This window comes from Methanothrix sp. (assembly GCF_030055635.1).
Taxonomy (GTDB): domain Archaea; phylum Halobacteriota; class Methanosarcinia; order Methanotrichales; family Methanotrichaceae; genus Methanothrix_B.
This window is the reverse complement of sequence record NZ_JASFYM010000001.1, coordinates 1-104361: the sequence shown is the minus strand read 5'-3', so window position 1 is coordinate 104361 and position 104361 is coordinate 1. Positions and strand designations below refer to the sequence as shown.

The window sequence follows — 104361 nt, the reverse complement described above, 5'->3', positions numbered from 1 at the left end:
GAGGCGAGAGTGGTGGTTGCATCCGTCGATACATTCCTCCACTACTCCGAGGAGATGGCGAAGATCGAGCAGGCTGCCATAGCCGCAGCTCCGGGAGTTCCTGCCTGACCAGGAACTCCTGATTTTGTGATATCTCGGGGTGCCTATGGAAGAGACTGTAGAAGAGCTGGTGACGAAACACACCCGGCGAGAGCTGGAGGAGATGGCAGTTCAGCTTGGGATCCAGAACATCGGGGGCACAAAGGCCCAGCTGGCCGAGAGCATAATCGAGGCCAGGAAGAAGGCGCCGCCCCAGATCGTCGAGCCTAGGCCAGCGGAGGTTCAGCTGAAACCAGAGGAGCGAAAGGAGGCGCCAGCAACGGCTGTGGAAGTCAAGCCCGCGGCACCTGCGGAGGTTCCTTCAGCAGCACAGGGAAGGGGTGTTCGGGCGAGGCAGGAATCGATACGTAGAAAGTCTGCGGAGCTGAGAAGCGCCGGAGTCGCCATCCGGGATGAGGGTGTGAGCAGAATGGCCAAGAGCGTTAGCGCCCTTAAAAAGTCAATAGAAGAGCAGGCCGCAGAGAACAAGAAGGGCATAGCAAAGATACGCACCGGTGTGCGTCAGATGAAGCTCTCAATCGGCAAGACCTCAGAGGAGCTGAGAAAAGCCGGTGAGCGCATCAGGGAGGAAGGTGCGAGGGAACTCAACGAAGGACTAAGGAAATTCAGAGCTGACCTAGACAGCCAGATCAGAGAGAATCGCGACGCTGTATCGAGGATGGGCTCTGGTGCAGCTGAGATCAGATCCGCCATGGACAAGATGTCCATAGATTTTAAGAAATCCGGCGAGCGCATCAGGGAGGAAGGTGCGAAGGAGCTCAACGAAGGACTAAGGAAGTTCAGAGCTGATCTGGACAGCCAGATCAGAGAGAACCGTGACGCCATATCTAAGATGAACACTGCCGCTAGGGAGCTGCACTCCAGAGCTCTGGCTCTCAGAGATGAGATGCAGAGATACGTCGAGCAGGATGTTAATAAATATATAAGAGATTTCTACTACGGTTAACCACCGGTAGATATTTTTTATGATCCCCAGAGGGTTCTAGATGAGATACGTTGTCACCCATCCAAGGCGTGTGAGAGGTGAGTCTGTCCACCAGACCTCGTGGGAGAAGAAGCTGCTTCTCTCAAAAGAGCGTGAGGAGATTCATGTGAAGGTGCAATCGCAGACAGCAGCGCGCGACCCGGAAGCCCTGAGAAAGGAGATCGAAGAAGCATATCTGATGCCTGAGGTAGAGCACTTCGTGGAGACTCCTGAGGTCAGGGAGACCGAGGCGAGGATGAGGCTCTGGCTCGAAGCTGGTTATCCTGTACATCTCATAGGCCCCACTGGATGTGGAAAGACCAGCCTCGCGATGCATGTCGCACGCCAGTTCGGAAGGCCAGTGGTCTGGATAAACGGGGACGAGTCGATAACGACGGCAGATCTCATAGGTGGCTACTCACAGATCGAGAACGAGAGCGTCCGGGACAAATACATCCACAACGTCTTCAAGAGCAAGGATGTAATGAAGGTGGAGTGGGTCGATAATCCATTATCGCTTGCATGCAAGTACGGATACACACTGATATACAATGAGTTCTCCAGGACAAAGCCCGCTGCGAACAATGTCTTCCTCTCCGTCTTTGAGGAGGGTGTGCTGGAGCTGCCCACGAAGTTCGGGGAGGACAGGTACATAAGAGTCCATCCGGAGTTCAGGGCCATCCTCACTTCGAACTCGATAGAGTATGCTGGCATACACAAACCACAGGATGCCCTTCTGGACAGAATGGTCGGGATATACACGGACTACTACGGATACGAGACCGAGGTGAGGATCGTCATGGAGCACACAGGGCTCGGAGAGGATGTGGCGCGCAGGGTGGTTGAGATCGTGAGGTACCTGAGGGAGCGGCTTCCGGATGCGCAGAAGCCCGGCACGAGAGCATGCATAATGATAGGCAAGGGCCTGAGGATGCTGAACGGAAACTCCAGCATCGGTCTGGATCAGATCTGCATAGATGTGATCGCCAACAAGACCAGCTCCAGGAAGGAGATGGAGGAGAAGAGGGAGCTGGTGTATGAGGCGATAGCAGCTGTACAGGAGGGTCCATGTGGATAGGGTCGGCGCCGTCATCCAGGATGCTGAGATCTCCAGGGTCAGCGAGATCTTCTCGCGAAGGCCGAGAGGGCTGAGAATCAACGAGACGGAGGCGCTAGTGGTCAGAGCCAGAACCGATGACGGCAGGGTGGCGGCCAGGACGTTTTACCTTTGCCTGAAGCCGGATGGCACAGTGGATCTCGATACCATAGCATCAGGAAGAAGCAGAGCAAGGCGCAGAAGACTGGCCTCGTTCCTCAACTACTACGGCCTCATCAGCAGAGCGGAGCGGTACAACCTCAGAGATGCGGTGAAGGTCTGGCGAGGAAAGCAGGTTGAGGCCATGAGGGACTGTGATCTGATATTCGTTCCCTAGGAGTTGGAGGATGACAGGAAAGCCTGGTCTCAAGGATATGCTCAGAATCGCCAGGACCTCAGCTGAGGATCTCCTCGGAAAGAGATTCGAGTCGATCAGCAGCATATCCAAAACAGAGGGCGGATGGATTGTGAACGTGGAGGTGCTGGAGCGCAGGGCCATACCGGACACGCAGGACATCATCGGCAGATATGAGATGACATTCGACGAGAACGGAGAGATCACCAGCTATCGTAGAATGGAGCTCCGCCATAGAGGAAGCCTGGAGAGAATAGAGGAGGAGTGAGCTCTGCCGCCGAAGAGGAGCGTCCAGAAGGGGATTTATGTTTACTGTGTGATCCGATCAGAAAATGCGGATTTCGGGCCCATCGGCTTCGGCAACAGCGATGTTCATACCATTGAATACAGAGACCTGTGCCCTGTTGTGAGCGAGGCGGAGCTGAAGGAGTACGATGTCGATGAAAAGGACGTGGAGACTCACAGGAGGGTCGTCAGGAGGGTGCTGGAGGAGCATGATGTTCTTCCGGTCGCATATGGCATGGTCTTCAAGGGAAGAAAGAACCTCGCTGTGGCCATGAGCGCTGGATATGCTGCAATGAAGAAGGCGTGGCCTGTTGTGGAGGGGCGCGTCGAACTTGGAGTCAAGGTGATCAAGCCAAGGAATGCAGATATGAACGGCCAGGATGAGGAGATCAGAAGGGGGATCGTGGGATTCCTCAGCGCCGCCTCGGTGGATTTCAAGAACCTCGACCTCTTCAGCGATCGATTACTTCTCAACACGGCGTTCCTTGTGGAGCGTTCGAGGATCGATGAGTTCTCGGAGCGTGTGAGCGCAATTATCGAGGAGCACAGCGATCTGAGGACAAACTATTCCGGACCGTGGCCGCCGTACAACTTCGTCGACATACACATCCTGGGGAAGAGCAGGAAGGGATTCAGACAGGCGAGGATAAATTGAGCGAAGATTCAGATCTCTACAGGGATCTTGTAAATCTGATCAGAGAGATGGACTCCAAAATGCTCACATCCGGTCATGTGACAGGGAGAGTGAGAGGGCCCTGCTTCTCCGTCCTGAGATACAGGATATCGATACATTCGCTGGATTCCTGCATCAGATAATGTCCAGTCAGTAGGGAGTAAGATATGACTAGAAGGTCCAAGATCATGGAGAACAGAAGGATCCAGCATACAAAGGTAATTGCACACCGCATGCGGCTGAGGAAGGATATACTGCCGTACCTCAGATCGAGGCGGGAGGAGATGTCGTGCAAAGCTGCAGTTCACATGATCAGGATAAAGAGGGCCTGGAATGAGAGCCTGGCAAAGTCCACAAAGCACATGCTTGATGTCAGGAGAAAACATATAGCTACAATTGCTCTCCACAAAAAACGGCTTGCAGAGATGAGATCCAAGTGATCTTTACGGCAGCTGGAGATGCTCCTTGATATCCCGCTGAGATGCTGGGATTTATCAGATCAGGCTCTCGTCGGATTGTGATTCGGTAACAGTATGTGCAAAAACGTGCAGAAAACGCACATGACTTGAGGTCGCCTATGTGTATGAAAATGATGATGCCATTTTCGTACCAATGTTAGATCAGGTATGAGATGTTTTGTTTGGAGTGTGCGGCATGTCAGATAGTTATGAGGATCGTCTGGACAGAATAGAACGCAGGCTGGATGAGATCGAGAGGGCTCTTAAATCCCTCAGGGGCGAGGGAGCGGGAGAGAAGAAAACCGCTGAGGAGCCGTCGATAGTTGGTGAGATCGTGAGCCAGTTCATTCCAGGCCTTGGTGGAATAATAAAAGCCCTTGAGGCCTCCTCTCCGGAGTTCAAGAGGAGAATTGCGGAGACAGATGCAGAGGTGCGGCACAGGATAGAGGTCGGATGGAGCAGCAGACCGGTTGTGGACTACAACATATCTGTGAGGCCGCTGAGCAAACCCGGGGCTCGAAGGCCGCCAGCAAGACCACCCGATGTCAGGATACCCGCCGCTCCCAGAAAGGAGCCGATAGTGGATGTGATGGACGACGGGGAGAGCATAACAATCGTCGCAGAGCTTCCAGGGGTGGATGAGGATGAGCTCTCTGTGACAGTAGTCAGAGAAGGAGTTCTGGAGATCCGGGCAGGAGAGTTCCTGAAGCTGGTGAAGCTCCCACCTGACGCCAGGAACATCAGCAGCAGAAGCTTCAAGAATGGCATACTTCAGCTCCGGATCGATCGCGTGAGGGGCTGAATCTGTTTAACGATCCCACTGTCTAGCAAACCTGGAGGTCATGCCGGCTGGTCGTCTGATGTGCTCATTCGCAAGGAGCACATGGCAGAGCTGTGCCTCTGCGGCATGTTATCATATGAACAAGAGCATTTTATGTCATCCGGGATCTCCGAGATACGATACCTCCACGTCCGGTGGCAGCCTGGGAACAACTTTGTGATGGGCGCCTATGAAGAGCAGGCCTGTCTCCCCATCGTGGAGAGTCTCCGCTATTCTTCTGGCGATATATGCGTCCCGTTCCTCGAGAAGGCGATCCTTCTCCATGTTGTATGCATCCAGCGCCCTTCTCTGCTCCTCGCCAGTTGTTGATACCATCGCCTTTATGTGCTGATACTCTTTCAGCAGCAGCTCAGGGCTCTCTGTGGCCTCGATCCTCGCGCCCCTATCCATGAGCTTCTTGATGATCTGATAGTTCCTGCTCCCCTTCGAGGCCGTCTCCAGGATTATCCTCTCTCCGAGCTCGCCGCCTGCAGGCAATCCATCCTGGTATATGCGCAGCCGAGCGGGATCTATATCCAGGAGATCGATCTCCCGCTCGAGCTCATCCCAGAAGCGCTCGATCCTCCTGCGGTTCTCCTCCCACCTCTCCCTTCCGAGCCTGGAGACGCCAATCCTCTCAAGCCCCTCCCTCATCGAGCCCATGTCCTCTGGCGAGTGGACTATCCTTGCGACTATCAGTTTTCTCAAGGAGACCAGCTCACACGATTTGTCTCTCTGCCTCTCAGCTTCCCTCATCTCAGAAACGCTGCCAGCCCGGTGCCCTCGCCTGTGTACGGCCCTCCGCTAGGAGGTGACGGCCGCCAGCTCTCGCTCATGAACTCCGCTATTTCTGGAGTGTGCTCTGTGTAGTTGATCCTGGGCGGCTGCCAGCCCTCCTGGATGAACTCGTATATAGGCTTTATATGCGTGTTCAAGCCGAAACCCGGAGATGTCCATGTGGGAAGGAGGAACTCGTAGATCTCCGGCGTGTGGCTGTACTCGGAGAGCGGAGGGAGCCACTCGGCATGGATCGATCTGTACTCGCCCAAAGCCCCGTATCCGGTCCAGGATATGTGGGTAGTGTTCTTCAGGGGCAAGCCGATGATGGCTATCTCCTTTGGAGACAGACCTATTCTCACAACATCTGATGCAGACGCTGTCGCTATGATTACCAGAGAGAGAAGCACGAACAGGACTCTCATGCCAGTTACTACGGTTTTAAAGAATATAGATCTTTGCGAACCTGCAGAGAATACAACTTGTGAATGCATCCCAGGCGCGGGATCCGGTTCCTGCACTTACACCATCGAAATCCACTGTTCGAGCAATTCAGCCTCAGAGAACCAGGGACCATCTAGTCCGTGGCTCTCGATTTCAGAATCATTCATCGATTCGAGCGCACTTGTCGCAGACGGGTTCCGCTGATCAGATGCCATCCGGCTGCGACCGGGCGATCGAAGGTATTTTAAAGAAAGAGCGATGATGCTTGGGGGATCTATATGGGCAGGGTAAAGCTTACCGAGACCGTCTTCAGAGACGCACACCAGTCGCTTCTCGCGACCAGGATGAGGACCCGGGACATGTTACCCATTGCTGAGCTTCTCGATCAGGTCGGCTATTTCTCGATGGAGGTCTGGGGCGGTGCTACGTTTGATACATGCATACGTTACCTGAATGAGGATCCCTGGGAGCGTTTGAGGGCTCTGAAGTTGGCGATGCCCAACACCCAGATGCAGATGCTTCTCAGAGGGCAGAACCTTGTGGGGTACAGGCACTATGCCGATGATGTAGTGGAGAAGTTCGTCGAGAGGGCAGCCAAAAATGGTGTCGATGTCTTTCGCATATTCGATGCGGTCAACGATATAAGAAACATGGAGAAGTCCATCAGGGTCGCGAAGCGGATGGGCGCGCATGTGCAGGGCGCTGTCTGCTACACCATAAGCCCGGTTCACACCATAGAGCAGTTCACGGAATTCACCGTGCGACTGGCGGAGATGGAGTGCGACTCGATATGCATAAAGGATATGGCAGGTCTGATATCCCCCCACTATGCAAGCGAGCTTGTGAGGTCGATAAAGCGCGAGGTTAACCTGCCCGTCTGCCTGCACACACACTGTACCGCTGGCCTTGCCCAGATGAGCTACCTTGCAGCCGTGGAGGCAGGCGCAGACATCCTCGATACAGCGATATCCCCGCTCTCGGGAGGCAGCTCGCAGCCATCCACAGAGAGCGTCGTGGCCGCGTTCAGAGAGACACCATACGATACCGGGCTTGATCTGGAGCTGCTCACGGAGATAAAGCGCTACTTTGACAAGCTCATGGAAGTGTATGCGCCTGTATTCAATCCGATAGCTGCCAAGATAGACACAAATGTGCTCGTTTACCAGGTTCCGGGAGGCATGCTCTCCAACCTTGTGGCACAGCTGATCGAGCAGAAGGCGATCGACAGATACGATGAGGTTCTTGCCGAGATCCCAAGGGTCAGGGCAGACCTGGGCTATCCACCGCTGGTCACGCCGACCAGCCAGATAGTGGGGACCCAGGCGGTTCTAAACGTGCTCACGGGCGAGAGGTACAAGGTCGTCCCGAAGGAGGTCCGCGATTACGTTAAGGGTCTCTACGGGAGACCACCTGCGGAGATCGATCCGAAGATACGCATGAAGATACTCGAGGATGAGGAGCCGATAACTGTGAGGCCTGCGGATCTCCTGCCTCCAGAGTACGAGGCTGCTGTCAGGGAGGTCGATGCGCTGGGTCTTGCGAAGAAGGAGGAGGATTATCTCACATACGCTCTTTACCCGCAGATAGCCATAAAGTTCCTGAAGGGACAGGCGACCGAGGAGCCTCTAGTCAAGAAGGATGCGAAGGCTGCGGTGGCTGTGAAGGGCGGCGTGCCTGTTGCATTCAACGTTGAGGTTGACGGAGAGGCGTACATTGTGAAGGTCGCCCCTGTTGGCATAAGCATACAGGAGGCGCAGCCGAAGGCTCCCAGAGATGGAGTCACAGTGCCGATGCAGGGGGTTCTGATAAGGTACAAGGTTAAGAAAGGCGACAGGGTCAACAAGGGGGATGTTGTCGCGATACTCGAGGCGATGAAGATGGAGAACCCGATATACGCGGACAAGAGCGGTACAGTTAAGGAGATATACATAGACACAGGGAAGACGGTCTCTCCAGGCGATGTGCTTATGTCCATAGAGTGATGATCCGTTGGTGACATCTGGAAATGCAGCACCCTGAATGTGCCCAACTGCCGCTCTGTTCGGAGCGATGAGGCATATCAGGAGGCTGCTTAAAACCAATTTTCGATAGGAGCTGCGATATGAGGAAGGAACAGGTGCTTATAGAGGCTCTGCCGTACATAAGGGAGTTTCACGACTCGATAATGGTGATAAAGATCGGCGGCTCGATAATGACGAACCGCGAGATCCTGGAGAACTTTATACAGGACATAATCCTGCTCAGATACATCGGCATCCATCCTGTGGTAGTTCATGGGGGCGGTCCTGAGATCTCGGAGACCATGAAGCGTCTTGGGAAAAAGGCCGAGTTCGTCGCTGGTCTGAGGGTCACCGACAGGGAGACGCTTGAGATCGCCAGAATGGTGCTTTTGGGCAACATCAATGCAGAGCTGGTATCTCTCATAGGCAAGCATGGCGGTAAGGGCATCGGGCTTTCGGGTAAAGATGGCATGCTGATAGTGGCGAGGAAGAAGCCGCCGATGAATGTGAACGGGGAGAACATAGATCTGGGATATGTCGGAGAGGTCGAGGAGATAAACCCCGAGATACTGATGATCACCGCAGGGAAGGGCTACATCCCTGTGATTTCGCCCATTGCGATCGACAGGGAGGGGAACAGCCTGAACGTCAACGCTGATACCGTGGCCGGAGCTGTTGCAGTCGCACTGCGTGCGAAGAAGCTCATATCCATCACAGATGTGGAGGGTGTTAGAGAGGATCCGAACGATCCGGGTAGGGTTATCTCACAGTTCTCGCCCTCCGAGTTCCAGAGGCTTGTTGAGCGGGGCATCATAAAGGGCGGCATGATCCCGAAGGTCGAGGCGTGTGTCCAGGCTGTTGAGCGCGGCGTCGAGAAGGCACACATAATCGACGGCAGGATACCTCATGCGATCATACTCGAGCTTCTGACAGATGCAGGCATAGGCACGATGATAATGAACACCAACTGACCCTCACCTCATCCTCCTGACTCTGAGCGTCTGCCCGGTTATCCCCACAACCTCGACCGTCTCTCCTTTTTCGATCCTTTCGTCAGCCTCCGCCTTCCAGTACTCCCCACGGTATATGACATAGCCCTTCGGATCCAGGGTCTCGATCGCCTCTGCATACTGTCCTGCGGTCTCCTCGAAAGTCGGCCTGCGCCTCGCCTCTGCTATCTTGTAAACCGCGAACGCGAAGAATCCAGCCATCGTCAGGGATGGGAGCAGGAAGAGCCTGATGACAGAACGCTGGTACTCTCCGGGAAGATACCACTCCGGGAATCCAATGGGCGCGAACAGGAGCGTTCCCAGTATGATGCATATCAGTCCTGCAACACCCAGAACACCCATCGCATGGGTGTGGAGCTCTGCCAGGATCAGGCCCATGCCGAGGATTATGAGAAACAGGGCGCCGATGTTGACATCGAAACCCTGGCCGATGAGCCCGAGCGCGATCGCTATGACCCCGAAGACCTCTGCTCCGAGGCCTGGATTTGAGATCCCGAAGATGAGGGCGTAGAGGCCGATTAGCAGCAGCAGTCCAGCGATTGTTGGATCTGACAAAAGCATCAGCACCCTGAGCCTAAGGTCGGGCTGGAAGGTAACCACCGCGGCACCCTCTGTCATGAGAGTCCTGTTCTTCGCAGTGCTGCCGTTGATCGATCTGAGGAGACTGCTGACATCCGGGGAGACGTGCTCGATCACCCTGTACTCCAGCGCCTCCTCTGCATTCAGATTTAGGTTGCTCAGCACGAACTCCCGTGCTGCGGTCCTGTTCCGCCCGTGGACCTTGGCCTTCTCCTCGATGAGCGCCACTATGGCGTTCGTCGTCTTCGTGTCGTTGACAGGCTCAGTAGCACCTGTGGGTAGGAGCCTGACCGGCTGGGCCGAGCCTATGATCGTGTTAGGGGCCATGGCTGCTATGTCAGTGCTGATCAGTATCATTGTGCCAGCGGACCACGCCTTCGCTCCCGGCGGGGATACGTATCCCACCACAGGTATCTCTGTCCTCTCCACGGCAGCTATTATCTCCAGGGTCTCGCTCAGGCCGCCACCAGGGGTGTCGAGCATCATGATCAATGCATCCGCATTCGAGCTCTCAGCGTAACCTATCGCGGCCTTCACAAGATCATCGCTCGCCGGCGTTATGGCTCCGTCTATCCTGAGGGTGATAACATCCCCCGTGCAGGGATACGAGAGCATGATCAGCAGCACCAAAGCCTTCAGGTACGGCCCCATGCGATCGTTCCTCATGTCTGACTTCTTCCCGCCTCCTCAGCAGTCCTCTGTAGGGCTGCCACCAGACCTGCTGTGCTTCCAACGTCTGAGCCGGAGGTCACAACTATCAGGTTCCTCTCCCTGGCGATCTCCGCAAGGGTCTGGAGCTCCCTGAGCTTTATGGCCACAGGCGCGTGCTGATAAAGCGCAGCAGCCTCGGCCATCGTCCTGGATGCCTGGAGCTCGCCATCCGCCAGGATTATCCTTGACCTCTTCTCCCTCTCGGCCTCTGCCTGCTTCGCTATCGCTCTCATCATCGATTCAGGAAGGCTCACGTCTCTCAGCGTGACGGCAGTCACCTTTATGCCCCATGGATCCGTGTGCCTGTCGAGGATGGTCTGGAGCTTCAGGTTCAGCTCCTCCCTCTTCGAGAGGAGATCATCCAGATCTATCTGCCCCAAGACATCCCTCAGTGTCGTCTGCGAGAGAAGAGCGGTCGCAACCCTGTAGTTCTCCACCTGGATCACGGCCTTCGCCGGGTCCATGACGCGGTAGTATATCACAGCATCAACATCCACTGTAACGTTATCCCTCGTTATCACGACCTGCTTCTGCACATCTATTGTCACAACACGGAGATCTATGAGCTGCACCCGGTCTATGATCGGTATTATGAAGAAGAGACCCGGGCCCTTGACGCCGCTGTACCTGCCGAGACGGAAGACGACGACACGCTCATACTCCCTCACAATCTTCATCGACTGGCTCAGAAGTATGAGCAGAATGACTATCACTATCGGAAGCTGAGAATCAAGCAAAGCCACACGAACACCTCATAATGCTTTTAGCCGTTCTTGTATATTAAAAGCTGTGTTGCCTTCACTGCGTGTGAGACGATCTCGGCGCCATGCAAGCTTGGGTCTCCTTTGGTGCATGGCTGAGCCAGCACTTCACAGACCATCGGATGGACGCTCTTGTATTAAGCAACCTGGAGTTCAGAGCAGAGGTTGCTTGATGCATTCACCCGCTCACCAGGAATGCACATCTGGACCAGTGCCTTCACATTATCAGATGTGGCTCATCCCTATGATTCAGCGGATCAGTAATCTTGTAAAGAGATGTGACGTCAACAGCTGATGGTAGAGGTTATCAGAGTTCGCATCTCCGACGATTCGATCACATGAGCCTCAGATGAATAAGAGCGCAAATGTATAGTTACAGCGCCTCAGCTTATAACGTGGCGTATTTTGTAAGTGGTTTTTGGCGCTGTCAGATTTAGCGAAATATAGGGAGGCGAGATGCTCACGTTCATGAGCATTGACAGCTCCGAGAACAGCGTGTTGTTAACAAGATCGCTGATATAGGGAGGAGTGTAGATCATGTTGATGGATGTGCGGTCTGTCGAGACGTAGCCTGAGTACTCAGATGTCTCGTTAATGGGGGCAGCCTGTGCCTCTGTCTGGCTCTCCTGTCTGCCCGAAAAGAGCTCCTCAAGCTCCTCCAGCTCGCTCTTCGATATATCCTTTTCCACAACCTTCGGTATTGAGAGGGCGGGTGAGAGCATAAGAGATACAACAACCGCCAGCACAACCAATCTCCGCATGATACCCCCACAGGAGAAGCCCCGGGCGTGATTCGAACACGCGACCTAGTGATTACAAGTCACTCGCTCTGACCAGCTGAGCTACCGAGGCGAATATCGGGGCATGACTTCTCGCTTTTATGACTTAAAGGCTTTGCTCTGAGTCCCTCGAGCAGCTGGCATGTCTTGCACACACTGCTCCCCGCAGGCTCGCCGCACCTCTCGCAGCGCTGGAGATCCACATGAACATCAGGCGCGAGCTCGCGGATCCTGTCGAATCCCCTCAGGATCGAGTACTTGGTGCCCGGATGTCTCGCCTCCATCTCGTTTAACATGTTCTTGACCTCGAGACGCATAGCCCTGGGCACGTTCGGGCAGGATTTGTGGTCTCTTGGGAATATCCCGTGAAGCATCGCGTAGGTCGCGACCTCGCGCTCCGGAATCCTCCTGAGGGGCTTTATCCTGTAGACCATCCCCTCCCTGGGACGCTTCGGCACAAGCCTGAAGAGCCTGTCTACATCGCCCCTGAGGTAGTTCAGAAGCACGGTCTGGGCCTCGTCATCGAGGTTGTGGCCTGTGGCAAGCGCGACCGCGTCTAGCTCTCTGGCGGTTCTGTTCAGCAGGTGCTTTCTCATTACGCCGCAGTACGTGCATGGAGCCTGGCTGAGGTCCTCTCTTGAGATCTCATCAATTGTTATGTTGAACTCCTCTCTGAAGCTGAGAGTTATGTGGGGCACCTCAAGCCGATCTGCGAGCTCGGAGGCAGTTTTCAGCGTGTTCTCCCTGTAGCCGCTTATGCCCTCATCGACCATCAGGGCGATGAGCTCGATGTCCCTCCGGTGGGAGAATATCCTCTTCAGTGTGTAAAGAAGCACAGAGCTGTCCTTCCCTCCGCTGAGGGCGACGGCAACCCTGCCTCCTCTGGAGAATATCCTGTAGGCTCTGAGACTCTCGCGGATCTTTCTCTGCACGTCCTCCTCGAAGTGCTCAGCGCAGAGATTGAGGCCCGAATAGCGCTGGTGTATCACCGAGGGCCTGCTGCACCTGCTGCATGGGATCATGGCTTGACCATGTCTTCAGGCTGATGGACTTTTGCATTCTCAGGGCTGGCTCTCGCCTCCAGAGCCCTGAGATTCCGCGCTTCCGCTCTCTCCCGCGGGCTTCTCAGGTGGCGATATCAGCTCAGCGCGGAACCTGTCCTCCGGCGTGTGCCTCTCGACAAACCTTACCTCCTTCAGCCCCAGCGTCCTCAGGGCCATGTCTGCGAGCCAGCGCCTTATCATGAGCCAGTCCTTGAAGTAGGAGATCTCCCAGGGGACGATTATCTCGGCCACGTCGTCTGTTATCTTTGATTCGAGCTCGATATCGCTGAAGATCTTGATCATCGCTCTGAGCTTCTCCTCCCTGTCCTCTATGCGCTCCAGTATCCTGTAATCGAACCTCACGCTCTTATCGGCGAGGGGATGGTTGAAGTCGATCGTCGCCTTTCTCCCAACGATCCTTGTGACAGTCCCTATTTTGCCATCGACGGAGACACGCATCCCAGGATATGGCTTCTCATCCTTGAATCTGTTGAGCATCACAGTCTCAATCTTCTCCGGATCGCGAACGCCGTATGCCTTCTCAGGCGGCAGCTCGACAGATCCTGCGTGCCCCGGCTCCTTTCCAATGAGCTCTTCCTCGAAACCGGGCACTATCTGGCCAGCTCCCAGAATCACAATCCTTGGGCCGTAGATCGCATTCTCGTCGTATATCCCGTTCTCCCTTGCGACATCGGCGCTTGTGGATGTGAACACCTTGCCATCCACGATCCCTGTATATTCCAGCTTTATAATATCTCCTTTATTCAGACTCATCTCATAACCATCCTGATGATCGAGACAGATAAACGCACAAGAACCATGGGTACTTTTACTTATATCTATCTGGTGTGGCACTGTGCCCATGGCGAGCAGGCAGGGTCGGTGATCATCACAGTTCTAGGGGTCGATGTTGGGTATAGCATGCATAGCTGCGCGCATTGGATAGGCGCAGCGGCTTTGCTATAAGCATGGAATGTGCGAGGAACTCTCTCAGGAGAGCGATAAAGCTATAACTGACGTGGAGCTATTACGCATCAATGACTCAGCTACTAAAGACCGCAGCCCTTACGGTCGACTTCATCGATGAGGCTCGGAGGATCGAGGCGCATGGGGCCCTCTCGCTTATGGTCCAGCCGATACTGAAGAAGATAAACGAGAGGCTGGCGGAGGAGAAGCCTGCGCTTGTGAGGAGCGATGCGATAATACCATCAACCTGGCTGCCGCCGATACCGAGCGGGCCATTCAGGCGTCTCATCACGAATGAGGCCAGGATAGCGATAGGCCGCGAGGTCCCCCAGACTGTGAGCATAGAGGTGACACGCAGGTGCGGGTGCAGCTGTGACCACTGCACGCTCCAGGAGGGCGAGGGTGAGCTCTCCTCAGATGCGATCAGGAGCGTCATAGACCAGGCTCTGGATATGGGCGCATGTATAATCACGTTCACAGAGGGCGATCCTCTCCTCAGGCCTGACATAATCGATCTTGTGAAGCATGTGGATAAGGAGAGGGCTGTTGTCAACCTCTTCACTCCCGGGCTCGAGATGACCCCTGAGATTGCTGATGCGCTGAGGGAGGCAGGCCTTTACAACCTCATCATAGGGGTTTACAGCGCTGACCCAAGGGTACACGATGAGATCCGGGGCGTTGTGGGAGCACATGAGAGAGCTCTGGCTGCGATCAGGATGGGGCTGAAGGCAGGCCTGATGGTGACGATGTCAACTCATGTGAACTCCGAGAGGGTCAATACGCTTCCGGAACTCTACGAGCTTGCCAGAGAGCTCGGGGTTCATGAGCTATCTGTGTGGGAGGCGATACCGAGGAGTGAGGAGGATCGTCTGACCCGTATCGACAGGGAGAAGATCATACGCTTCTACAGAAAGATGAACGCGTCTCAGGATGGTCCAAGGGTCTTCGCAAGCACGTACTTCGAGGGCGAGATGCTGGGATGCATGGCAGGCAGACGCTGGCTGCATGTGGGTGTGGATGGCGGGGTCAGAGGGTGTCCTTACCTCAGCAGGGTCTACGGGAACGTTCTTGATGCCCCCCTCTCTGAGATATGGAGGTTGATGAGGCGGTCCGGTGATTTCAGCGGGTTCAGATCCGAGTGCCCAGCACAGGAGATCACATGAAGGGCGCCCGATTTCATTCTGGGGGCGTATCTGCAGGCTCAAATAAACATCTGACCACGTTGATATCTGGACATCAGCCAGTACAGCTCGTATGGCTTTTTCCAATTGTTAAATTTTAAGTTAATATCTTTTTAATGTTTGGCACCAAAGAGTACAGCAGCATGCTATTATTTTATGCCAATTTGCTATATAAATATGCAAAATATCATATCTACGGACTCTTGAGCATGATCGGTATTCGCAGGGCAGATCATGTCAAAATTAATTATAAAATATTATAAATAATAAGGTGCTCTCTGTGGTATCGCGCAGAAGTTATTCCTCCACGAAACTATCTGGTTTCTCTCACTCGATCTGTAATGCGAATTCACTGATTGGTGTGATGTTTGGTGCCTCTAGTTATTAAAATAAGTATCATTTTTTAAAGTATTTTGTTAATTATAATTTTGCTTCGCGATCTTATTAAAATAATTTATTATTTATTTCAAATCTCGATCAAAACATTTAAGTAGATATGCATCGACTGTATTAGCGGCGGGAGGTTGTAATGATATGGCCGGACCTGGATACGGCTTGATGTCGTATCATCGCTCCAGGGTACGGTTTCCATTGCGCCTTTCTGCTAGAAGGTAAAGGAGGATAAGGAACGTGTCTGACAAGATAGACATATATAGTGACCGTGGGGTTCTTTTAAAGAGTGACGTTGACCTCAGCGCCATCAGCCCACTCAGGAACGCAGCTATCCAAAAGCTTGCGAAACTGACAAGGCGAACTGTCGCAGTAAACCTGGCAGGAATTGAGAATGCTCTGAAGACAGGACGCGTCGCTGGCGGCAGAAGGCAGATCAAGGGCCGCGAGCTGAACTACGACATTGTCGCAAATGCACAGCCGCTCGCTGAGAAGATAAAGGCCCTTCTGCAGGTAACACCCGGCGACGATACAAATGTGCAGGTCCTCGGTGGAGGCAAGCAGCTTCTCGTCCAGATCCCATCGGCCAGGGCGGAGATCGCCTCTGAGTTCGTGGTCGGAATGACAGCTGCCGCAGCTGCCACAGTCGAGGCGATAATCCAGCACTTCAAGGCAGGGCTCTTCGATGCTCCGATGATCCATGCCGCGGTGTGGGGCGAGTACCCGCAGACGGTCGGCATGAACGGCGGAAACGTAGCGTCTGTTCTCAACATCCCCCAGAACGATGAGGGTCTGGGCTTCGCATACAGGAACGTCATGGCGAACCACATCGCTGCGATCACAAAGAGAAACGCCATGAATGCCGCATCCCTCGCCGCGATACTCGAGCAGATGGGCGAGTTTGAGATGGGCAACGCGATTGGCATCTTCGAGAGGCATCAGCTCCTTGCTCTTGCGTACCAGGGACTCAATGCCGACAACATGGTCTATGATCTGGTCAAGAAGAACGGCAAGACCGGCACAATAGGCACGGTAGTCCACAGCGTCGTCGAGAGGGCGCTTGAGGACAAGGTCATAAAGCCCGGCAAGAAGTTCCCATCCGGATATGTGATGTACGAGGCCAATGATGTATCCATGTGGAATGCGTACAACGCAGCTGGCGTTCTCGCAGCCACGATGGTCAACTGCGGTGCTCTGAGGGGCGCCCAGGCCGTATCCTCGACGCTGCTGTACTACAACGACCTCGTCGAGAAGGAGACCGCTCTGCCTGCCTGCGACTTCGGCAGGGTGATGGGTACTGCCGTCGGATTCTCGTTCTTCAGCCACTCGATCTACGGCGGCGGCGGGCCCGGTGTGTTCAACGGCAACCACATCGTGACCAGGCACTCCAGAGGCATGGCTATACCCTGCGTCGCGGCTGCTGTGGCTCTTGATGCCGGCACACAGATGTTCACACCCGAGATGACATCCGGCCTCGTCGGAGCCATCTACGGAGAGATAAAGGAGTTCCGTGAGCCGATTGTATCGGTGGCGGAGGCAATCTAAGATAGGCGAAACACATGGTCACTATTAAATCAGACACGGATTCGGAACCGGTCCAGGTGGAGATCTTACCCAGCAGGTTCCTCTCGCCGGAGACGACCCAGAAGCTCCTGAACGAGCTATACACCAGTGGAGGCATCATCCGCATGATGATCCAGGGGCCGAACCTCCCGAGGACGGTGACATACGGCCCAGGAAAGGGATTGCCGATAGAGGAGCACCGGAACCTCCTCGTGGAGGTGGGAGGTGAGGTCCTGGAGCTCAGGGTCAAGGTCGGCAGGATCCGACTGGAGCTCGAGGGCGAGGAGTTCCTGCCTGGAATCCAGGCAGCGTGTGAGCGAGCGCTGCCCTTCAGCTTCCAGATAAAGAGAGGGAAGTTCTTCCGCGAGATCTCCACGATCTCCGACTATGCAAAGTACGGAAAGGATGCGGACAAGCGCATCCTCGGACTGGTCGATCCGCGAGCCAAGAAGGAATCAGCTCTGGCCATTCTGTCTGAAAAGGATAGTGACAAGAAGGAGGAGAGATAAATATGGCATACACACCCCAATACTATCCCGGCAACACCTCTGTTGGCGCCAACAGAAGGAAGCACATGTCCGGAAACCTCGAGAAGCTCAGAGATATTCCCGAGGCAGATGTAGTTGCTATCATGGGCCACAGGGCCCCAGGTGCCGACTACCCGAGCACCCATCCACCACTGAAGGAGATGGGCGAGCCAGACTGCCCGATAAGGCAGCTCGTCGAGCCCACACCAGGCGCTGCGGCAGGCGATCGCGTCAGGTACTCCCAGTTCACTGACTCGATGTACTTCGCCCCGTCGATCCCATACTGGAGGTCCTACTGGGCAGCCATCAACTGCAGAGGCGCAGATCCCGGCACACTCTCAGGCAGGCAGATCATAGAGGCCCGCGAGAGGGATATAGAGGCGTACACAAAGAAGCTGATGGACTCCGAGATGACAGATGTCGCCAGGTGCTCCATGAGGGGCTGCACGGTCCACGGCCACTCCCTGAGGCTTGAGGAGAACGGCATGATGTTCGACATGCTGGCCAGGACCGAGATGGGCGCCGACGGCAACGTCTACTACGTCAAGAACCAGGTCGGCATACCGCTGGACAAGAAGATCAATGTCGGCAAGCCGATGAGCGAGGAGGAGCTCAAGAAGCGGACGACGATCTTCAGGTATGACAACGTATCGTTCGGCGGCAAGGTGGGCGCCAGGAAGTTCGACGAGGCGCTGGAGGCCCTGCACCACATGTGGGAGCTCAGGACAAAGTGGGGCTTCAGGCCGGAGTGAGGAGGCGAGATAAATGGCAAAACTTCATACCAAGAAGCTATTCGTTAGGGCTCTGACCAAGAAGTTCGGAAAGGACTTCGATCTCTCGAGCCAGAAGACCGAGTACAAGAGGCTCGGTCCAGAGCAGAGCGCTCGTAAGAGAGAGTTCATGGAGTATGCTAAGAAGCTGGAGGGGAAGCGCGGCATATCCTTCTACAACCCATATGTGCACTGCGGCGGAATTCCGCTGGGCCAGAGGCAGCTGGTCCCCTACAAGCTGTCCGGCACCGAGTACATAGTTGAGGGTGACGACCTGCACTTCGTCAACAACCCTGCGATGCAGCAGATGTGGGACGATATCCGCAGGACGGTCATCGTAGGCCTCGATATGGCCCACGAGGTGCTGGAGAAGCGCCTGGGCAAGGAGGTCACACCCGAGACGATCAACAACTACCTGGAGATCCTCAACCACGCCATGCCAGGCGCTGCCGTGGTCCAGGAGCACATGGTTGAGACCCATCCAGGGCTGGTCGAGGACTGCAACGTCAGGGTCTTCACAGGAGATGATGACCTCGCTGACGAGATCGATCCGCAGTACCTCATAGACATCAACAAGCTCTTCCCGACAGACCAGGCGGAGCAGCTCAAGGCGGCCATCGGCAAGACCACCTGGCAGGCAATCCACATCCCGACGATCGTGGTCAGGAGCTGCGATGGTGGAACGACCTCAAGGTGGAGCGCGATGCAGCTCTCGATGACGTTCATCGATGCGTACAACATGTGCGCCGGTGAGGCTGCAGTCGCGGACCTGGCGTATGCTGCGAAGCACGCCGCTGTTCTCCAGATGTCCGACATGCTGCCGGCACGCCGCGCTCGCGGTCCCAACAACCCGGGCGGCCTGAGCTTCGGCTTCATGGCTGACATGGTCCAGACATCGAGGGTCAAGCCCTGGGATCCGACTGCTGTGTCCCTGAACGTGGTCGCTGCAGGCACAATGCTCTACGATCAGATCTGGCTGGGCAGCTACATGTCCGGAGGCGTCGGATTCACGCAGTACGCCACAGCCGCGTACACCAACGATGTCCTGGATGACTTCTCCTACTATGGCGTAGATTACGGCATGGAGAAGTACGGCGGATTCGCCAAGGCGCCGGCCAACCTGGAGGTCGTCAAGGATCTGGCCACAGAGGTCACCCTCTACGGCATCGAGCAGTACGAGTCGTTCCCGACCCTGCTTGAGGATCACTTCGGCGGATCCCAGAGGGCGTCTGTCCTTGCGGCTGCATCCGGTATCACCTGCGCTATAATGACCGGAAACAGCCAGGCAGGCCTCGCTGGCTGGTATCTATCCATGCTCCTGCACAAGGAGGCCTGGGGACGCCTGGGATTCTTCGGCTACGACCTGCAGGATCAGTGCGGCCCGACCAACGTCTTCTCGTACCAGTCGGACGAGGGCAACCCGCTCGAGCTGAGGGGTGCCAACTATCCGAACTACGCGATGAACGTCGGTCACCAGGGCGAGTATGCAGGCATCTCAAGCGCTGCTCACGCAGGCCGCGGCGACGCCTTCGCATGCAACCCGCTGGTCAAGGTGGCATTCGCCAACCCCGCGCTGGTCTTCGACTGGACCGACATCAGGCTCTGCTTCGGCAAGGGCGGCGCACGCGAGTTCCGCGCTGCCGGCGAGAGATCCCTCGTCATGCCAGCTGTGTAGGCCCAGAGGCCTACAAATTTTTTATTCTGTCTTGCCCCAAGGGCTTTTAGGTCTCTAACAGCATTGTTGCAGCATTTCTTCCCACATCTTCTGTGGGGCAGTGCCATTTGAACAGCACCACAGCTCTACAAACTCTTCGCGCACCGCTCGACTGCAATCAGGCTGGTTGATCTGGAGGATAGTCGGCTGCATAATATTCTTCTTTTAATGTTACTTCATCACATGTATACTGCAATCTCGTTGCAAATTCACGCCGACTGCGATTACGTACAATTGATATTGTCCTGAGATACTGATTTTATGTTCTGTTCTACTTAAATACATTCCAATCGAATGTGTTGATCGGTGAGACAGATGTATGGACATATTGGTGTCTCTGTTTGTGCTCTGCTGGTCTTGCTGACCCCAGCGGTTTGCATGGATTCTGGGCTGATGGGATTGCTGAGCTCATATGATGATCCCCTCATGACATCTCTGGATCTTGCATTTCTTCTTGTCACCCATGGATTCGACGCGACTCCTGCGGATGGATTTGTGGTCGTGGTTACAGGCAATGCGACATACATGCTCGTGCCCAACGGAGATAGACCCGGACTTGCTGATTTATCAACCAACACCACCATAACAACGGACGCGAACCCTATCTGAGCGCTATCTGAGCAGTCTGTCTCACCACAGCAGTCGCAACCCGTGATGTTATTAGGATCGAGGAGCAAACGATATATCCTCACAGATCACATATTCCAGATGTGATAGTGATCTGGAACGATGCCGAGATTGAGGTCCCTGAAGGGGAGAGATGCCAGATATGCGGCTGTGAGCTCGACGAGTTCGACGAGGTCACCGGCACACCGATGTTCGGCTACTATCACTGGACCTGCATAACGCATGTGGATTGACCAGAGCGCAATCCGATCTTCAGCCTTACAGCCCTCTCCGCATTACAAGCGCTGCATGTGAAGTTCTGCTCCGAATCGCAGAGCAGGCAGTTTGCCAGTGCATAATGAAACTTCCCACAACTTGTGATCCGTACATGCCAAAGCATATTTATATCTACAAAACCTTATACAGAAGCATGGATTCAGATGTTCCAACCTCTCCGGAATTCTACAGGACCGCATGCTGTAATTTCAGTGGCGCAGCTTCACGATCTCCTGAGGTTTTATGGATCCCACCATCTAAAGATCTCGATTCCATCGTCTTTCTCCACAAACTGGGCCGGTGAGTTCATCTGTGCGGGCCATCGGAACATGCTGAAGCCATCGATTTTGATCCTCCGGGTATCTGAACACGATCTTTTGCACAGTCTGTCACATCTTGACACAAAATGTATTTCTTCATGAAAGATGCTCGCCAGATGGTTGACATATCGCTCAATACCCAGCAGGGCGCGACCATCAACTCAATGGCAGGGGTGCTTAAAAATGACCGGTAACTTCGAGGAAATAGCTGCACAGGCGCTTGGAGAGGGAAGGACATATCTGATGGAGCACGAGAGCAAGCACATTCTCATGGACGCTGGGCTGGAGACAACCGGCGCCCATCTCGCATCTAGCGCCGATGATGCTGTGAGAATCGCGAACCATCTCGGCTATCCTGTTGTTCTCAAGGTTCTCTCCAGGGATGTGATACACAAATCAGATGCTGGTGGGGTCAAACTGAATCTCCAGGATGCTGATGCTGTGAGATCTGCATACAAGGAGATGGAAGAGATCTTCCGGGAGAGGGGGATGATCGGCGTCTCGGTTCAGAGTATGGCCAAGCCTGGGATAGAGGTCATCGTTGGGGTTACGAGAGATCCAACATTTGGGCCGGTGATCATGTTCGGGCTCGGAGGCGTCTTCGTGGAGGTGCTCAGGGACGTGAGCTTCAGATCGATACCCATCTCTGAGGATGACGCAGAGTCGATGATCCGGGAGATCAGAGGCTACCCGCTGCTCAGAGGATACCGCGGCATCTCAGGAGATATCGATGCGATCAAGAGCATTCTCCTCAGTGTATCGGATCTCGTAGAGAGGAATCAGATCATAAAGGAGATGGACCTCAACCCGGTCTTCGTCTATCCCCGGGGATACACGGTAGCTGATGCCAGGATCATACTTGATAGCTCCTCCCCAGCATCAGCCCCAGATACGACTCGTTCTCAGAGCGCTGGTGATATGAGTGGTCTGTTTTACCCGCAGAGCATAGCTGTGATCGGCGCTTCAAACACAAAGGGGAAGCTGGGATGGAACGTCTTTTACAACCTGCTCACTCATGGTTATAAAGGCAGGCTCTATCCTGTAAATCCAAATGCCTCAGAGGTGCAGGGCGTAAGGGCGTATCCGAGCATAAAGGACGTGCCGGAGCCTGTGGATGTCGCGATAGTGCTTGTACCAGCGGGCATGACACCGCAGGTTGTGCAGGACTGCTGCGCAGCAGGGGTGAGGTATATCGTTGTTGAGTCCGCTGGGTTCGCTGAGCTCGGCGAGGAGGGCAGGAGGATAGAGAGGGAGATTCTGTCCATAGTGCGGAGGCACGGATGCAGGCTTCTTGGACCAAACTGCTCCGGGATCATAAACACAAACTGCGGCGTGGTTGAATCGATAGGGGTCGTCGAGGAGCTCAACCGTGGGAACGTGGGGCTCATAGCCCAGGCTGGAGTTTATGCTGCAGGCTACCTCTGGGGTCTGAGGAGGGTTCTGGACTTCGGGATTATCGCGACGATAGGGAACAAGCTTGACCTCAATGAGACCGACATGCTCGAGGCCATCGGCATGGATGATAACATAAAGGTTGTATGCATGTACCTGGAGGACGTCAAGGGAGGCAGGCGGTTCATAGATGTCGCGAGGGAGGTCTCGAGGCGGAAGCCGGTTGTGGTTCTTAAGACCGGCAGGACCGAGGCCGGAAAGAGGGCGGTCTCCTCACACACAGCATCACTTGCAGGAAACGACCTGATATACAGCGCGGTCTTCAGGCAGGCCGGGCTCATTCGGGCGAGAGACAACGACCACATGTTCGCGCTCGCCAGGGCCTTCTCGAAGCAGCCCCTGCCCGTGAACGACGGAGTGTTCGTGATCTCCTACGCCGGCTCCCTGGGCGTTGCGGCGGCGGATGCCATATCCATGAACGGCATGCGTCTGGCCGAGCTCTCCCCTGAGCTGAAGGACGAGCTGCGCAGGGTGCTGCCCAGATATGTCTCAGGCATGAATCCCGTTGACTTCACATTCGACCAGACACCTGAGCAGGTCAGGAGGACAATAGAGATCGCTGTGAGGAGCGAGGACGTTGGCAGCTTTATAGTGGTCATACAGACAGAGATGCTTGGAGCATACATCGATACGCTCAGATCCATCGACTACAGAGGAAGGCCCATACTGGCGGTCGTTGCATCCAAGGAGTTCGTGATCGACGACACGATAAAAATGGAGCGCGCCGGCATTCCTGTATACTCCACACCGGAGCAGGCCGCGGAGGTCCTCGGTGCGATGTGGATGTACAGGAAAGAGCGCGGATGAGATGGGTGGCGGCGTCTACTGGTTCGCATAGATCCTCCTGGGGTAGCGGCATAGGAAGCTCAGGTCCTCAGGCCGCGGAGTGCTGACGAGAGCGTGTGAGAGCTGGAGCTCTCATATCCTGATCGGCTCCACCATCATCCTCCTTGCTATCAGCGCAGGGATGTCCAGCGCGCTGGAGACGTGATCTATGATGATGCCATCGCTTGTGGCCACAACCGCGGAGGAATTCTTAAGAGCCCTGTCCACATCCCTTGCTGTTCTCGCGGTGCCAGGAACCCCCGCTGCTGAGAACGCCTCGCATATATCAGATGCGAGCTCACCAGACCTGCTTATCTGCTTGTCCAGGAGCAGGAGGATCCCGGACGGCCTGGCTCCTGATATCACATTGATCATGAGCTGAACCGCCTCATCCGTGGCCTCGGATCGCCGGTATTTCCTGAACAGACAGCGCATATCTCTGATGAATCCATCGTCACAGAGAAAGATATCCTCACCGGTGATGACGCTCTCGATGGTGATCAGCACATTGTACCCATCGATGTGCAGCTCTCCCCCTCTGAGATCCTCGAGGCCGATCGCCTTCTGTCTCCTTGTTTGTGCAACATCGTCTGATAGCACAGCCCTGGAGAGGATGTTTCTGTAATCCTTATCGATGTAATAGTGATCGGCCACGAACCTCACCGCAGGGCCTGGCGGGTAGCCTCTGTTCAGGAGGTACCTCAGATCCGATGCAGCGGCCCTCAGCGTTTCAGGTGCCTCCTTGCGTATTCTCTCACCTCTCCGTACAGATCCCTTCCGTGGGAGTCCATCGCCACGACCATCGGGCCGAGGTCTGTGGCCTCGAGCCTCCAGACAGCCTCTGCCATTCCGAGCTCTGGGAGACAGACATCGCGGACGCTCAGGGATCTCGCGGCTGCAGCACCGCATCCTCCCGGGTAGGCGAGGTAGACAGCCCTCCCTCTCAGAAGCTCCGCAGCTCCGGGCATCCCGCCCTTTCCTATGATGCATCTCACCCCCAGATCCAGAACCTGTGGAAGGTAGCGCGCCAGCCGCACGCTGCTCGTCGGACCTGCGGATACAACAGCCTTGTCTCTTATGAGCGGTCCGCAGTGGTATATCACCCCGCCCTTAAGGTCGAAATCCACTTCCTGAAGCCTCTGGTGTGCCTTATCTCTCGCTGTATAGATGGTACCGCTCAGCCACACGATGTCTCCGGCCGAGAGCTTTGATACATCCCTCTCCGAGAGGGGCGATCTCACTCTATGCTCCATCCTTCCTCCGTAAGAGTGACAGTTGCCCTTCTGTTCGCCCAGCACTGGAGGTTGACAGCCACAGGCAGTGATGCTGTGTGGCAGAACGCCTTCTCTATTTTGACGCCCAGAGCTGTGGTGTCCCCGCCAAGGCCCATCGGACCTATCCCGAGATAGTTGATTCTCTCGAGAAGCAGCAGCTCCTCCTCGCTTTCTCCTGGAAGACACATGACAGCGCGCTTCGCGAGAGCCGCGGCCTGGTCGAACGTCCCGCCGATCCCCACTCCGACGAACACCGGTGGGCATGCATTCGATACCCTCTCCGCGAGGTTGTCCAAAATGTACTCAAACGGATCGTCCGCTGGATTCAGCATTCCCAGAAAGCTCATGTTCTCAGAGCCGGCCCCCTTGGGGAACGCAGTTATCCTGAGCGAATCCCCTGTGACGCGGTCCACAATGAGATACGGCATGCCAGGGCCTGTGTTATCTCCTGTGTTCGACCTGCTCAGAGGATCCACCACATTCGGTCTCAGCATGCCCTTTCTCGTTGCTCTCCTCACACCCTCAGCGATCGCCTCCCGGAGATCGAAGTCCAGTGAACACCCCTTTCCGATCTCCACGTGAAAGACGGGAAGGCCTGTGTCCTGGCACATCGGGCGTGCATCAGATTCCGCGATTCGTATGTTGTTCAGTATCGCCTCCAGATGGTACCTCGCTATCTCGCTTCTCTCCCTGCGAAGGGCACTTTCTATTGAGCGAACGACCCACCTGGGCAGGGAGACCTGCGCTTTGGATACAACAGCTTCGGTCGCCTCCACGACATCAGGACGTCTCAACAACGCCACCCCTTATCCTGATCGGCTTTGACTGTTTTGGAAGGGTGAGCTCTGATCTCAATCCCAAAGCTCGCTCCATAGCGCTCTTGTGCAGATCCCCGGATGTGTGGATACCGCCAGGTGTGCCGCGCACAGCCCTGCATGGGTACTGCTGGCATGCCAGGCCTGCGAGAGATGGCGCCTCAGCGGCGCTCTTTCCGATGAGCTCGCGGGCGACATGCCATGTGCTGCCGCATGGAGATCCCCGAATCACATCCACGCTGCTGATCCTGCCGCTGTTCAGCTCGACCCTCAGCTCCGGTCTTCCGAGGCGCTCTGCGAACTCGTCCACAGCGTCCACCCCGACCTTCTCGAGGGTGCAGCAGATCTCATCCACCTCTATGTAGATGTTGTACCTCTCAGAGATGCTGCGCAGCTCCTCTACCGAGCCAGCCCTTCCGATGCCTCCGGGAATCAGAAGCGCCTTCACCCCGCGCTCACCGGCCATTCTCGCAATCGCTGGCGTCAGATCCGGATGCAGTGTGTACATTATGATCAGATCCGCGCTGAAGACATCCTCGTTCAGGTCAATGCTCCTGAGGAACTCATCCGGGTCCTCTATGAATCCAGGCAGCAGCTCAGGCACAGATGCATGCACCACATCGAAGTCTGTGTGCGTCAGTATAGTGTCTATGAGCCGCTCTCCGTACTTGCCTCTGGTGATCACTCCAACACGCATGAACTGAGATTCATCACCGGTTATAAGAGATCTTCTGGGAAGGGCTAGGGCCAGTCTAGATGAAAGCCATCCAGTAATGCTCAGGGGCGGTAAATCCAGAGTTGCTCTCGGCTAATCACCCCACACGCAGACTGCATGTAACAGCTTTGCGGCTTGACAGCACTTCTGTAACAAAACTCCTGTAGCTATTGGAAAAACAAGCATGTTGCGCCGGCGCCCTACATCCACTCGTAGTGCATCACGACCTCAGGGACCATATCGTAGAGCAGGCTGTTCTCGACGTAGCCGAAGAAAAGGCATCCCCTGCACCCTTCCGATATCCTCCTCCGCATCTCGCGAGACTCGCGCCAGACGTTCGATATGCCACTGGATACATGGCCCAAAGGCTCGTCGTGGACGCGGCATGCATAAACAATTCCGTCCGCTGATACATGGAGTATAAGATCAGATGCATGGCATCTGAACTCCGGCGCTCTCTGCTGTATCATCCTGAGGTACGTGATTGAGTTTATGATCGGGGAGCCTCTTGATTTCAGATCGATCAGCTCCCCGATCGCTGATCTGTAGCGCTCCCGATCTCTGATTCTCAGATCATCGCACTCTGCTTCATCAAACTCGTGGAGCGGCTCGAACGAGATCCATGCATCGATCTTCTCAGCCAGCTTCACAAGAGGCGCAAGCTCTCCGAGGTTTTTATCGCTGATCACGCAGTTCATCAGGACCTCGATGCCCCTCCTCCTGGCCTCCACGATGCCATCCAAGATCTCGTTGAGACCGATGCCCCTTATCTCCCTCAGACTCTCGATCCCGTCCACAGAGACTGTAAGATAGTTGAGGCTCTCCAGATCGTTCATCCTCTCGCTCAGCAGAATGCCGTTCGTCACCAGTGACGTCACCATTCCCAGGGATCTCGCGTGCCTCAGGATCTCGTCGATGTCATCACGCAGCAGAGGCTCAGTAGCCCACGCATTGTATGCTCCTATGCCGAATCGCGCTGCTTCATCTAGCATCTCCATGATCTCTTCCAGACTCATCTCGCGGCCGCGCCTGCGCCAGTGAGGGCAGAAGCTGCATCTGAGGTTGCAGGCTGTATTCACGGTGTGGGAGAGAACAAATGGCCTGCGCCTCACACGCAGCTGCCACACTGCTCTCATCATCAGCTTCGGATCGATCTTTCTCATGCGAATCACATTCAGTCGAGAGCATCAGGAAGGCCAGAAGGTCTATCGACCCAGAGAGCACAGCTGATGCCTGAACCTTCATCTTGCTTGTTTCGCCTCTCCATTAAAGCCAGATCGCAAAGAAGACACAGCTGAAAGAAAAATAGAAAGAGGGTTGCGCCGCCTGTCTACGCGACCTCTCCCAGGATGTAGCCGATTATCCTGCCGTACGCAGGCCTTGCGATGCCCACGCCGATCAGAACACCGATTATGGTGATCAGGGCGAAGCCCATGAGCGCGCCGAACCCCATCCAGAGCAGAGGAATCATCGCGGCGATGGTGGTCGCAGCCGCTCCCAGGATGATGTAGAACGCCCTGGAGAGCCTGGCGAGGTATATCTTGCCTGTGAGCAGAACACCCTTCGCCTCCTGCTCGTTCCTCTCTGTGACCCTCTCTCCATGCAGGAGCTCATCTGTTATTATGAAGAGGTGATCCACGCCTGTGCCTATCACCATTATTATTCCGGCGATGCTCGCGAGATCGAGCTGCCAGCCGGCTGCCGACCATACGCCGAGCATGAGGATGACCTCGCTGAATGATGTGCATACGATAGGCAGCACTATCCTCCTCTCTCTGTATCTGTAGAAGACCAGAAGACCCACGGCAAGTATCGCGAGGATCCCAGCGAGGGCCACCTGGAACTTGAACTGAGATCCCAGAGCAGCATCAACCTGCCCGGAGCCTATGATCTTGACGTTCACGGGCAGCGCGCCCTCCCTGAGGTGAATGTACAGCTCCTTGGCCTTCCTCGATCCTGCGTCGCCTGCGCCGACCTCTGCGACCAGGCTTCTCATGGGCGCTTTATCGAGAGCGGATGCGAGCTCAGGAGCAAGAGGAGCGCTGAAGATCTCATCCTTGTCCAGGTACATGGAGACCTCGTGCGCCTTCGGATTCCTGGTGGCTCCGACCTCTTTGGCTATACGCTGGAATGTGAGAGCACCCTCCTCTGAGAGCGTGAAGGGCACACCCCACATACCGCTCTGGTCTCCCCTGGGAAGCTCCACGGACTGGACAGCATCTCCATACACAACATGCCTGGTCTCGTTCGGACCCACCTGGATTCTGATCTCGAACTTTCCCGGCTTGCCGACGACCTCTTCCGCGGTTGAGACATTGACGCCTGCGAGATCTATTGTTATGAACCTGTTATCGACGACTCTAACTTTTATATCCTTGAGCCCGAGGCGGTTGAGCTTCTTGTCCAGAACCTCCTTGGTCTCATCGACCGTCTCGGGCGTGAGGCCGCTGATGAACGCCTCCTCTCCGGGAGCAACCCTGCCGCTGACCTCGGATAGAATCGAGTCGAGCTGCTCTCTTGTCACATTCGACCTTATCTCGTATCGAACCGGCTCAAGCCCGACGATTCTCACATCTGAGTCGAGACGTGTTTTGAGGTAGTTCACAACAACGCCTTCAGGGGATGCAGGCACAGTGATTCTGGTCGTGTTGTCCCTCACCAGCACCTTTGATCCGGGATAGCCGAGATCATCAGGCAGAGTCTCCGGAACCTTCCCGTCTATCGTTATTACGTAACTGTCGCCTCTCCTCGAGACATCCTCCACGACCCAGACGCCCTGGAACTCCCTCTCCAGGATCTTAACTGGATCGACGTCGAGCTGGACGATCGCCCCCTCCAGCTCCAGCTGGAGCCACGAGCCGCCCTCCAGATCCAGGCCGTACTTGAGGCCTGAGTTCATGCCCAGATATCCGGGTATCGGAGTGAGTATGAAGATCAGAGCGAGAGCTACAGCTGCGATGTAAATGACAACTCTAGGATCTTTCGAAATGCTGCCTGCGAGGCTCATCTCTTACCACCCCTGGCCAGCTTTGGATTCCGCTGTACGTACCACCGCAAGGCCTGGACGTTTGTTATCCAGGTGTTCATCATATCCGCAAGGAGGCCGAAGAAGAGCACCACGGATATGTCGGAGATCACATCGATCTTTGTGAAGGTGGGGGATACCAGATATATTATGCTCGATACTAGGATCAGCACGATTACCGCAGACAGGGTTGTGGATGTCATTATCAGCCCTGTCCTCATCGCCCCGAGCACCTTCTCATTTAAGGGACCCTTTCTCCTGAGAACCCTCACAGTTAGCAGTATGTCTGTATCCACAGAGTAGCCTATGAGCATCAGAAGGGCTGCGACCGTGCCAAGGGAGAGCTTAACGCCCACAGCGGTCATCATCCCTGCAGCTATTACTATGTCCGCAAGGGCGCAGAGCACGACGATACCGGAGACGACCGGCTGCCTGAACACGAAAAAGACCACCAGAGCCATGAGAATGAAGGACATCAGAAGGTACCTCGGAGCATCGCTCTGGAGCTGCTTGCTGTACACAGGCCCTATGTATCTGATCTCAGCATCAGGGAACTGCTCATTCACCGTCCGCGCAAGGCTCTTGTAGTCCTCAGACCCCATCGGAGGGAGCTGGATGTAGTACCTGCTTCCAACCCTCCTCAGCTCGGAGATATCATAACCCTCAAGCTTGCTCAGGACCTGCGACTCAGGCTCGTCAGCGGGCACTGTTATGAGCGTGCCACCTGTGAACTCGATCCCCATTCTGACCGGTGATCCTGTGGTGAAATACGTGGCGGCCAGAATAATGATAGATAAAGCCAATACGGCAGCTGGAACTACGACCATCTGCCGCCTGTCTATCTTCCTGATGAACTCCTCTAAATCCATACAAGCCTCCTTTCTGGCTGAACCACGCTCAATATATTTACGATTTTTGTGCCATGCGGCGTGAGGATCGCATGTGAATAAATGATAGATATTTGAAGGTCCAGATCGCGGGCTTTCGCTGGGGCTCGAACTGTGAAGGATAACTCCCAGCAGCATCCATCGGCATCACATCGACCGATCTCGTGCGAAGTGCTGTGGGTTCTGTAATCTTGTCACACACTGGTGAGAGAGCAAATCTAAATTAACTGATTGTTAAACATGGATTCATGGACTTGTTCGATGCGCTTGAAGGAAGGAGATCGATCAGGGCATACCAGGAGAAACCTGTATCCCGGGAGATCGTGGAGAGGCTGCTCCAGGCGGCTGAGCTGGCGCCATCTGCAGGCAACCTTCAGTCCAGGAGGTACGTGGTTGTGATGCGCCAGGATCTCAGGAAGGCGCTCGCCCTGGCAGCATACGGCCAGAGCCACATATCCTCCGCGCCTGTGGACATCGTCGTCTGTGCTGATGTGAGGAGATCCAGCAGGCGTTATGGCGACAGGGGCAGCCTCTATGCGATCCAGGATGCTGATGCTGCTGTGATGTGCATGCTGCTTGCAGCGCATGCAATGGGCCTGGGTGCCTGCTGGAACGGCGCGTTCGATGATGGGATGGTGAGGGATATCCTGAGCATCGAGGAGGGTGTGGTGCCTGTCGCCATAATCTCCCTCGGCTGGCCCGCAGAATCACCCTCATCTCCTGGCAGGATGCCGCCAAATGCGCGCTGGGAGGTATGATAGAGGCAGATGTACAGAGATCTCAGGGATATCGTGGAGGCGATTGCAGCTGGTGCGATAAGGAGCGAGGAGGATCTCGAAAAGGCGAAGAGGGCGCTTGCAGCCAGTCTGAATCTCTCGGAGATACCGGGCAACCCGGAGATACTCGCCGCCGCCAGGGAAGATGAGAGGGAGCGATTGAAGCTGCTGATTAAAAAGCCGACCCGCACCCTCTCAGGGGTCGCTGTGATCGCTGTCATGACGAGCCCTGCGCGCTGCCCGCATGGCATCTGCGTCCCCTGCCCCGGGGGCGTTCTTGAGGGGAGGTGCTCCCCACAGAGCTACACGGGGCGGGAGCCGGCAGCGCTCAGAGCGGTGCAGCACGGCTTCGATCCGTACGCTCAGGTGGCTGCGAGGCTGAGACAGCTCTCGGAGATAGGCCATCCCGTGGACAAGGCAGAGCTCATCCTCATGGGAGGGACCATAACATCCAGGCCGCTGGGTTACCAGTGCTGGTTTGTGAAGAGATGCCTGGAGGCGATGAACGATTACCCTGATACGGTGATCAGCGCACGCTGGAGGTCCTTCAGGGAGGTTGCTGATGCGAACAGCAGCGCATCCGTGAGGAACGTCGGCATAACCTTCGAGACCAGGCCTGACTGGTGCCGGAGCGATCACATTAAAAACATGCTTCTCCTCGGCGGGACAAAGGTCGAGCTCGGGGTGCAGAGCATCTACGATGATGTTCTCAGCGCGATCAGGAGAGGTCACTCTGTGAAGGATACCATCATGGCAAACCGGTTGCTGCGAGAGGCTGGCCTGAAGGTCGGGTTCCACATGATGCCCGGACTTCCGGGATCAAGCCCTGAGATGGATCTCAGGATGTTCAGGGAGCTTTTCGAGAGCAGCGATTACCGGCCGGATTACCTCAAGATATACCCAACGCTTGTTATCGAGGGGACCGAGCTCCACAGGATGTGGCTGCGTGGCGATTACGAGCCGCTTTCCGATGATGAGGCAGCTGAGCTGATCTCACGAATCAAGGAGCTCCTCCCAAGGTACACGCGGCTCCAGCGCGTGCAGAGGGACATACCTGCGCACCTCATAGCTGCTGGTGTCAGGAAGAGCAACCTCAGGCAGCTCGCAAGGAAGAGGCTCGAGGATCGCGGATTGAGATGCAGGTGCATAAGGTGCAGAGAGGCCGGGCTTCGCGGGATATCCGAGGGGGATATCACATTGAACATCGAGAGCTATGATGCATGCGGAGCGAGGGAGCACTTCATATCGTTTGATACCGTGGACGACACACTCGTCGGATTCCTGAGGCTGAGGCTGGGTGCTGAGGCCAGGATCAGGGAGCTGCATGTCTACGGCCCGCTCGTGCCCCTCGGCAGGAGGGGCGGATGGCAGCACCGCGGTATCGGCGCGAGGCTTGTCGAGATCGCTGAGGAGCTTGCAAGGGATCAGGGCTACGACAGGATCTCGGTCACGAGCGGCATAGGCGTCAGGGGCTACTACGCCTCTCTGGGCTACAAGCTGAACGCGCCGTACATGGAGAAGAGTCTCTGATAGGCTCAGGCGTGCTGGACTGCCAGATCTATGAAGCCCTCGACGGAGTCAAGGGCTTCGACGTGCTCCGACATGGTCGAAGCCGCTCGATGTAGTCGAGGGTGATCGAAGTGCAGAAAGCCCTCCTTCAATGTCTGGAAAAAAGTCACCCGAAGGTAACGCTTACGAAAATGGCACCGGATCATCCACATATCTGACCCTGCGTCATGAGCGTTTTCTATGAGGTCAGTTCGAGCGTGCACGTCGATCCGGTTGTTTTCCTGAGCCGCTGCGCCTTCATCGCCTCGACGAACGCCAGGAACGGAGGCGATGGCCTGCCCGGTCTCGACCTCATCTCAGGGTGGAACTGGCATGCGAAGAAGAACGGATGTCCCGGGATCTCCATGATCTCCATCAGATCCCCGTTCCTTCCGGAGAATAGAAGCCCGTTCTTCTCGAGTATCTCTATGTATGCTGGATTCACCTCATACCTGTGCCTGTGCCGCTCCACGATCTCCGTGGTGCCGTAGATCCTGTGGGCGAGGGTGCCCTCGAGGAGATGCGCTGGATAGTTGCCCAGCCGCATCGTCGCCCCCATCTGCCTGACCTTCTCCTGCTCTGGGAGCAGCGCGATGACGGGATGCGGCGTATCGCCGAACTCGGTGCTCGAAGCGCCCTCGAGACCGCAGACGTTCCGGGCGAACTCTATGACTGCGAGCTGCATTCCGAAGCATATCCCCAGGTACGGTATCCCGTTTTCCCTGGCGTACCTTATGGCGTTCATCTTGCCCTCTGTGCCGCGAACTCCGAATCCTCCCGGAACCAGTATGCCGTCGAAGTCCCTCAGCATCTTCTCAGGCTGGATCCTCTCGAGATCCTCGGCATCTATCCAGGAGATCTCCGGCATCGCCCCTGCCTCGATGCCCGCGTGCTTCAGAGCCTCGCGTATCGAGAGGTACGCATCCTTCATCGGATCCGTGCACTGCGATCCGGATGTGTACTTTCCAACAAGGGCCATGCTGACCTTATCCCTGACAGCATCCATTCTCTGGACGAGATCGTACCAGTCCCTCCGCTCCTCCAGCGGGAACAGCCGCATGGCCTTCATTATGTACCTCGTGAGACCCTCGGCCTCGAGCTGGAGCGGTACCCTGTAGATGTCATCAGAATCATGCCCGCTGATCACAGCCTCTATTGGGACATCGCAGAAGTGCGCGATCTTCGCCTTCGTCTCAGGAAGCAGCGGCTTCTTGCACCTCACCACTATCATGTCCGGCTGAAGCCCGAGCTCGCGCATCTCCTTGACGCTGTGCTGCGTCGGCTTCGTCTTCTGCTCGCCATCAGAGGTCATCGGCGCGAGCGTCACGTGGACGAAGAATATGTTGCCAGACTCCTCGTATTTGAGCTGCCTCATCGCCTCCAGGAACGGCATCGACTCTATGTCGCCAACGGTTCCGCCGACCTCGATGAGACAGATCTCGCTTCCTCCGGTCCTCGATACCTGGCGTATTCTCCTCTTTATCTCATCTGTTATGTGTGGTATGATCTGGACGGTCTTTCCCAGATACTCGCCGCGCCGCTCCTTCTCGATGACCGTGCTGTAGACCTTTCCGGTTGTGATATTGTGATCTCTTGTGAGCTCTATGTCGAGAAAGCGCTCGTAGTTGCCGAGGTCGAGGTCCACCTCGCCGCCGTCCTTGAGCACGTAGACCTCACCATGCTGGAACGGGCTCATGAGCCCTGCGTCTATATTGATGTATGGGTCTATCTTTATGGCCGTGACCCTGTATCCCTTGTTCATCAGCAGCCTGCCTATCGAGGCTGCGGTTATGCCCTTGCCGAGCCCGCTCATCACCCCGCCGGTGACCACGATGTACCTCAAACAGATCACTCTCATCCAGAGCTAAGATCTCAGCATTGTAGCTGTACCATAGATGATAAGGCTGACGATCATCATGGATGTGGCGAGCGCTCCAGGGAACAGCGGCAGAGTTCTGGTGTGGAAGGTAAGCACCATGAGCACGATGGTTGTTGCCAGGATCAGGGCGACCGGTATCAGATTCGCGGTGTACATGTCATAAAGGGGATGAGGCTCGTATCTATCAATGCTCTCGCCCTCGCGAGCACCGGTCCAGGAGTCGTGGCGGTAGTACCGATCGCTTTTGTGGTAACCAGCATCACTCCGGTTATCTTCATCACCGTAATCATCACGTGGATCTTCTGATGATGAACGAGGTTGACCGGCTTCAGAATCGTATCCGTCACTGTAATCATCACGGCTCAAGTTCTCGCTCAAATCCTCATCCGCATCCTCGCTGTCCTCTCCGTACATCCCTTCAGCCTCCAGTCTCACCGGAATCCTTTTTGTGGTGATGTCCGTGATGAGCAGCAGATCTCCGCTCACAGTCTCGGCGCTCTCCGGCATCCTGACCGATATCGGGATAGTCTCCTCGAGCACTATGTAATGATTCATCTTCTCCGGTTTTACGTAACGTGTGATGCTCTGATCCGTTTTAACAGCCAGGTTGGTGGGCTCGCCGAGGTTGACGACCCGGAGGCGTATCTCGTCGCTGCCGCCTGGAGGCAGCCTTAAGAATATCGGTTCCGGATCGCCCTCTCCTGCGCTGTCGTTTATCCTGATCACGTACTCCATCCAGGATAAAGATGCAATCATATTTTATAAATATTTCTCTAGTGTATTAACACTTCTCGCGAAGCTCCGGCGGCAGCATGTTCGGTATTCCCTCTTCTATCGGATACACCTCGCCGCAGGATCTGCACGTGAGTTTTCCTGTAAGTATCTCCCTCTCATTCTCCTCGAAGACCTCGAGCTCGAGATCTCCCCTGCAAACGGGGCATACGAGTATCTCCATGAGATCGCGTCTCATAGGCAATCAGGAGATGCTCATGGAGATCAAACTTCCGATTCCATTCGTGAGTTCGATCAGCACATGGCTCAGTACATCTGCATAAGGTACCTGAACCACTGGGGAAAGCTGCAGGCTGTCCGCGAAAATGTGAGAAGGCTCATGCGGTCGGATCGTCGGATAGGCAAACTCTGGTAACTTTGATCAATTGCAATAGACTCAGTCACTTTCTCCAAGATTACCGGTCCGCCGGATCACCGGTATGAGCATGGATAAAGATGCTGAAAGCCCTGCTCTTCAGAGCGCTGGAGTGGTTCACATCCAGCCCAGCGCCCGCTGTTCTCTTTGAACATCTCCGGCCCTCAGAGCAGGCTGAGCCTGCCGGTCACCCTGTCCATTAGCTCATCCGGGGCCGGGCCGAGGCCAAGGGCTGTCACGGTTCCGGGAGGTATCTCTGTGAGGCCTGCATCCCTGACGATGGCGGCCGGTATCCCCAGGGATTCTGCCTCTGACTTCAGCCTGAAGAGGTGCTCCTCATCTCTGCCTCTGAGAGCGATCTTCCTCATCCCCTCCTCCTTCCACTGCTCTACGATCTCCTTTCTTGCGAGCTCCATGGCCATTATCGAGGCGTGCGCCACCTGGACCGCGAGCTTTCCTGTGGAGAGCTTCAGATCATCCCTGACAACTATGCACTGCTTGAGCGCCATGCTGAACCTCAGGATCTGTTCGATCTCCTCCTGTAGATGTAAGCGCCTGCGCCGCCCAGGACCACCAGGACCGCAAGCGCCGGGAGCATCATCGATCTGGATGCAGGCTCAACCCTGACGGGGATCTTCATGCTCTCTGAGATCACAGTGTCCCCTCGCACATCGGTGTACTTGATCTCGCTGTTGATTCCGTACTCCTTGGGGGTTGCATCCGAGTCCACATCCAGCCGGAATACCACGGTCGCCTCCTCGCCCGGCCCGAGATTACCGATGTACGCCTGATCATCTGTCGACGAGAACGGCTTGAATATGCTCAGCCTGGCGATGGCGTCGCTCACGCCCTCCTCTCCGATGTTCCTGTATGTCACCTGAAGCTCCTCCTTCTTTGCTCCGGCCCTGAGGACTCCTCTGACATCGGTTATCTCGAAGTCCGCTTTCTTTTTCACGATGATCGGCACTACCACCGTTTGATTCGCCTTCTGGTACCAGTAAGCTGCCCTGAACCCTATGAGGTTGTTTGTAGCTGAATCGAACTTGTTCGCATCGACCTGGACATTGTACTGGTAGTCATACTTCAGGTTGAGCCTGAGCGGATACACGCCTGCTGGCGCATGCTTCGCAATCTTCACCGTGAATTTGAGCGGATTCTTTGTTTTGTCACCGGATTTGAGAGACTCCACAACCTGATCTCCGGACTTGACCTCGATCTGGTCGCTCTCCGATACCAGAGTCGCAACTATTCCTATGGCAGTGGTCTTGGCCTGCTCCAGCTCCTGCTCTTTGGCCGCAAGCGCCATCTCCATTGGAGTGTATGCGGTCTTGTCCTTCTCGAAGCTCATGAACCTGCCGTAGTTAATGAGGTCGATGTATAGCGTGACCGTATCCCCCCTGTCGAACTCGTTCGTGCCGCTTATCGCAGCGGTCAGGTTTGGGGATCCATACATGTTCCAGTAGTTCTCACCCTCTATCACAGGAGGGATGTAGTTGCTCTGACCCATTGCTGGAGCAACAAGGATCAACAGCATTATCAATTCGTATCTCATCAAACAGCACCTGCGCATCTTTTAACTGCATCGATCAGTATCACATTCAGCCTCTGGATCCTCTCCCGCCCTCTTTCAAGCTGAACGAGGAGCACGGGAAATACTGTGAATGTTGTGATAAGCGCGAATATCACAGCCAGCACGGTCACCGTGCCGAAGTTGTTGGTTATGACGAATGGAGATGTTATGAGAGCGCCGAAGCCGAAGACTGTGGTCAGGCCGGATGCAACAAGCGCTGAGCCTATGCTTGACGACGCCCTCGATATGGCCTGATCGATATCATTGAACCTATCGAGCTCTTCATAGAACCTCTCCATCATGAGTATGGAGTACTCTGAACCCACGCCCAGGATCAGGGCGCCAAGCGTCGCGGTCAGCGGTGTGTACTTCATGCCGGTGATGTACATCACCCCGCCCATCCAGCCTATGACCACGAGCATCGGCAGGACCGGCACAATCGCCTTTATCAGATCCCTGTAAATCAGAAGCAGGATGAAGAATATCACAACCAGCCCGAATAAAGTCATCTCTGTCCTTCCGGTCGTGAGCGCCTCGATCACCGTCGTCATCACAACCAGGTTGCCTGTTATCACGACAGTGATTCCAGGAGGCACACCGAACCACTCGACATCCTTGTACATCTCTTTTATAAGCCGGTCGACCCCCTCCTCACCAAGGTCACGCAGCGCGTTGCCTATGTTTATGTCCATAACAGCTGTATCATGCCCGTCGATGTACCTGTCTCTCATCGAAGACGGCATGAGGCTGAGCAGATATCTTGCTGAGGTCGCGTCCTCTGGAATCGAACCGTTGTTCAGCATTCTCATATATCCAGCAACGCTGTTAACGTAATACACCTGCTGCCTCGACTCTGTGATGTAATCTCCGAAGTTGTTCATCCATTCCAGTATCTTCGGATCCGTTACGTCATCTCCCTGCACGATTATGTTGAGCTCATCGCTCCCCCCGAATATATCGACCAGGTGTCTGAACTGGACCAGAGGGGGCAGGTCCTGTGGCATATAGTTCTTGAAATCCGTATCCACAGGAACCATGGTATCGGAGTAAACTCCTGCAAGCGATAGAGCTAGGGCGAGGAGGAGTATCAGAACCCCACGCCTCAGCGAAAATTTAACGGCTGATCTGACAGCTCTGCCGATGGCCGTCTCAGTGACGGCGCTCTCAGATGCGCCCTCTGCCCTCTTATTTGCCCTGTTCTTCCTGTTGTTTCCGTTCCTCTCCGCCGCGTAGAGCACTGTTATTCCAACAAAGAGCGCTGATAGAAAACACATTATGAGCCCTATGAGGCAGAGAACACCGAACTCCCGTATCATGGGCACGCTTGATGTGAAGAGCGAGAAGAATCCGGCTGCTGTTATCGCCAGCGCTATCAGGACAGCTGGCGCGGTATGGGCCACCGTCTCTACAACAGCCTTTTTAATAGATCCTCCCTTGGAGAACTCCTCCTCGATCCTGTTGTGGAACTGTATCGCATAATCGATGCCGATGCCGATGAGTATCGGAAAGGCTGACATCGATATCATCGTCATCGGGATGTGAAGCAGCCCCATTATCCCGAACGTCCAGACTATGCCCAGAAAGACGACCGGGAGGGGCAGGAGCGGCAAGTTGACATGCCTGAAGACGAGAAGAAGCGCCAGGATCATGAGGACCCCAGATGCGACAAGCAGGCTCGCGTTACTCTTGGACATCTCATTCTTAATGGCCACGCCAAGCGCTGCATTTCCTGTAACTGTAACGCCCACACCTGGAGGGAACTCGGCCATGGCCACAGCCCTCTCGGTCTCGTGCAGGACCTCCTCGCGTTCTTCCTCTGAGAGCGTGAGCGGGAGCTCCATCGATAGTATCGTGTGCCTTCTGTCAGGAAGTATGTTCTGTAGCAGCCTGGCATCCCCCTTGAGGAGTAGCGTGTCTATCAGGCTCTGCTCATCTGGAATGTATCTCCTTCCGAGTTCCCTATCAGCAGCACCCTTCACGATCTGCGATATTCCCTCAACAGAAAGGACATCAGGCACCGATTCCATGTGAACAGCAAGCCTGTCCATGGCCTTCAGGACATCAGGAGCTGTTACATCATCGCCCTCTATCACCACAGTTATCGACTCTGTTGCGAACCGCTCCTTGAAGAGGTGTTCATAGGTCTGGTATAGCATCGATCCCTTATCCACAAAGTCCTCTGTCCTCATCCCATGCATCTCGATCTGCTGGGCATAATGCAGGGACAGAAGCGTGAGAAGGACTGCAGCGATGAGTATGATCTCAGGATTCCTTGCGATCCAGCAGCCAAGCCGCTCTTTTCCGTCTATGGGCCTCACCTGTGATGATTTCAGTATATACGGAGATTACAGAACGTGCAGTCTTTACGAAAAGTATTTAACGCTTCCGACTCAGGCTTGCCTGATAGAGAGTAACAGGGCGCAAACTCCAATCTTTGGAGTAAGCCCGTACGCAATATGGAGGAGCAACAATCGAGATGAGATCTGCCTACAAGTTCCGGTTGTATCCGACTAAGGATCAGATCAAAAAGCTAGGGGACACGCTGGAGACCTGCAGGCAGCTCTACAACGATGCTCTGGCAGCGAAGAAGGAGGCATGGGAGGACGACCGCTACAATCTGACATACTATGAGATGGCGCATCAGCTATCAGCAAACCGCAAGAAAAATCAAGCTCTCGGAGCTGTATATGCCCATGTACTTCAGGACGTTCTCAGACGTGTTGACAAAGCGTTTCAGAACTTCTTCAGGCGGGTTAAGAACGGAGAGAAACCAGGATATCCACGATTCAAGGGCAGGGGATGGTACAAGTCGTTCACCTATCCGGATGCCGGTATCGGCTACAAAATCGAGGGATCGAAGCTCATTTTGTCTGGTATTGGCGCCATACGGATCTTCAAGCATCGAGAGATCGAGGGCAAAATCAAGACCTGTACAATCAAGCGCGACAGCACCGGCGCATGGTACGCGATCTTCTCCGTCGATACAGGAGAGGAACCGCCCAGGGTGGAACCAAGAACTGCTGTAGGTGTTGATGTGGGTCTGAAGCATGCTGTGACGCTCTCGACTGGCGAGACGTTCAGCTACCCGCGATATCTCGTACAGATGGAGAAGAAGCTAGCAGCGGCACAACGGAGACTTTCCAGGAAGATCAAGGGCTCGAAGAACTGGATCAAGCAGAAGCTCAAGGTTGCCAGGATCCACAGAAAGATCAGGAATCTCAGAGACGAGTTTCTGCATCAGATCTCTAAGAAGATCGTGGACAAGGCGGATCTCATAGTATTTGAGAACCTGAACATAAAAGGCATGGTAAAGAACCACAACCTCGCGAAACACATAATGGATCACTCCTGGGGTCGATTGATTCAATACACAACTTACAAGGCTGCGAGGGTCGGTAAGTCTGTTGAACTGGTCGATTCCAGGTACACGTCTCAGCGCTGCTCAGGTTGTGGTATCATCGTACCGAAAACGCTGAAGGATCGAGTCCACGAATGCCCGCGATGCGGGCTCAGACTGGATCGAGATCTCAACGCTGCATTGAACATACTCACCCTCGGACTGAGGGGTAGAGCCTGTGGAGATACTGGATGAAACAGATCGATGAGGCAGGAAGCTCTGGCCTTCAGGCCGGAGAGAAAGTCACGAACAGGGAAGAGATCGAGGAGATCAGAAGATACATCACAGAGGCTTGTGTGCAGATCGCGAGAATGAGGGGATACAGCGATGCGCTTGGGGTTCTGAGAGGAATTCTCATGCTCTCTGAGACTCCGCTGTCTCTTGATGATCTCGTCGAGCTCACAGGTTACAGCAAGTCCACAGTGAGCACGAACATGGGCATTCTCGAGGGAATCGGCGTTGCAAAGAGGGTGATAACTCCAGGGGAGAAGAGGTACAGATACATACCGGTGACGGATACTGATATGCTCAGAAATGCGATGATGAACCACGTCAAGAAGGAGATCAGCACAATCATGGCGGCCCTCGATCGCGCTGAAAGAGCGCTTTCAGACTCTGAGAGCCTGGAGGCAGCACGGATCAGGGAGAGGATCAACGGGATAAGAAACTTCTACAGCAAGACGGATCGCCTTCTGAACCTCATACAGAGATACGATGTCGACAGGCTCATCGAGATCCTGGAGAGGGGCGGATGAACCCGCCCATCAGAAGATAACCACACATAAGTGCGCGTGGATTGCAGGCGCTTGAAAGCACCTGTGCTCATTTCCGGGAGCAGGTGGTGGAGGCGGCACCGCGCTCAAAACTTAGTGCTTCTTAACGCGCTTCACGTTCCTGGACTTGCAGCTCGGGCAGGATGGTATGACACCCAGTCCCTTGAACCTGTTGCCGCAGTCCAGGCATGTGTATTCCTTCGCCAGTATATGCTCCTCATCCCCCACATTGATGAGGCTGAAGCCGGGACCAGAGCACATGATGATCACCCCAACAAATCGTCATTATTATCAATTAAATACTTTTTGTCATGGCTCGTGGTGCCGGCGGTTTCCGGGCTCACTGGCTGGATCCCTCCCAAAATATATATAGATGAAGTGCACATAACATTTTGGAGTAGCATGTAAGGTCGGGGTCATGTTGAAGCTCTATGTTTGCATCTTTATCGTGCTTGTCTTCATCAATACCGCCTGTGGTGCCATAGGCGATGGTGGTGTCCAGGGCTATTCCGATTTTACACCTCTCGATAGCCCACCGGCGATTAGAGATCAGAGCTATCCGCAGAGCACGCAGTACCCTCAAGCTCAACCACAATCAACAGGCTCGCGGCTTCCAGACCAGCAGCCGTGGAGCAGCCTCGAGAACATCCTCGGCGGGTTTTCGGCAGCCCCAGAGGCGCAGGGGCCCTACGCAGAGCGAATGACCCCGACGGATCTGAAGCTGCAGGAGCCGAGCGCTGAGAGCTTCCAGCCTGATGGCAGCCTCGACTTCAGCTCAGCCACACCACCGGCGGGCCTTTCATTCGACCCCAGCGGTGTCTGGTACTGGCCGGGCTCATCAACATCCGGGAACAGGCTTTACGTGCAGACATCCTCGGGGCTCAAAACGGTTGGCGGCTGCAGGCTTGGCGGATATCTGCCACTCTGGGCGCAGATAGCCTCCGCGGGGAACCTGTACACGTATGAATGGTACCCATCAAGCTCAGCCCCGAAGGTCCGGTGGTGGGGATGGTCGTGGCCCGGGTTCAAGCGCGGATGGTTCTACGGAGATGCTCCTGGCTGGCATATCATCAGCTACTACTGCAACGGCTGGTCGAACTACATATACATCTACGTCTGGCCGTCCTCTGTGATACAGTCGAACACGAACATAATACAGTCTGTATCCAACGTCCAGAGCTCAAATGTGATCCAGTCCGTCCAGTCGAGCGCTGGATCCAGCGTCCAGGGCGCACCGACGCCCCCTGATGTGAACACGGAGCAGCTGATCCTTCCGGACTCCAGCAGGATCTATCCGGAGTGCTCAGACGATGGATGTTATGCAGGCCTCACTCCTGTATTCCCCAGGGTGGCATCCTGCGGATGCCCGGAGGAGAGGTGCGGATGCAACGCATACTACATACAGGTGTGGCCGAACAAGCTCGTCACAGCAGCTGGTGTTGTCCAGGGCGAGTGGCTCCCGCTATGGTCGAACATCAGGCGCCCTGGCAAATACTGGTCGTATGAATGGGCCCCATGTGGCACCTTCCCCAAACACTACTGCTCACCGAGCGTGAAGGGCTTCGGCTACAAGACAACCGGCTGGTTCCCGACATGGTTCTACGGCGATGAGGTCGGATGGCATATACTCGCCTACTGCACAACCGACTGGTCGAACTACATATACATCTACGTCTGGCCGGAAAGAGGCTCATCTGAATGCCATAAGTTCGAATGCAGATCGGAGAGGTCAAGACCACCCAAAACATGCGGCCCCCAGGCGTTCGATTGCTGAAATTACGTAATCATATGTGGTCGAACCGTCGGAGTGGCGATCTCTGATAATCCCATGACCAGCATCAGACCTGCCTCTATTCTGCAGGGTGAACAATCCACCGGCTCACAGGGGTGAGCCTGCTCCTGCGCGACCGTGGATCACGCAATATTTATCTCCCAGTATTCTGTACTCTGCTGGGGAGTCAGTATGGATCATGTAAAGCACATCGTTCTGCTCGCGATTCTGCTCAATCTAATCGCATGCCCGTGCCAGGCTTTCGGGGCTGCTGGAACGAGGCAGCCTGACTGGCTGACGCCATGGAGCACGCCGCAGCAGACCGTCACAACTGTTGAGCCCGATTACCTGAACCCGTTCGCTGTGGAGCGACCCGAGTGGGACCCGTATGCACCATTCGATTCAAAGCAGATGGTTATCGAGAGGATCGATCCCATTGCAGAGGGGCTGAGCATAAAGGACGAGCTGAGGCTGCCGAACGTTCTTTATGTTCAGGAGGGCGGCATGCTCACAACCCGCGCAACTGTGATCCTCGGAGACCCTATCATACTGTGGGTGCGCATATCAGTTCCAGGCAATCTGCTACTGTATGATAACGGCAGGATGGTCTACTCGACAGGTCTCATGATGCCAGGCTGGTACAGGATAACAGGAGCGCATGCAGATCTTCTCGTGTCCCATCTCTACGTCATGAGGGTGGGCGGGCTTCTCACGAACAACGCATCGGTCCTCGTCGATCCGGGGAGATATCCGACGACCTACAGCCTGGTCGGGCGTGTGGTTGACCAGAACGGCGCCGGCGTACCCTGGGCGAGGGTAATAATCTCCGGTGGTGAGGGCGGGAGCTTCACCATAAACACTGACATGCTCGGCTACTACGGCATGAATCTGCCATCAGGGTATTACGTGATAACAGCAGCTTCCCCAGGATACATATTCAGCCAGGTATCAGCCAAGGTCTGGCTCGGCACGGTATCTGCAGCGCCGACGATCGTGGGGATCCCAACAGGGCAACCGGTTCCCGTCTCGTACTCGCCTCTCTCCGCGCCATCAGCACAGACGAACACCGGGATCGCAGCAGGCACAGCAGCGATCCCCGGATACCCGAGCCAGGGATAGGTGGTGCTCAGAATCTTATCAGAGACCGTCTCAAGAGGGCATCAGCAACCGGATGCAGCAAAACATTTGCAGCTTTCCTGATTTCAGGACGGCCATGCGACATATCGCTGGCCATCCTGAGACGCGATCCGGAGATCGGAAAATCAGCATTCATTGAGATGCTCAGTGATTGCAGAGCACCAACATGAATGCGCATCTTACCAGAATGCATCCTTGAAGCCGTACTCCCCTATGAGCGGAACGAATATGACGCCCATCGCCCGCTCGACCCTGATCTCCTGATTCTTTGTAACGACCAGAAGGTCCTGTGAGTACGAGCCGACAGGGATGACCATTCTGCCGCCTGGCCTGAGCTGCTCCTTCAGCGGCTCGGGTATATCCGGCGCGGATGCTGCGACGCTTATCCTGTCGTAGGGTGCCTGCTCGCTGTAGCCCAGGGTCCCATCTCCGAGGATCATGCTAACATTTCTGTATCCTGCTCTCTCAAGATTCCGCCGCGCCACCTCTACCAGCTCTGGAATGCGCTCCACCGAGTAGACATGGCCTGAGGGGCCGACCAGCTCCGCCATGACAGCTGCATGGTACCCGCAGCCGCCTCCGACCTCGAGTACCTTCATGCCCTCATGCAGATCGAGGAGGTCGCACATTATCGCCACCATATGCGGCGCAGATATCGTCTGGCCGTAGCCTATGGGGAGAGGGCGGTCCTCATATGCCATGGGCCTGAGCTCCTCAGGAACGAAGAGCTCTCTGGGCACCCTCGACATCGCCTCCACAACCCTGTCGCTCACGTAGTTCCTGAGGCTCTCGATGAGCCTCTCCTTCCTCAAAGCTGCCGCCCCCATACTCTAACGATATCTCTGGCCTCGGAGCTCCCCGGAAACCCTCCGTCACGTCCCTTGATCTTCACTATCCTGTACCTGACACCCTCGACCTCTCTGACATCACCGACTGAGAAAACCTCGTCTCCCTTGGTCATTATCCTGAACGATCTCGTCCTGCCTGCTCTATACACAGAGATCTTGACCACAACATCATCCACAGCCCTTGCCCATACGCACCTAACGTCCTTTGCAGTGGCGTGGCTCACCCTCCTGTCTGCCTCTATCGCAGTAACCTCTGCAACGACAACATCGCTCCGCCCATCATCGACCACTATCTCGGAGCCAACCGAGAGCATATCGTTGTGAGGAACACTTACACGGTACACCCTTGATTCCGAGCCAGAGCTCACGATAACCTTCAGAGGAGTCATCCTCACATGATGAGATGTGACCGAATGCACAGTGCCGCATGCCTCGCACCTCACCACAAGATCCCTGCCCGCATGTAAAACAGTGTGCTCAGTGGCGTAGTCGCAGACAGGGCATGTTATGTCACCTTCCATGTTTTTGCGTTTAATTACCAATGCTACAAAAACATGACTATCGGAAACGCTGGCGGTCTTTGAGTATCAGATACTGGATAGAAGCGATTTGATGGTATTGATTATTTGCTGAAGTGCATCTGAAATGGCCTCAGAGCATGATATGCAGGGGCATGGTTGAGTTTCCCTGCTAATAGGATACCCACGTGCCACTGGTGCCACGTGGGGCCAGTGAATGCTGAGATCGCTTTGCGAAACTTCAGGCGTATCATTCAGTTCTCTGCATCCCCCTGTTGATCTTCACGCGTTCAACAGCCACTGGTATCTCCTCAGGCGACTCAAGGATTACGTAGCCCCTCTCCCTGAGGATCTCGATGTTCCTGATATCTATGCTTCTCCGTCTGACGTTCATCCTCACAGCATCTATTGCGCCGGTGCTGCATAGAGGCAGACACGTACCACAGCCATCGCACAGCATCAGGTCTATGGAGCGAATCTCATCTCCTGAGATGGCACCCCGCGGGCAGGCTTTCTGCGGAGGACAGATCTCGCATGCCTCGCACAGCTCCCTGTTCACAGCATACGGCGCTCTCGTCACCGCTTCCCTCACATCAGTAGGCAGCACGAGCACCGGCACCTCCGCCTTCTCAGCCAGCGCAGCCGCGTTTGTGACGATCGTGTCCGCGATCCCGCATGCGATCTTCGCCACTGTATTCGATGTCGCAGGCGCGATCAGCAGCATGTCAAACCTTCCAAGCATGAGCCTTCCAGTCATCGGAAAGCTGCTTCCGGACTCGCTCTCCAGAAAGACCTCCTCCAGGTAGCTGCCTCTGGATATCTCGTGGAGTCTATCGAGCAGCCCGTACATGCGCAGGACCTCCTCGCCAGCTCTCGAGACAAATGTGCATACACTATGCAGGGCTGCGACCTTGCGCATCGCCTCCACGCTCTCAGCCAGGTGCTGGCCGCCACCGGTTATTCCCCATGCAACCCTTCTCATCCGGAGAATGGTTGATTCAGATGGCTATATATCTGGTGCAGGCTGTTACATGGTTGCAGAGACGTAATATTGCGCTTAGGTGTGCTTGCGGAGGTCTCCCTACGGCTGAGTTTGTGGTGGACCACATGCTGATGCGCCTGGGAAGATGGCTCAGGCTTGCGGGGCACGATGTGGAGAATCCCAGGTCGATGAGCGATGGGGATCTCGTCGCGCAGGCAGGGGATAGGAGAACGCTGCTCACGCGTGACAGGTCTCTGGCAGAGCTCTGCGAGCGGTCTGGGGTCAGATGCATTCTCATCAGATCCCCTCATATCGACGACCAGCTGAGAGAGGTGCAGGAGAGGGGCATAAACCTCAGCCTCAATCCGGAGAGGTGCACCATCTGCAACGGCGAGCTTATCGATATCGAAAACGATAGATGGATGTGCTCCGAGTGTGGAAAGATATACTGGCAGGGGTCGCACTGGCGGGGGATCGAGGCTAGGCTCAGATCTCTGGGCTCCTAGGACGGTAGCCGCCGGAGATCTCCCTGGAGTTGATGTACTCCGAGAGGCGCATCTCGCCGGGCGCTATCGACCAGAGGTGATTGCGGTTGAAGCAGAGCTGTGGCTCATACCTGTCCCTGCTCTCCGGCTCTGTGAACGGATCCGCTGGAGGCAGCCTCTGCGGGATCGAGTTCAGGGTGCTCTCAAGCAGGCACCAGGTTCCGCTCTCGTTCTGATAAACCACCCAGCAGTGCCCGTATGTTGTGCTTCCTGCGATCACCTTTCCAATCACAACCCTGACGCAGTGCTCGCTTATCCCGCTGGCGATCATCAGTGTGGCAAGCAGGAACGACGAATCCTCGCAGTCTCCCCTGCGTAGCGTCAGCGTCTCCACTGGAAAGAGCCAGAAGTCGGGCATGCCAAATGCCTTTTTATCTGAGACGTACTCGACATTCTCAGCAACATACTTCCAGACCTTCCAGGCCCTCTCATCGAAAGTCCCTGCCGCCCTGGAAGCTGGAAGATCCATCTCCTTCAGGGCGAGCCTGATGACCTCGCTGTCCGGGTACGATATCCACTCTCTTATATCTGTGGGGATGAAGACATTCTCGTTCCCCAGAACAGCCCTTTTGCTCCAGACTATTGTATCCCGGATGATCGTATCGCCAGCCCAGTTGTACCTCAGAGCTACCCCCTCCAGAGAAACTAGTTCGTTGATTATATTTAAATTTATCTACTGTGATTATCTGCTGTGGTGGTTGCAGCAATCGCGCGGTGCTGTCCAGTGTATTCCGGGGGGCATTCAGCGAACCGCTGCTTGGAGAGAAGCTTTAACTCGCATGCAGTGTGATTTGATGATCATGAGGCGCATATACATGGACCACTCGGCCACGACCCCGGTCGCACCTGAGGTCCTGGAGGCGATGCTGCCCTACTTCAGAGAGAGGTATGGGAATGCATCGAGCCTCCACGAGTTCGGCCGGGAGGCGCGCGATGCTGTTGAGGGCGCAAGGGAGAGGCTCGCATCGCTTATCGGCGCGAGCCCTGAGGAGATATACTTCACGAGCGGCGGCACAGAGTCGGACAACCTTGCGCTCAAGGGCGTCGCGCTCAGTGGCAGGGGAAGGCACATCATCACGACATCGATAGAGCATCCGGCTGTTCTTGAGGTATGCAGGTCGCTGGAGCGGATGGGCTTTGAAGTCACGTACATACCGGTGGACGATAAGGGCATAGTCGATCCCGCAGAGATCGAGAGGGCGATACGTGATGATACCGTGCTCATATCTGTCATGCATGCGAACAACGAGATAGGCACGATACAGCCTGTGGAGAGCATAGCGGAGATCGCTTCAGAGAGAGACATACTCCTGCACACGGATGCCGTCCAGACTGTGGGCAAGATACCCGTGAATGTCGACCGGCTCGGTGTGGATCTTCTCTCAGTATCCGCGCACAAGTTCTACGGACCGAAGGGCGTTGGGGCGCTGTATGTCAGAAAGGGCACAAGGATCGAGAGCATAATCCAGGGCGGGGGGCACGAGAGGGGGCTCAGGTCTGGCACCGAGAACGTCCCGGGGATCGTGGGAATGGGCAGAGCTGCGGAGCTCGCATCTGAGATGATGGAGAGAGAGGCGGAGCGGCTTACAGCGCTGCGCGATAGGCTCAAGAGGTTCGTGCTATCGAACATCGATGACTCCTGGCTCAACGGCCATCCAACAAAGAGGCTCCCGATCAACCTCAACTTCGGCTTCGGCAGGGTGGAGGGTGAGTCGCTGCTTCTCTACCTCGACTCAAAGGGCATAGCAGTCTCCACAGGATCAGCGTGCTCCTCGAAGAAGCTGGAGCCGAGCCATGTGCTCAGGGCCATAGGCCTGGATCCGGTCAGATGCCACGGCTCTCTCAGGATAACGCTGGGAAGGGACAACACGCGTGAGGATGTCGATTACGCTGGCGAGTGCATCCGCGAGGCGGTTGAGCGGTTCCGCAGCATATCTGCGCTGAGGTAGCGAGGCTGAAGATGGCGGAGCTGATCGACGGCGCAGGTGCTGCGGAGAAATTTTTATAGGATGACATGAAAGAATCAACCGCATGTCCCCGAAGCAGCCCAGGCGCTCAGCTATTCTTCTTCTGCTTCTTCTCTTCATGTCTCTCGACACCGCATCCTGCTGGAGGAGCTATGAGATCCACGAGCACGATACCGGCTGGAGCACCGGAAGGAGGTTCACAATGAACCTCTCCATGGACCTCTACGGGTACGCCCTAGGCACCGGTGATCACAGCAGATACACGGAGATCGATATCAATCACCTCAGCATGAGCGAGCGGGTGGCTGCGAAGAACGGCACCGTGGAGGCTGAGGACAGGATCGCTCTGGAGGCAGCAGGAGACAATGTCAATACAACATCAACGCTTGTCAAGATCCCGGGAACACAGAACTACATTCTTTCTGTGAACGAGGCCTGGCCTGTCGTGCTCACCGCATCGAGCACAATCGACTACAGGGGATCCGGGATATCGAGCAGGGAGACCTTCATCAACAATCTGGATCGTGTGGGTACATCGTATCTTTACACTAAGGATATGAGAAAGGATCGCACATGCGACATGTACCTCAAGAGCGCCTGGTTCCAGCTCTCGATGAACGACACCACAAACACGATAATATCGGATCTCTTCCGTCCGAACAAAAACATCCACTACAGCATAAGCTCGCACTCCTCCGGACTTGTTATGCAGAGGTACAGGCAGTACTCCGATAAAACCCCTGAATCAGAGGGTTTCGACGCCTACTGGGGTAGCTTCGATATGCGTTCCGTCATCGATATGGGAAGCAGAGGGAAGAACATAGGGCTCGAGGAGTCCTGGGCTGGAAAGAACACCTACGATGCTGCTATCATAAATGAGGCGCCTGAAAGAAGCGTGTACATGTGCGGATGCCTCGGGTACGATCTTGTTTCCGTGAGATCTCCTGGTCCGGAATGGCTCTCATGCTGCCAGTTTGGTGAAACAGAGACAATCAGAGCTCTCAAGGATTCGATATGGAGCTGCTCGGGGGATGTGCGATGATGTGGGTTTTTATTCGGCAGGGTGAAGAAGGGGTACAAAATGAAATTGAATATGAACCATTTTTAACCCAATGGGCGAGCTTGCTTCTTGAATGTTCTTTATCGAATTCAAAGCAGATCGCAGTGCTTCGCAGCCTGAGATCAATCTACAGAAAGCTCGGCTCGCTCCCAGTTATTCTGATGCTGCTCTTTGTTCCAGTCTCAGATGCTCTGGATCTCGCGATCCAGTACACCGACGGCGTCCCCGACGATGGTGTATGGCTCGCTGGCGACCAGGGGCATGCGGTCCTCTTCTCTCCCCCGGAGAACTGGACTCTCTCCAGGGTTGCGGTCTGTGGCATGCTCAGCCGCGACGGGATTTTCGTCCTGGAGATATGGGATGCGGATCTCAACCTGGTTTACAGGACCACAGACATCTCAGGAGCTTACTTCGGGAGAAACCTGAGCTGGGCTGAGATAGATGTGCCGGATTTACGAATGGATAAACCGTTCTTCGTGGTGCTCTTCGAGTACTCCACGCTGTTCGTTGGAATTGATAAAAACACAACGCTCAACCGCTCTTTTGTCGCATCCAGAAGCCCCAGCATGCTTGTATCTCCCAGCGATTACGAGTGGCTGATTTCAGCTATCGGTTACATCTCATCCAAACCCCCGGGGATCAATGCATCCTGTGAGAACCTCACGGACGGCGTTGCCATCAGGGCGGATCTCTCGGATCCTGACGGGGATCTCGGGGGTGTCTCCCTCTACATCGTGGATCAGAAGAGCGGGGAGGTCGTATGGATGGATAGGGCAGATGCCAGAGGCAAAGAATCAGAGATCAGGTTCATCTGGCCGAGAGTGGTGTACAGCGTGAGCTGCGGCTCTGAGCGAGTCTCTCCAGTAGTGGCCGTCGAGGCGAGGGACGTTCCGGAGAACATCTCCAGGTACATGAGATACTCTGCGCCCTGCCTGCTGAACATAACAGATGAAGGGCCTTTCTCAGAGGCCATCGCGTACTTCGGAGAGGATCTGGAGCTGCACGCGATCGAGGGGCTGGATGGAAGAATCCATTACATCTCAAAGGAGCTCTTCGAGTCCCTCCGGCCTGGAGCGCGGTACTCTGATTATGTTAGAGAGAACATAACGCTCATCGAGGGCAGGAGCTCCCTCAGGTTCATCCTGATGGGCGAGAGCCTCGCTTTCCACAGGCCGATCTATCTCAGGAGATCGCCGATCTTTCATTATGATATGAAGCTGGAAAGGGAAGCAGCAGTATCAAGGTACACCGCGGTGCTGGTCGCATCTGATGTGCACGGCAGCACCTCGAGGACCTCACTGGATCTCGGCTAGGAAATCTCCTTCCTGGCGCTGCACACTTCTCGAGAGCCTGAGAAGGTCGTCTGATGGAGAGCAGCACGGAACAAACTCCGGCCGTCACGCCGGAGAAGGCACGCAGCCATCTGCTCAATGGGCCATTCACCGGGTGACAGAATCTGACCGAAATTTACTTTAACCGATATGTAAGAGGACCGCACATGGCAAAGAAGAAAGGCGAGGGGCCGGGCCTGATGTCATCGGCCGGCCTGATGAGGTACTTCGAGTCTGAGGAGACCTCGATAAAGCTCGACCCGAAGATGGTCGTGGGCGCTGGTATAGCATCCGGGGTCGCGATAATGGCTTTAAACATAACCTTCGGGCTCTGGCCCTAGAGCTCGTCCAGCCTGAAGGTTATCTCTCCGTCCACTTCCACCCTCTCAGGCAGCCCGCCGAAGCTCGCTCTTAGTATGAGATCTGCCAGCTCCCATCTGACGACCCTGGCGCATCCGACGATCGATGTTGTGAGGCGCGCATTCACGTCCACGACCCTGGGGAGATCCCCCACAACCAGATCGATTCCTGCATACCCTTTCAAGCCAAGCGCATCTGCAGCCCTTTTCGCCACGTCCCAGATCTCATCCGCCCTGGGAGACCTGTACGGCACCTGGCTTCCGGCATAGACGAACCTGCTGCCCCTCATCTCTATCAGCTGCCTGTTTATCGTGAGCGGCAGGAACCGGTCTCTTCCTCTGATGAAGCTGACGCTGAGATGAACGCCCTCAACGTATCTGGTCGCGATGCAGCCCTCCGGTGCGTTGGGGTACGAGGAGATGATGACGCCCTCTGAGCCGCAGCCGTACCTGGGCTTCACGACATACACACTGCATTCGCATTCCGGAGATTCAACAATATCAGCCACCGGCACTCCTGCCCTCTTCAGGGCAAGCGTGCAGCCGAGCTTGTCCGCGCAGAGCTGCGCAGCCTCCCTGCCGGATCCAAGATTGACCATTCTGCTCTCAACCGCCTCGATGAGATCTGGCGCTAGGGGATCAGGTGCCACGACCAATCCGGCGTCTGCATCGATCGAGCTCAAAAATCCCTCAAGATCGCCGTGCTCAAGACGCAGGGGAACACCGGCATCGACCACAGGTCCTGAGGTGGGGTAAACCACCCTGTGACCGCACCTCACAAAGCTCCCGGCTATCGTCGAGAGCATAGCCCTGCCCTCGATCTCGTATGTTCCGCCAAGGCCTGTGGCGACCGCATACTCAGCTATCAGTATCCTCATGATAGACTCCATGGGGCGGATCTACATGCCGCTCTTTGACCTCCTCTCCGGCCTGAAGACAGGAGCTTGCACCCTGCTCTGTCATACCATTGAAGCAATGCATTCCTGTACGCTTGCGGAGGTGATTTTCAATACTGCCTGGCCATGTACGTCGAGCCTGTGGACTCCCTGCCGCATATGAGACAGCGCATGGTAGGTATCTCATCCCCTCTCGGCTCCCCTAGCAGGTTCGCGCCGATCTGGTCCTCCAGAGCATGACCGCACTCCACAGATCCGCACCACGGAACCCTGGCGACGCCGGACTGCACCTGCGCCCTCGCCTCATCCAGGGAGGATACGAGCTTTATCTTCGAGTCCATGAACTCCTTCGCTCTGGCGTAGAGAACGGACTGCAGCTCATCTGCCTCTGCGAGGATCGCATCCACGAGTCCATCCCCCATATGCAGGGTCTTTCTCACACCGTCCCTTCTCACAAGGGTCACAACGCCGTTTTTGATGTCCCTGGGGCCGATCTCTATCCGCACAGGCACACCACGCATCTCCCACTTGTAGAACTTCGCGCCAGGCCGCTCATCACCATCGTCGAGCCTGACCCTTATGCCCCTGCCTGCGAGCATGGATTCGATAGATCTGCAGACCTCGATTATCGGCTCCCTCTCCCCGAATATGATCGGCACAATGACAACCTGGACAGGCGCGACCCTCCAGGGCAGCACAAGACCCTTATCATCTCCGTGAACAGCTATGAGCGCTGCTATGCATCTCTCTGAGATCCCGTAGCATGTCTGGTTGACGTACCTCTGCTCACCACGCTCGTCCTCGTATGTTATCTCGTAGGTCTTTGCGAAGTTCGTCCCGAGCAGATGCGCTGTCCCGACCTGAAGTGTTCTCCCGTCGGGCATTATCACATCCAGGGCGATCGAGTAATCCGCCCCGGGGAACTTATCCCAGGACGGGCGCTTGCTCACAAGGCATGGGATTGCAAGGCGCCTGTAGAACTCGATGTACCTCTCTACTGCTGTCTCGACCTGCATCGCCGCCTCCTCCCAGGTGGCGTGCGCGGTGTGTGCCTCCTTGAACGATGTTATCTCTCTTAGACGGATGAGCGGGCGGGTGTGCTTCGTCTCATAGCGGAATGTGTTGACTATCTGGTATATCCTGAGGGGGAGATCTGCATGCGATCGTATCCAGAGCTTGAGCATCGGATATATCGCGGTCTCGCTCGTCGGACGCAGCGCGAGCTTGACCTCCAGGGGATCCCGGCCGCCATGTGTCACCCAGTAGACCTCATCCTCGAAGCCCTTTATGTGCTCCGCCTCCTTCATGAACTCGGTCTCGGGGATGAGCAGCGGGAACTGCGTCTCGTAGTGATCGACATCGAGAAGCTCTTTTATTATCTGGTAGACATGGCTTCTGAGAGCAAAGCCGAAGGGATACCAGACGCTCATGCCCTTTACAGGGTACCTGACATCGACTATCTCCGCGCTCTTCAGAAGCTCATGGTACCACTCGCTGAAGTTCGATTTTGGGGGAAGCTTCGCCTCCCTCTCCTCCTTCCTCACCATCTGTGTCTCCTGTGAATCATTCATCTTCATCACTACCGGGATGCAAGGGATATTGCGAGGGGTGTGATAAATGTTTCAATCACTGCCGCGACGAACAGCAGCGGAGCAACCCTGTACATCAGGAAGCTGATAGCTGTACGCGCTTCCTCTCCCAGATCACCATCACCATCGATCATGGTCATGATAAAGATGTGGCCAAGCCGCAGGCCGATCGCTATGCTCACCAGCACTGCTGGAAGCTCCAATATTCCGTGGGGCAGGATGCCTGCGATAAGGTAGAGGACACCCTCCCTCTGGATGACCTGGTAGGAGACCATGCCCACAAGAACGCCGTTGGATATGGCGACGAGCATCGGCACCACGCCTGCGCCCACCCCGAGAAGCACAGCCATCGCACATGCCAGAAGGTTCTTTGTAAATATGAGGATCATTATCATGAGAGGCGGCAGATCTGTGATCCACTTCAGCATCTCCAGCTCCTTCATCCACTCCTCCGCGATCGCTGGATTCTGCTCAACTGCCACGAATCCCGATGCAGCGGCTGCAAAGAACAGAACGACAGATATCGCGATGTAGCCTCTGATCGATCCCAGGTATGCGATTGATCTCACCAGCATCACCATCCGAGATACCCGGCCACCCCGCTCAGGTAGTACAGCCCGAATATCATCAGGAATATGCCGCATGCGGAGAGAACGTACCTGTACCCCCTCTCTGAGAGGACGCTCTTACCCTTATCAATGCTCGTTGATACGAGCGTGTACCAGCCGAAGTCCGCGCCCCAGTGGCCTATCATGAACGCTGCTGCGAGCAAAAATCCGCCTCGGAGTCCGTCAAGCAGCATTGCAGAGCCGACTGAGAGCCACCATATCCAGAAGTACGGGTTGGCCGCGCTCGTCAGGGCGCCGGCGATGTAGGGGTTTGAGGATATCTCGGATCCCTGTGATGATATCGATGCGCTGCTCGCTCCCCGCAGCGTCAGAGCGCCAAATACTACGAGGGCTGTGCCTCCGATCACAGATATCGGAACTCTGTATGCATCTGCAGCGCCGCTGAGGCCCATGAGTATCAGCACGAATATCAGCATCTCAACAGATGCATGGCCGATGGAGACCTTCGGTCCGGAGGTCCAGCCGCTCTTCAGTGAGCTGTTCACAGTTGCAACAAGAGTCGGCCCTGGCGCGAGCGCGCCTGTGAGCCCGATGGCAAACGCGACGACAAGCATCTCCATTACATTCATCGGAAGCTGGTTGTTGTACGGGATATTTATGCATTCTCGAAGGGCCTGGGAACAATGATGCCCTTCGTTGCATCTCATCACAAGTGATATCTCGTATCCATTTATTCTGTTTTATCATGGACGAGATGATAAGATGGTCTGATGTTCGGGTACCGGAACCGCCTGAGCTGCCGTATCCAGCGGAGAGATCTGACTGGGAGGCGGTGTGGTGCGAGCCTGTTGTTGATGAGACCGCGTGGGTGAGCCCTGGAACTGTTCTTATCGGCCGGGTTGTTCTGAAGCGGGGGAGCTCCGTATGGTACGGATGCGTTCTCAGGGGAGATGAGGCCTTCATAGAGGTCGGAGAGGAGAGCAACATCCAGGACTGCTCGGTCCTGCATGTGGAGCCGGACACGCCCTGCATCATAGGGGATCACGTCACGCTGGGCCACAGGGTCACTGTGCACGCCTCTGAGATAGAGGACTGGGCGATGGTGGGCATAGGCGCAACGGTCCTGAGCAGATCGGTTATTGGCAGTGGCGCGATAGTTGCTGCGGGCGCTCTCGTCCTCGAGGGCACGAAGGTTCCGCCGGAGACGCTCTGGGCAGGGGTGCCCGCGCGGGAGATCAAAAGGGTGACTCCGGAGCTAAAGGAGAGGGTCATCTCCACAAACAGACAGTATGCGAACAGGGCTGCGATGTATCTATACAAGGAGAAGCTGCTCGCAAGAGGACAGCGGAGCAGCAGGGGCTCAAGAATCTAGGTCTTCAGGATCTGAGCATAGAAAAGAGGCGCCGGCGGGATGTATCCCGCCGTCTTTCATCTACTCCCGTTCGCATGTGGTGCAGGACATCCAGTCGTCCCTGTACGACTCGGTGCAGTTGAGGCTCATGCACTTCGGCACTGTCCAGCCCTCCCGCTCCGGCTCCTTTATCTCGACTCCGACGTATGCTCTGGCCGCAAGATCTGCCCCCACCGCTCCAGGCCCATCGATCGGGTAGGCCTCCACCCTGGCCCTGTTGGTGAACGTGCCGCTCCTGAGCGCTTTCATGTTGTAATCGATGTCGATCCTCTTCCCGGGCCTCAGATCGAGCACCGCCCACTCGATCCTGTTCTCCCTTATCTGCGATGGTGTGAGCGAGTAGTTGATCAGCTGCATATCTGATGGGATGTAATCGATGACGAACGCGACCATCGTGTAGTTCGCTCTGTTTCTCAGCGAGATCCTGTAGCTCACAGTGTCGTTGTGCACTCTCGCGGTCTTCGTTGCGATTATCTCAGATGGGCAGCACTCGAGCCAGTCTATCCTCGTCGAGGAGAAGTTTCTCGCCGTGACCCATTCACCGTCATGGACTCCAGAGACGATCACCCTGTTGACCAGGTTCGATACCTCCTCGGTGATGTTGAGCGTCAGCGAGATTGTGGCAGTGTCTCCTATGCCGAGATGCAGGAGCGTCCAGTTAGCGTACTCTGACGTCAGCTCGCTCGGTCTTGCAGATGATCCGACGTACTCTGTGCCGGGCGGGAAAATGTCGAGGATGTACACAGGCCCGAGATTGACGTTGCCGTCGTTCTCGACGATGATCCTGTAATCAGCGTATGTGCTGTTCGCCAGGTCCACAGAGGCCTCCTTTCTAACGGATATGTGCGGGTAGCTGTATCTCGACACACCTGTCATCGAGACCTTGCGGTTCACCCTGTAATCTCCGATGTACTGATCGACGAGGTCAATGGTCCTTCCCTCTCTGCCGCTGAGATCCTGGTAGAGGACCCTGAAGTCAGCCTTTCCGGAGAACTCAGCCTCAGTCTCCATCTCGTTCAGGCCCCTCGCGTACGTCTCCTTCTCGAGGCGGTTCAGCGCGGAGAAGCTCTCGCTGATCAGGCTCCTGTCCGTCTTGGACCACATTCCCTCATACCACCTGCCGGTGTAGTTCACCGCCATGCCCCTCGAGTAGGTGTAGTTCGCAGGCGCGTGGTTGAGGCTGATATCCTTGTGCATGTAGCTGCTCAGCGTGTCCATGAGGTGGGAGCTCTCGTAGCTGCCTGCGCCGGATTCGTAGGAGCGCTGCGCGGATCCGAGGCGCTTATCCACGGCTGCGAAGCCTCTGCCGCTCACCTCGCTCTCGGAGCGCAGGTGCTCTCCGTACTCGTCGATCTTCTGATACAAACTGAAGCTCCCCACATAGTCCTCTCTGCTCTCGTAAACAGCTCCGCCCCAGTACATCGCGTTCTTCGTCCTGTTGCTCTCCCTGGCCTTGAGTATCCCGACATGCCCCATGCCTGTGAACTCTGTGTCCACCATCAGCCTGGAGCCGTTCTCGTCCATCTGGAGGGAGCTCTCGCGCTTTATGCTCCTGGCATAGGTGTACTCCTCGCTGAATGAGGCATCGGTCGCGTAGTTCTTAGCCTTCTGCTTCTCCACCCAGAGCGTCGTGTAGTTCACGTTTCTGTCTCTCGGGAGGGAGAACGATGTCGGGTAGTGCGTCGCTGACAGGCTCTTGTTCCAGGTAATCGTCCGGTTCCCGCGCTCGTACCTCACAAAATCCTCGGTCTCGTATGAGCCGCTCCCGTGCTCCTTGATCCTGGCGCAGGTCGCCGGCGGTCCGAGCTGGACCTCTGCGGCTGCAGAGGCTCTTGTGCTCTCTCCGTTCTCGGTGAGCCTGTAGGACATCTCAGCCCTGTTCACTATCCTCGGCGGGGTTGTGCAGAGGTTGTTGTACACATTGACGTAGCCTGAGCCGCTCACGCTCTGGTCCATGCTGAAGCTCATGTTGCCCAGCTCCTGGGCGACGCCCACGACTATCACTATCTCTCCAGATGCGCCAGGATCGAGATCGCCTATGTGCCACACGTTGTTCCCGCTTGTCGGAGCAGGTGTCGCGCTTATGAAGTATATCTCGTTCGGGTAGTGGTCCACGATGTAGACGTCGTACAGTCTCCCTCCCTCGAGGTTCTGGTACCTTATCGTGTAAGTTATCGTGTCTCCTGGCTTTACGACCTTGGGCTCCGCGGTCTTGTTGAAGAGAACCTTCCCAGCGATCACGACCTCAGCCTCGGCTGGATCAGAGGCCACATCATCGCCGTTCGGATCCTGGCCTATTGCTATGGCGACGTTCTTTATCGGAGATGCATCCGTTGGTTTCACAACATACGTCGCGGTGATCTCAGTGGTCTCTCCAGGTTCAAGGGTTATCGGATCTGTGTTGATCCTGCCGAGCATATCGTCATCTACGTAGATGTTGCTGACAGTCGTCTCTCCGCCGTTTGTGATTGTGTACGTGTAGGTGATCGTCTGGCCGACAGATGCGACCTCGACAGAGGGCCTCTTAGCCAGGGTGAGCTTCCCCTGCAGCGGTAATGGGCATATCACCTTGACAGTAACGCAGGAGCTGTCGCTCACCTCGATCTCGCCTATTCTGCCCGTAACCGTGGCGCAGTTCTCGAGCTCCAGAGGCACGGGCGGCACTCCTGGCAGCTTCTTGTACTCCTTGCTCACAACGTTGCCGTACTGGTCCCTGATGACAACAAGCGTGTCACCAGTCGGGTAGTAGGTGACCGTGAGGTTCGTGTACCCTGGATACGGTTTATCGTACTCGACGAGCAGCCCCTCCCAGGGCTCTCTCGTGATGTAGTTCTCGGAGACGACCCTGCCGTTGACGTACTCTGTGCGGAGCGAGTCGTACTTCTGTGGTCTCACCAGGAGGGACCATGCGAGAGCACCCGAGGAATTGTACGCCTCTGTGAGAACGTCTCCCGTGGTGGTGCTGGTGTAGTTCATCAGTGTGTAAACAGAGCCGTTCAGTGTGACATTGCTCACGATCAGTGTGGCGTTCGCCTTATCGAATGTGTCCCTGTACTTCCTGACGTAGTTCAGCTTAGCCTCGAGCCTCGTCATGTTTCTGTACAGTGAATCGACCAGCTCCTGGTCGACTGGAGATGCTGCCATTATGGTGAGCCGATTCTCTCCTGTCGCAGGTGGAGCAGCGCCGCGCTTCTGGTTCTGCTCATCCGATGGCGTGAAGCTCTGGCGCTCGCAGACATCGCTCTCGACCGTGGCGGTCAGCGTGATGACAACAGATGCACCTGGATCAAGAGCGCCCAGGTTCCACGTGATGACACTGCCGCTGACGCCTGACGGTGCTGGATTCGCGGATACGTACAGCGTCCCGGGCGGGAGCGTGTCGACCACGGTGACGTCATTTATAGTTGAGCTGCCGGTGTTCCTCACCGTGAGGGTGTATGTGATGGTGTCTCCTGGATTCACCTCAGTCGTATCAGCTGTCTTCTCGATGTCGATAGCGCAGTTTATCCATGTGATCTTCTCGGTCGCAGTCGTCCCGATATCCGCTATGAAGTTGCCCTGAGAGTCCTTCGGCACGGCATAAACGCTCAGTGTGGTGCCTGCAGGCTGGCCGGCTATCGTCGCGGTCCATTTGCCGTTCGGGCCCTTCGTCATCTCCACCGAGGACGACTCGTAGTACAGAGTCATGCTGGCAATGCTGCCGCAGAGATCGCCCTGCACGTTCTGACAGCTAACTGTGACGACCACGGGAGTATTGCTGCATGGATCATGTGGGCTGACATCTATCGCAAGCCTGGCCTGCGGCTGGAGGACCTGGGCGTTCCCGAAGTTCAGGTCCGATACGCTCTTGTCCTCCTCTCCGTCAAACACAATCTCATAGCTTCCAGGAGCTGCAGGGAAGGTCCTCGTCCATCCATCCCTCTCCTCCTCTGTTATAGTGTAGGTACCTGCAGGCAGGTTCGTGAAGGTGTATTTGCCATCGATTCCGGTTGTTGTTGAGATCGGTGTGGTGCCATCCGAGAGATAGATCGTCCAGCCCTCGATTCCAGGCTCTCCTGTATCCCACGCTCCATTCGCGTTCTGATCGTCGAACTTGTATCCGCTGACGTCGAGCTTGCCCTGGCCGCCCGTCTGGAGGGTGTTGGTGAATGTAACTTTGATCGTCTCGCCAGCATCGAGATCGATCGTCGCGGTGGAGCCTGATGTGGTGGAGCCGCCATCAGTATCGCCCTCGATGGTTATGCTGCTCAGCACCCATCCTTCAGGCACACTCTCGGTCACCGTGTACTCGCCTGGTGCCAGATAACCGCTATCGTAAGGCGTATCGCTGTCTTTCAGAGAGAATGTCGTGCCTCCGCTCCAGGATCCTGTGAACTCGAAGGTATCCGTGGAGCCGGCTGGGTCGGTGACCTTGTCGACTAATATATGACCTGCCTCAACTTTAACTGTACAGTCATCGGTATCGGTTATCGGGGTTCCTGTGGGTGGTGTGCCTGTCGCGGTCGCTGTGTTAACCAGCGATGGATAATCGGATTCTGTTATCTTATGAGTCGCAGTACCATAAGCGCTCTCGCCTGGTGAGAGCGTGGTCTTATCGAGCGTTATGCTCCCGTACCTGTCGTCACTTAGCGTCACACCCGTTAATGTGACGTCACCCGTGTTCTTGACCTCGTAACAGTAGGTCACTGTGTCGCCTATCTCCGCATCAACGGGATCACTGCCAGGACAACTCCCATCAATGTATGCTGTCTTGACCACCTCGATACCGGGCGAGACCTGGATGTTAACCTTACAGTCATCGGTATCGGTTATCGGGGTTCCTGTGGGTGGTGTGCCTGTCGCGGTCGCTGTGTTAACCAGCGATGGATAATCGGATTCTGTTATCTTATGAGTCGCAGTACCATAAGCGCTCTCGCCTGGTGAGAGCGTGGTCTTATCGAGCGTTATGCTCCCGTACCTGTCGTCACTTAGCGTCACACCCGTTAATGTGACGTCACCCGTGTTCTTGACCTCGTAACAGTAGGTCACTGTGTCGCCTATCTCCGCATCAACGGGATCACTGCCAGGACAACTCCCATCAATGTATGCTGTCTTGACCACCGTTATTGAAGGTCTTTTTAGAAGAACCTTGCCGACGAGATATGCCTCGTTTTTCTTTCCCTCCTGTGTTATAAAATCAGATACCGGTGTTCCACCAGGACATTCATCTACAAATCCGGCTATCTGAACGATATACTCCTCACCATTGACGAAAAATGACTGAGCTGAAAGTGTATTTGACCAAGCCACTTTGTCTGGGCATGGAGTTTCGCATGGTTTATACGCACAGGTATTCGGGCGATTTGGAGTGCATGTACCGCTGTTGGGTGTTTCATCAATTGTCAGATCATAATAAAAATCAGCTGTGATGGATGGATTGGAAAAATGAAGTGTGATCTTTAATTTAGCTCCTGATGCTGCAGTTCCAGAATATACAGGGTAATTGAAGTGCGTTAGCTTACCTAAACAAAAGTCCTTGCCGGTTTCTATATTCTGACTTGATGCGACTCCATCGAAACGGAGCCCGCTTTTCTGAGAACCAGCAGGTGTTCCCCACCTCACCTCATTTGTATTCACTCCAGTTACACCACTTCCGCCAGTAACGCTGGTCCATACACCAGAAGAACTGTCTAATGTAAGCGCTGTAGCGCCATTTGCGGTTACGACTATCATGATCAAAGATATCAAACACAGTTTTACTAGTGCAGAGCACACATGCTTTGCTTTATTGTACATAAGATCTCCCCTGGCCGCCCGAAGCAGGCTAACATACTATTTATGTATTTTTATAAATTTTAATCGTAAGCAACACAAACTAGCATATCTCCCGATAAATTGCAGCACATTTTTATATCAAGCTGCCTGTCCCACCGAATTAATGTGGTATATCATGGATATCTCAATAAATACTTATCGTATAAGCATCCCGCTCAGGACGACCACGAAGAGCCCCAGCAGGAACCATCCGAGTATCCCCTCGATCATGCTCACGTGCTTGTAGATACCCACAGGATAGAGCGAGGCAGGCGATTGCGCGGTGAACGACATCGCGCTGAAGAATAACGAATCCGGGAAAGAGATGCGTCTCTCTGCCGGCATCTCAGGATCTCCCTCGGATTCATCCTCGCTGACTTCAGCATCCGCTTTCTCCGGTTCGTCCTCATCTGAGAGGTTCTCCCACGCGATCTCCCTTATCCCGTTGCCTATCCAGTACACCAAACCGAAGAGGAGGATCATGAACATCGACCAGAATATGGTGTAGCTCGGCCTCACGCCGTAACCGCAGGAGAGCCATGATACCACATCGATCATCTTCTCCAGCCCCCACGGCTCCGACGCCTGGCTTATCCTCCTGTACTGGTAGTAGCAGTCGTTCGCGTCGTCCCTCCACTCCATGTTCTTGTAATTCTTGACCAGAGCCAGATAGGCCGCGCTGTCGTAAACGAGATGGTTTTTTATAAGATACCAGCGGGCGAGCATCCTGGTGAAGTCAGCCTCTTTCAGGTATATCCTCGATGAATCTGAGAAGCTCGCGTTCTCAAGCTGCATCGAGTATATCCGGGAGCTTGTCAGCACGAGATCCCCATCAAACGTCGTGTTCACGAACCTTGTGTTGTCCTCGAGCTTTGCGAGCCCGAAGAATGCGACCGACCTGAAAAGAGAACTCGAGAAGTCAGAGAACCCCTGGAATGCTGCAAGTCCGAATACTGCTGCCCTCGAGAACCGGGCCCCGCTGAATGTGACATCATGGGAGAACCTGGAGCCCATGAAGACAGCGTTCTCATCGAAGCTCACGCGCATGAAGTTCGCAGTTCCGGAGAACTCGCTGTTCGCAAAGCTCGTCTCCCCGTGAAAGACAGAGCGCCAGAACGAGACTAGCTGGTGGAACCGCGAGAACTCAAAGCTCGAGCTCCTCAGGAAGTGAACCCTCTCGAAGCTCGTATCGTCCATGAACTGGGCGTTCGAGAGGTCCGCGTGGCTCCAGAACGTTGCCCCCTCGAAGCTCGCAACCTTTGAGAACTGGGCGTAGCTCATGCTCAGCGGCCCGTGAAAGTTCGTCCCTACGAAGTTCGCAGTCCCCCCGAACCTCGCCAGGGAAAACTCAGCATTCCGCAGAAGATGCGCGCCCGCGAAAGAGACGTCTGAGTCGAAGCTCGCACCCCGCGCTGCAACATCTCCGGAGAAAACGGTGCCGCTGAGGTTCAGCGGGCCCCTGAACTCAGCGCCGTCGATCTTCAGCGAGCCGTTGATAGTGGAGTTCACCATCTTTATCGGAGCGATCAGGGGCTTTCCGATCCTGCTGATGTTGATATCTCCTGAGACGAAGACGTTCTCGTATACCGCAGGCTCTCCGGCGCGGATCTTACCCAAAATCTCCGCTGCGGAGACGATCCTGCAGATGCCATCGCTCGCGTTGCAGCCGATCTCCTGGCCTGAGGCCATGGAGATCATCAGCAATCCTATGAGTAACACACATCTGGCGACAGCCCGTATCTGAACCACGCTCCTGCTGCTCATGCGACCTGCCTGGATATAGGCTTTGTCCACCCCGGCGCCTGCTTCCATGAGATGCGCTCGTCAGCATTTCATTCATGACCAGTCGGAGATCATTTTATAAGCCATCAGCGCACTGTAGAGATCATGAGCAGATTCAAGAGGAAGGACAGAAACCTGATACTTCTGATTCTGGCGGTGATACTCGTCATAATCCTCTGGGGACCGCTGATGTGGCTGGCGAAGCTTGCGATCTTTGTGATAGCTGTTTATGTTGTCTACCAGCTCCTCAGAGAGAACCTCTGATGCTGCCGGCAGGCGGCAATAGCTTCATCACCATCGATACACAACCAAGGGGATGAATATCTTTTAATATTTTGAAATGTATCTTCATTGTGCCTTCTGGAGGGAGGTGCGTGGAGGAACGTGAGATCAACCAGCCCGCTATTTTCAGATATCTCTTCGAGAGCCTGCCGGTGGGTGTGGCGTATCTGGATCGGGATTGCAGGGTTGCGCTCGCGAACCCCGCATTCACATCCATAACCGGCAGGGAGATGGAGGAGATCAACAGAACAGAGAATCCGCCATTCGGAGATCGTGAGGCTCGCTCGCGCATTCTCGATATCCTGAACTCGGCCAACAGCTCCAGCTTCGAGCACATCTGCACCAGGCCGGATGGGGAGAGGGTGCACCTCAGGACCTGGGTCCATCCGCTCAGCTCATGCCACATAGTCGCGCAGATCATATGCATGGACATCACCAAGGAAGAAGAGAAAGAGGCGATGCTCAGAAGCTCCCACCGGACGCTGGAGAAGCTCGTCTCTGACAGGACATCGGAGCTAAAATCGAAGAATGAGGAGATGGAGTGGCTCCTGTACACGATATCACATGACCTGAGAGCCCCACTTCTCACGATCAGCGGCTTTCTCGGATTCCTAAAGGAGGATACGCGCACCGGAGACACGAGGAGGATCGAGGACGATCTTAGAGTTATAGAGACCGCGGTGAACAGCATCAACGCTATGCTTGAGGACACATTAAAGATCAGCAGGATAGGCAGGATCCTGGGCTCGCGCGAGTGTGTGCCATTTGCGGATATAGTGAATGAAGCCCTCACCCTCACAAGGGAGAAGCTGGTATCCAGAGGAGTTGAGGTGGTTGTAGACGCAGATCTCCCTGAGGTTTACGCCAGCAGGATCCGGGCTGTGGAGGTTCTTGTCAATCTGATAGACAACAGCGTGAAGTACATGGGAGATCAGAGGAAACCGCAGATACACATAGGCTGTAAAAGGAACGGAGAGGTTGTGTTCTACGTCAGGGACAACGGCATCGGCATCGATCCGAAGCATCACAGCAACGTTTTCAGGCTCTTCTACAAGATCGACAGCAGATCTGAAGGGACCGGATCCGGCCTTGCGATCGTCAAGAAGATAATCGAAACACATAGCGGTCGGGTCTGGATAGAGTCAGAGCCGGGAAAGGGGTGCACGGTTCTCTTCACCCTGCCGGTGGCATCGAGAGAGAAGAGCACAGATCAGAGGTAGCAACCGAAAGAGCATTTGGTACGGAAATGGTCACTGCATGCAGACCATTTTTCATTCCACATGGGCGACCTTGCGTCATTAGCGTGGGGTGTTTGATTTCTGCTAACGTGGTCGAACCGTCTGAGAGGCGGACTCTGATAACCTCAACCATCAGCAGTTGACGCCACATCTTTCTGCAAGGTTGCTGATCCGCTGAATCAAGGGGATGAGCCAAAATGTTTATGTTCTACTATAACCTCGCGAGGAGGTGCCAGTGTTGCTCAGACAGGTCCCTCGAATCGAGGGCAAGGTACTAATAATTGGTCGTACCTCTCTGCCTTGAGGGCCCGTGGTCTAGGTGGTTATGACATCGCCTTCACACGGCGGGGATCACGCGTTCGAATCGCGTCGGGCCCACTGCCCACAAAGCTTTTCTGAAGAATGTGCTTTCCAGACGTCCTCCAAAGGCACCCTCGATGGAGAGATCTTCTGCCCCGCGCCAGGATCCATGTCGCCTGCCTGCATAGAATACAGTTGTATCCGAGCCCACGGTGGTATGCTTCTTCCAGCAAACCCTGGACTTGGATCCGAGGGCAAAGCAGTATATCCATAAACTGGAGATGTTCAATCATATGACAGAGATCTCCATCTGCTTCGAGGTCCATCAGCCGTTCAGGCTCAAGAAGGACTTCTTCTGGTCGGGCAGCATCTTCCGAAGGTCCGGTCCGCATTATGATTTCTACTTTGATGATAAAGAGAACCGCAGCATATTCGAGAGGGTATCAAAGAAGTGCTACCTTCCTGCAAACCGGATCATGCTCGATCTCATAAAACGCTTCTCAGATGCAGACCGTCCGTTCAAGGTCGCATACAGCCTCTCAGGGGTGTTTGTGGAGCAGTGCAGAAGATACAGACCGGATGTCCTGGATACGTTCATCGAGCTGGTGGATACCGGCAACGTGGAGCTGCTCGATCAGACCTACTACCATTCGCTCACAAGTCTATTCGACAGGGAGGAGTTCCGCGAGCAGGTGAGGATGCACAGGGAGCTCATGTGGGATACCTTCGGAGTCAGGCCAGCCGTATTCGAGAACACAGAGCTGATATACAACGATGAGATCGCGGCGATGGCCGAGCAGATGGGCTACAGGGGGATATTTGCAGAGGGCGTCATCGCGGATCCGAACCACGTTTACAGGCCTGAGGGGTGCGAGAGAATCTCACTGCTTCTCAGGAACTACCAGCTAACAGATGACATAGGTTTCAGGTTCTCTTCGAGGAGCTGGGAGGAGTTCCCGCTCACCGCGGACAAGTACGCAGCATGGCTTGCAGCAACCCCTGGAAGGTGCATAAACCTCTTCATGGACTACGAGACCTTCGGAGAGCATCACTGGCCTGAGACCGGGATATTCGAGTTCCTGAGATACCTCCCCGGCGAGATCCTGAAGTGGAAGAACCTGAGATTTTCCACGCCCTCGGAGATCGTTGAGATCGTGGAGCCATCGCGCACGGTGAGCGTCAGGAGCGCGAGATCCTGGGCGGATCTTGAGAGGGACACGAGCTGCTGGCTTGGAAATGCCCTCCAGTGGGCCTGCTACACCTACCTCCAGCAGCTCCAGGGCCCATCGCGGGAGGCTGGGGAGGAGATGCTCAGGATATGGAGGCTTCTCGGCCTGAGCGATCACCTCTACTACATATTCACCCACGGGGGCGGCCCGGGGGAGGTGCACAGCTACTTCAGCCCGTACGGGAATCCGTATGATGCGGCTGTGACCTACTTCAGCGTGCTCTCAGACCTTCACCGTCGCCTGTCAGGGATCCTTGACATGGCTGATCATCCGTTTGTGCTCTCCACAAAGGATGGCACAAAGATCGGCACCGCCTGGAGCAGCCAGGGAATGGTGAGCCTGCTCAGCAGAGCTGATGCTGATGCTCTTGAGCACCACGCATCCCTCGAAAGCTTCGCCACCTGGGCATCCCAGAGCCTGGGAGATGAGAGCCTCGCCAGAGCGCTGAGAAGAGCATCCAAACTGAAGGGTGAGGATCTAAGGGGCGCCCTGCTGGATGCATTCAAGAGGAGGATAAAGAGGACCACAAAAAAATCGTGATGCTGTGGAATGAGAACGGTGAGGCCATGATCAACTACAGCGATGGAACATCCAGGGAATGGATCGTGACAAATGGAATAGGAGGATATGCGTCATCCACATCCATCGGGGCGAACACCAGGGCCTATCATGGACTGCTGATAGCGTCTCTGAGCCCTCCGGTGGAAAGGTGGCTCCTCCTGTCCTCTCTTGATGAGACCGTTAACGGTATCGAGCTGGCAAACCATCAGTATCCGGGTGTGGTACACCCGCAGGGGTTCAGGTATCTTGAATCGTTCACCGCAGAGCCGGTGCCCACGTATCTGTACAGGGTGAACGATGTCGAGGTCGCAAAGCGGATCTTCATGGTTCAGGGGGAGAACACGAGTGTTATAAGGTATCACATCTCCGGAGATGCTCACATCAGGATCATGCCGCTTGTCACATCGAGATGCTTCCATGCAGTCTCTGGAAGGCCTGAGATACGCCAGGAGGCCATGGAGAGGGGCGCTCTTCTCAGATCGAGATGCGATCTCCACATCGTCTCTGACCGCGCGAGATACGTGAGAAAGGAGATGTGGTACCACAACTTCGAGTACGAGGCGGAGAGGCTGCGCGGGCTGGGCTGGAGGGAGGATCTCCTCTGCCCGGGATGGTTTGAGGCAGATGTGAAGAACGAGCTCGATCTGACCATCACCGCATCCACGGGGCTGGTTGAGGCAAACGGCTCGATGCTGGAGGGTGAGATGAAGCGGCGCCGCATGATCACATCCATGCTTCCTGAGGAGATCAGATCGCTTGCCATCGCTGCGGACAGCTTTCTGGTTCGGCGCGGCAGCGGCATGAGCATAATCGCGGGCTACCACTGGTTCGACGACTGGGGCAGGGATGCCATGATCTCTCTCCCTGGTCTGCTGCTCTCCACCGGCAGGTTTGATGATGCCAGGGCTGTGCTCAGGACATTCTCAGAGCACGTGCGTGACGGCCTCGTTCCGAACGATCTCGGAGCCAGCTCGTACAACACAGTGGACGCATCGCTCCTCTTCATAAGAGCTGTATGTGAGTACTTCAGGTTCACATCAGATCTCGATCTCATCAGGGCGCTCTGGCCGACGCTGATGAGCATCATCGAATGCTATACAGGCAGAACACCAGTGGGATACATGGACTCCGACTGTCTCATAGCATCCTCAGAGGGCGCGACCTGGATGGACGCGAGAGTCGATGGCCGGTGCGTTACTCCCAGGGCTGGAAAGTGCGTTGAGGTGAACGCGCTCTGGTACGAGGCCCTGAGGTTGCTGGAGGCGATCAGCGAGGCCCTGAACCTGGAGTGGAGATGGCATGGCCTGTCAGAGCGCGTCAGGCATTCATTCAAACGGTTCTGGAACCCTGCAGGGTACCTTTACGATACAATAGACCCATATGATGGATCCATTAGACCGAATCAGGTCATAGCTGTCGCGTTCTCCCATGGGCTTTTATCTCTGGATCGGACGCGTGCTGTTCTGAGATGCGCGACAGAGGAGCTTCTCACCCCCTACGGTCTAAGGACCCTCTCACCAAGAGATCCTGCCTACATCGGTCGCTACGAGGGATCTCCCAGGGAGAGGGATCGTGCATACCACCAGGGCACAGTCTGGCCATGGCTGATCGGGCCGTACATCACCGCGTACCTCAGGGCAAACAGGTGCAGCAAAAGGAGCAGGATGCACGCGCTATCCCTCCTCAGGCCGCTTCTCGAGGAGCGCCGCTACGGCATCGGAACCATCGCAGAGGTGTACGATGGCGATCCACCGCACAGGCCGGGTGGATGCATATCACAGGCATGGTCTGTGGCCGAGGTGATACGCGCGTTCCTCGAGGCGAGAAACGGAATCGAGAGGCGATGCTGAATCGGATGACATGCAACATCATTGTGGATTTCATCCTGGGCAGGGTAAACAAGATATTCAACGATACCGAGAGCGGGGCACATCACATGAGGTTTTGTAATGAGTCTCAGATACAGCATTCTTGGAGATGATCTCCAGGTCCTGGAGGTCCAGCTGGCTCCGGGCGAGAGCATCAGGTCGGAGACGGGCGCCATGCTCTTCATGGACGATGGGATAGAGATGAGCGCATCCACCGGAGGCATACTGAAGGGGTTGAAGAGGGCGGTGGCCGGAGATGGTCTCTTCATAACAAGCTTCACAAACCGCTCTGATGGTGTGAAGAGGCTGGCGTTCTCCGCGCCGTTCCCAGGAAAGATCCTGCCACTGGATCTCAATGAGATCAACGGTCAGCTGCTCTGCCAGAGGGGAGCTTTCCTTTGCGGGGAGAGTGATGTGGAGATAAAGGTGGCGTTCACGAAGCGTCTCGGTGCGGGCTTCTTCGGTGGCGAGGGTTTCATACTTCAGAGGCTGAAGGGCAGGGGGACTGTGTTCATTCATGCCGGAGGCGCTCTGATCACCAGAGATCTCGGGGCTGGAGAGTCGATAAATGTCGATACAGGATGCATCGTCGCCTTCTCGAGGGATGTGGATTACGACATACGTTTCGTGGGAGGGGTGAGAAATGCAATCTTCGGCGGTGAGGGGCTGTTCCTGGCGAGGCTGACAGGTCCGGGGAGGGTCTACCTTCAGAGCCTTCCGCTCTCCAGGCTCGCGGATCGAATACTTCAGGGGAGGGTGGTCAGCTCGAAGAGCAACTCCGACTGACTTCGCGAATCATGGAGAGTCCCGTCACCTCCAGAGGGGACGATCGCATTTATACGAGCATACAAATGGCAGTTCAGGATCTAAGGGTCCGTGGCGCAAACCTACGGTCCACTATCCTTCTTGCTCTTCAGCTCCTCCAGGTTCTGCATGTAGAGCCTCACGAGGGAGCTGTCGAAGTACAGGGGCAGCAGGTACTCGAAGAGCTTGTCGGTGAGCATGCCAGCCCTATCAGCAGCGCTCTCGATCCTGTAGAGATCGTTGAGCGTCTCGTCATCGATGCTATTGCCGAGCCGGTTTTTGATCCTAGCATTAGTCTCCTTTATGGTGCTTATAGCCTCTTCCAGGTCCTGCGAGATCTTGTCCATGAACTCATCGAGGTTCAGTTTATCGGCCTCAAGATCTGAGACGCACTTTGCGATCTCCATCTCGGTTCTCCTCCTCTCCATCAGGGTCTTCCACTCCTTCAGGATCCTGCTCGCAGTTGAAGGTAGCTGGCGGAGATCGTCAGAGCTCTTCACGACGTAATCCATGGCACCTGACTTCATGGTCTGCACGGCAAGCTTCTCAGATCCCACGCCTGTCAGTATTATGAGAGGAAAACCGACATCCTCAGGGCTTCCAGCGCCTTTTGTGAGATCGAGACCTGTGCCGTCCGGCAGCCTGTAGTCCGCAATGACAATATCCGGCGGTAGCTCCCTGTTCTCATCAAGAAACCTCAGAGCTTCTGCAAGGGTCGAGACGCGCGAGACGCTCCAGGCCGATCCATTCTCCTCGAATATCCTCTGGATGAGCACAGCATGGGCATCGTTATCCTCAACAAGAAGAACCCGCCGGAGATTATCCATGGCAACTCACCAAATTTCTGTAACCCCTCTTTACTGATGATCTGTACCATTTCATAAAAACTTTTTGTTTGAAGTGATTGTCAACCGGAAGATCATAATCTCAGCCACCGAATGATTTCACAGAAATCCGCTGCAACTGCAGATCTGCCGGCATGATGCTCTGAGCTCAGCGGCATGCTGCGCGATGACATGCGCCACTGTTCTGGAGCCGGCGTGGCCATCTGCTCGTGTCCCAATAGCATGGACTGCTGGACAGCCTGAATCGATCAGAACTCAGCGGATGGAGATTCATGGGTTCTGCAGCTCTGGATGCTTAGGATATCGGTGATGTCAGCAGGCGAGAGAGCCAGCTGCTCCACACCACATCACCGGCCCTGATAGGCATCGAGTGGATTTGATCCTGCACATTCAGGCTCGCGAGGGCATGGAACTGGCGCTCAGAAGTCGATCCCGCTGAACCTGGGCTGAGGGCGGCCGCTCTCCTGTATCTTGAGCAGCTTCTTCACATCAAACCTGCCCTGGAAGCTCGTGTGATCGCGAACTCTCTTCTCGAAGATCTTGTGCCATGCGGCATCCGTTGTCCATGTGCCGTTGAAGCTCGCTGAGACATCCATCGAGATGGCATCGCACGGGTTCCTAGATCCGAAGAATGTCCTCTGTATCCGGTCCATCTCCGTCACCGCGAAGCTCTCCTGGATCTCCGCTCCTATCCCGCCGTATATCGACCTGGATTTTATGACCTTGAATCCGACGAGCGGTACCGAGCCGAGATACGTCATGCGCGTCGTGTCGGTGAGGTTTGTGGGGGCAGATCTGGCTGAGGGCGCTGTGGATATCTCATTTGTGGAGTCCATCTCAAAGTCGCCCTCGCCGTACATCACGTTGTAGTACTCCAGCCCGGATCTCCTGTCCACGGCGGATGTGCTGATATCGATGAGCCCCGTGCCCGCGACCCTGAGAACGTTCGTGTACTCCTCATGGTAGCTGTTTCCGGGAGATCCATGCGCAGCAGAAGCTATGATCAGGAGAATGAGGATAACTCTGAGAAACGTCGCTGTGCTCATGCTACTCCCCGGCTCTGCAGTGAGCATGTCGGATGTTTATCTTTAAATTATCTTTGATCCGGAAAGGCGGAGTCCCGTAGGATAGTCGATGACGAGAGCTCTGGTGAGCCCAAGCGGCAGCGATCGACTTTACTCCTTCTGTGAGGCTGGGTCGTGTACTCATATCATTGAACCCAGCAGCATGCGACCTCGCAGGATTTGTGATATGTTGTGCCTGAGAATGCTGATTCCTGAATTTCCATCCAGTGATACGAGTACACGACCTGAGGTTGCAGCTCTGCCGATTCACAGGGATTCGCCAGGCAGTAGCAGATTGAATACCAGCATCAAAGATCTGAACCGGGGCCCAAAACCGTTTAAAGTCATGCGCGCTACGGTGCATGGAGGCGTTTGGCTTTGCTCGAGATACTGAAGAGGTCGCTCTACGATGCGCCCGTGTTCAAGAGAGGGGATTACAACTACTTCATCCATCCTATAACAGATGGGGTTCCGGAGACGAGACCTGAGCTGATAAGAGAGGTCGTCTGTCACATAATCAGGATCGCAGATCTGGATGTCGACAAGATAGTCACCGTTGAGGCGATGGGAATCCCAATTGGCGGAGCGCTCTCACTTGTGACAGACATACCGCTCGTGATAATCCGCAAGAAGATGTACGGACTGCCCGGGGAGATAGAGGTCAGCCAGGTCACAGGCTACTCCAAATCGAAGATATATCTCAACGGAATAAAAAAAGGAGATCGCGTGATATTCGTGGATGACGTTGTGAGCACCGGAGGCACAGCCCTCGCGGTTATGAAGGCCCTGGAGGCTGCAGGCGCTGTGATCAGGGATGCTGTTGTTGTGATCGAGAGGGGCGATGGTGCTGAGCGTGTGAGATCTGCCGGTTACCCGCTCAAGACCATGGTGAGGGTTGATGTGGATGAGAGGCGTGTATTCAGGGTGGAGGAGGTCTCGTTCAGGTCTTGACCGGAGATCTTGCATCTGAACTCAGAGGCGAGACCGAGAAGTGGCTCGCGAGGGCCGATGAGAGGCTCTCGAGATGCAGAGGCGACGAGAGATTTCTGATAAACATAAAGGCCTACATCAGCGACGCGAGGTACTTTCTTGAAAGAGGGGATCTCATCCGGGCATTCGAGGCGGTCATCTGGGCCTGGGCGTGGCTCGAGATCGGCGAGGAGCTGGGAATGATAAAAGGCTGACACGGCTCTCAGCATGTGATGGCTGATCGCCAGGATCGACCACAGGGACCGGTGTTAAGGGATGTGCCTCCTGAATCGAATGCTCCAGCTCGATGCAAGTGTACAACCTGAGAGGCTCATACCGGTGATTCAGCGGAACGGTAATCTCGTAGAAAGAGACGGAGCCTACTGCCATTGATTGGATTCACCAGAGTTCGCATATCCAGCGATTCGACCCCATGAGCCACCTGAAAATGGCTCGCTGCCATCTCCCACATACATTTCTCACCGCATCCGCTGCGAACGGCGCAAGCTTTTTATCCTGAGTTACGATGATCCTTCTGCCTTCGCACTTATTGTATGATGAGGATTTGAAATGGCCAGAATGCATAGTCGTAAGAAGGGTTCATCGAGATCGAGACCACCGCTGGTGGACAAGCTGCCTGAGTGGTGTGATGTGAGCAAGGAGGAGCTCGAGAAGACCATAATGACCCTCCATGAGAGGGGGATGTCGACTGCGATGATCGGGCTCACGCTCAGGGATCAGTATGGCGTGCCGAATGTCAAGATGATCCTCGGAAAGAGCCTGAGCAGCTTCCTCAGGGAGAGGAACGCGCTGCCGGAGATACCTGAGGATCTGAGCAACCTGATGAGAAAGGCGCTTGGACTGAGGCGGCACCTCCTCAGAGCTCTACCGAGGGGTGCTGTGAGCGACACGAGCGGGGGCAGGCTTCCAAAGACAAAGGACATACACAACAAGAGGGCCCTCCAGCTCGTTGAGAGCAAGATCCGCAGGCTCGTGAAGTACTACAAGCGGGTCGGCAGGCTGCCGGCCACATGGGATTACAGGCCTGAGGCCGCGGAGATTCAGATATCATCAAAGCAGTGATATGAAGGCGTTCGAGAAAGCCGCAGAGTCCGTAGCTAGGGCAGTTCTCCAGTGCGACAGGGTCGTCGTGGTCTCACATGATGACGCTGATGGCATATCATCTGCAGGCCTGATCTGCAACGCTCTCGCTCGCTCCGGGATTCCGTTCCAGGCCAGGCTGACGCAGCGTCTGAGTGCGGATATTGTTGAGGACCTTGAGCCGCCGATAGTGTTCTGCGACATGGGCAGCGGCCAGCCTGATGTGGTATCGGGAATAAAGGGCGAGGTCTTTGTGCTCGACCATCACAGGCCTGTCGGCTCTCTCGACTGCGTTTCCCTCAACCCCCACAACTTCGGCATCGACGGGGCATTTGAGATGAGCGCGTCAGGTGTCGTTTACTCTGTCGTGAGAAAGATGGGGGATAACAGGGACCTCGCAGGGCTTGCGCTTGTGGGCGCGATAGGCGACAGGCAGGCGATGATCGGCGCGAACAGGCTCATACTGGAGGAGGGGCTGGCCGCGGGAGCTGTCGAGGTGCGCCCGGGGCTCAAGATGGCAGAGGATGGCGAGATCTCGAAGGTCTTCGAGCGCTCCATCGAGCCGCTGCTCGACTTCACAGGAGATCCAGAAAGAGTGAGGGCGTTCCTGAGAGAGGTCGGCGTTGATGGGAAGGTGGAGGATCTCAGAGGCGAATCGCTCACGAGGCTATCAACCGCGCTGGTTCTCAAGCTTCTCATGCAGGGGAGCTTTGCTGCGGATTCTGTGATTGGAGAGGCGATACGGCTGAAGAGAGAGGTGGTCGAGAACGCCTTCGAGCTCGTTCTCCTCCTGAACGCGTGCGGCCGGCTTGAGAGGCCTGGAGTCGGCCTGACGCTCTGTCTGCGGGACAGTTCTGCGCTCCCTGAGGCGAGAAGGATCGCAGAGGATTACAGAAAGGAGATCCTCGCGGGCATCGATCTGCTCCGCAGGAACAATAAGGAGATGGAGAACATAAGGTACCTGATAGCAGAGAACCTCCACGGCGGCGGGGTCATAGCGGGTCTCGGCATAAGGTATCTGTACACCGACAAACCGCTCGTAGTTCTGAACAACAGAGATGGCACCGTCAGGGTCTCCGCCAGGGGCAACAGGCCCCTTATAAGAAGGGGGCTGGACCTGTCGGTGGCGCTGAGACAGGCCGCGGAGAGCGTTGGCGGAAAGGGCGGAGGGCACAGCATAGCAAGCGGCGCCTCGATACCGCCCGGCACCGAAGAGCAGTTTCTCCTGAAGCTGAACGAGATCATCGGTGGCCAGCTGAAGCGATGATATCGATGATATCTGTAAGGCTCATCTTCTCAGGCAGCGATGCACGCGAGATATCAGAGGCACTGGAGCCGGACAACCTGCCCAGCATGAAGGTCTCCCTGCATGATGACGAGATGACCATAGAGCTCAGCGCTGAGAGGATCGGCACGGTGCTGTCCACGGTCGATGATCTGCTTATGAACATCAAGGTGGCTGAGGAGGCAATTGGCTCCTCGGAGGTTTGAGATGAGATTTCACTTGGAGGCGAGCCTGAGGCTCAGCGGCGATGCCGCAAGGGCCGAGGGCGATCTCGCTGAGTTCTTCGAGAAACAGGCTGCGGACCTCCTGAAGAAGGGCGCGCCTGAGGGCATGGGCGCTAGGGTTGCTTTCTGGAGGATCGCGGAGGACCGTCTGGAGATAACGATAGAGAGCGACAGGTATGTGAGGGCGCATGATGCCCTTCTGAGGCTCAGAAAACCGCTGGCAGATCTGCTCGGCAGAAAGCACAGGCTGGGGATAAGGGGTATAGATGTCAGCAGGTTCGAGATAGAGATCGAGTCAGATCGCCCGATAACCCACAGGATCCCCTATGTGAAGGAGTCGAGATACGAGGATGGGCGCCTCACGCTCCTTCTGGGCGTCGAGGATCCTAAGCGCGGATGGACCTGGATGCTCGAGAACCGCATCCCTGACAGGATCGTCAATCTGCTCGAGGAGAAGCTCCAGAGCTACGGCGGAAAGGCCGAGCACTGGGAGCTGCTCTGGGAGAGCCCGCCGAGGGAGATCAAATTCAGTGGCGATCCCACGCAGGAGATGTTAAAACGGGGATGGATAAAGCACGGATCCGCGAGGGGCCAGTGGATACACGGCCCGCAGTCGACGCATCTCTTCAGGACCTTCGAGAGGATCGTTCTCGAGGAGATTCTTGTGCCTCTCGGATACAGGGAGATGATATTCCCCAAGCTCGACACATGGGATGTGTGGAAGAGGAGCGGGCATGCCCAGGGGGTATACCCTGAGATCTACTACGTGTGCCCTCCGAAGAGCAGGGACCCGGCGTTCTGGGAGGAGGTCATCGATTACTACAAGGTTACTCATGAGATTCCGCTCGATCTGATAAAGGAGAAGATCGACTACCCGATCGGCGGGATGTGCTATGCTCAGTGCCCCACATTCTGGGTCTTCCTCCAGGGGGCCACGCTCCCGAACGATGAGCTGCCCATAAGGGTGTTCGACAGGTCCGGAACGAGCCACAGATACGAGTCCGGAGGCATCCATGGCATAGAGCGCGTCGACGAGTTCCACAGGATCGAGATCGTATGGCTGGGCACGAAGCAGCAGGTCCTGGAGGAGGCGGAGCGGCTCAAGGAGAGGTACAGGCACATCTTCGAGGAGATACTGGAGCTGCGCTGGCGCATGGCCTGGGTCACTCCATGGTTCATGGCGCAGGAGGGCAGGACAGGCCTAGCCGAGATGGAGGGGGCCGGCACAATAGACTACGAGGCGCTGCTCCCGTACAGCGGCAACTGGATCGAGTTCCAGAACCTCTCTGTGAACGGGGAGAAGTACCCGAAGGGGTTCTCTGTGAAGTCGCAGAGCGGAGAGAGCCTGTGGAGCGGGTGCAGTGGAGTTGGTCTTGAGAGGTGGACGAGCGTCTTCCTCGGACAGAAGGGTCTGGATCCGGAGAACTGGCCAGAGGAGTTCCGGAAGAGGTTCGGTGAGATGCCAAGGGGATTCAGGTTCCTCTGACCCCGAAGCCATATTTTATTTTAGTATTTATATTTTCATTCTGTACAAGAGCAGTTGCTGTGTTGGATAAGCCATGAAAATCCGCAACCTGGAGACAATTTCAGGAACACGTGGGGAATAGAGCAGAATCGAAATCAAGAGATGTTATCTCGAAGGGATATCCAACACAGCAAGAGCGGTCCATGTCGCAGCATATTTTTATCAAAAGCATCACATCAAAATATGGGTTTTGGAATACTCATTTGTATCTGTGTGCTCCACCGCAATCGTTTGTGCAACAAGAGGCATGCTGCTCCAACCAGTTCACAAGATTTTAATCCGATGTGTGTCAATCCCTGTTCATGCTCACACTGGAGGAAGGAAGGAGGGCGGTCAGGCTGGCCAGGGAGGCGCTGACGGCTTACGTCAAAAGGAAGGAGATCATAAATCCGTATCTGCATGGAGTCTTCGATGAGAGGCGGGGCGTTTTCGTGACCCTTGAGAAGAACGGAGAGCTGCGTGGGTGCATAGGCTATCCCAGGGCAGTCCTCCCGCTTGGAAGGGCGATTGTGGATTCCGCGATAAACGCCGGCACGAGAGATCCAAGGTTTCCCAGGGTACGCCCGGAGGAGCTCGATGACATAACGATAGAGGTGACGGTGCTCACGGAGCCCCAGGTGATCGATGGCGATAAAAAAACGCTGCCTGAGCGGGTCCAGATCGGGAGGCACGGGCTGATCGTCACCAGGGGCATGTGCTCCGGACTGCTCCTGCCCCAGGTCGCGACAGAGTACGGCTTCGATTCGGTGGACTTTTTGTGCCAGACATGCCTGAAGGCCGGGCTTCCGGTTGACGCATGGCTCGATGATGATACTGTCGTGGAGTGCTTCGAGGCCCAGATATTCTCAGAGACCACCCCGAATGGCGATGTGATCGAGAAGAGGCTGCCCGCATGCGATACACAATGAGTGATGAGCAATGCTGGAGCTGATGATCCCCTTCCTCCTGCTCCTCGTAATCCTGCTGCTGGCCCTCCCTCTTATATTCATATACCTGTTCATACGCATCACCGAGGAGGCGTTCGAGCAGATCGGATTCGGCCACTGGCATGCGAGCCTGATGGTCTTCGGCTCGATAATCGGAAGCATGATAGACATCCCGCTGCACAGCGGTGTTATAACAACCTATCCGGCGTTCATGATCGATATGATGAACGCGATTCCTTCCGATATCCCTGTGAGCTTCCATCCGGTGCGTCTCCTGGTCAACGTCGGCGGATGCATTGTGCCGGTTCTCATAAGCATCGATCTGCTCAGGCGGCGGAGAGCTCCGATCTCCACAGCCATCTTTGGAGCAGTGGTCGTAGCATTCATCACGTACACGATGGCAGAGCCGGTACCGAATGTGGGCATAACTCTTCCAGTTTATGTACCTCCGGTATCGGCTGCACTGGTAGCAGTAATCCTCTGCAGAGGGTACAGAACCGCGCCGGCGATCGCTTATATCAGCGGATCGATCGGCACCCTTCTGGGCGCGGATGTGATGAACCTGCTCACACCAGGGGTTCTCCCAGCCCTTGCCCCTCCATCCGCGTACCCAAGACCTCTGGCACTCTCGATAGGCGGAGCAGGCATATTCGACGGCATATTTCTGACTGGGGTGATGGCTGTGCTCCTCGCATCCCTGGTCGTGTGTTTGCTGGGTGGCGGGAGCTGCAGATCCAGGAGGGTACCGGTATCATAGAACCTGTGTCATAACAGGCTGCCCTACACAGCAGCCTGGTGATCTCAGGAACCCATAGGCACTGCGAGATCGCCTATCGCATCGAGCTTTGATACGACTTCATGCGAAGTAAGATTAATATTACGTATATCCAAGACTTGCCCGATGAATTACGTCGATCAGGTTTACCTGCTTGTTGGGAAGGCAGTTGTGCTCGCTCTTATAATCTCACTTCTCCTCTCGCTCATCATCGCGCTGCTCGTCGGCATCTCCTTCAGGACCGGGCGTTATTTCCTGGCCAGGCCGATGCTCATAGGCATAAGCCTCCTTGAGAGCTTCGTCAAGGCGATATTCTGGCTGGCCCGTGCGGACGACAAGATCGTGGATGATGTCGGGATATCGCTGATGAACTACATCAACAGGGGCAAGTTCTATGCCACTCCTGTTGGGGAGAGGTTCGTCTTCATGCCCCAGTGCCTTCGATCTGTTGATTGCCCTGCAAAGCTCACGCCTGAGGGGATAACATGCGTGGGATGCGGCAGGTGCGGGATAGCTGAGGCGAAGAGGCTCGCTGAGTCAAGAGGGTACAGGTTTTTTGTTGTTCCGGGATCGAGTTTTATAAAGCGCATCATCCAGAGGTACCATCCGAAGGGCATAGTCGGCGTGGGATGCGAGATGGAGATAAAGGAGGGGCTCATCATGTGCCACAGCCATGGAATACCGGCCATAGGTGTCCCGCTGACCACAGCAGGCTGTGTCGCGACGACACTCAACTGGGATAGGCTGTACGATGTGCTCCTCCAGAGAACCGGCAGGGAGCCTGAGAGACATCATGCATGAGAGAGCAGGGCGCAGACTCCTGTCCTCAGGCCGGAGAGGAGGGTATCGGGTGGCCTGTACAAAACATGCAGGCGTGCTGATGAACGCATACCCATTTGCCACAGCACACAGCTGACTGGTATGCGGGAGCAGATCACAATTGCAACCAAAAACATTCTCCCGCGTCAGCACTTCGTCTTCACGCCCTCCTTTATGAGGTCTCTGCCCACCCCATTCCTCTTGGCTATGTAGCTCTTGAGCTTTATTCCGAGGAGGGCGGTGGCCATGGCCCCCATCGCGCACACCGCAAAGTACTGTATCGAGCTCAGAGGGGACATGCTGAAGTCCTGGGTGAAGTTCGCAAGTATCACTATGCTCGCGCCCCAGAATATGAGACCCGTTGCGAAGAGGAAGAATGGGTATGAGTACGTCCTTGGATCCTTTATACCCTCAAGGTGCATATCTATGAGCTTCCCGACGTTGGCGCAGATGCCTGCCGCGACGTACCACCAGACGCTGGCGTTTATGAAGAGCATCATCAGCGTGAGGTAGCCATACCATATCGGTCCTTTGTACGAGTACCACACATTCGCTATGCCCTGGATCGTGGCTATTATTATCAGCATCCCGGCAAGTATGTACGTGACGAATGATATCTTGCCTGCGTACAGCGATCCTCTCAGCGTCTTCTTCGTCTCGTCCAGGAAATCGTCCAGCCCGAGACCTCTGAACAGGAGGTACAGCCCGACAGAGCCTGTTATTGCTATGATCGCCCCGTTCGGATAGTTCAGCAGGTAGAATATGGAGAACATCAGCAGCGCCAGGCCGGGTGGGATGAATATCGTGTGGCTTATCTTCGGGTCTGTGAAGACCTGCTTCAGCAGGTAGTACGTGCTCTCGATGCTCGGATTCTGCTTGACCAGTATGCGCCTCACGCCGTCGACCTTTATCCTGGACTGGATGATCGGAAGTATCGCCTCATCCTCAGCGCCGTCCGATACGACAATTACAGACTTCGGGTCCAGACGCTCTATGAGATCTTCAAGCTGCTCTGCAAGCTTTCTGTCCGCGCTGAGACCGACCTTCTCGTCGCCGGTGATCGTCGCTATCTCGACAGATCGTTCTGCGGAGATCTCGTCATAGATCTTCAGCCCGCCGAAGATCGTGTTGGTGTCGGACTCCTCCGGATCAGCAAGCCCGAGAGCAAGAGCCGCATTCAGGTTCTCCTCCCTTCCAACCACGGGGCTCTTTATGCCGGCCTTCCGACCCAGATCGTCATCGCGGTCGATGCAGAGCACCAGTACGTCCATGATTCCACGTTGGGTAGAAATCTACTTAAATTATTCTATGTTCTGGAAGCGCTTTCCCCTCAGGCAGCGTATCACCATTTCTGGAGTCAATTCTGTTCTGCCTCATGCTGCTCGAATATCGGCCTCTCCGGCACCAGGTATATCGTCCAGAACGATAGAAGGGTGACGATCGCCTTCACAACGATGTTCGTCTGGAACATCTGGATCATCGCATCGAATCCGATTATTCCTGTGAATGCTATAAGCGGGAACAAGGTGCTGTCCACAGGTATTGATATCGCGTTGGACACCGCGACCCTGGCCCACTGTGGCCTGTTCCTGCCCCAGCCGGTGACCCAGAGGTGATATATCTGGGTGTCGATGAGCTCTGCTATGACCATGGTGATCACTGAGCCGAGAACTATCCTGAGCTGGAGGGAGAATATGGACTGCCACCAGGGGCCTCCGGATGTCTCGAATATCCCGAAGAGGAACTGCCACGCAGCCTGCCCTCCATTCGCGGCCCATTCAGGCTCCGCTGGCATCAGAACCACTATCTGAAAGTACAGGGCTGCCAGAAGGTTGATAAACGCGCTCAGCCAGATCGTGGTGATGGCAGCTCTCTTACCGAGCTGCTTGTGTATCAGGTCCCTCCATGTGAAGGTCATGGAGTATATGAAGCCGGCATCCATGACGAGCCTCCCGAAGTAGGTGACCTTTGTCGCGGCTATGTTGCCGGCCAGCGAGAAGAATATGTAAAGCCCGCAGAGTACAATCGCAGCCTGTGTTTTATCGATGCGGATCCTGGGGCCAGATGGTCTCCATGCAGGGTCATGCGATAAACGGAGTTTTTCATCGACTGGATCTCTGCCAGATCGAACATCATGGCTCACTCTTCATCCACCTTCTCTTGAGCGCGCTGAACCTCCCATCTCTTATCGATCTCCGTATCGACTCCATCAGCCTGAGCATGAAATACACGTTATGTACGGTGGCAGCCCTGAAGTAGGAGAGCTCGTTCGAGATGTAGAGGTGCCTGAGATATGCCCTGCTGTACATCCTGCATGTCGGACATCCACATCTCGGATCCACCGGTCTTTTATCGTCCTTGAAGCTCGACGACTTGATGCTTATCCTGAACTTGTTTTCCAGGCATCCTCCAGATGCCGGGGATATGTACAGGTTGCCTCTGCGTGCGATTCGTGTCGGATGGACGCAGTCGAATGTATCGACGCCCCTCTCGACGCACTCGAAGATATCCGGGATCTCCCCGATTCCAAGGAGATGTCTCGGCCGCTCATCCAGCCTGGGAACCACCCAGTCAAGAACCTGGTGCATGTCCGCCTTGCAGTTTCCGAGTGAGCCGCCGATCGCGATGCCGTCGAACGGCAGCGACCTTATGAAATCCGCGCTCTCCCTGCGGAGGTCCTCGAACCATCCCCCCTGTATGATGCCGTATATCGCCTGTCTCCTGTCGTGATGCCTCAAGGACTGGACAGCCCAGCGGTGGGTCCTCTCCATCGCCTCTCTGGTGTAATCATAATCGGAGAGGGGAGATGTGCATTCATCGAACGCCATTACGATATCAGATCCGAGCCTGCTCTGTATTCTCATAGCGCTCCTGGGGTCGAGAAAATGCCATCCGCCATCGATGAGGGACTTGAAGGCCACCCCCTCATCCGTGATCCTCGTCAGGTTCTCCCTCCGCTCTGCAGATCGTCTTCCATGCGGGAATATGCTTCCAATCTTGCTTATGTTGTGCTCTCTTCCCAGTCCCAGTGAGAAAGCCTGGAACCCGCCTGAGTCTGTGAAAATAGGGCCATCAAACGACATGAACCTGTGCAGCCCGCCCAGTCTCCTGATGAGGTCCTCTCCGGTTCTCAGGTGCAGATGATATGTGTTTGCGAATATCGCCTGCACACCAAGAGCCCTGAGATCATCTGATCCGAGAGCCCTGACAGATGCCACTGTTGCCACAGGAATGAACTGGGGCGTCTCTATATGCCCCCGGCGCGTCCTGATCACCCCAAGCCTCGCACGCGTCATCCTTGACCGCTTCAGGACCTCGAAGGAGAAATGCTCTGACATCTGCAGCTCTTCCCAACAGGTTTTGCTGAATCACATGGAGCTCATTATAAGCTATTTAGCACTTCGCGTTGTGCGACTGAATTCCAGCGGTATGTACTGATAAGAAGTCAGCGACAGAAAAGATCGAAGACTGTGCCGCATTATGTGGCGTCAGCGGCCAAAGTCTGAAATCAGCCTCTTTGACCTCCAGAAGTTTAGGATCACCAAGAGTTGCCTGGTACTCATGTCAGAGGCTAATTTGTTCTTGGCTCATCCAGGCGAATTATCGGAAAGCTGGATTGAGCCGGATTTTCGGTACCGGTGAAGCTTCATTTTTCGCCATTATCACTATTCCGCTAATTCGCCTGGATGAGCTTTGTTCTTAACGTTTATGGCAATTACTGAGACCTCAGTCGCATGTAAAAAGGATGCCAGAGCCATCGCGCGGCTCATGCACTTTTTCTGACCTCCTCCAGAGCCTTCTCTCCCATACTCATGTACTCCTCCTCGCTCATCAGCGGTCTGCTCACAGTTTTGAGGAGGCTCTCTGATATTCGCCCTGTCCTAACGAGCTCTCTGCCAGCATCCCTTGCGGCCCTGACCACATCTTCAATTGCCCCCTCGGGCATGTACCTCATCGCCTCTGCACCCGGGCGCAGGAGCGCGGCGACGAACTCCGCTGCATCAGGCATTGAATATATCGCCCTCATCTGTACGAGTATGGGATCGAATGCCCCGATCTCCCACGCGCCACAGGATGAGACCAGCACTACCTTCTGCTTCTTCTTCGGCACCGTGCCTGGAACATGAAGCGGTAGCTGCCTGTCCATCAGGTTCTTGAGCGGGCCGGTAACTCCGGAGAAGTACACAGGCGTGGCCCAGACTATCACATCGGCCTCCTCGAACTTCGGATAGAGCATCTGCATATCGTCATTCTGGCCGCACCTTCCAGGGTTCCTGAACCAGCAGCTCATATCTCCGTTGCACGGCCCGATCTTGAGCTTCCTGGTGTGGAAGAGCTCCACATCAGCTCCCTCTTCCCGCATGCCATCCAGGAACGGATTCAGTATGCGAGCAGTGTTCCCCGCATCCATCTTGGGGCTTCCGTTTATGGCGATTACTTTCATAATTTTCCTCTATGCAAAGAAGACACCTAAAAAGTATTTAAAGACATCCGCACTCGCCAGCACGAGCGCGAGCTTGAGTCTGGTCGTGAGCCTGGTGGCCTCTATCCTCACCTCTCCCTTCTCTTTAGCATCCTTGAATGCCGCCACAGGGTCGCTTGAGGATACCACCCTCTGGATCGTGCTCTCAGAGGTGTCTATGGTTATCGTCGGATCAGCTATTCCGCCAGGATACGACGCCACTATGCGCCCCTTGAGCGTCTCCAGACCGAGCATGTAGAGTGTGCCGTTATTGAGGAGTATGTTGATCTCAACCCTCTCGCTTCCGAGCAGCTCCCTCAGCGCCTGTGGCGCCTGATCTATATTGCTGTTGTATCTATCAATATACATCTGTGGTGATGTGTTCTCGAAAAGCGCATCTGCCGTGCCCAGCACCAGCAGGCATGCCAGGAGAAAAAGGACATATCGCATGAGATGAAATCTGACTGCTGGAATAAATGCTTTCCGAGCCAAGAAGGAGCCCGTCCTATGAAACTTGGCGATACTGGCAGGATCGATCACAAGTACAGAAAGGGATTAGTGATACATGCAGGCGATCTAACTGATGTGAAAATGCCCAATAACATGGATGCATGCGTGAGCGTTGCAAGAGTGTTATATACAGAGTGGAGGCTCCATGGAGGTGCTGGTGATCGAGGAAATTACCGTGATAAATCTTCAATCTTAGCTATGCGTCGCCATACATGCTCGGCCCAGTAGAAGCGCTGCTGAAAGTCTGAGAGGGTGTTTCATTTGGATCAGGAAAAGAGGTACCTTGTGGCCCTGCCGTTCAAGAAGCGCGGGAAGAGCAGCCTGAAGATAAGCGACTTCATATTCGTGCTCTCGCTGGACATGAAGTGGGGGCCTCCAGAAAATGTCCGGGCTCTTCTGATGGAAGCTGAGAGGGAAGGCCTGGTTCGCATCGATGGAGATGTGGTGCATTCCAACAGGGATATCGATGTACCTGTTGGGTTCAAACCCGCCCCTGCAGAGGGCATCTTCGATCGGGCGGTCAGAATGATATCTTCGAAGACAGGCATGAGCCGGAAGGAGATCATCGCGATGATAAACGAGCGGCAGGACTCGCTCCAGAGGCTTGTCGAGCTGGATGCGGTTGCACTTCTGGTGGCGAGAGAGCTCGAGATCGATGTATCTGATCTGGCCCGGGAGGCGTATCAGAACCTGATCTCCTCCAGGGATGCTGCCTAGCTCCTGTATGTACGACCTCATAGTGATAGGTGGAGGGCCGGCAGGCGCATCTGCAGCTCTTGAGGGCGCCAGGCTCGGCCTGCGGGTTCTTCTCATCGAGAAGGAGACTTTCCCGAGGTACAAGCCGTGCGGCGGTGCTCTCTCAGAGAGAGCAAGATCGTACCTCGACTTCAGGATTCCTGATGAGGTTATAGATGCTGAGGTCTCCCGAATACGGATATTCTTCAGGGATCGCTGCGCTGAGATCTCCAGATCTGAAAGGCTCTCAACGCTTGTCACCAGAAGCGTCTTCGATGAGATGCTCGTGAGAAGGGCGGAGGAGGCTGGAGCAGAGGTCCTGTTCGGAAGGAGGGCCAAGGAGATATCGGAGATGGGGGAGTGCGTCCGGATCAGAGCAGGTGCCATCCATGAGGGCAGGCTTCTGGTGCTGGCTGATGGTCACACGGGCATGCTGGGCAGGAAGATACGCTCCAGAGATGAAACGACCGGTGTGTGCCTGGTCTCAGAGGTGGCTGCCGAAGACACCGATGATTTTATGGAGATGCACTTTGGGAAGGCAGATATGGGCTACGCCTGGGTCTTCCCACACGGAAGCTACCACTCGGTCGGCGCTGGCGGTCTTCGATCCTCGAACATAAGAGGGATCCTTGAGGAGCTCATGAGGGCCAGGGGATTCCGCGGCAGGATCCATGGCCACACGATCCCGCTCTCAGGGCCGTCCAGATACCTTGGGGGCAGAAGAACAATGCTCTGTGGCGACTCGGCCGGCATGGTGGATCCCTTCACAGGAGAGGGGATCGCCTACGCTGTGAGGTCCGGCCAGATCGCAGCAGATGTAGCAGCTGAGCATCTCAGCGATGGATGCGATCTTGTGGAGTATCAACGCAGGTGCAAAAGTGAGTTCGGAGACGATCTCAGAGCGTCACTTCTTCTGGCCCGCATCATGCACCGCTTTCCGGATCTGCTATTCAACATGTTCATGGATGACAGATCGCTTCTGGAGAGATACATAGACATACATGCTCATGGCCTCAGCTACAGGAGCTTTTTAAGATGGCTCGCGCCGAGAGCTCCAGCAAAGCTCATAGCATCGATGATCTCGAGGATGGTTTAGAGCGGACAGCTCAAAGATGAGTCGCTGGATAGAATCACTGAATCACTCTGCTGGAATCAACAGCCAGAGATGAGATCTCCATAGGCTCATCCCCTGTGATTCGATGGGCGGCGATCTAACAAAAAAGTCTGTTGCTAGTTGGAGTTACCAGAGCCTGCCCTCCGAATATTCGGCCGCATGAGCCAGTTATATGCTGGTTCTACCGGCAGTACATCTCCCGTCGGTTCTTTTGCTGAACTATCATAGAGTCCAATGCATCATTCAAGCCCTTAGTTTGTGACCCCCTTTGCTACGGTTCGACCCAGGTGGAAACACCTTTCCAGAGCTTTTGCATCTGGCACCTGGACAACGCTGAGGCCCGGCTCAATCACGTTCATGCCGAAAGACTTCATTTTTTCGATGAGCGTCGGAACCCCAACATCGTGCCAGCCGTAAGATCCAAAGGCCAGCCCTACCTTACCCTTCAGGTCTACCGACGCCAGCTTTTCTAGAACTGGGTCCATAGCTCTGTTCAGTTTGCCGTTATATGTAGACCCTCCTAGAAGTATTGCCGACGCCCCCTCTATATCCTCCGGTATTTTTGCATCGTATGCGTCCTTCAAGACCACTTCGACACCTTCAATCGTCTTCGCACCCTCGGCTATCGTCTCTGCCATCTTTTTGGTCCTGCCAAGGCCGCTTGCGTAGATTATCGCAATTTTCGCCAAGAGAATCCCCCATTAGAAATTTGCAACATGCTATAAGTAATTTGGCTTTTGTCGGCATTTCTATATTATTCCTCATAAGTTTATATAATATTGTATGTTACATAAAATAGTCTATAAATCACGAAATACATGTTAAATTTTAAATTTATTTATATAAAGCTACGCAGTGGACTATAAATAGGTAGTTTACCTAAGACGTGTGGATAAGCGCAAAAGCAATATTTCAGGCGATTCATAGCCATCAACCCTGCTTTATGGCGTTGTACAAGTATTAATGTCCCAGGATGTCGATTTCCATGCCGACATTGTTCAAAATAGACACATCGAAGGGAACCGGCAGATCGAGATCAACTCAACGAAGGCAGAGTACATTAAGTAACCCAAAGAGATCCTCTCGATTTGGAAAAAAACTTCCCTCACAGAACATGCGGTGATATCCATATCATAAAAATGATGATCTAATCCTGTTTATAATCTAATCCACATAAAATGGATAGGCCTCCCATAAATCTGGATGCTGCCGCTGCGGATTCCAGTTAGACAGGTACGCGGCCCAGAGATGCTGGTCCCAAAAAAGTCCTTGAGATGAGCTGGTATCCATGAAGATGAGCTGGTATCCATGATATGCCTGAGATGCGGATGCTGCTGCATCCACCTTGACGTCGCTGTTCCGAACCCGGATGCGATAAGGCCTGATGGCACTCTCGACACAGCCCACAGGATGCCTGTGATATTCAAGAGAGCCGGGGAGCCATGCCCCCATCTCACATTTGCAGATGGTGTGGCTGTTTGCAGGATACACGAGATGGAATGCTACAGAGGATCGCCGTGCGATCTCTTCGAGCTGATGGGGCCGCCGGAGAGCATATGCGTGCTGAATGCGTATTTCAGAGAGTGTTTCGAGAAGGAAGGGGCGCGCCGCATCTGAGATGCGTTGTGACTACATTGCATATACGTAACACCAGCTGAGCAGTCCGCAGATGCGATGGAGGCCGACTTTAAGTAGATATGGATGAATTTCGATGAAGTCACAGACAGTCAATGCAGGAAGGATACCGTTGAATGACAAGAGAATAGTTGTAACAGGCGGCGCCGGATTCATAGGATCCAACATCGCCCGGGCACTCTGTGAGGAGAATGATGTCACAGTCATCGATAACATGAGCACGGGCCGGCGTGCGAACCTGTGCGGGTTGGAGGAGCGCATAAGGCTTGTGGAATGCGATATCAATGATATCAAGATGCTGAAAGAAGAGTTTGAGTCCGTGGACTACGTGCTCCATCAGGCCGCTCTTCCATCGGTACAGCGATCGATAATGGATCCCATGACGACGAACAGGAGCAACGTCGATGGCACGCTCGCCGTGCTTGTTGCTGCAAGGGATTGCGGCGTGAATAGGGTTGTGTTTGCATCATCATCAGCTGTTTACGGAGACTCTCCGGAGCTCCCCAAGCGGGAAAGCTCGGTTCCGAGGCCGATGAGCCCGTATGCGGTGACGAAGCTGGTGGGCGAGCATTACTGCAGGGTGTTCCATGAGATATACGGTCTTGAGTGCGTCTCTCTCAGGTACTTCAATGTCTTCGGCCCAGGCCAGGATCCGGCATCAGAGTACGCAGCTGTCATCCCTAAGTTCATCGATGCTGTGCTATCAGGCAGCCAGCCTGTTGTCTACGGCGACGGAGAGCAGACGAGGGATTTTGTATATGTTAAAGATGTCGTGCGGGCGAACATTCTAGCGTGCATATCTCCAAGAGCGTCCGGTCTCGCAATCAACATCGGCACGGGATATGCCACAAGCCTGAACCGCCTGCTCGATGCCATACGCAAAATCCTGAAGAGGGAGATCAGACCCATCTACACGGAGCCACGCCCCGGCGATGTGCGGAATTCCGTGGCCGACATCACCCTCGCCAGAGAGGTGCTGGGATATGTGCCAGAATACAGGCTAGAGGATGGTCTGAGGGAGATGCTGGAACGCCTGCCTGAATGAACAAGCATTCTGCGGACACCCTCAACTCAGCAGGTTTAATATGTTAGCATGCATGATATAACAAAGCTTAAACTCTGGGCTGCATGCAACTGTATGAGAGCTCACAGGCTCGCAGCAGCATGCGGTTTCTGTCCGGTGCTCTTGCTGAACGCCAGCGCGAAGAGCCACTCGCTCAGCTTCGGGCACCGCTCCGGCACGCACTCATCGGTGCATCCTGCGCACGGATCGAAAATATCAGATGCCATTAGTGGGGTGAATCGATCGGTGCACGCTGGTCGCTCGACCGCCCTGAGCCGGTACGTCCTGACACCGTCAGCGAGCTCCTCCTCCCTTGTTATCAGCCCATCCTTGAGCAGCTTTGCGACTATCCGTGAGCACTTTCGCGAGTCGATTCCCAGGGCCTTCCAGAGATCGCTCTGGAGAACTCCATCCGGATTGGATCTGATATACTCCAGCGCTTCCTCTATCATCACACCCTCCCCCGATTCTACTCAACCGGGCTTATCAGTATTATGTTGTTGCCTCTCAGAATCACAGACCCCAGAGACCTTGTCCTCTCTCCATTGACGATCTCAACGGTCTCCAGGAGGTGCAGGTTGAGATACTCATCCACGCTGTTGAGTATGCCCTCGAGGACATGCCTCTGAGAGCCCTTCATCTCAACCTGTATCTTGGTGCCTATAAGGGACTGGACCTTCTTATTCGGGTACACAGATATTACCTCGTAGCAGTTCTAGTTCAGATCAGAATGCTTTTAAGCAGTTGATGAGGCGGTAGAGCTATACAGCCTCTACAGCCTTCACACCTGATACGTTCTTTTTAAGCTCACGCTCCACGAAGTTCTTGAGAGTCATCTGGGAAAACGGACACCCTGCGCAGCTCCCCGTGAGCTTCACATACACGACGCCATCTGTTATATCCACAAGCTCTACATCCCCACCCTCTATTCTGAGCAGATTCCGTATGGACTCAAGGGTGGACTCGACCTCTTCCTTCATGCTCTGCATTAAACTTAATCTCCTCTGACCTTTATCGATGTCACTGGTTGGATGATCACTGTGAACCTCTTTCCCTTTAAACCTTGCTCCAGGCTCTGAACAAGACGCTCACACCTGTTCGAGCTGACGACGGTATTCACCATAACCCCTGGCTCGGAGAAGTTCCTGATCGCATCAAGCGTCATCTCTGGATCCTCCCTGAGACGGAAATCCTTCCAGACCCTGGGAGACATGCCCCTGTACTCATAGATGTAAAAGCCAGTAATTCCCACTTCTGTGAGGATGTTCATGACCTTGAGGAGATGCTCGTGGTCGATAAAAACCTTCACCATGCTCTTCATGTGAAGACTGTTATGAGACGAATGCATAAATAGGTTGCCTTTTGTGGAATGGATTCCTCCAAATAAAACATAGCATGATATAAAATTAAATTTATCTCGGAATTGCCAGCACGTCGATTACAATAAACTTCATTTGTGGCTCATGTGGTCGAATCGTCGGAGAGGCGGACTCAGATAACCTCAACCATCAGCAGTTGACGCCGCATAGCAGTTGACGCCACATCTTTATGCAAGGTTACTGATCCGCTGAATCACGGGGATGAGCCTCCTTTGTTTATCTTCCCAGCTCGCCTATAACCACGCTGAAGAGGCCTCTCGCCTCCGGCGGGTCTCTGGTCGTGCCCGCTGTTATCCTCTCCTCCGGATACCCGAGATCTCTGAGAACAACCACATCCCTGTGGAGTCCCGTATCCTCCAGGTACCTGCAGAGCGCATCCAGATCCGTGGAGTCGTCAGCTAGCAAAAACACGCATCTCCCGTGCCTAAGCTCGAACGCGACAGCCTCTGGATCCATCCTGCGGCCGTGAAATGTTATCGGCACGACCCTTAAAAGGCTCAGGCCGAGGCGCGCGCATGCAACCTGCATGCTTGATATTCCAGGGATCACATGCCCCCCGAGATATCCGAGGCCGCTGAGCATTGGATCTCCGGTTGAGAGGACAACAGCATCGTCCGGCAGGCTCCGCAGCGATCTGTAATCCCTGATGACCCTGACATCGCACCCGGGCGGTATATGTTCTCCCGCCAGGGCTATCGCCCGCTCCGATCCGTATATGAGCTTCGCTGATCTTATCGCCTCGATCGCCTCCAGCGTGATCATACCAGGACCCGCTCCAACGCCCACGATCTTCATGACACTCAATCTCCATGAACGCCAGGTGCTCTATCAACGGGCGTGATCCTCATCCGCTCAGATCACTCCTGTGTCCCTGTAGATGCTACCGTCCCTGTTGATCAGAACTATCCTCGTTCCCGGAAGCATCTTTCCGAGATGCTCAAGCGCTCTGGCGATCGCCGGGTGATCCGGCTCCCGTTCGATCATCTCAGCCACCGTCGCATAGCCGGTGCCGTTGAGCATCTCAGGCGCTGCCCACCTGAGTATGAGGCCAGGAAGGCCGCAGAGCACGGTATCCCGGCCGGCGCGAATCCTGAGCATATCAAGCTTTGAGCCGATGAGCACTGCAGTGTGATCCGGAAAGAGAATCCTGCTGTACCTGAGGCCTGTTCTTCCGGTGGTGGCCACGACCCTCTCCAGCTCACTGAGCGATTCAGATACGCTATCCTCAAGATGCTCATTCCACGGCTCGACGAATCCCGTAGAGCCCAGAATGGACACCCCGCCCTCAACGCCAACGCCAGGGTTCAGCGTCATGCGCGCGATGCTCCTGCCATCGGGAACAGTGAGGTGCACCACGGCTCCGCCCAGGCCTGCCTCCTTGATGCCTTCCTCGATCGCCCTCATTATCTGGGTGCGCGCAGACCTGCTTATCGCCGGTTTGCCGATATCCGAGGAAAGACCTCCTCTGCATATCCTCCCGATGCCCTCTCCAGCTATCAGCTCTGTGCGCTCCGATGGGGACGCGCTTGCGATGATCTTCATGCCATGAGTGACATCGGAGCTGTGATCTCCTGCGTCCTTCTGAGCGATGCATCTGCCACCGCAGGCTTCCACCTTCACCCTCACCGTTATACCAGACGGAGTCCAGACATCAACCCCGTCCACATCTCTCACCAGGGACAACACTGCGCCCTTGCATGCAGCTGCTGCTGTTGTCCCTGTGGTCAGACCTCTGCGGAGCACCTGACCGTTGGAGAGGAGAACCCACAGGCCGCTCTCTATCCGCTCCCTGATATCGCTCAGAGATGATCTCCTGAGCCATTCATCCGGTATCCTGAAACCCGTCACAGGATCTATCATGATGCGTGCCACTCCATAGCTGATCTCACAAACGCCGCATCTCAAATTCGGGAGCGGTATTGTCAGGCCTTTGGCGAACCGCTGAGATGCGTATCTGATTCGGAGACCGCAGCGCTCCAGAGCCCGGTGGAATTTTACCTGATCCCCCTGTGGTACATGTTGATTATCTCGTTCATCGCTGCGACGGCCAGAGGCGTTCCGCCCCTGGTGCCGACGTTCGATATCGATGGCACCTTTACATTCCGCAGCCTCTCCTTGCTCTCTGCCGCCCTCACAAATCCGACAGGGATCCCTATGACCAGCGAGGGCATAGCCTCTTTTTTCTCCATAATCTCGCAGAGCGCCAGCAAAGCTGTAGGAGCGTTGCCTATAACGACCACAGCACCATCGAGCTCATCCTTCGCGGCCATGACCCCTGCTGAGGCCCTGGTAATGCCGAGATTGCTCGCTATCTCTTCTCCCATCTCTATCAGCGTTCTTATTCTGGACCTGTGGCCCTTCTTGACAATACCCGCTTCGACCATCCTTATATCCACGAAGATGTCTGCAGCCTCCTCCAGTGCCCTGAATCCAGCCCTCACCGGATCCATCACGAATCTCAGGCTCTCTGCGATGCTCGGGTCTCCGGTTGCCATGACGCACCTCTGCTTTATCTTGTCCTCCAGGGTCTCATCGCCGACGATCCTTGCTATGAGCTCCCTGCTCGCCCTCGAAATCTCGAACGCCTCAGGCGTCATGGCGCCAAGATCTGAGTATCTCTCCATACCATCACCTCATACACAGTATTTCCTCTCATAACCCCTGCTCGCCACGATCATTCCATCCCTTATTCTGGATCCGGGGCCTGACACGACCAGCGTGTACCTTGATCCATCGAGCTTCATATCCCTGAGCTCGGATGCCGTGCATACCTCAAAGAACTCGTTTTGCCGTGTCACATCCCTTGCTACAGCACACGGCCTTGAGCCCGGCAGCAAGTCAGAGATGCTTCTTACGGAATCTCCACCTGCATTGTACAGAAACACACTGAACCCTGCATCGATAAGCAGAGAGAGCCTGTCTGGTGAGACCGGTCCAGAGAGCAGCACGAAGTCGTTCGAGATCGGAGCGCCAGCTCTCGCTGCAGCTGCTGAGAACGCGCCCACGCCTGGAAGCATCCTCAGCGATCGCGCCATACCTACGTAGTGCCCAGCCGCGCTGAACATGCTCGGATCACCGCCAACGGTGATAACCGGCGATCCGCCGTTCTGCAGCTCACGCATCGCTCTCTCAAGCCTCTGGACCTGCCGCTCCTCGCGGCTTCCTGTGCCCACGAACATTTCTCCAGATATGATGTCCTTTATGCACTTGAGATGCAGCTCAGCCCCCAGGACGATTGTTGCAGAGCTCACTCTGTCCACGACCTCTTGTGTGAGATCATCGACGCTTCCGGGACCCACGCCAGCTATGGATATCCCATCGCCCGATACATCGCTGTGCATGCCTCCTATTATCAGCAGTGTGAGCATATCGATCTCTCCGGCATCGAGAAGCGCCCCGTCCACAGTGCTTCTCCGGATCGACTCACCCTCACGGGAGACGTTTCTCGCGACGACGAGTGGATCTCCACCTCTTCCAGCATCCTTCAGAATCTCAAGAGCCTCGGAGAGCTGCCAGTCCCTCCTGTAGCTTCTGGGATTGTACAGGGCGAGCGGCATCCCCATGGATGCTGCGACCCTGATCCTGCGCCTGATCTCCTCCCAGGGGGTGAGCAGATCGCTCAGGCTCACGACAGCCAGAGACTCCCTGAATACCACCCCTGCCCTGCAGGCTGCAGCCGAAAACGCGGTGACTCCGGGAACAACCTCAATCCTGGACGGATCAACTGAGGAGAGGGCGATCTCGATGGCGATGCTCGCCATGCCATACACATTGGGATCTCCACTGCTGATCAGCGCCACCTGGCCATCGTCAAGAAGCTCGACGGCGAGCCTTGCCCGCTCGACCTCCCCACCCATCCTTCCCGGAAAGACCTTCTTATCTTTAAGAAGAGATGGTATGAGATCGAGATAGGTGCGGTAACCCACAACGAAGTCCGCGCCCTCTATCGCCCTTCTGGCGCGCTGGGTCATGCATCCCAGATCCCCCGGACCGATGCCGACGATGCTGAGCTTACTCTCCGAGAGCAACCGTGACCCTCCCGTATACCCTCTTCGGCAGGATCATCCTCTGCGCCAGGGCCAGGACCGCCGGCTCCGCAACCCCTGAGAGGCCGAGCATGCTCGCCCTCGATGGGGTCACAGGTCTCTGCGCATTAAGAGCATCATCAGGGAGGTAAACAACAGAGGCGCCAAGCTCCGCGGCAGCCCTCGATATCTCCGGATCATCGGTCTTGATGCGGGATGTCGCTATCACCCTGACCTCTGATACCTCCCGCCCTGCCTCGGCGGTCGCGGACCTTATCGCGCTCAGTATCTCATCCGCGGTTGCCCCTCTCCTGGCCCCCAGGCCCGCAATCAGCCCTCCTGATTTCAGGACGGCCACATCCTCATCCACTATAACTATCCTGGGGCCCTTGAGCCTCAGAACGGGGACATCCTGGTGCAGGAAGGATGCGTTGATGTGCCTCGATGCCTCCCTGTTTATGATCTCGGCGCCAAACGCAGATGCTATGCCCTCCAGGTTCGGTCTTCCGGATGAATCCGTCGCGGTTGTGATCGCAGGATAGATGCCCAGCTGCCTGTGGAGATAAAGCGCGAGATCATTTGCTCCATGATGGCCGCCGATGATCGGAACTGCTGACCTGAGAGATGCATCCACAGAGACCACAGGTTTGTCCGTCCACTTATCCCTGAGCAGCGGGCATAAAAGCCTGACCACTATGCCGACTGCCATCAGGGCGAGGATAAAGTCATACTCCCTGAAGAGCTCCTCCATTATTCCCTTCCTGTATGTGTGGATATCTGCTCGGTAGCATGAGCTCAGGCTTCTGGATATCAGCTCTCCCTTCTCCCTGTCCCTCGAAAAGACCAGAACTGCTACCGACTTCTGTATAGATGAGACCTCCTGAACCCATCCCGCCTGACCACTCCACCTATGAGTATGAGGGCGCTTTTGTTTATGCCGGCCTTCTCGACCTTCTCCGCAATGTCTCCAAGCGTTCCGATCAGGACCTGCTGGTCGGGCCATGAGGCGTGGTAGACGACAGCCACAGGTGTATCTGCCGGAAGCCTCACAGATGAGACGATCCTCCTGATCTTCTCAGCGCCGAGAAATACCGCCATCGTCGATCCGTGCTGTGACAGCTCTTTGATCTCATCCCTCTCAAGGGTCGTTCCTGCAGGCCGTGTGATTATGAGGGACTCCGAGACGCCCTTGAGCGTGAGCTGCGTCTTCAGCGCCGCAGCCGCTGCGAAGAGCGATGATACTCCGGGAACGACCTCGACATCGATGCCGTTCTCCTCCAGCGGCCTCATCTGCTCCAGGATCGCCCCGTAGAGAGATGGGTCGCCACTGTGGAGCCGGACCACCTTTTTGCCCTCTCTGACACCTCTGATGATCCTCTCGGTTATCTCCTCAAGTGAGAGATTGCTGCTGTCGACAAGCTCCGCCCTGAGGCCTCTGAGAAGATCTCTGTTGATCAGCGAGCCTGTGTAGATCACAAGATCCGCCTCTCTGAGAAGCCTGTGGCCCTTCAGCGTTATCAGCTCCGGATCGCCCGGGCCTGCACCCACAAAGTACACCCTCATCGGGCTCCAGTCGTCTTTCCTCTCGAACATAAGATCCCCGCAATCAGCGCACGCGTCTGGCATACAGCACACTGAAGTAGCTGCTCCTCTCCGGCATCTCACCTCTGACTATCATCTCGTCGGCTGTGTAAAGCCTGGTGCCCAGGATGAACTCGCTGTATCCCTGCGCATGAAGCTCCGCAGCGATCGACGCGGGCCTTGTTGCTTTTAATCGGAGAACAGCATCCGGTTCAGAGCCGTCAGAGACCAGAAAAGACCTCTCAAAGCCTATGCCGAACCGGGAAGCAGCCGCAGGGATTATGCCAACCCCGGGAACTGTGTCGATCTCGATCCCGGGATGCCGTCTCATGAGAACTCTCCGGAGATGAGAGAATGTCGAGAATGTGTTAACATCGCCAAGACAGGCGAACGATGTGAGGTATTTTCCTGCATAGCTCGCAACTGTATCCGCATTTCTCTCCCATATCTCCTCAAGCCTTTCGAGATCATCTGTCATCGGAAAATCCAGGATCTCCGGCTCGCAGTATGGCCTGGCGAGCTCTGCTGCAAGCTCTCCCGGGGCGAATACCTTCCTGCTCGCCCTCAGCACCTCTATCGCCCTCAGAGTCAGCAGACCAGGGTCGCCAGGCCCGAGGCTCACACCCACAAGCATTCAATCCCCTCTTCCTACTATCATGAAGATGGGGTTCACAGGCTTTAAGGCTATGTCTCCTGCCAGCCTGTAGCCTCTGAATATGTTTATCTGAAGAATTTCCTCGAGCGTGAAGAGATCCTCGACGAGCCGTGCTACCTTTGATGCCATGCCTATCCTCGCGATGTCCACGACGAGCCTGAACCCAGGGGCAGCTTTATCCCTCAGCGCCGGAAGAAATCTCTCGATATCCCTCGTGCCGCCGATGAAGCACCTGTCGATATCCGGCAGCCCCGCTATGAGATCAACAGCCTCTCCGCATATGAACTCACCACATGGCACCAGGGATCGTGACGCCTCGACCGCCTCGTGCCGCCTGTCTATTCCGTAGATCCTGTCAGTGTATCGCGATGCTGCAAGCGATACCGCGCCTGAGCCGCAGCCGATATCGAGAAAGGTCATGCCCTTCCTGATATCCAGCTTGCCCATCGCAATGTGTATGTTCTCAGGCTGTGTTGCTGTGCCCGGCAGCTTCATCTCTACTCCAGGCGTCGGGAGGGGATATAAGCTTAATCCAGATTCATTTCACGAAGACAAATAAATTTTCAGATGGGGCGTGCTGCTTGCTCTCATTATCCAGTTGAATTGGCATAGTGCAACGTCAACTGCTCAGGCCTGAAAGGCGGGGTTTTCGCTACCCTTAAACCCCAGGAGGTTCTATGAATGCCACAGGTCAGCATTGAACTCAGTGGTACGGACACGATCTCCACAGCATACGATTATAAAACAATGTGTTCCAGATGTGCACCATAATGCTTAGAGCCGTAACATGAGACCACGTGCTCATCCACTCACATATCCGCACATGCCACAGAGTATAATAAGCAGTAAGAAACAGATACACAGAAGCGCCGTATATTAAAAATACATTCACATAAAATATATATACGGTAAACAAATGAATACTGGATGGAGGTGTTCATGTACCGCAAAAGTTTGTTTGCTATCGTGCTCATCGTCATATCAGCTGGATTTTTATCAGGAGGTGTGGCGGAGAATGCAACAGAGAGCGGATCGGCTGATCAGTCGGCAGCAAAGGTGACGGCCCCGCAGGATGATTTCTTCTCCACAGGCACCTCCTCCAGCGGTATAACAGTGACGTTCAAGAGGCTGGGAAACAACACGGCAAGAACTCCAGTCTCTCTATCGAAAAGCACCGCTGAGAGCAAGGCGGATGCGGGAGGTAACGCAGCATCCACAAATGCCACCGCAGAGGAGAGGCCCGCAGGCGCTTCAGCGAATGTGAGCTCTGCAATGGCGCAGAACCGCACTGCCCAGAGCGCAGCGCCAGCTGTAGCTGCATCTGCTGGTGCAGCTCCTGCATCCAATGTCTCTGCATCGACCCCCGAGGGGACCACTCCTGAAGGGAACCTGACATCAAATGTGACGTCTGAGAGCGGCGCATCAAACGCGACCGCAGCCACGAACCTCTCGGCGGTCGTGACCCCTGAGGGCCTCACTCCTGAGGGGAATCTGACATCAAATGCGACATCGGCGATTGCCGGGAACGCAAGCCTGGCAGGCAACCAGAGCCCCGCCCTTCCTGCTCTCCTGGCATCTACAAACATCTCTGCTGAGAACCTGACCGCTGGGAATGTAACAGAGGAGAATGTAACCGCAGCTGAGAATGTGACGGAGGAAGTTGTAGAGGCTCCAGAGGAGGTCGCAGAGGAGGAGTTCACAGACAGGATCTGGAGAGAGGGGATGCCTGAGACCTACACATGGACTCCACAGACATTCTCGGGATTCTTCTACGACCTGGATGACAGGGTCGGCACCGAGAAGCTGACCGTCAGCCTGAGCAGATCTGGCGACAGCTACAACAGAGCCATAGACACAGGAAATATACGATACACCAGTGACGTCCAGGATATCAGCTTTGAGTTCGACGACTGGGGCAAGTATCAGGTCATTGGATTCATGGCGGAGAAGTACTTCGCCGGTTACTCTGGAACTGAGGTCGTTGATGATGTGAGTCTGATCAACGAGAACCAGCTCAGGCGCGTGCTTATCGACAGTGATGAGGAGAAGACCATAACCGCAGGCTCGGTCCTCCCGCTTGAGGAGGGATACGAGCTCAGGATCAAGGAGATAGACATCAACGGCAACAAGGTGCACCTCGCGCTCGCAAAAGATGGTGACGAGGTGGACAGCAAGGTCATATCCCCTGACAGCCTGAAGAGCGCAACGTACATGTACGAGGAGAAGATCGGCGGCAAGGATGTTCCGCTCATCATGGCCCACGTCTCGAACGTCTTCGCCGGCGCGGAGTCGAGTCTTGTAACGATAGATGGACTATTCCAGATATCAGACACATACGCCTCCGTCGAGGAGGGCGACAAGTACGACAAGATGGAGGTTGTGTCTGTCTCTGACTCCGGAATCGAGCTGGAGAACAAGGATTCAGTAACCCTGAGAAAGGGCACAACTGTCAGGCTGATGGGCGGCGTTGGTCTGCAGGTGGCCGACTCTGATGTCCTCAGGTTCGCGCCCGTCGTCGAGAGGACTGGAACCTACGAGGTCAGGGGAACTGTGGTCGATCCGAGCAGGGTGGAGAGCTTCACATGGACCCCCTACAACTTCGAGGGATTCTACTACGATATCGACGAGGACATCGGCACTGAGAAGCTCGTCGCGAGGTTCTCTGGAAGCAAGATCGAGGACGGAGATCTGAAGTACGAGACATCTCCGCAGCCGGTGGAGTTCGAGTTCGATAGCTGGGGCAGGTACGATGTCATAGGGTTCATGGCAGACAAGTACTTCGCCGGCTACAACAACGAGACCCTGTTCACGGATGAGTTCAGCATCATAAACAACGGAGAGCTCAGAAAGGTGCTGATAGACAGCGACGAGGAGCGCACGATTTCATCGGGATCCGTACTGCCGCTTGAGGACGGCTACGAGCTCCAGATAAAGGAGGTTGATCTTGACGGGAACAAGGTCTGGCTCTCCCTCACAAAGAGCGGGAAGGAGGTTGACAGCAAGGTCGTCACACCTGTATCAGGAGACGTCAAGGCCTCGACATACACGTACAAGGTTAGAATAAGCTCAGAGGATGTACCGATAATCGCAGCGCACATAAGCAACGTCTTCCGCGGAAGGGAGGCGGATCTGGCAACCGTCGACGGAATATTCCAGGTCTCCGACACGCCTGAGTCTGTGGAGGAGGGCGACAAGCACGGCAAGATGGAGGTGGATTCGCTCTCCGACGATGGCATAACGATGAAGAACGACGGCTCGATAAGCCTCGGCAGGGGCAAGGATATAGAGATCATGGGCAACCTGAAGTTCAGGGTAGCTGATAATCCGGAGAGGAACCTCTGCCCGATCGCCCTGCGCGTCGGCAAGACCGAGCCGCTAAGGCTCAACCTGACAGAGGCCATCGTCGGTAAGCCGATCATGATCCAGGTCACATCCGGCGGAAAGGCCGTCAGCGGAGCCAAGGTGCTTGTCGGCGGAAAGGAGATAGGCACAACAGACGCCGGAGGAATGATCAGATACACGCCGGAGAGGGCCGGAAGCGTTCAGGTCCAGGCGAAGCTATCTGGATACGAGGACGCGAGCGGAACGCTCCTTGTTAGATCTGAGGCTGAGCTCAGGAGGCTCGTGATAACAGCGCCTCCGGAGGTCATGAGGGGCGAGACATTCGTGGTGACTGTCAGGGGCGGCGCAAATGCCACCCAGCCGATAGAGGGAGCGAATGTTAGCGTAGACGGTGTGCCTGCTGGAGTGACGGACAGCAAGGGATCACTATCACTATCGGTAAATGAGACAGGTGACCACACGATATCCGTGGAGGCAGCAGGCTACGACAGGGCGACTAAGAGCGTGAAGGTGCTCTCCCCGATCAGCGTCGTCAGCATGAATGTCACCGGCGATGCGATCGCCGGCAAGCCGCTGAAGATCGTCGCAGAGGTACAGAACACAGGAAAGTCGCCTGACTCCAGGCAGCTGCAGCTTCTGGTGAACAGGAACGCCACCGGCAACAAGAGCATCACCGTCAAGCCCGGAGAGATCGAGAAGGTCACGTTTGAGTACAGGCCGAAGGAGCCTGGCGTCTACACCTTCGAGGTTGAGGGCATCCAGAAGACCGTGTCCGTCGAGGAGGCAAAGGGCGGATGGCTCGTCTGGGCTGTGGCCCTGCTGATAATCCTGCTCGCCGGAATCGGTGTGTATCTCTACAGGACAGGAGAGCTGGAGGAGCTGAAGAAGCGCCTCAAGATGTGAAGCTGCGCCCGCACCGGGCGCCCACTATTTTTCTCAGAGCCCGATCGTTTTTCAGAGTTTCTCTCATCTATTTGACGCTGAACATGTCTCAGCGATAGCCCTTCGATAAATTGAGGGGGTATTGAAACGCTGCATGCGACATTAGAGGCGTGCCAAAAGGATGAAAGCGTTTGAGATGATGTTATTTGCTGGTATGGGCACTCAAGGGGCCGTTTTTCGTTTTGGTGTTTGAACGCCGATATTGAAACCAGGCATTACAACCGCAGGATCACTAGTGCAGTCGATTTCGTTGCGGTTTTGAGATGAATTGAGGTCATATGTCGTGAACATTCATGCGAGGCATCCACTAAGCCCGGTCCCTGAGATGCTCCCTCGCGGCCTTCTGCACGCTTGGATCCGGATCGCTGATGAGCCTGTTCATTACTGGTATTGGCGTGGATCTGTTCTTCGCAACCGCCTCACGCACCAGAAAAGACCAGTGTCCTGATAGCGCCTCCAGCGCCTCCTCAGGTGTGGATGGGTTCTCAGCCACAGCGCGCCTGACCTCGACCATTCTGTCCCTGGAGAGGGAGATCAGCGAATCCGGAGGTGATTTCACGTTCGCAGCAACCGCGACCCTCACATCCGTGATCCTGTCGTCTGCGAGACGGGCAAGAACCTCCGGCGGGGTCACAGGATTCCGGGCGACCCTGTACCTGACCAGCCAGCTCTGATCCCGGGAGAGTCTTTCTATGACCTCCACAGGCACCCTCGGATTGGATGCTACCGCGGCTCTCACATCATCGCTATGGCTTGAAGAGAGCCTGACGATATCAGGCTCCGGAGTCCTCGGGTTCTTTGCGACGGCCTCCATGACTATGTAGCGGAGCCGCTCATTTGTGGTGTCGAACTCGACCATCTCGTCTTCTGAGAGCTCTGAGAGGAGGTTCTCTGGAGTCGCTGTATTAAGAGCAACAGCAGACCTCACATAGCCATCAGGATCCCTGGCGAGCACCACCAGGACATCCAGAGGTGTTTTGGGGTTTCCGGCGACCGCCTCTCTGACCCACTGAACCCTGTCCCTCGCGAGAGCTTTCAGGACCGCGACAGGTGTCGATGGATTCCATCCCACAGCACGCCTGACCCGCCACGAGATCGATCCTGAGAGCTCCTCGAGCACCTCCGGCTCCGTATGGGGTGACGATGCCCTGCGCTCCAGCTCTATCTCTTCCATGATTGCATGTGTATTTGCAGAGTTTTGATCCTTAACAGCAACTGTTCTGATCGTACACCTGGATCACAAGAACCCACAGCATACGATTCCACATGCTTCACTGATGTTGGATCAGATTAGTCCAGCTCATGTGCGCGGCCCGATTTTCAGATCCAGTGCATCGATTTTCAGCTACATTCTTAAGAGCGTGTATGTGTACAGCTCCTCGAGCGTCCTCTCCGGATTCCGCTCATCATGCTTGCCCAGCCTGGCTCTGATCAGGGGCAGGCTGAAGCATTGATTCAGATGCCTGATGAGCTCAGGCTCGCCGCTCACAGCCACGTATTTGATAAGAGGCGCGTACCGCTCGAATGCCTTCTCCACTCTGTCCTTCAGATGCTCGCCGTGCCTCCTTATGTCCTCCTCCCTGAGCCGCTCGAACCTGCGCTGCGACCATCCCCCCTTAGAGTGCTTCTCCTTGACAGGAGTCCTCACGATCTCGAAGTTCTCAATGTGATCCGCCCCCAGCGAGACCATGATCATGCTGTCGCCGGCATGTGCAGATACGAGAAGCACAGGAGTCTCCATGATCTCCCGGATGGGATTGAGCTCGAACCTGCGCCCCCTGGTCACGCCATCAGAGCTGAACGGCAGAGGTGGTACCATCAAGATTGTGAAGACATCCGGTAGGCTGAGAAGGGATATGCCCCGTTCAGATGCCATGGCCTTCAGTGATCTCGGAAGAGCCGTATCAGGAGCGCCCTCCAGGCGCTCTCCTGGTTTGCGGTACTCGCTCAGGATATCCTCTTCTGGTGATTCAATGTTATCAAGCCGCCTGAGCAGCCTCTTCACCTCCCTGGGTGTGAGCCTTTGAGCGCCAGGAGACCCAGAGGGTTCCTCAGAGGAGCGCTCCGCGGATTCTCTGAGCCTGAGCTCCGCATCCTTCAGGGCGCGCCTAGTCTCCTGATAGGCGCTTGTGATCCTCTTCAGACGCTCCTCTCGCTTTTCAAGCGCGTGCTCAAGCTCCTCCTTCTCACGGGTGAGCTCCTGGAGCATGCGTTCCAGCTCTGCGATCCGCTCCTGATAGCGTTTTTTTCCGAAGAGGTCCACAGAATCACACCTTCATGAGGACGCCGTTCATCTCTTATAAATGAGGATCTGAATTCAAATTTATATGTGCCACAAAGAGACGCTCTACCATCAGAGCAGTCCGAGGTTCTCGAGCTGCTGCCTCACGATCCTGACACCCTCCTCGCACTCCTCCGGGGATTTTCCGCCTGTCACGACCAGCTTTCCAGAGCTGAATATCAGAACCACCACCTTGGGCTGCTTGATCCTGTACACCAGCCCGGGGAACTGCTCGGGCTCGTACTCTATGTTCTCAAGGCCCAGTCCGAGGGCGATTGCGTTGAGGTTGAGATCTGTCTTCAGATCTGCGGAGGCCACAATATTCTGAACGTGGATCTCCGGCTCGAGGTTGATGTTATCAAACCCTATCGATTTCAGCGTCCGGGCCATGTTGGTTATGACGGTTCTGACATCCTCCACGTTCTTGGCGCCGGTGCAGACAACCTTGCCGGATGTGAAAATCAGAAAAGCTGCCTTCGGAGACTTGACCCTGTAAACGAGACCGGGAAACTTCTCCTTGTTGTACTCAGCGCCTTCAAGCTCGGACTCGATCTTAACAAGATCGAACTCATCAGCAAGCTTTGTGGATGCCACCACGTTCTCGATATTTATTGTGGACTCCATATCGCGCATCTCCTGGAGAGGTTTTTAAACGTAGGGGTATATAAAGGTAGTATATAAAGGATATAAATGGGAGCACCCCCTCCATTGCGGGAATGGAGCTGATGAAAAATCATTGATAGAGAGTAACAGGGCGCAAACTCCAATCTCTGGAGTAAGCCCGTATGCAATATGGAGGAGCAGCGATCAAGATGAGATCTGCCTACAAGTTCCGGCTGTATCCGACTGAGGATCAGATCAAGAAGTTGGAGGACACGCTGGAGACCTGCAGGCAGCTCTACAACGATGCTCTGGCAGCGAAGAAGGAGGCATGGGAGGATGACCGCTACAATCTGACATACTATGAGATGGCGCATCAGATATCAACGAACCGCAAGAAAAATCAAGCTCTCG

Annotated in this window: 104 protein-coding genes, 2 tRNA genes and 1 pseudogene; 52 read left to right on the top strand and 55 right to left on the bottom strand. The window is 55.2% G+C overall.

All coding sequences use genetic code 11. From position 1 onward, the window contains the following. From QFX31_RS00535 to QFX31_RS00495, 9 genes and pseudogenes are all read left to right on the top strand, one after another. Window positions 1-108: pseudogene (locus tag QFX31_RS00535) on the top strand (gas vesicle protein); the annotation flags it as partial. A 37-nt stretch (window positions 109-145) separates the two neighbouring features. After that, entirely contained in the window at window positions 146-1045 is a 900-nt protein-coding gene (locus QFX31_RS00530; protein WP_348530204.1) for a hypothetical protein, read from the top strand. Between the two features lie 40 nt (window positions 1046-1085). Beyond that, entirely contained in the window at window positions 1086-2141 is a 1056-nt protein-coding gene (gvpN, locus tag QFX31_RS00525; protein WP_348530203.1) for a gas vesicle protein GvpN, read from the top strand. Then, window positions 2134-2496 carry a hypothetical protein gene (locus tag QFX31_RS00520; RefSeq protein WP_348530202.1) on the top strand — a complete coding sequence of 121 codons (363 nt, stop codon included), beginning with the start codon at window positions 2134-2136 and terminating at the stop codon, window positions 2494-2496. The genes gvpN and QFX31_RS00520 overlap by 8 nt, the downstream gene beginning before the upstream one ends. A gap of 10 nt (window positions 2497-2506) precedes the next feature. Then, window positions 2507-2782, top strand: coding sequence for a gas vesicle protein (locus QFX31_RS00515; RefSeq protein WP_348530201.1), 276 nt, complete (start codon window positions 2507-2509; stop codon window positions 2780-2782). Between the two features lie 3 nt (window positions 2783-2785). Beyond that, window positions 2786-3454: a GvpL/GvpF family gas vesicle protein gene (locus QFX31_RS00510; protein ID WP_348530280.1), complete on the top strand. Its 669-nt coding sequence runs from the start codon at window positions 2786-2788 to the stop codon at window positions 3452-3454. Next, window positions 3451-3615, top strand: coding sequence for a hypothetical protein (locus QFX31_RS00505; protein WP_348530200.1), 165 nt, complete (start codon window positions 3451-3453; stop codon window positions 3613-3615). Before QFX31_RS00510 ends, QFX31_RS00505 begins: the two co-directional genes overlap by 4 nt. Before the next feature lie 24 nt (window positions 3616-3639). Next, entirely contained in the window at window positions 3640-3912 is a 273-nt protein-coding gene (locus QFX31_RS00500; protein WP_348530199.1) for a hypothetical protein, read from the top strand. Between the two features lie 214 nt (window positions 3913-4126). Further along, window positions 4127-4732: an Hsp20/alpha crystallin family protein gene (locus tag QFX31_RS00495; protein ID WP_348530198.1), complete on the top strand. Its 606-nt coding sequence runs from the start codon at window positions 4127-4129 to the stop codon at window positions 4730-4732. A 135-nt stretch (window positions 4733-4867) separates the two neighbouring features. On the opposite strand, the gene QFX31_RS00490 is transcribed toward QFX31_RS00495, so the two are convergent. Together QFX31_RS00490 and QFX31_RS00485 are read right to left on the bottom strand one after the other, a co-directional pair. Then, the gene (locus QFX31_RS00490; RefSeq protein WP_348530197.1) at window positions 4868-5458 is read right to left on the bottom strand and encodes a hypothetical protein; all 591 of its coding nucleotides are present in this window, start codon (window positions 5456-5458) and stop codon (window positions 4868-4870) included. 44 nt (window positions 5459-5502) lie between these two features. Next, window positions 5503-5952, bottom strand: coding sequence for a hypothetical protein (locus QFX31_RS00485; RefSeq protein ID WP_348530196.1), 450 nt, complete (start codon window positions 5950-5952; stop codon window positions 5503-5505). A gap of 297 nt (window positions 5953-6249) precedes the next feature. Between QFX31_RS00485 and oadA the strand changes: the two genes are divergently transcribed. Further along, window positions 6250-7953 carry a sodium-extruding oxaloacetate decarboxylase subunit alpha gene (gene oadA, locus QFX31_RS00480; RefSeq protein ID WP_348530195.1) on the top strand — a complete coding sequence of 568 codons (1704 nt, stop codon included), beginning with the start codon at window positions 6250-6252 and terminating at the stop codon, window positions 7951-7953. A gap of 119 nt (window positions 7954-8072) precedes the next feature. Beyond that, window positions 8073-8942: an acetylglutamate kinase gene (argB, locus tag QFX31_RS00475; RefSeq protein WP_348530194.1), complete on the top strand. Its 870-nt coding sequence runs from the start codon at window positions 8073-8075 to the stop codon at window positions 8940-8942. Between the two features lie 3 nt (window positions 8943-8945). Here the strand turns inward: argB and QFX31_RS00470 are convergent, their stop codons facing one another. The 6 genes from QFX31_RS00470 to QFX31_RS00445 all read right to left on the bottom strand — a co-directional run bounded on the left by QFX31_RS00470 (window position 8946) and on the right by QFX31_RS00445 (window position 13628). Beyond that, window positions 8946-10226 (bottom strand): nodulation protein NfeD, encoded by a 1281-nt coding sequence (locus QFX31_RS00470; RefSeq protein ID WP_348530193.1) that lies wholly within the window; start codon window positions 10224-10226, stop codon window positions 8946-8948. Beyond that, a complete protein-coding gene (locus QFX31_RS00465) occupies window positions 10223-11014 on the bottom strand; it encodes a slipin family protein (protein WP_348530192.1) in 792 nt (263 codons plus the stop codon). The genes QFX31_RS00470 and QFX31_RS00465 overlap by 4 nt, the downstream gene beginning before the upstream one ends. A gap of 401 nt (window positions 11015-11415) precedes the next feature. Then, window positions 11416-11793, bottom strand: a complete 378-nt coding sequence (locus QFX31_RS00460) for a hypothetical protein (protein WP_348530191.1) — start codon at window positions 11791-11793, stop codon at window positions 11416-11418. 17 nt (window positions 11794-11810) lie between these two features. Then, window positions 11811-11884, bottom strand: a tRNA-Thr gene (locus QFX31_RS00455). Then, window positions 11853-12833, bottom strand: a complete 981-nt coding sequence (locus QFX31_RS00450) for a TIGR00269 family protein (RefSeq protein ID WP_348530190.1) — start codon at window positions 12831-12833, stop codon at window positions 11853-11855. The genes QFX31_RS00455 and QFX31_RS00450 overlap by 32 nt, the downstream gene beginning before the upstream one ends. A 39-nt stretch (window positions 12834-12872) precedes the next feature. Beyond that, window positions 12873-13628, bottom strand: coding sequence for a peptidylprolyl isomerase (locus tag QFX31_RS00445; RefSeq protein ID WP_348530189.1), 756 nt, complete (start codon window positions 13626-13628; stop codon window positions 12873-12875). 263 nt (window positions 13629-13891) lie between these two features. Between QFX31_RS00445 and QFX31_RS00440 the strand changes: the two genes are divergently transcribed. The 8 genes from QFX31_RS00440 to QFX31_RS00405 all read left to right on the top strand — a co-directional run bounded on the left by QFX31_RS00440 (window position 13892) and on the right by QFX31_RS00405 (window position 23426). After that, complete coding sequence (locus QFX31_RS00440) at window positions 13892-14983, top strand: radical SAM protein (RefSeq protein WP_348530188.1); 1092 nt, start codon at window positions 13892-13894, stop codon at window positions 14981-14983. A gap of 648 nt (window positions 14984-15631) precedes the next feature. Continuing rightward, window positions 15632-16936, top strand: coding sequence for a coenzyme-B sulfoethylthiotransferase subunit beta (mcrB, locus tag QFX31_RS00435; RefSeq protein ID WP_348530187.1), 1305 nt, complete (start codon window positions 15632-15634; stop codon window positions 16934-16936). 56 nt (window positions 16937-16992) lie between these two features. After that, window positions 16993-17463, top strand: a complete 471-nt coding sequence (gene mcrD, locus QFX31_RS00430) for a methyl-coenzyme M reductase operon protein D (protein WP_348530186.1) — start codon at window positions 16993-16995, stop codon at window positions 17461-17463. A 2-nt stretch (window positions 17464-17465) separates the two neighbouring features. Next, window positions 17466-18233: a coenzyme-B sulfoethylthiotransferase subunit gamma gene (gene mcrG, locus QFX31_RS00425; RefSeq protein WP_348530185.1), complete on the top strand. Its 768-nt coding sequence runs from the start codon at window positions 17466-17468 to the stop codon at window positions 18231-18233. A 13-nt stretch (window positions 18234-18246) separates the two neighbouring features. Then, window positions 18247-19926 carry a coenzyme-B sulfoethylthiotransferase subunit alpha gene (gene mcrA, locus QFX31_RS00420; RefSeq protein ID WP_348530184.1) on the top strand — a complete coding sequence of 560 codons (1680 nt, stop codon included), beginning with the start codon at window positions 18247-18249 and terminating at the stop codon, window positions 19924-19926. Between the two features lie 465 nt (window positions 19927-20391). Continuing rightward, on the top strand, window positions 20392-20574 hold the full coding sequence (locus QFX31_RS00415) for a hypothetical protein (RefSeq protein WP_348530183.1): 183 nt from the start codon (window positions 20392-20394) through the stop codon (window positions 20572-20574). Between the two features lie 101 nt (window positions 20575-20675). Then, a complete protein-coding gene (locus QFX31_RS00410; RefSeq protein WP_175265719.1) occupies window positions 20676-20825 on the top strand; it encodes a hypothetical protein in 150 nt (49 codons plus the stop codon). Between the two features lie 525 nt (window positions 20826-21350). Then, the gene (locus QFX31_RS00405; RefSeq protein WP_348530182.1) at window positions 21351-23426 is read left to right on the top strand and encodes an acetate--CoA ligase family protein; all 2076 of its coding nucleotides are present in this window, start codon (window positions 21351-21353) and stop codon (window positions 23424-23426) included. Between the two features lie 111 nt (window positions 23427-23537). Here QFX31_RS00405 and QFX31_RS00400 read toward each other — a convergent pair whose 3' ends face one another. The 7 genes from QFX31_RS00400 to QFX31_RS00370 all read right to left on the bottom strand — a co-directional run bounded on the left by QFX31_RS00400 (window position 23538) and on the right by QFX31_RS00370 (window position 30142). Beyond that, window positions 23538-24137 (bottom strand): DUF434 domain-containing protein, encoded by a 600-nt coding sequence (locus QFX31_RS00400; RefSeq protein WP_348530279.1) that lies wholly within the window; start codon window positions 24135-24137, stop codon window positions 23538-23540. A gap of 29 nt (window positions 24138-24166) precedes the next feature. Continuing rightward, window positions 24167-24697 (bottom strand): FumA C-terminus/TtdB family hydratase beta subunit, encoded by a 531-nt coding sequence (locus QFX31_RS00395; protein WP_348530181.1) that lies wholly within the window; start codon window positions 24695-24697, stop codon window positions 24167-24169. Further along, complete coding sequence (locus tag QFX31_RS00390) at window positions 24682-25512, bottom strand: fumarate hydratase (protein WP_348530180.1); 831 nt, start codon at window positions 25510-25512, stop codon at window positions 24682-24684. Before QFX31_RS00390 ends, QFX31_RS00395 begins: the two co-directional genes overlap by 16 nt. Further along, window positions 25499-26230 (bottom strand): DUF166 domain-containing protein, encoded by a 732-nt coding sequence (locus QFX31_RS00385; protein ID WP_348530179.1) that lies wholly within the window; start codon window positions 26228-26230, stop codon window positions 25499-25501. Before QFX31_RS00385 ends, QFX31_RS00390 begins: the two co-directional genes overlap by 14 nt. Before the next feature lie 218 nt (window positions 26231-26448). Then, the gene (locus tag QFX31_RS00380) at window positions 26449-27411 is read right to left on the bottom strand and encodes a radical SAM protein (protein WP_348530178.1); all 963 of its coding nucleotides are present in this window, start codon (window positions 27409-27411) and stop codon (window positions 26449-26451) included. A gap of 167 nt (window positions 27412-27578) precedes the next feature. Further along, a complete protein-coding gene (locus tag QFX31_RS00375) occupies window positions 27579-29255 on the bottom strand; it encodes a preprotein translocase subunit SecD (RefSeq protein WP_348530177.1) in 1677 nt (558 codons plus the stop codon). Then, a complete protein-coding gene (locus tag QFX31_RS00370; protein ID WP_348530176.1) occupies window positions 29252-30142 on the bottom strand; it encodes a protein translocase subunit SecF in 891 nt (296 codons plus the stop codon). Before QFX31_RS00370 ends, QFX31_RS00375 begins: the two co-directional genes overlap by 4 nt. Before the next feature lie 266 nt (window positions 30143-30408). Between QFX31_RS00370 and QFX31_RS00365 the strand changes: the two genes are divergently transcribed. Then, a complete protein-coding gene (locus QFX31_RS00365) occupies window positions 30409-30918 on the top strand; it encodes a nitroreductase family protein (RefSeq protein WP_348530175.1) in 510 nt (169 codons plus the stop codon). Window positions 30919-30927: 9 nt separating this feature from the next. After that, window positions 30928-32466 carry a tRNA uridine(34) 5-carboxymethylaminomethyl modification radical SAM/GNAT enzyme Elp3 gene (locus QFX31_RS00360; RefSeq protein WP_348530174.1) on the top strand — a complete coding sequence of 513 codons (1539 nt, stop codon included), beginning with the start codon at window positions 30928-30930 and terminating at the stop codon, window positions 32464-32466. Window positions 32467-32683: 217 nt separating this feature from the next. On the opposite strand, the gene pyrG is transcribed toward QFX31_RS00360, so the two are convergent. From pyrG to QFX31_RS00330, 6 genes are all read right to left on the bottom strand, one after another. Further along, window positions 32684-34327 carry a CTP synthase (glutamine hydrolyzing) gene (gene pyrG, locus QFX31_RS00355; RefSeq protein ID WP_348530173.1) on the bottom strand — a complete coding sequence of 548 codons (1644 nt, stop codon included), beginning with the start codon at window positions 34325-34327 and terminating at the stop codon, window positions 32684-32686. Between the two features lie 21 nt (window positions 34328-34348). After that, complete coding sequence (locus QFX31_RS00350; RefSeq protein ID WP_348530172.1) at window positions 34349-35098, bottom strand: hypothetical protein; 750 nt, start codon at window positions 35096-35098, stop codon at window positions 34349-34351. Window positions 35099-35144: 46 nt separating this feature from the next. Continuing rightward, entirely contained in the window at window positions 35145-35333 is a 189-nt protein-coding gene (locus QFX31_RS00345; RefSeq protein ID WP_348530171.1) for a methytransferase partner Trm112, read from the bottom strand. A gap of 341 nt (window positions 35334-35674) precedes the next feature. Next, window positions 35675-36019 carry a peptidyl-tRNA hydrolase Pth2 gene (gene pth2, locus QFX31_RS00340; protein ID WP_348530170.1) on the bottom strand — a complete coding sequence of 115 codons (345 nt, stop codon included), beginning with the start codon at window positions 36017-36019 and terminating at the stop codon, window positions 35675-35677. A gap of 8 nt (window positions 36020-36027) precedes the next feature. Further along, window positions 36028-37062, bottom strand: a complete 1035-nt coding sequence (locus QFX31_RS00335; RefSeq protein WP_348530169.1) for a hypothetical protein — start codon at window positions 37060-37062, stop codon at window positions 36028-36030. Then, on the bottom strand, window positions 37062-39398 hold the full coding sequence (locus QFX31_RS00330; protein ID WP_348530168.1) for an RND family transporter: 2337 nt from the start codon (window positions 39396-39398) through the stop codon (window positions 37062-37064). Before QFX31_RS00330 ends, QFX31_RS00335 begins: the two co-directional genes overlap by 1 nt. Before the next feature lie 158 nt (window positions 39399-39556). Here QFX31_RS00330 and QFX31_RS00325 point away from each other — a divergent pair, with 158 nt between their 5' ends. Beyond that, window positions 39557-40672 carry an RNA-guided endonuclease TnpB family protein gene (locus QFX31_RS00325; protein WP_348530167.1) on the top strand — a complete coding sequence of 372 codons (1116 nt, stop codon included), beginning with the start codon at window positions 39557-39559 and terminating at the stop codon, window positions 40670-40672. After that, a complete protein-coding gene (locus QFX31_RS00320; RefSeq protein WP_348530166.1) occupies window positions 40669-41232 on the top strand; it encodes a hypothetical protein in 564 nt (187 codons plus the stop codon). Before QFX31_RS00325 ends, QFX31_RS00320 begins: the two co-directional genes overlap by 4 nt. 111 nt (window positions 41233-41343) lie before the next feature. Here the strand turns inward: QFX31_RS00320 and QFX31_RS00315 are convergent, their stop codons facing one another. After that, window positions 41344-41520 carry a hypothetical protein gene (locus QFX31_RS00315; RefSeq protein WP_348530286.1) on the bottom strand — a complete coding sequence of 59 codons (177 nt, stop codon included), beginning with the start codon at window positions 41518-41520 and terminating at the stop codon, window positions 41344-41346. Between the two features lie 178 nt (window positions 41521-41698). Between QFX31_RS00315 and QFX31_RS00310 the strand changes: the two genes are divergently transcribed. Both QFX31_RS00310 and QFX31_RS00305 read left to right on the top strand, forming a co-directional pair. Beyond that, a complete protein-coding gene (locus QFX31_RS00310) occupies window positions 41699-43024 on the top strand; it encodes a hypothetical protein (protein WP_348530165.1) in 1326 nt (441 codons plus the stop codon). A 189-nt stretch (window positions 43025-43213) separates the two neighbouring features. After that, window positions 43214-44140, top strand: a complete 927-nt coding sequence (locus QFX31_RS00305) for a carboxypeptidase-like regulatory domain-containing protein (protein ID WP_348530164.1) — start codon at window positions 43214-43216, stop codon at window positions 44138-44140. A gap of 197 nt (window positions 44141-44337) precedes the next feature. Here the strand turns inward: QFX31_RS00305 and QFX31_RS00300 are convergent, their stop codons facing one another. The 3 genes from QFX31_RS00300 to QFX31_RS00290 all read right to left on the bottom strand — a co-directional run bounded on the left by QFX31_RS00300 (window position 44338) and on the right by QFX31_RS00290 (window position 46506). Continuing rightward, window positions 44338-44985: a protein-L-isoaspartate O-methyltransferase gene (locus QFX31_RS00300; RefSeq protein WP_348530163.1), complete on the bottom strand. Its 648-nt coding sequence runs from the start codon at window positions 44983-44985 to the stop codon at window positions 44338-44340. Beyond that, window positions 44967-45527: an HVO_0476 family zinc finger protein gene (locus QFX31_RS00295; RefSeq protein WP_348530162.1), complete on the bottom strand. Its 561-nt coding sequence runs from the start codon at window positions 45525-45527 to the stop codon at window positions 44967-44969. Before QFX31_RS00295 ends, QFX31_RS00300 begins: the two co-directional genes overlap by 19 nt. A 247-nt stretch (window positions 45528-45774) precedes the next feature. Continuing rightward, complete coding sequence (locus QFX31_RS00290; RefSeq protein ID WP_348530161.1) at window positions 45775-46506, bottom strand: dihydromethanopterin reductase (acceptor); 732 nt, start codon at window positions 46504-46506, stop codon at window positions 45775-45777. A gap of 116 nt (window positions 46507-46622) precedes the next feature. Between QFX31_RS00290 and QFX31_RS00285 the strand changes: the two genes are divergently transcribed. After that, window positions 46623-47012 carry a Mut7-C RNAse domain-containing protein gene (locus QFX31_RS00285; RefSeq protein WP_348530160.1) on the top strand — a complete coding sequence of 130 codons (390 nt, stop codon included), beginning with the start codon at window positions 46623-46625 and terminating at the stop codon, window positions 47010-47012. On the opposite strand, the gene QFX31_RS00280 is transcribed toward QFX31_RS00285, so the two are convergent. Next, complete coding sequence (locus QFX31_RS00280) at window positions 46993-47520, bottom strand: transglutaminase-like domain-containing protein (protein WP_348530159.1); 528 nt, start codon at window positions 47518-47520, stop codon at window positions 46993-46995. The genes QFX31_RS00285 and QFX31_RS00280 overlap by 20 nt on opposite strands. 331 nt (window positions 47521-47851) lie before the next feature. On the opposite strand from QFX31_RS00280, the gene nifS reads away from it, so the two are divergent. The 4 genes from nifS (at window position 47852) to QFX31_RS00260 (ending at window position 51750) form a co-directional block, all read left to right on the top strand. Then, on the top strand, window positions 47852-49000 hold the full coding sequence (gene nifS / locus QFX31_RS00275; protein ID WP_348530158.1) for a cysteine desulfurase NifS: 1149 nt from the start codon (window positions 47852-47854) through the stop codon (window positions 48998-49000). Between the two features lie 82 nt (window positions 49001-49082). Beyond that, entirely contained in the window at window positions 49083-50060 is a 978-nt protein-coding gene (locus tag QFX31_RS00270; RefSeq protein WP_348530157.1) for a hypothetical protein, read from the top strand. Between the two features lie 80 nt (window positions 50061-50140). Beyond that, window positions 50141-51391, top strand: coding sequence for a hypothetical protein (locus QFX31_RS00265; RefSeq protein WP_348530156.1), 1251 nt, complete (start codon window positions 50141-50143; stop codon window positions 51389-51391). Window positions 51392-51576: 185 nt separating this feature from the next. Continuing rightward, window positions 51577-51750, top strand: a complete 174-nt coding sequence (locus QFX31_RS00260) for a preprotein translocase subunit Sec61beta (RefSeq protein ID WP_296608723.1) — start codon at window positions 51577-51579, stop codon at window positions 51748-51750. Here the strand turns inward: QFX31_RS00260 and QFX31_RS00255 are convergent. The 4 genes from QFX31_RS00255 to QFX31_RS00240 all read right to left on the bottom strand — a co-directional run bounded on the left by QFX31_RS00255 (window position 51747) and on the right by QFX31_RS00240 (window position 55451). Next, entirely contained in the window at window positions 51747-52646 is a 900-nt protein-coding gene (locus QFX31_RS00255; RefSeq protein ID WP_348530155.1) for an ATP-grasp domain-containing protein, read from the bottom strand. The two genes, QFX31_RS00260 and QFX31_RS00255, sit on opposite strands and share 4 nt — an antisense overlap. A gap of 128 nt (window positions 52647-52774) precedes the next feature. After that, window positions 52775-54211, bottom strand: coding sequence for a proline--tRNA ligase (gene proS, locus QFX31_RS00250; protein ID WP_348530154.1), 1437 nt, complete (start codon window positions 54209-54211; stop codon window positions 52775-52777). Window positions 54212-54243: 32 nt separating this feature from the next. Then, window positions 54244-54828, bottom strand: a complete 585-nt coding sequence (locus tag QFX31_RS00245; RefSeq protein WP_348530278.1) for a stage II sporulation protein M — start codon at window positions 54826-54828, stop codon at window positions 54244-54246. After that, entirely contained in the window at window positions 54828-55451 is a 624-nt protein-coding gene (locus tag QFX31_RS00240; RefSeq protein ID WP_348530153.1) for a LysE family transporter, read from the bottom strand. Before QFX31_RS00240 ends, QFX31_RS00245 begins: the two co-directional genes overlap by 1 nt. Window positions 55452-55567: 116 nt before the next feature. On the opposite strand from QFX31_RS00240, the gene QFX31_RS00235 reads away from it, so the two are divergent. Beyond that, entirely contained in the window at window positions 55568-56194 is a 627-nt protein-coding gene (locus tag QFX31_RS00235) for a gamma carbonic anhydrase family protein (protein WP_348530152.1), read from the top strand. A gap of 60 nt (window positions 56195-56254) precedes the next feature. On the opposite strand, the gene QFX31_RS00230 is transcribed toward QFX31_RS00235, so the two are convergent. Next, window positions 56255-62008, bottom strand: coding sequence for a THxN family PEP-CTERM protein (locus QFX31_RS00230; protein ID WP_348530151.1), 5754 nt, complete (start codon window positions 62006-62008; stop codon window positions 56255-56257). Window positions 62009-62182: 174 nt separating this feature from the next. Further along, window positions 62183-63820, bottom strand: coding sequence for a pentapeptide repeat-containing protein (locus QFX31_RS00225; protein ID WP_348530150.1), 1638 nt, complete (start codon window positions 63818-63820; stop codon window positions 62183-62185). A 93-nt stretch (window positions 63821-63913) separates the two neighbouring features. Here QFX31_RS00225 and QFX31_RS00220 point away from each other — a divergent pair, with 93 nt between their 5' ends. The 6 genes from QFX31_RS00220 to QFX31_RS00195 all read left to right on the top strand — a co-directional run bounded on the left by QFX31_RS00220 (window position 63914) and on the right by QFX31_RS00195 (window position 70072). Next, window positions 63914-64072 carry a hypothetical protein gene (locus QFX31_RS00220; RefSeq protein WP_348530149.1) on the top strand — a complete coding sequence of 53 codons (159 nt, stop codon included), beginning with the start codon at window positions 63914-63916 and terminating at the stop codon, window positions 64070-64072. Between the two features lie 110 nt (window positions 64073-64182). Further along, window positions 64183-65310, top strand: coding sequence for an ATP-binding protein (locus tag QFX31_RS00215; RefSeq protein WP_348530148.1), 1128 nt, complete (start codon window positions 64183-64185; stop codon window positions 65308-65310). 322 nt (window positions 65311-65632) lie between these two features. Further along, window positions 65633-65706: transfer RNA gene (locus QFX31_RS00210), tRNA-Val, on the top strand. Window positions 65707-65921: 215 nt separating this feature from the next. After that, window positions 65922-67397 (top strand): glycoside hydrolase family 57 protein, encoded by a 1476-nt coding sequence (locus tag QFX31_RS00205; protein WP_348530147.1) that lies wholly within the window; start codon window positions 65922-65924, stop codon window positions 67395-67397. Continuing rightward, window positions 67397-69268: an amylo-alpha-1,6-glucosidase gene (locus tag QFX31_RS00200; RefSeq protein ID WP_348530277.1), complete on the top strand. Its 1872-nt coding sequence runs from the start codon at window positions 67397-67399 to the stop codon at window positions 69266-69268. Before QFX31_RS00205 ends, QFX31_RS00200 begins: the two co-directional genes overlap by 1 nt. Before the next feature lie 99 nt (window positions 69269-69367). Continuing rightward, on the top strand, window positions 69368-70072 hold the full coding sequence (locus QFX31_RS00195; protein ID WP_348530146.1) for a TIGR00266 family protein: 705 nt from the start codon (window positions 69368-69370) through the stop codon (window positions 70070-70072). Window positions 70073-70173: 101 nt separating this feature from the next. Here QFX31_RS00195 and QFX31_RS00190 read toward each other — a convergent pair whose 3' ends face one another. Together QFX31_RS00190 and QFX31_RS00185 are read right to left on the bottom strand one after the other, a co-directional pair. Further along, window positions 70174-70917: a response regulator gene (locus QFX31_RS00190; RefSeq protein ID WP_348530145.1), complete on the bottom strand. Its 744-nt coding sequence runs from the start codon at window positions 70915-70917 to the stop codon at window positions 70174-70176. Between the two features lie 437 nt (window positions 70918-71354). Further along, window positions 71355-71981, bottom strand: a complete 627-nt coding sequence (locus tag QFX31_RS00185; RefSeq protein ID WP_348530144.1) for a hypothetical protein — start codon at window positions 71979-71981, stop codon at window positions 71355-71357. Between the two features lie 396 nt (window positions 71982-72377). Between QFX31_RS00185 and hpt the strand changes: the two genes are divergently transcribed. From hpt to QFX31_RS00140, 9 genes are all read left to right on the top strand, one after another. Next, complete coding sequence (hpt, locus tag QFX31_RS00180) at window positions 72378-72950, top strand: hypoxanthine/guanine phosphoribosyltransferase (protein WP_297758916.1); 573 nt, start codon at window positions 72378-72380, stop codon at window positions 72948-72950. Next, complete coding sequence (locus QFX31_RS00175) at window positions 72947-73183, top strand: DUF357 domain-containing protein (RefSeq protein ID WP_348530143.1); 237 nt, start codon at window positions 72947-72949, stop codon at window positions 73181-73183. Before hpt ends, QFX31_RS00175 begins: the two co-directional genes overlap by 4 nt. A gap of 355 nt (window positions 73184-73538) precedes the next feature. Further along, a complete protein-coding gene (locus QFX31_RS00170) occupies window positions 73539-74051 on the top strand; it encodes a 30S ribosomal protein S15 (protein ID WP_348530142.1) in 513 nt (170 codons plus the stop codon). Between the two features lies 1 nt (window position 74052). Then, entirely contained in the window at window positions 74053-75336 is a 1284-nt protein-coding gene (locus tag QFX31_RS00165; protein ID WP_348530141.1) for a DHH family phosphoesterase, read from the top strand. 5 nt (window positions 75337-75341) lie between these two features. Continuing rightward, the gene (locus QFX31_RS00160) at window positions 75342-75560 is read left to right on the top strand and encodes a KEOPS complex subunit Pcc1 (RefSeq protein ID WP_348530140.1); all 219 of its coding nucleotides are present in this window, start codon (window positions 75342-75344) and stop codon (window positions 75558-75560) included. Between the two features lies 1 nt (window position 75561). Further along, window positions 75562-77064, top strand: coding sequence for a serine--tRNA ligase (locus tag QFX31_RS00155; RefSeq protein WP_348530139.1), 1503 nt, complete (start codon window positions 75562-75564; stop codon window positions 77062-77064). Window positions 77065-77405: 341 nt separating this feature from the next. Beyond that, window positions 77406-78011: a TIGR00296 family protein gene (locus QFX31_RS00150; RefSeq protein ID WP_348530138.1), complete on the top strand. Its 606-nt coding sequence runs from the start codon at window positions 77406-77408 to the stop codon at window positions 78009-78011. A 10-nt stretch (window positions 78012-78021) separates the two neighbouring features. After that, window positions 78022-78786 (top strand): DUF1614 domain-containing protein, encoded by a 765-nt coding sequence (locus tag QFX31_RS00145; protein ID WP_348530137.1) that lies wholly within the window; start codon window positions 78022-78024, stop codon window positions 78784-78786. Window positions 78787-78930: 144 nt separating this feature from the next. Continuing rightward, complete coding sequence (locus QFX31_RS00140; protein WP_348530136.1) at window positions 78931-79605, top strand: DUF116 domain-containing protein; 675 nt, start codon at window positions 78931-78933, stop codon at window positions 79603-79605. Between the two features lie 164 nt (window positions 79606-79769). On the opposite strand, the gene QFX31_RS00135 is transcribed toward QFX31_RS00140, so the two are convergent. From QFX31_RS00135 to QFX31_RS00115, 5 genes are all read right to left on the bottom strand, one after another. Next, entirely contained in the window at window positions 79770-80894 is a 1125-nt protein-coding gene (locus tag QFX31_RS00135; protein WP_348530135.1) for a DUF373 family protein, read from the bottom strand. A gap of 86 nt (window positions 80895-80980) precedes the next feature. Next, window positions 80981-81766, bottom strand: coding sequence for a VUT family protein (locus tag QFX31_RS00130; protein ID WP_348530134.1), 786 nt, complete (start codon window positions 81764-81766; stop codon window positions 80981-80983). Next, window positions 81756-82961: a tRNA guanosine(34) transglycosylase Tgt gene (tgt, locus tag QFX31_RS00125; RefSeq protein WP_348530133.1), complete on the bottom strand. Its 1206-nt coding sequence runs from the start codon at window positions 82959-82961 to the stop codon at window positions 81756-81758. Before tgt ends, QFX31_RS00130 begins: the two co-directional genes overlap by 11 nt. A gap of 428 nt (window positions 82962-83389) precedes the next feature. Beyond that, a complete protein-coding gene (locus QFX31_RS00120) occupies window positions 83390-84067 on the bottom strand; it encodes a flavodoxin family protein (RefSeq protein ID WP_348530132.1) in 678 nt (225 codons plus the stop codon). A gap of 9 nt (window positions 84068-84076) precedes the next feature. Further along, the gene (locus QFX31_RS00115; RefSeq protein ID WP_348530131.1) at window positions 84077-84535 is read right to left on the bottom strand and encodes a hypothetical protein; all 459 of its coding nucleotides are present in this window, start codon (window positions 84533-84535) and stop codon (window positions 84077-84079) included. 312 nt (window positions 84536-84847) lie between these two features. On the opposite strand from QFX31_RS00115, the gene QFX31_RS00110 reads away from it, so the two are divergent. Continuing rightward, a complete protein-coding gene (locus QFX31_RS00110) occupies window positions 84848-85312 on the top strand; it encodes a DUF2240 family protein (RefSeq protein ID WP_348530130.1) in 465 nt (154 codons plus the stop codon). Window positions 85313-85319: 7 nt separating this feature from the next. Next, the gene (locus tag QFX31_RS00105) at window positions 85320-86426 is read left to right on the top strand and encodes a geranylgeranyl reductase family protein (RefSeq protein ID WP_348530129.1); all 1107 of its coding nucleotides are present in this window, start codon (window positions 85320-85322) and stop codon (window positions 86424-86426) included. A gap of 269 nt (window positions 86427-86695) precedes the next feature. Here the strand turns inward: QFX31_RS00105 and QFX31_RS00100 are convergent, their stop codons facing one another. Next, entirely contained in the window at window positions 86696-87133 is a 438-nt protein-coding gene (locus QFX31_RS00100) for a flavodoxin domain-containing protein (protein WP_348530128.1), read from the bottom strand. 619 nt (window positions 87134-87752) lie between these two features. Here QFX31_RS00100 and QFX31_RS00095 point away from each other — a divergent pair. Both QFX31_RS00095 and QFX31_RS00090 read left to right on the top strand, forming a co-directional pair. After that, window positions 87753-88061 carry a hypothetical protein gene (locus QFX31_RS00095; protein ID WP_348530127.1) on the top strand — a complete coding sequence of 103 codons (309 nt, stop codon included), beginning with the start codon at window positions 87753-87755 and terminating at the stop codon, window positions 88059-88061. Window positions 88062-88155: 94 nt separating this feature from the next. After that, on the top strand, window positions 88156-89124 hold the full coding sequence (locus QFX31_RS00090; RefSeq protein ID WP_348530126.1) for an SDR family oxidoreductase: 969 nt from the start codon (window positions 88156-88158) through the stop codon (window positions 89122-89124). A gap of 101 nt (window positions 89125-89225) precedes the next feature. Here QFX31_RS00090 and QFX31_RS00085 read toward each other — a convergent pair whose 3' ends face one another. From QFX31_RS00085 to QFX31_RS00030, 12 genes are all read right to left on the bottom strand, one after another. Then, entirely contained in the window at window positions 89226-89594 is a 369-nt protein-coding gene (locus QFX31_RS00085; RefSeq protein WP_348530125.1) for a MarR family transcriptional regulator, read from the bottom strand. A gap of 17 nt (window positions 89595-89611) precedes the next feature. Then, on the bottom strand, window positions 89612-89836 hold the full coding sequence (locus tag QFX31_RS00080) for an LSM domain-containing protein (protein ID WP_296610313.1): 225 nt from the start codon (window positions 89834-89836) through the stop codon (window positions 89612-89614). A 67-nt stretch (window positions 89837-89903) separates the two neighbouring features. After that, window positions 89904-90131, bottom strand: a complete 228-nt coding sequence (locus tag QFX31_RS00075; protein ID WP_348530124.1) for a NifU family protein — start codon at window positions 90129-90131, stop codon at window positions 89904-89906. A 5-nt stretch (window positions 90132-90136) separates the two neighbouring features. Beyond that, a complete protein-coding gene (locus QFX31_RS00070; RefSeq protein ID WP_348530123.1) occupies window positions 90137-90463 on the bottom strand; it encodes an MJ1244 family protein in 327 nt (108 codons plus the stop codon). A 274-nt stretch (window positions 90464-90737) separates the two neighbouring features. Beyond that, window positions 90738-91316 carry a cobalt-precorrin-7 (C(5))-methyltransferase gene (locus QFX31_RS00065; RefSeq protein ID WP_348530122.1) on the bottom strand — a complete coding sequence of 193 codons (579 nt, stop codon included), beginning with the start codon at window positions 91314-91316 and terminating at the stop codon, window positions 90738-90740. A gap of 57 nt (window positions 91317-91373) precedes the next feature. After that, window positions 91374-92381, bottom strand: coding sequence for a cobalt-precorrin-5B (C(1))-methyltransferase (locus tag QFX31_RS00060; protein ID WP_348530121.1), 1008 nt, complete (start codon window positions 92379-92381; stop codon window positions 91374-91376). Window positions 92382-92515: 134 nt separating this feature from the next. Further along, window positions 92516-93145, bottom strand: a complete 630-nt coding sequence (locus tag QFX31_RS00055) for a precorrin-8X methylmutase (protein WP_348530120.1) — start codon at window positions 93143-93145, stop codon at window positions 92516-92518. A gap of 9 nt (window positions 93146-93154) precedes the next feature. Continuing rightward, the gene (locus QFX31_RS00050) at window positions 93155-94549 is read right to left on the bottom strand and encodes an SAM-dependent methyltransferase (protein ID WP_348530119.1); all 1395 of its coding nucleotides are present in this window, start codon (window positions 94547-94549) and stop codon (window positions 93155-93157) included. Continuing rightward, window positions 94533-95345 carry a cobalt-precorrin 5A hydrolase gene (cbiG, locus tag QFX31_RS00045; protein ID WP_348530276.1) on the bottom strand — a complete coding sequence of 271 codons (813 nt, stop codon included), beginning with the start codon at window positions 95343-95345 and terminating at the stop codon, window positions 94533-94535. Before cbiG ends, QFX31_RS00050 begins: the two co-directional genes overlap by 17 nt. 53 nt (window positions 95346-95398) lie before the next feature. Beyond that, window positions 95399-96139, bottom strand: coding sequence for a precorrin-4 C(11)-methyltransferase (gene cobM / locus QFX31_RS00040; RefSeq protein ID WP_348530118.1), 741 nt, complete (start codon window positions 96137-96139; stop codon window positions 95399-95401). 13 nt (window positions 96140-96152) lie between these two features. Continuing rightward, window positions 96153-96761 carry a cobalt-factor II C(20)-methyltransferase gene (locus QFX31_RS00035; RefSeq protein ID WP_348530117.1) on the bottom strand — a complete coding sequence of 203 codons (609 nt, stop codon included), beginning with the start codon at window positions 96759-96761 and terminating at the stop codon, window positions 96153-96155. Then, window positions 96762-97277, bottom strand: coding sequence for a methyltransferase domain-containing protein (locus tag QFX31_RS00030; RefSeq protein ID WP_348530116.1), 516 nt, complete (start codon window positions 97275-97277; stop codon window positions 96762-96764). Window positions 97278-97709: 432 nt separating this feature from the next. On the opposite strand from QFX31_RS00030, the gene QFX31_RS00025 reads away from it, so the two are divergent. Continuing rightward, a complete protein-coding gene (locus QFX31_RS00025) occupies window positions 97710-101027 on the top strand; it encodes an S-layer protein domain-containing protein (RefSeq protein WP_348530115.1) in 3318 nt (1105 codons plus the stop codon). Between the two features lie 346 nt (window positions 101028-101373). Here QFX31_RS00025 and QFX31_RS00020 read toward each other — a convergent pair whose 3' ends face one another. The 3 genes from QFX31_RS00020 to QFX31_RS00010 form a co-directional block, all read right to left on the bottom strand. After that, the gene (locus tag QFX31_RS00020; RefSeq protein WP_348530113.1) at window positions 101374-102240 is read right to left on the bottom strand and encodes a hypothetical protein; all 867 of its coding nucleotides are present in this window, start codon (window positions 102238-102240) and stop codon (window positions 101374-101376) included. Window positions 102241-102411: 171 nt separating this feature from the next. Then, window positions 102412-103329, bottom strand: a complete 918-nt coding sequence (locus QFX31_RS00015; RefSeq protein WP_348530112.1) for a Vms1/Ankzf1 family peptidyl-tRNA hydrolase — start codon at window positions 103327-103329, stop codon at window positions 102412-102414. Between the two features lie 90 nt (window positions 103330-103419). After that, on the bottom strand, window positions 103420-103971 hold the full coding sequence (locus QFX31_RS00010; RefSeq protein WP_011695351.1) for a TATA-box-binding protein: 552 nt from the start codon (window positions 103969-103971) through the stop codon (window positions 103420-103422). Window positions 103972-104159: 188 nt separating this feature from the next. Here QFX31_RS00010 and QFX31_RS00005 point away from each other — a divergent pair. Then, on the top strand, window positions 104160-104361 hold a 202-nt coding region (locus QFX31_RS00005), incomplete at its 3' end, for a helix-turn-helix domain-containing protein (protein ID WP_348530111.1).

Excerpts from the sequence above, each read along its gene's own strand:
- argB (WP_348530194.1), top strand. The coding sequence starts at position 8,073 with ATGAGGAAGGAACAGGTGCTTATAGAGGCTCTGCCGTACATAAGGGAG.
- QFX31_RS00165 (WP_348530141.1), top strand. The coding sequence starts at position 74,053 with ATGAAGGCGTTCGAGAAAGCCGCAGAGTCCGTAGCTAGGGCAGTTCTC.
- QFX31_RS00120 (WP_348530132.1), bottom strand. The coding sequence starts at position 84,067 with ATGAAAGTAATCGCCATAAACGGAAGCCCCAAGATGGATGCGGGGAAC.
- QFX31_RS00135 (WP_348530135.1), bottom strand. The coding sequence starts at position 80,894 with ATGGACGTACTGGTGCTCTGCATCGACCGCGATGACGATCTGGGTCGG.
- QFX31_RS00240 (WP_348530153.1), bottom strand. The coding sequence starts at position 55,451 with ATGAATGTAATGGAGATGCTTGTCGTCGCGTTTGCCATCGGGCTCACA.
- QFX31_RS00205 (WP_348530147.1), top strand. The coding sequence starts at position 65,922 with ATGACAGAGATCTCCATCTGCTTCGAGGTCCATCAGCCGTTCAGGCTC.
- QFX31_RS00060 (WP_348530121.1), bottom strand. The coding sequence starts at position 92,381 with ATGATAGATCCTGTGACGGGTTTCAGGATACCGGATGAATGGCTCAGG.
- QFX31_RS00335 (WP_348530169.1), bottom strand. The coding sequence starts at position 37,062 with ATGAGATACGAATTGATAATGCTGTTGATCCTTGTTGCTCCAGCAATG.
- QFX31_RS00075 (WP_348530124.1), bottom strand. The coding sequence starts at position 90,131 with ATGCAGAGCATGAAGGAAGAGGTCGAGTCCACCCTTGAGTCCATACGG.
- QFX31_RS00295 (WP_348530162.1), bottom strand. The coding sequence starts at position 45,527 with ATGGAAGGTGACATAACATGCCCTGTCTGCGACTACGCCACTGAGCAC.
- QFX31_RS00350 (WP_348530172.1), bottom strand. The coding sequence starts at position 35,098 with ATGGAGTACGTGATCAGGATAAACGACAGCGCAGGAGAGGGCGATCCG.
- QFX31_RS00105 (WP_348530129.1), top strand. The coding sequence starts at position 85,320 with ATGTACGACCTCATAGTGATAGGTGGAGGGCCGGCAGGCGCATCTGCA.
- QFX31_RS00320 (WP_348530166.1), top strand. The coding sequence starts at position 40,669 with ATGAAACAGATCGATGAGGCAGGAAGCTCTGGCCTTCAGGCCGGAGAG.
- proS (WP_348530154.1), bottom strand. The coding sequence starts at position 54,211 with ATGGTGAGGAAGGAGGAGAGGGAGGCGAAGCTTCCCCCAAAATCGAAC.
- QFX31_RS00055 (WP_348530120.1), bottom strand. The coding sequence starts at position 93,145 with ATGGAGAGATACTCAGATCTTGGCGCCATGACGCCTGAGGCGTTCGAG.
- QFX31_RS00010 (WP_011695351.1), bottom strand. The coding sequence starts at position 103,971 with ATGGAGTCCACAATAAATATCGAGAACGTGGTGGCATCCACAAAGCTT.
- QFX31_RS00470 (WP_348530193.1), bottom strand. The coding sequence starts at position 10,226 with ATGAGGAACGATCGCATGGGGCCGTACCTGAAGGCTTTGGTGCTGCTG.
- QFX31_RS00495 (WP_348530198.1), top strand. The coding sequence starts at position 4,127 with ATGTCAGATAGTTATGAGGATCGTCTGGACAGAATAGAACGCAGGCTG.
- QFX31_RS00115 (WP_348530131.1), bottom strand. The coding sequence starts at position 84,535 with ATGCGATATGTCCTTTTTCTCCTGGCATGCCTGCTGGTGCTGGGCACG.
- QFX31_RS00460 (WP_348530191.1), bottom strand. The coding sequence starts at position 11,793 with ATGCGGAGATTGGTTGTGCTGGCGGTTGTTGTATCTCTTATGCTCTCA.
- QFX31_RS00385 (WP_348530179.1), bottom strand. The coding sequence starts at position 26,230 with ATGCGTGTTGGAGTGATCACCAGAGGCAAGTACGGAGAGCGGCTCATA.
- QFX31_RS00325 (WP_348530167.1), top strand. The coding sequence starts at position 39,557 with ATGAGATCTGCCTACAAGTTCCGGTTGTATCCGACTAAGGATCAGATC.
- QFX31_RS00395 (WP_348530181.1), bottom strand. The coding sequence starts at position 24,697 with ATGGAGCATAGAGTGAGATCGCCCCTCTCGGAGAGGGATGTATCAAAG.
- cobM (WP_348530118.1), bottom strand. The coding sequence starts at position 96,139 with ATGTTCGAGAGGAAAGACGACTGGAGCCCGATGAGGGTGTACTTTGTG.
- QFX31_RS00290 (WP_348530161.1), bottom strand. The coding sequence starts at position 46,506 with ATGAGAAGGGTTGCATGGGGAATAACCGGTGGCGGCCAGCACCTGGCT.
- QFX31_RS00450 (WP_348530190.1), bottom strand. The coding sequence starts at position 12,833 with ATGATCCCATGCAGCAGGTGCAGCAGGCCCTCGGTGATACACCAGCGC.
- QFX31_RS00415 (WP_348530183.1), top strand. The coding sequence starts at position 20,392 with ATGACATCTCTGGATCTTGCATTTCTTCTTGTCACCCATGGATTCGAC.
- QFX31_RS00370 (WP_348530176.1), bottom strand. The coding sequence starts at position 30,142 with ATGGATTTAGAGGAGTTCATCAGGAAGATAGACAGGCGGCAGATGGTC.
- oadA (WP_348530195.1), top strand. The coding sequence starts at position 6,250 with ATGGGCAGGGTAAAGCTTACCGAGACCGTCTTCAGAGACGCACACCAG.
- QFX31_RS00085 (WP_348530125.1), bottom strand. The coding sequence starts at position 89,594 with ATGATAGAGGAAGCGCTGGAGTATATCAGATCCAATCCGGATGGAGTT.
- QFX31_RS00220 (WP_348530149.1), top strand. The coding sequence starts at position 63,914 with ATGAGCAGATTCAAGAGGAAGGACAGAAACCTGATACTTCTGATTCTG.
- QFX31_RS00070 (WP_348530123.1), bottom strand. The coding sequence starts at position 90,463 with ATGAAGAGCATGGTGAAGGTTTTTATCGACCACGAGCATCTCCTCAAG.
- QFX31_RS00020 (WP_348530113.1), bottom strand. The coding sequence starts at position 102,240 with ATGGAAGAGATAGAGCTGGAGCGCAGGGCATCGTCACCCCATACGGAG.
- QFX31_RS00515 (WP_348530201.1), top strand. The coding sequence starts at position 2,507 with ATGACAGGAAAGCCTGGTCTCAAGGATATGCTCAGAATCGCCAGGACC.
- QFX31_RS00270 (WP_348530157.1), top strand. The coding sequence starts at position 49,083 with ATGTCCCCGAAGCAGCCCAGGCGCTCAGCTATTCTTCTTCTGCTTCTT.
- QFX31_RS00200 (WP_348530277.1), top strand. The coding sequence starts at position 67,397 with ATGCTGTGGAATGAGAACGGTGAGGCCATGATCAACTACAGCGATGGA.
- QFX31_RS00280 (WP_348530159.1), bottom strand. The coding sequence starts at position 47,520 with ATGGATCTTCCAGCTTCCAGGGCGGCAGGGACTTTCGATGAGAGGGCC.
- QFX31_RS00500 (WP_348530199.1), top strand. The coding sequence starts at position 3,640 with ATGACTAGAAGGTCCAAGATCATGGAGAACAGAAGGATCCAGCATACA.
- QFX31_RS00030 (WP_348530116.1), bottom strand. The coding sequence starts at position 97,277 with ATGAAGCTGCCGGGCACAGCAACACAGCCTGAGAACATACACATTGCG.
- QFX31_RS00195 (WP_348530146.1), top strand. The coding sequence starts at position 69,368 with ATGAGTCTCAGATACAGCATTCTTGGAGATGATCTCCAGGTCCTGGAG.
- mcrA (WP_348530184.1), top strand. The coding sequence starts at position 18,247 with ATGGCAAAACTTCATACCAAGAAGCTATTCGTTAGGGCTCTGACCAAG.
- QFX31_RS00140 (WP_348530136.1), top strand. The coding sequence starts at position 78,931 with ATGAATTACGTCGATCAGGTTTACCTGCTTGTTGGGAAGGCAGTTGTG.
- QFX31_RS00190 (WP_348530145.1), bottom strand. The coding sequence starts at position 70,917 with ATGGATAATCTCCGGCGGGTTCTTCTTGTTGAGGATAACGATGCCCAT.
- QFX31_RS00025 (WP_348530115.1), top strand. The coding sequence starts at position 97,710 with ATGGAGGTGTTCATGTACCGCAAAAGTTTGTTTGCTATCGTGCTCATC.
- QFX31_RS00155 (WP_348530139.1), top strand. The coding sequence starts at position 75,562 with ATGAGATTTCACTTGGAGGCGAGCCTGAGGCTCAGCGGCGATGCCGCA.
- gvpN (WP_348530203.1), top strand. The coding sequence starts at position 1,086 with ATGAGATACGTTGTCACCCATCCAAGGCGTGTGAGAGGTGAGTCTGTC.
- QFX31_RS00150 (WP_348530138.1), top strand. The coding sequence starts at position 77,406 with ATGCTCACACTGGAGGAAGGAAGGAGGGCGGTCAGGCTGGCCAGGGAG.
- QFX31_RS00230 (WP_348530151.1), bottom strand. The coding sequence starts at position 62,008 with ATGTACAATAAAGCAAAGCATGTGTGCTCTGCACTAGTAAAACTGTGT.
- QFX31_RS00365 (WP_348530175.1), top strand. The coding sequence starts at position 30,409 with ATGGACTTGTTCGATGCGCTTGAAGGAAGGAGATCGATCAGGGCATAC.
- QFX31_RS00065 (WP_348530122.1), bottom strand. The coding sequence starts at position 91,316 with ATGAAGATCGTGGGCGTTGGAGCGGGTCCTGGTATGATCACGCTGGAG.
- QFX31_RS00305 (WP_348530164.1), top strand. The coding sequence starts at position 43,214 with ATGGATCATGTAAAGCACATCGTTCTGCTCGCGATTCTGCTCAATCTA.
- QFX31_RS00245 (WP_348530278.1), bottom strand. The coding sequence starts at position 54,828 with ATGCTGGTGAGATCAATCGCATACCTGGGATCGATCAGAGGCTACATC.
- nifS (WP_348530158.1), top strand. The coding sequence starts at position 47,852 with ATGAGGCGCATATACATGGACCACTCGGCCACGACCCCGGTCGCACCT.
- QFX31_RS00405 (WP_348530182.1), top strand. The coding sequence starts at position 21,351 with ATGACCGGTAACTTCGAGGAAATAGCTGCACAGGCGCTTGGAGAGGGA.
- QFX31_RS00380 (WP_348530178.1), bottom strand. The coding sequence starts at position 27,411 with ATGAGAAAGATCGATCCGAAGCTGATGATGAGAGCAGTGTGGCAGCTG.
- QFX31_RS00160 (WP_348530140.1), top strand. The coding sequence starts at position 75,342 with ATGATATCTGTAAGGCTCATCTTCTCAGGCAGCGATGCACGCGAGATA.
- QFX31_RS00235 (WP_348530152.1), top strand. The coding sequence starts at position 55,568 with ATGGACGAGATGATAAGATGGTCTGATGTTCGGGTACCGGAACCGCCT.
- QFX31_RS00300 (WP_348530163.1), bottom strand. The coding sequence starts at position 44,985 with ATGGGGGCGGCAGCTTTGAGGAAGGAGAGGCTCATCGAGAGCCTCAGG.
- QFX31_RS00375 (WP_348530177.1), bottom strand. The coding sequence starts at position 29,255 with ATGAGCCTCGCAGGCAGCATTTCGAAAGATCCTAGAGTTGTCATTTAC.
- QFX31_RS00170 (WP_348530142.1), top strand. The coding sequence starts at position 73,539 with ATGGCCAGAATGCATAGTCGTAAGAAGGGTTCATCGAGATCGAGACCA.
- QFX31_RS00360 (WP_348530174.1), top strand. The coding sequence starts at position 30,928 with ATGTACAGAGATCTCAGGGATATCGTGGAGGCGATTGCAGCTGGTGCG.
- tgt (WP_348530133.1), bottom strand. The coding sequence starts at position 82,961 with ATGTCAGAGCATTTCTCCTTCGAGGTCCTGAAGCGGTCAAGGATGACG.
- QFX31_RS00185 (WP_348530144.1), bottom strand. The coding sequence starts at position 71,981 with ATGAGCACAGCGACGTTTCTCAGAGTTATCCTCATTCTCCTGATCATA.
- QFX31_RS00035 (WP_348530117.1), bottom strand. The coding sequence starts at position 96,761 with ATGCTTGTGGGTGTGAGCCTCGGGCCTGGCGACCCTGGTCTGCTGACT.
- QFX31_RS00255 (WP_348530155.1), bottom strand. The coding sequence starts at position 52,646 with ATGAGGATACTGATAGCTGAGTATGCGGTCGCCACAGGCCTTGGCGGA.
- QFX31_RS00260 (WP_296608723.1), top strand. The coding sequence starts at position 51,577 with ATGGCAAAGAAGAAAGGCGAGGGGCCGGGCCTGATGTCATCGGCCGGC.
- QFX31_RS00530 (WP_348530204.1), top strand. The coding sequence starts at position 146 with ATGGAAGAGACTGTAGAAGAGCTGGTGACGAAACACACCCGGCGAGAG.
- QFX31_RS00145 (WP_348530137.1), top strand. The coding sequence starts at position 78,022 with ATGCTGGAGCTGATGATCCCCTTCCTCCTGCTCCTCGTAATCCTGCTG.
- pth2 (WP_348530170.1), bottom strand. The coding sequence starts at position 36,019 with ATGGCGCTCAAGCAGTGCATAGTTGTCAGGGATGATCTGAAGCTCTCC.
- QFX31_RS00440 (WP_348530188.1), top strand. The coding sequence starts at position 13,892 with ATGACTCAGCTACTAAAGACCGCAGCCCTTACGGTCGACTTCATCGAT.
- QFX31_RS00485 (WP_348530196.1), bottom strand. The coding sequence starts at position 5,952 with ATGAGAGTCCTGTTCGTGCTTCTCTCTCTGGTAATCATAGCGACAGCG.
- QFX31_RS00445 (WP_348530189.1), bottom strand. The coding sequence starts at position 13,628 with ATGAGTCTGAATAAAGGAGATATTATAAAGCTGGAATATACAGGGATC.
- QFX31_RS00345 (WP_348530171.1), bottom strand. The coding sequence starts at position 35,333 with ATGAGACGCGATCTCATGGAGATACTCGTATGCCCCGTTTGCAGGGGA.
- mcrG (WP_348530185.1), top strand. The coding sequence starts at position 17,466 with ATGGCATACACACCCCAATACTATCCCGGCAACACCTCTGTTGGCGCC.
- QFX31_RS00095 (WP_348530127.1), top strand. The coding sequence starts at position 87,753 with ATGATATGCCTGAGATGCGGATGCTGCTGCATCCACCTTGACGTCGCT.
- QFX31_RS00090 (WP_348530126.1), top strand. The coding sequence starts at position 88,156 with ATGAAGTCACAGACAGTCAATGCAGGAAGGATACCGTTGAATGACAAG.